This is a genomic window from Clostridium sp. 'deep sea' (genome assembly GCF_014931565.1).
In the GTDB taxonomy this organism is placed as follows: domain Bacteria; phylum Bacillota; class UBA994; order PWPR01; family PWPR01.
This window is the reverse complement of sequence record NZ_CP063353.1, coordinates 1,441,787-1,557,129: the sequence shown is the minus strand read 5'-3', so window position 1 is coordinate 1,557,129 and position 115,343 is coordinate 1,441,787. Positions and strand designations below refer to the sequence as shown.

Annotated in this window: 111 protein-coding genes, 2 tRNA genes, 1 CRISPR repeat array and 1 other annotated feature (2 of these 115 running past the window's edge); of the genes, 75 read left to right on the top strand and 38 right to left on the bottom strand. The window is 32.4% G+C overall.

The annotated features are described in order from the left end of the window. Both IMX26_RS07300 and IMX26_RS07295 read left to right on the top strand, forming a co-directional pair. A protein-coding gene (locus IMX26_RS07300; RefSeq protein WP_195161015.1) for a YheC/YheD family protein crosses the window boundary here: on the top strand, window positions 1-397 show its final stretch. 1,007 nt of this gene lie to the left of the window's left edge; 397 of the gene's 1,404 nt are visible here — the last part of the coding sequence; its start codon lies beyond the left edge, outside the window; its stop codon occupies window positions 395-397. Beyond that, window positions 398-1,297 carry a hypothetical protein gene (locus IMX26_RS07295; protein WP_195161014.1) on the top strand — a complete coding sequence of 300 codons (900 nt, stop codon included), beginning with the start codon at window positions 398-400 and terminating at the stop codon, window positions 1,295-1,297. A gap of 275 nt (window positions 1,298-1,572) precedes the next feature. Here IMX26_RS07295 and IMX26_RS07290 read toward each other — a convergent pair whose 3' ends face one another. Continuing rightward, window positions 1,573-1,839: a hypothetical protein gene (locus IMX26_RS07290; RefSeq protein ID WP_195161013.1), complete on the bottom strand. Its 267-nt coding sequence runs from the start codon at window positions 1,837-1,839 to the stop codon at window positions 1,573-1,575. Window positions 1,840-2,103: 264 nt separating this feature from the next. After that, window positions 2,104-2,367, bottom strand: a complete 264-nt coding sequence (locus IMX26_RS07285) for a hypothetical protein (protein ID WP_195161012.1) — start codon at window positions 2,365-2,367, stop codon at window positions 2,104-2,106. A 200-nt stretch (window positions 2,368-2,567) separates the two neighbouring features. On the opposite strand from IMX26_RS07285, the gene IMX26_RS07280 reads away from it, so the two are divergent. Next, window positions 2,568-2,789, top strand: a complete 222-nt coding sequence (locus IMX26_RS07280) for a hypothetical protein (RefSeq protein ID WP_195161011.1) — start codon at window positions 2,568-2,570, stop codon at window positions 2,787-2,789. A gap of 360 nt (window positions 2,790-3,149) precedes the next feature. On the opposite strand, the gene IMX26_RS07275 is transcribed toward IMX26_RS07280, so the two are convergent. Further along, window positions 3,150-4,664, bottom strand: a complete 1,515-nt coding sequence (locus IMX26_RS07275) for a recombinase family protein (RefSeq protein ID WP_195161010.1) — start codon at window positions 4,662-4,664, stop codon at window positions 3,150-3,152. 202 nt (window positions 4,665-4,866) lie between these two features. Here IMX26_RS07275 and IMX26_RS07270 point away from each other — a divergent pair, with 202 nt between their 5' ends. Next, entirely contained in the window at window positions 4,867-5,031 is a 165-nt protein-coding gene (locus IMX26_RS07270) for a hypothetical protein (RefSeq protein WP_195161009.1), read from the top strand. A 361-nt stretch (window positions 5,032-5,392) separates the two neighbouring features. Here IMX26_RS07270 and IMX26_RS07265 read toward each other — a convergent pair whose 3' ends face one another. Further along, window positions 5,393-6,373 carry an NAD-dependent epimerase/dehydratase family protein gene (locus tag IMX26_RS07265; protein ID WP_195161008.1) on the bottom strand — a complete coding sequence of 327 codons (981 nt, stop codon included), beginning with the start codon at window positions 6,371-6,373 and terminating at the stop codon, window positions 5,393-5,395. Between the two features lie 244 nt (window positions 6,374-6,617). On the opposite strand from IMX26_RS07265, the gene IMX26_RS07260 reads away from it, so the two are divergent. The 5 genes from IMX26_RS07260 to IMX26_RS07240 are packed head-to-tail and all read left to right on the top strand — an operon-like array spanning window position 6,618 to window position 11,458. Then, on the top strand, window positions 6,618-7,142 hold the full coding sequence (locus IMX26_RS07260; RefSeq protein WP_195161007.1) for a hypothetical protein: 525 nt from the start codon (window positions 6,618-6,620) through the stop codon (window positions 7,140-7,142). A 21-nt stretch (window positions 7,143-7,163) separates the two neighbouring features. Then, window positions 7,164-8,324, top strand: a complete 1,161-nt coding sequence (locus IMX26_RS07255) for a YheC/YheD family protein (RefSeq protein WP_195161006.1) — start codon at window positions 7,164-7,166, stop codon at window positions 8,322-8,324. Beyond that, window positions 8,311-9,681, top strand: a complete 1,371-nt coding sequence (locus tag IMX26_RS07250; protein ID WP_195161005.1) for a YheC/YheD family protein — start codon at window positions 8,311-8,313, stop codon at window positions 9,679-9,681. Before IMX26_RS07255 ends, IMX26_RS07250 begins: the two co-directional genes overlap by 14 nt. Before the next feature lie 9 nt (window positions 9,682-9,690). Beyond that, window positions 9,691-11,013 (top strand): YheC/YheD family protein, encoded by a 1,323-nt coding sequence (locus IMX26_RS07245; protein ID WP_195161004.1) that lies wholly within the window; start codon window positions 9,691-9,693, stop codon window positions 11,011-11,013. A 7-nt stretch (window positions 11,014-11,020) separates the two neighbouring features. Beyond that, complete coding sequence (locus IMX26_RS07240; RefSeq protein ID WP_195161003.1) at window positions 11,021-11,458, top strand: GNAT family N-acetyltransferase; 438 nt, start codon at window positions 11,021-11,023, stop codon at window positions 11,456-11,458. A gap of 129 nt (window positions 11,459-11,587) precedes the next feature. Here IMX26_RS07240 and IMX26_RS07235 read toward each other — a convergent pair whose 3' ends face one another. From IMX26_RS07235 to IMX26_RS07215, 6 genes are all read right to left on the bottom strand, one after another. Continuing rightward, complete coding sequence (locus IMX26_RS07235) at window positions 11,588-12,541, bottom strand: NlpC/P60 family protein (RefSeq protein WP_195161002.1); 954 nt, start codon at window positions 12,539-12,541, stop codon at window positions 11,588-11,590. A 523-nt stretch (window positions 12,542-13,064) separates the two neighbouring features. Beyond that, window positions 13,065-13,232 (bottom strand): hypothetical protein, encoded by a 168-nt coding sequence (locus tag IMX26_RS07230; protein ID WP_195161001.1) that lies wholly within the window; start codon window positions 13,230-13,232, stop codon window positions 13,065-13,067. 652 nt (window positions 13,233-13,884) lie between these two features. After that, window positions 13,885-14,697, bottom strand: a complete 813-nt coding sequence (locus tag IMX26_RS07225; protein WP_195161000.1) for a M55 family metallopeptidase — start codon at window positions 14,695-14,697, stop codon at window positions 13,885-13,887. A gap of 546 nt (window positions 14,698-15,243) precedes the next feature. Then, window positions 15,244-15,585 (bottom strand): NUDIX domain-containing protein, encoded by a 342-nt coding sequence (locus IMX26_RS07220; RefSeq protein ID WP_207729331.1) that lies wholly within the window; start codon window positions 15,583-15,585, stop codon window positions 15,244-15,246. After that, the gene (locus tag IMX26_RS17700; protein ID WP_207729330.1) at window positions 15,576-15,734 is read right to left on the bottom strand and encodes a hypothetical protein; all 159 of its coding nucleotides are present in this window, start codon (window positions 15,732-15,734) and stop codon (window positions 15,576-15,578) included. The genes IMX26_RS07220 and IMX26_RS17700 overlap by 10 nt, the downstream gene beginning before the upstream one ends. Window positions 15,735-15,763: 29 nt before the next feature. Continuing rightward, window positions 15,764-16,195, bottom strand: a complete 432-nt coding sequence (locus IMX26_RS07215; protein ID WP_195160999.1) for a hypothetical protein — start codon at window positions 16,193-16,195, stop codon at window positions 15,764-15,766. 448 nt (window positions 16,196-16,643) lie between these two features. Here IMX26_RS07215 and IMX26_RS07210 point away from each other — a divergent pair, with 448 nt between their 5' ends. The 3 genes from IMX26_RS07210 to IMX26_RS07200 all read left to right on the top strand — a co-directional run bounded on the left by IMX26_RS07210 (window position 16,644) and on the right by IMX26_RS07200 (window position 20,274). Next, window positions 16,644-17,840 carry an MFS transporter gene (locus tag IMX26_RS07210; protein WP_195160998.1) on the top strand — a complete coding sequence of 399 codons (1,197 nt, stop codon included), beginning with the start codon at window positions 16,644-16,646 and terminating at the stop codon, window positions 17,838-17,840. Beyond that, entirely contained in the window at window positions 17,840-19,012 is a 1,173-nt protein-coding gene (locus IMX26_RS07205) for an MFS transporter (RefSeq protein ID WP_195160997.1), read from the top strand. Before IMX26_RS07210 ends, IMX26_RS07205 begins: the two co-directional genes overlap by 1 nt. 98 nt (window positions 19,013-19,110) lie before the next feature. Beyond that, window positions 19,111-20,274, top strand: coding sequence for an amidohydrolase (locus IMX26_RS07200; RefSeq protein WP_195160996.1), 1,164 nt, complete (start codon window positions 19,111-19,113; stop codon window positions 20,272-20,274). A 628-nt stretch (window positions 20,275-20,902) separates the two neighbouring features. On the opposite strand, the gene IMX26_RS07195 is transcribed toward IMX26_RS07200, so the two are convergent. Then, window positions 20,903-22,897: a S9 family peptidase gene (locus IMX26_RS07195; RefSeq protein WP_195160995.1), complete on the bottom strand. Its 1,995-nt coding sequence runs from the start codon at window positions 22,895-22,897 to the stop codon at window positions 20,903-20,905. A 206-nt stretch (window positions 22,898-23,103) separates the two neighbouring features. Between IMX26_RS07195 and IMX26_RS07190 the strand changes: the two genes are divergently transcribed. The 9 genes from IMX26_RS07190 to cotE all read left to right on the top strand — a co-directional run bounded on the left by IMX26_RS07190 (window position 23,104) and on the right by cotE (window position 33,998). Further along, entirely contained in the window at window positions 23,104-24,270 is a 1,167-nt protein-coding gene (locus tag IMX26_RS07190; protein WP_195160994.1) for an amidohydrolase, read from the top strand. A gap of 312 nt (window positions 24,271-24,582) precedes the next feature. Next, window positions 24,583-25,911 carry an MATE family efflux transporter gene (locus tag IMX26_RS07185; protein WP_347707902.1) on the top strand — a complete coding sequence of 443 codons (1,329 nt, stop codon included), beginning with the start codon at window positions 24,583-24,585 and terminating at the stop codon, window positions 25,909-25,911. Between the two features lie 250 nt (window positions 25,912-26,161). Continuing rightward, window positions 26,162-27,562, top strand: a complete 1,401-nt coding sequence (locus IMX26_RS07180) for an MATE family efflux transporter (protein WP_195160992.1) — start codon at window positions 26,162-26,164, stop codon at window positions 27,560-27,562. 297 nt (window positions 27,563-27,859) lie between these two features. Then, a complete protein-coding gene (locus tag IMX26_RS07175; protein WP_195160991.1) occupies window positions 27,860-29,254 on the top strand; it encodes an MATE family efflux transporter in 1,395 nt (464 codons plus the stop codon). A 195-nt stretch (window positions 29,255-29,449) separates the two neighbouring features. Further along, window positions 29,450-30,316 (top strand): GNAT family N-acetyltransferase, encoded by an 867-nt coding sequence (locus IMX26_RS07170; RefSeq protein ID WP_195160990.1) that lies wholly within the window; start codon window positions 29,450-29,452, stop codon window positions 30,314-30,316. A gap of 13 nt (window positions 30,317-30,329) precedes the next feature. Beyond that, the gene (locus tag IMX26_RS07165) at window positions 30,330-31,025 is read left to right on the top strand and encodes a metallophosphoesterase (protein WP_195160989.1); all 696 of its coding nucleotides are present in this window, start codon (window positions 30,330-30,332) and stop codon (window positions 31,023-31,025) included. After that, window positions 31,022-31,822 (top strand): histidinol-phosphatase, encoded by an 801-nt coding sequence (locus IMX26_RS07160; protein WP_195160988.1) that lies wholly within the window; start codon window positions 31,022-31,024, stop codon window positions 31,820-31,822. Before IMX26_RS07165 ends, IMX26_RS07160 begins: the two co-directional genes overlap by 4 nt. Before the next feature lie 83 nt (window positions 31,823-31,905). After that, window positions 31,906-32,170: a binding site (T-box leader), on the top strand. An 80-nt stretch (window positions 32,171-32,250) separates the two neighbouring features. Then, entirely contained in the window at window positions 32,251-33,255 is a 1,005-nt protein-coding gene (gene asnA, locus IMX26_RS07155; RefSeq protein ID WP_195160987.1) for an aspartate--ammonia ligase, read from the top strand. A gap of 182 nt (window positions 33,256-33,437) precedes the next feature. After that, window positions 33,438-33,998 carry an outer spore coat protein CotE gene (cotE, locus tag IMX26_RS07150; protein ID WP_195160986.1) on the top strand — a complete coding sequence of 187 codons (561 nt, stop codon included), beginning with the start codon at window positions 33,438-33,440 and terminating at the stop codon, window positions 33,996-33,998. Window positions 33,999-34,106: 108 nt separating this feature from the next. Here the strand turns inward: cotE and IMX26_RS07145 are convergent, their stop codons facing one another. The 4 genes from IMX26_RS07145 to IMX26_RS07130 all read right to left on the bottom strand — a co-directional run bounded on the left by IMX26_RS07145 (window position 34,107) and on the right by IMX26_RS07130 (window position 37,603). Continuing rightward, window positions 34,107-34,427, bottom strand: coding sequence for a hypothetical protein (locus tag IMX26_RS07145; RefSeq protein WP_195160985.1), 321 nt, complete (start codon window positions 34,425-34,427; stop codon window positions 34,107-34,109). Window positions 34,428-34,501: 74 nt separating this feature from the next. Then, a complete protein-coding gene (locus tag IMX26_RS07140; protein WP_195160984.1) occupies window positions 34,502-36,217 on the bottom strand; it encodes a CotH kinase family protein in 1,716 nt (571 codons plus the stop codon). 11 nt (window positions 36,218-36,228) lie between these two features. Beyond that, entirely contained in the window at window positions 36,229-36,900 is a 672-nt protein-coding gene (locus IMX26_RS07135) for a DUF4956 domain-containing protein (protein ID WP_195160983.1), read from the bottom strand. A 16-nt stretch (window positions 36,901-36,916) separates the two neighbouring features. Then, window positions 36,917-37,603: a polyphosphate polymerase domain-containing protein gene (locus IMX26_RS07130; protein ID WP_195160982.1), complete on the bottom strand. Its 687-nt coding sequence runs from the start codon at window positions 37,601-37,603 to the stop codon at window positions 36,917-36,919. 214 nt (window positions 37,604-37,817) lie between these two features. On the opposite strand from IMX26_RS07130, the gene IMX26_RS07125 reads away from it, so the two are divergent. The 15 genes from IMX26_RS07125 (at window position 37,818) to IMX26_RS07055 (ending at window position 53,679) form a co-directional block, all read left to right on the top strand. Beyond that, complete coding sequence (locus IMX26_RS07125) at window positions 37,818-38,495, top strand: response regulator transcription factor (RefSeq protein ID WP_195160981.1); 678 nt, start codon at window positions 37,818-37,820, stop codon at window positions 38,493-38,495. After that, window positions 38,492-39,976 carry a HAMP domain-containing sensor histidine kinase gene (locus IMX26_RS07120; protein WP_195160980.1) on the top strand — a complete coding sequence of 495 codons (1,485 nt, stop codon included), beginning with the start codon at window positions 38,492-38,494 and terminating at the stop codon, window positions 39,974-39,976. The genes IMX26_RS07125 and IMX26_RS07120 overlap by 4 nt, the downstream gene beginning before the upstream one ends. Window positions 39,977-40,218: 242 nt before the next feature. Continuing rightward, window positions 40,219-41,034 (top strand): prolyl oligopeptidase family serine peptidase, encoded by an 816-nt coding sequence (locus IMX26_RS07115; RefSeq protein WP_195160979.1) that lies wholly within the window; start codon window positions 40,219-40,221, stop codon window positions 41,032-41,034. Window positions 41,035-41,478: 444 nt separating this feature from the next. Further along, complete coding sequence (locus tag IMX26_RS07110; protein ID WP_195160978.1) at window positions 41,479-42,486, top strand: DUF3048 domain-containing protein; 1,008 nt, start codon at window positions 41,479-41,481, stop codon at window positions 42,484-42,486. Window positions 42,487-42,538: 52 nt separating this feature from the next. Next, complete coding sequence (locus tag IMX26_RS07105; RefSeq protein WP_195160977.1) at window positions 42,539-42,817, top strand: helix-turn-helix transcriptional regulator; 279 nt, start codon at window positions 42,539-42,541, stop codon at window positions 42,815-42,817. A gap of 18 nt (window positions 42,818-42,835) precedes the next feature. After that, the gene (locus IMX26_RS07100) at window positions 42,836-43,348 is read left to right on the top strand and encodes a DNA-deoxyinosine glycosylase (RefSeq protein ID WP_207729329.1); all 513 of its coding nucleotides are present in this window, start codon (window positions 42,836-42,838) and stop codon (window positions 43,346-43,348) included. After that, window positions 43,348-44,505, top strand: a complete 1,158-nt coding sequence (locus tag IMX26_RS07095) for a CAP-associated domain-containing protein (RefSeq protein ID WP_195160976.1) — start codon at window positions 43,348-43,350, stop codon at window positions 44,503-44,505. The genes IMX26_RS07100 and IMX26_RS07095 overlap by 1 nt, the downstream gene beginning before the upstream one ends. A 370-nt stretch (window positions 44,506-44,875) precedes the next feature. Further along, on the top strand, window positions 44,876-46,264 hold the full coding sequence (locus IMX26_RS07090; protein WP_195160975.1) for a S41 family peptidase: 1,389 nt from the start codon (window positions 44,876-44,878) through the stop codon (window positions 46,262-46,264). A 227-nt stretch (window positions 46,265-46,491) separates the two neighbouring features. Further along, a complete protein-coding gene (locus tag IMX26_RS07085; RefSeq protein WP_195160974.1) occupies window positions 46,492-47,400 on the top strand; it encodes an ROK family protein in 909 nt (302 codons plus the stop codon). A gap of 1 nt (window position 47,401) precedes the next feature. Further along, window positions 47,402-48,562 carry an N-acetylglucosamine-6-phosphate deacetylase gene (gene nagA, locus IMX26_RS07080; protein ID WP_195160973.1) on the top strand — a complete coding sequence of 387 codons (1,161 nt, stop codon included), beginning with the start codon at window positions 47,402-47,404 and terminating at the stop codon, window positions 48,560-48,562. 145 nt (window positions 48,563-48,707) lie between these two features. Next, window positions 48,708-49,988, top strand: coding sequence for a C69 family dipeptidase (locus IMX26_RS07075; RefSeq protein ID WP_195160972.1), 1,281 nt, complete (start codon window positions 48,708-48,710; stop codon window positions 49,986-49,988). Beyond that, complete coding sequence (locus tag IMX26_RS07070) at window positions 49,989-50,729, top strand: copper homeostasis protein CutC (protein WP_195160971.1); 741 nt, start codon at window positions 49,989-49,991, stop codon at window positions 50,727-50,729. It begins immediately after the preceding gene. Window positions 50,730-50,747: 18 nt separating this feature from the next. Then, window positions 50,748-51,434 carry a response regulator transcription factor gene (locus IMX26_RS07065; protein WP_195160970.1) on the top strand — a complete coding sequence of 229 codons (687 nt, stop codon included), beginning with the start codon at window positions 50,748-50,750 and terminating at the stop codon, window positions 51,432-51,434. Further along, window positions 51,421-52,818 (top strand): HAMP domain-containing sensor histidine kinase, encoded by a 1,398-nt coding sequence (locus IMX26_RS07060; protein ID WP_195160969.1) that lies wholly within the window; start codon window positions 51,421-51,423, stop codon window positions 52,816-52,818. Before IMX26_RS07065 ends, IMX26_RS07060 begins: the two co-directional genes overlap by 14 nt. 258 nt (window positions 52,819-53,076) lie before the next feature. After that, on the top strand, window positions 53,077-53,679 hold the full coding sequence (locus tag IMX26_RS07055) for a phosphatase PAP2 family protein (protein WP_195160968.1): 603 nt from the start codon (window positions 53,077-53,079) through the stop codon (window positions 53,677-53,679). A 40-nt stretch (window positions 53,680-53,719) separates the two neighbouring features. On the opposite strand, the gene IMX26_RS07050 is transcribed toward IMX26_RS07055, so the two are convergent. Both IMX26_RS07050 and IMX26_RS07045 read right to left on the bottom strand, forming a co-directional pair. Continuing rightward, window positions 53,720-54,073: a DUF1540 domain-containing protein gene (locus IMX26_RS07050; protein ID WP_195161359.1), complete on the bottom strand. Its 354-nt coding sequence runs from the start codon at window positions 54,071-54,073 to the stop codon at window positions 53,720-53,722. A gap of 72 nt (window positions 54,074-54,145) precedes the next feature. Beyond that, window positions 54,146-55,042, bottom strand: coding sequence for a polysaccharide deacetylase family protein (locus IMX26_RS07045; protein ID WP_195160967.1), 897 nt, complete (start codon window positions 55,040-55,042; stop codon window positions 54,146-54,148). A 374-nt stretch (window positions 55,043-55,416) separates the two neighbouring features. Between IMX26_RS07045 and IMX26_RS07040 the strand changes: the two genes are divergently transcribed. Both IMX26_RS07040 and tnpA read left to right on the top strand, forming a co-directional pair. Continuing rightward, window positions 55,417-57,030: a Na/Pi cotransporter family protein gene (locus tag IMX26_RS07040; RefSeq protein ID WP_195160966.1), complete on the top strand. Its 1,614-nt coding sequence runs from the start codon at window positions 55,417-55,419 to the stop codon at window positions 57,028-57,030. Window positions 57,031-57,264: 234 nt separating this feature from the next. After that, window positions 57,265-57,717 (top strand): IS200/IS605 family transposase, encoded by a 453-nt coding sequence (gene tnpA / locus IMX26_RS07035; protein WP_195160965.1) that lies wholly within the window; start codon window positions 57,265-57,267, stop codon window positions 57,715-57,717. A gap of 822 nt (window positions 57,718-58,539) precedes the next feature. On the opposite strand, the gene IMX26_RS07030 is transcribed toward tnpA, so the two are convergent. Beyond that, a complete protein-coding gene (locus tag IMX26_RS07030; RefSeq protein WP_195160964.1) occupies window positions 58,540-59,445 on the bottom strand; it encodes an AEC family transporter in 906 nt (301 codons plus the stop codon). A 148-nt stretch (window positions 59,446-59,593) separates the two neighbouring features. On the opposite strand from IMX26_RS07030, the gene IMX26_RS07025 reads away from it, so the two are divergent. From IMX26_RS07025 to IMX26_RS07015, 3 genes are all read left to right on the top strand, one after another. After that, window positions 59,594-62,677 carry a PD-(D/E)XK nuclease family protein gene (locus IMX26_RS07025; RefSeq protein ID WP_195160963.1) on the top strand — a complete coding sequence of 1,028 codons (3,084 nt, stop codon included), beginning with the start codon at window positions 59,594-59,596 and terminating at the stop codon, window positions 62,675-62,677. Continuing rightward, window positions 62,652-66,014 (top strand): UvrD-helicase domain-containing protein, encoded by a 3,363-nt coding sequence (locus tag IMX26_RS07020; protein WP_195160962.1) that lies wholly within the window; start codon window positions 62,652-62,654, stop codon window positions 66,012-66,014. Before IMX26_RS07025 ends, IMX26_RS07020 begins: the two co-directional genes overlap by 26 nt. A gap of 147 nt (window positions 66,015-66,161) precedes the next feature. After that, entirely contained in the window at window positions 66,162-66,302 is a 141-nt protein-coding gene (locus IMX26_RS07015) for a hypothetical protein (protein ID WP_195160961.1), read from the top strand. Window positions 66,303-67,012: 710 nt separating this feature from the next. Here IMX26_RS07015 and IMX26_RS07010 read toward each other — a convergent pair. Beyond that, entirely contained in the window at window positions 67,013-68,497 is a 1,485-nt protein-coding gene (locus tag IMX26_RS07010) for a M81 family metallopeptidase (RefSeq protein WP_195160960.1), read from the bottom strand. Between the two features lie 149 nt (window positions 68,498-68,646). Here IMX26_RS07010 and IMX26_RS07005 point away from each other — a divergent pair, with 149 nt between their 5' ends. From IMX26_RS07005 to IMX26_RS06965, 9 genes are all read left to right on the top strand, one after another. Continuing rightward, window positions 68,647-69,369, top strand: coding sequence for a GNAT family N-acetyltransferase (locus tag IMX26_RS07005; RefSeq protein WP_195160959.1), 723 nt, complete (start codon window positions 68,647-68,649; stop codon window positions 69,367-69,369). A gap of 125 nt (window positions 69,370-69,494) precedes the next feature. Continuing rightward, a complete protein-coding gene (locus IMX26_RS07000) occupies window positions 69,495-69,932 on the top strand; it encodes a GNAT family N-acetyltransferase (RefSeq protein WP_195160958.1) in 438 nt (145 codons plus the stop codon). Window positions 69,933-70,179: 247 nt separating this feature from the next. Continuing rightward, a complete protein-coding gene (locus tag IMX26_RS06995) occupies window positions 70,180-71,277 on the top strand; it encodes an AI-2E family transporter (protein WP_195160957.1) in 1,098 nt (365 codons plus the stop codon). A 109-nt stretch (window positions 71,278-71,386) separates the two neighbouring features. Then, on the top strand, window positions 71,387-72,412 hold the full coding sequence (locus tag IMX26_RS06990) for a stalk domain-containing protein (RefSeq protein WP_195160956.1): 1,026 nt from the start codon (window positions 71,387-71,389) through the stop codon (window positions 72,410-72,412). Window positions 72,413-72,565: 153 nt separating this feature from the next. Next, window positions 72,566-72,952 (top strand): hypothetical protein, encoded by a 387-nt coding sequence (locus IMX26_RS06985; RefSeq protein WP_195160955.1) that lies wholly within the window; start codon window positions 72,566-72,568, stop codon window positions 72,950-72,952. 161 nt (window positions 72,953-73,113) lie between these two features. Further along, window positions 73,114-74,052, top strand: coding sequence for an HD domain-containing phosphohydrolase (locus tag IMX26_RS06980; protein ID WP_195160954.1), 939 nt, complete (start codon window positions 73,114-73,116; stop codon window positions 74,050-74,052). Continuing rightward, window positions 74,036-74,713 (top strand): deoxynucleoside kinase, encoded by a 678-nt coding sequence (locus IMX26_RS06975; RefSeq protein ID WP_195160953.1) that lies wholly within the window; start codon window positions 74,036-74,038, stop codon window positions 74,711-74,713. The genes IMX26_RS06980 and IMX26_RS06975 overlap by 17 nt, the downstream gene beginning before the upstream one ends. Before the next feature lie 212 nt (window positions 74,714-74,925). Continuing rightward, a complete protein-coding gene (locus IMX26_RS06970; RefSeq protein ID WP_195160952.1) occupies window positions 74,926-75,420 on the top strand; it encodes a GNAT family N-acetyltransferase in 495 nt (164 codons plus the stop codon). A 178-nt stretch (window positions 75,421-75,598) separates the two neighbouring features. Then, window positions 75,599-77,113, top strand: coding sequence for a helix-turn-helix transcriptional regulator (locus tag IMX26_RS06965; RefSeq protein ID WP_195160951.1), 1,515 nt, complete (start codon window positions 75,599-75,601; stop codon window positions 77,111-77,113). Window positions 77,114-77,190: 77 nt separating this feature from the next. On the opposite strand, the gene IMX26_RS06960 is transcribed toward IMX26_RS06965, so the two are convergent. The 5 genes from IMX26_RS06960 to IMX26_RS06940 all read right to left on the bottom strand — a co-directional run bounded on the left by IMX26_RS06960 (window position 77,191) and on the right by IMX26_RS06940 (window position 80,510). Beyond that, the gene (locus tag IMX26_RS06960; RefSeq protein WP_195160950.1) at window positions 77,191-77,370 is read right to left on the bottom strand and encodes a DUF896 domain-containing protein; all 180 of its coding nucleotides are present in this window, start codon (window positions 77,368-77,370) and stop codon (window positions 77,191-77,193) included. A gap of 24 nt (window positions 77,371-77,394) precedes the next feature. Next, the gene (locus tag IMX26_RS06955) at window positions 77,395-78,090 is read right to left on the bottom strand and encodes a 5'-methylthioadenosine/adenosylhomocysteine nucleosidase (protein ID WP_195160949.1); all 696 of its coding nucleotides are present in this window, start codon (window positions 78,088-78,090) and stop codon (window positions 77,395-77,397) included. Between the two features lie 277 nt (window positions 78,091-78,367). Next, a tRNA-Leu gene (locus IMX26_RS06950) sits at window positions 78,368-78,454 on the bottom strand. A 17-nt stretch (window positions 78,455-78,471) separates the two neighbouring features. After that, window positions 78,472-79,608, bottom strand: a complete 1,137-nt coding sequence (locus IMX26_RS06945) for a glycosyltransferase (protein WP_195160948.1) — start codon at window positions 79,606-79,608, stop codon at window positions 78,472-78,474. Then, window positions 79,605-80,510, bottom strand: a complete 906-nt coding sequence (locus tag IMX26_RS06940; RefSeq protein ID WP_195160947.1) for a hypothetical protein — start codon at window positions 80,508-80,510, stop codon at window positions 79,605-79,607. The genes IMX26_RS06945 and IMX26_RS06940 overlap by 4 nt, the downstream gene beginning before the upstream one ends. 123 nt (window positions 80,511-80,633) lie before the next feature. Here IMX26_RS06940 and IMX26_RS06935 point away from each other — a divergent pair, with 123 nt between their 5' ends. Beyond that, complete coding sequence (locus IMX26_RS06935; protein ID WP_195160946.1) at window positions 80,634-81,125, top strand: TspO/MBR family protein; 492 nt, start codon at window positions 80,634-80,636, stop codon at window positions 81,123-81,125. Between the two features lie 316 nt (window positions 81,126-81,441). Here the strand turns inward: IMX26_RS06935 and IMX26_RS06930 are convergent, their stop codons facing one another. The 4 genes from IMX26_RS06930 to IMX26_RS06915 all read right to left on the bottom strand — a co-directional run bounded on the left by IMX26_RS06930 (window position 81,442) and on the right by IMX26_RS06915 (window position 85,449). Beyond that, window positions 81,442-82,278 carry a hypothetical protein gene (locus IMX26_RS06930; protein ID WP_195160945.1) on the bottom strand — a complete coding sequence of 279 codons (837 nt, stop codon included), beginning with the start codon at window positions 82,276-82,278 and terminating at the stop codon, window positions 81,442-81,444. Window positions 82,279-82,353: 75 nt separating this feature from the next. Beyond that, the gene (murI, locus tag IMX26_RS06925) at window positions 82,354-83,142 is read right to left on the bottom strand and encodes a glutamate racemase (protein ID WP_195160944.1); all 789 of its coding nucleotides are present in this window, start codon (window positions 83,140-83,142) and stop codon (window positions 82,354-82,356) included. A gap of 421 nt (window positions 83,143-83,563) precedes the next feature. After that, window positions 83,564-84,580: a dipeptidase gene (locus IMX26_RS06920; RefSeq protein ID WP_195160943.1), complete on the bottom strand. Its 1,017-nt coding sequence runs from the start codon at window positions 84,578-84,580 to the stop codon at window positions 83,564-83,566. Window positions 84,581-84,645: 65 nt separating this feature from the next. Then, window positions 84,646-85,449, bottom strand: a complete 804-nt coding sequence (locus IMX26_RS06915; protein ID WP_195160942.1) for a 3D domain-containing protein — start codon at window positions 85,447-85,449, stop codon at window positions 84,646-84,648. A gap of 644 nt (window positions 85,450-86,093) precedes the next feature. Here IMX26_RS06915 and IMX26_RS06910 point away from each other — a divergent pair. Next, window positions 86,094-86,585: an NUDIX domain-containing protein gene (locus IMX26_RS06910; RefSeq protein WP_195160941.1), complete on the top strand. Its 492-nt coding sequence runs from the start codon at window positions 86,094-86,096 to the stop codon at window positions 86,583-86,585. 91 nt (window positions 86,586-86,676) lie between these two features. On the opposite strand, the gene IMX26_RS06905 is transcribed toward IMX26_RS06910, so the two are convergent. The 5 genes from IMX26_RS06905 to IMX26_RS06885 form a co-directional block, all read right to left on the bottom strand. Next, on the bottom strand, window positions 86,677-87,111 hold the full coding sequence (locus tag IMX26_RS06905) for a hypothetical protein (RefSeq protein ID WP_195160940.1): 435 nt from the start codon (window positions 87,109-87,111) through the stop codon (window positions 86,677-86,679). A 163-nt stretch (window positions 87,112-87,274) separates the two neighbouring features. After that, entirely contained in the window at window positions 87,275-88,090 is an 816-nt protein-coding gene (locus IMX26_RS06900; RefSeq protein ID WP_195160939.1) for a DUF1189 family protein, read from the bottom strand. Window positions 88,091-88,311: 221 nt separating this feature from the next. After that, on the bottom strand, window positions 88,312-89,562 hold the full coding sequence (locus tag IMX26_RS06895) for an MFS transporter (RefSeq protein WP_195160938.1): 1,251 nt from the start codon (window positions 89,560-89,562) through the stop codon (window positions 88,312-88,314). A gap of 246 nt (window positions 89,563-89,808) precedes the next feature. Further along, complete coding sequence (locus IMX26_RS06890) at window positions 89,809-90,735, bottom strand: tocopherol cyclase family protein (protein WP_195160937.1); 927 nt, start codon at window positions 90,733-90,735, stop codon at window positions 89,809-89,811. Beyond that, window positions 90,713-92,272, bottom strand: coding sequence for an FAD-dependent oxidoreductase (locus tag IMX26_RS06885; protein WP_195160936.1), 1,560 nt, complete (start codon window positions 92,270-92,272; stop codon window positions 90,713-90,715). Before IMX26_RS06885 ends, IMX26_RS06890 begins: the two co-directional genes overlap by 23 nt. 155 nt (window positions 92,273-92,427) lie before the next feature. Here IMX26_RS06885 and IMX26_RS06880 point away from each other — a divergent pair, with 155 nt between their 5' ends. From IMX26_RS06880 to IMX26_RS17840, 6 genes are all read left to right on the top strand, one after another. After that, a complete protein-coding gene (locus IMX26_RS06880) occupies window positions 92,428-93,000 on the top strand; it encodes an NUDIX hydrolase (RefSeq protein ID WP_195160935.1) in 573 nt (190 codons plus the stop codon). 314 nt (window positions 93,001-93,314) lie between these two features. Then, window positions 93,315-93,869, top strand: a complete 555-nt coding sequence (locus IMX26_RS17855; protein ID WP_243259322.1) for an IS110 family transposase — start codon at window positions 93,315-93,317, stop codon at window positions 93,867-93,869. 156 nt (window positions 93,870-94,025) lie between these two features. After that, complete coding sequence (locus IMX26_RS17850; RefSeq protein ID WP_243259321.1) at window positions 94,026-94,493, top strand: transposase; 468 nt, start codon at window positions 94,026-94,028, stop codon at window positions 94,491-94,493. Window positions 94,494-94,798: 305 nt separating this feature from the next. Continuing rightward, window positions 94,799-94,972 (top strand): hypothetical protein, encoded by a 174-nt coding sequence (locus tag IMX26_RS06870; protein ID WP_195160934.1) that lies wholly within the window; start codon window positions 94,799-94,801, stop codon window positions 94,970-94,972. A gap of 181 nt (window positions 94,973-95,153) precedes the next feature. Beyond that, window positions 95,154-95,519: direct repeats of the CRISPR family, unit length 36 nt; unit sequence GTTTTAGTATTGTGTCATTTTAGATGGTAATTGAAC. Window positions 95,520-96,019: 500 nt separating this feature from the next. Then, the gene (locus IMX26_RS17845; protein WP_243259320.1) at window positions 96,020-96,430 is read left to right on the top strand and encodes an IS110 family transposase; all 411 of its coding nucleotides are present in this window, start codon (window positions 96,020-96,022) and stop codon (window positions 96,428-96,430) included. Window positions 96,431-96,557: 127 nt separating this feature from the next. Next, on the top strand, window positions 96,558-97,199 hold the full coding sequence (locus IMX26_RS17840; protein WP_243259319.1) for a transposase: 642 nt from the start codon (window positions 96,558-96,560) through the stop codon (window positions 97,197-97,199). 465 nt (window positions 97,200-97,664) lie between these two features. Here IMX26_RS17840 and IMX26_RS06860 read toward each other — a convergent pair whose 3' ends face one another. Both IMX26_RS06860 and IMX26_RS06855 read right to left on the bottom strand, forming a co-directional pair. Then, the gene (locus IMX26_RS06860) at window positions 97,665-97,838 is read right to left on the bottom strand and encodes a hypothetical protein (protein WP_195160933.1); all 174 of its coding nucleotides are present in this window, start codon (window positions 97,836-97,838) and stop codon (window positions 97,665-97,667) included. Between the two features lie 167 nt (window positions 97,839-98,005). Beyond that, entirely contained in the window at window positions 98,006-98,272 is a 267-nt protein-coding gene (locus IMX26_RS06855; RefSeq protein ID WP_195160932.1) for a hypothetical protein, read from the bottom strand. A gap of 168 nt (window positions 98,273-98,440) precedes the next feature. Here IMX26_RS06855 and IMX26_RS06850 point away from each other — a divergent pair, with 168 nt between their 5' ends. From IMX26_RS06850 to IMX26_RS06835, 4 genes are all read left to right on the top strand, one after another. Further along, window positions 98,441-99,772, top strand: coding sequence for a TldD/PmbA family protein (locus tag IMX26_RS06850; RefSeq protein WP_195160931.1), 1,332 nt, complete (start codon window positions 98,441-98,443; stop codon window positions 99,770-99,772). A 14-nt stretch (window positions 99,773-99,786) separates the two neighbouring features. Further along, complete coding sequence (locus IMX26_RS06845) at window positions 99,787-101,226, top strand: TldD/PmbA family protein (protein ID WP_195160930.1); 1,440 nt, start codon at window positions 99,787-99,789, stop codon at window positions 101,224-101,226. Between the two features lie 188 nt (window positions 101,227-101,414). Further along, a complete protein-coding gene (locus IMX26_RS06840; protein ID WP_195160929.1) occupies window positions 101,415-101,906 on the top strand; it encodes a GNAT family N-acetyltransferase in 492 nt (163 codons plus the stop codon). A gap of 269 nt (window positions 101,907-102,175) precedes the next feature. Then, complete coding sequence (locus IMX26_RS06835) at window positions 102,176-103,312, top strand: class I SAM-dependent RNA methyltransferase (protein WP_195160928.1); 1,137 nt, start codon at window positions 102,176-102,178, stop codon at window positions 103,310-103,312. 834 nt (window positions 103,313-104,146) lie between these two features. On the opposite strand, the gene IMX26_RS06830 is transcribed toward IMX26_RS06835, so the two are convergent. Further along, complete coding sequence (locus IMX26_RS06830; RefSeq protein ID WP_195160927.1) at window positions 104,147-105,391, bottom strand: BtrH N-terminal domain-containing protein; 1,245 nt, start codon at window positions 105,389-105,391, stop codon at window positions 104,147-104,149. Window positions 105,392-105,624: 233 nt separating this feature from the next. Between IMX26_RS06830 and IMX26_RS06825 the strand changes: the two genes are divergently transcribed. The 10 genes from IMX26_RS06825 to IMX26_RS06780 all read left to right on the top strand — a co-directional run bounded on the left by IMX26_RS06825 (window position 105,625) and on the right by IMX26_RS06780 (window position 113,232). Next, window positions 105,625-106,482 (top strand): alpha/beta hydrolase, encoded by an 858-nt coding sequence (locus IMX26_RS06825; RefSeq protein ID WP_195160926.1) that lies wholly within the window; start codon window positions 105,625-105,627, stop codon window positions 106,480-106,482. 67 nt (window positions 106,483-106,549) lie between these two features. Then, complete coding sequence (locus IMX26_RS06820) at window positions 106,550-107,233, top strand: hypothetical protein (protein WP_195160925.1); 684 nt, start codon at window positions 106,550-106,552, stop codon at window positions 107,231-107,233. Between the two features lie 221 nt (window positions 107,234-107,454). Beyond that, on the top strand, window positions 107,455-107,778 hold the full coding sequence (locus IMX26_RS06815; RefSeq protein ID WP_195160924.1) for a helix-turn-helix transcriptional regulator: 324 nt from the start codon (window positions 107,455-107,457) through the stop codon (window positions 107,776-107,778). A gap of 2 nt (window positions 107,779-107,780) precedes the next feature. Then, window positions 107,781-108,992 (top strand): DUF2812 domain-containing protein, encoded by a 1,212-nt coding sequence (locus tag IMX26_RS06810; RefSeq protein ID WP_195160923.1) that lies wholly within the window; start codon window positions 107,781-107,783, stop codon window positions 108,990-108,992. 424 nt (window positions 108,993-109,416) lie between these two features. Beyond that, window positions 109,417-109,776 (top strand): hypothetical protein, encoded by a 360-nt coding sequence (locus tag IMX26_RS06805; RefSeq protein ID WP_195160922.1) that lies wholly within the window; start codon window positions 109,417-109,419, stop codon window positions 109,774-109,776. A 63-nt stretch (window positions 109,777-109,839) separates the two neighbouring features. Beyond that, window positions 109,840-110,136, top strand: coding sequence for a hypothetical protein (locus IMX26_RS06800; protein WP_195160921.1), 297 nt, complete (start codon window positions 109,840-109,842; stop codon window positions 110,134-110,136). Between the two features lie 38 nt (window positions 110,137-110,174). Further along, window positions 110,175-110,918 carry a hypothetical protein gene (locus IMX26_RS06795; protein WP_195160920.1) on the top strand — a complete coding sequence of 248 codons (744 nt, stop codon included), beginning with the start codon at window positions 110,175-110,177 and terminating at the stop codon, window positions 110,916-110,918. Continuing rightward, window positions 110,915-111,709 carry a hypothetical protein gene (locus IMX26_RS06790; RefSeq protein WP_195160919.1) on the top strand — a complete coding sequence of 265 codons (795 nt, stop codon included), beginning with the start codon at window positions 110,915-110,917 and terminating at the stop codon, window positions 111,707-111,709. Before IMX26_RS06795 ends, IMX26_RS06790 begins: the two co-directional genes overlap by 4 nt. 1 nt (window position 111,710) lies before the next feature. After that, complete coding sequence (locus IMX26_RS06785; protein WP_195160918.1) at window positions 111,711-112,595, top strand: hypothetical protein; 885 nt, start codon at window positions 111,711-111,713, stop codon at window positions 112,593-112,595. Continuing rightward, complete coding sequence (locus tag IMX26_RS06780) at window positions 112,588-113,232, top strand: ATP-binding cassette domain-containing protein (RefSeq protein WP_195160917.1); 645 nt, start codon at window positions 112,588-112,590, stop codon at window positions 113,230-113,232. The genes IMX26_RS06785 and IMX26_RS06780 overlap by 8 nt, the downstream gene beginning before the upstream one ends. Window positions 113,233-113,362: 130 nt before the next feature. On the opposite strand, the gene IMX26_RS06775 is transcribed toward IMX26_RS06780, so the two are convergent. Next, window positions 113,363-113,451, bottom strand: a tRNA-Leu gene (locus tag IMX26_RS06775). A 281-nt stretch (window positions 113,452-113,732) separates the two neighbouring features. Here IMX26_RS06775 and IMX26_RS06770 point away from each other — a divergent pair. The 3 genes from IMX26_RS06770 (at window position 113,733) to IMX26_RS06760 (ending at window position 115,237) form a co-directional block, all read left to right on the top strand. Then, the gene (locus tag IMX26_RS06770) at window positions 113,733-114,095 is read left to right on the top strand and encodes a hypothetical protein (RefSeq protein ID WP_195160916.1); all 363 of its coding nucleotides are present in this window, start codon (window positions 113,733-113,735) and stop codon (window positions 114,093-114,095) included. Further along, window positions 114,092-114,676 (top strand): TetR/AcrR family transcriptional regulator, encoded by a 585-nt coding sequence (locus tag IMX26_RS06765; RefSeq protein WP_195160915.1) that lies wholly within the window; start codon window positions 114,092-114,094, stop codon window positions 114,674-114,676. The genes IMX26_RS06770 and IMX26_RS06765 overlap by 4 nt, the downstream gene beginning before the upstream one ends. 396 nt (window positions 114,677-115,072) lie before the next feature. Next, the gene (locus IMX26_RS06760; RefSeq protein ID WP_195160914.1) at window positions 115,073-115,237 is read left to right on the top strand and encodes a hypothetical protein; all 165 of its coding nucleotides are present in this window, start codon (window positions 115,073-115,075) and stop codon (window positions 115,235-115,237) included. Window positions 115,238-115,340: 103 nt separating this feature from the next. Here the strand turns inward: IMX26_RS06760 and IMX26_RS06755 are convergent, their stop codons facing one another. Further along, window positions 115,341-115,343, bottom strand: partial view of a TetR/AcrR family transcriptional regulator gene (locus IMX26_RS06755; protein ID WP_195160913.1) — the 3' portion only. The gene runs 672 nt beyond the window's last position; the window shows 3 of its 675 coding nt (coding positions 673-675); its start codon lies beyond the right edge, outside the window — the gene reads right to left on this strand; its stop codon occupies window positions 115,341-115,343.

Here is a 115,343-nt window from a genome sequence, read left to right as displayed (position 1 = left end):
GAAATTTACTACATTCATTGGTAGGGTTGCCGCTGATGGTAGCAAAGTTAGCAACTTTGAACATGGAGGCAGTTTAACATCTGTTTATTATATACTTAAGAGAAATGCTGGTAAACATACAAGCTATAGAACGCTTAAAACAGCAATAATTAACTATAGTATAGACGTATGTAACCAGTTAGAGAGTTCAATGCAAATAAAATTTGGAGAGTTAGGTCTTGATTTAGCTATGGATGTATACGGATACCTTTGGTTAATTGAAGTTAACTCTCGTCCAGCACGTGATATTTCTACAGATGTCCAGAGAATACCTCAGAGTGCTAGACTCTCATCGCGAAGAATTATAGACTATGCAGGTTATTTAGCTGGGTTCACTGTCAGGCCAGGGGGTGAGTAAATGAGAGTTGCCGTTACAGGCTGCTCTAATGCTAATGTAAATAAATTACGATCCTTGGTGTCCGGAATAAATAGTTGTGATGTTATTGATAAAGCTGATGTTGTACTAAATTTTTCTCATAACAATGAAAGCTTAGGTACCTATTATACTTTTAACCAAAATATAAGTATCTTAAATTACGAAGACAGAGTAGAGAGTATTTTAAAGGGAGAAAGAATTAATTATATTAGAAGCGATTCACACAATTATAGATGGAAAACCAAGTATATTATAGATGTTTTTGATTTGCAAGTTATTAGGGTAATGGCTCGTTATTCTAAAAACAAAAATTATGTGCAAATAAAAAACATGAGTCTTAAAACAACCAAAATTGTTTGTGAAATAGCAGTAAAAACGCTCTATTCATTGGGTTTAGATTTTGGTGTAGTGACGGTATGCGTTTCTAATAGCGATACAAAGTTTGTACAGTCTATAGAAATTGCCAATAACTTATCTGAGCGGTCTTTAGGATTATGGAGTAAATGGATTAATCGTGAAAAAAACTTATGGAGCAATGAGATTAGGTTTGTAGAAAAACCAAAAACTGAGAGTTGGACTAATCTAAAATTAGGTGCCGATCCGGAGTTTTTATTATATGATCGCATCACAAGAAGGTGGTTAATAGCATCAGAATATTTTCCTCGTAATGGAACAGTAGGAACAGATGATAGAGCAATTTATTATCCACGACATGGTTATCCGTTAGCCGAGCTTAGACCAAATCCTGCTAATAATCCAAAACAATTAGTAGAAAATATTCGTAAAACAATGCAAAAGGGAATCCACTATATACCATGTAACAATGTAGCATGGATAGCAGGCAGTTGCCCGTTAAAAGGATTCCCTATTGGTGTATTGTAATAAATACATATATTGGTAATTTACTGTGTTTTGAAAAGTCTGTTGTCAAGGAGCTAGAAATTTAGTAGGGAAACGTAATACAAGTAGTATGCGTTTTCTTGCTAAATTTCGTATGACAGGGATTTTTAAAATAAAATATCCTACCCTAAAAAAACAATTTTAATACTTCCGAGAGCGACTTTTTCAGCTATCTAAAGAAGTGAATTTTTATAAAGTAGCATGCTTTTAGTATACTTTAATAGCTAACATAAAGTAATTGTTACACCTATTAACATCTAAAATGTTTTTTTTAAAATAGCTATGTATACTATAAAAAATCCTAAAATAATTGGCATACCAGTATAAGACCAACCCACAAAGCTATCTTCATCTAAATATCTTTTAATAGCTGACCTTGTTAATGAAGATGAAGTTGAAACACCTAAAAATAGTAATAAATAACTCAACCACTCTGGTTCCAAATCAAGTCCCATTGCAAAAATCGTAATAAATACTATTCCCGACAACAAACATATTAAAATACCTTTGGTTTTATCTCTCATATCGAATTACCTATAGTTAAAGCAAGCAGCAATAAAAACATAGGTACTAAAGATATTAAAATACCAAGCCGTCTATTCCCATTTAAATAAGTACTCACTGCTGAGCTAGTTATTGAAGGGGGTATAATCACAAGAAATAATAACATCAAAAATCTTATTATATAATTTCTCGGTAAATAAATACTAATTACACAACCTATTGCACCAATTAGCCCAGCTATACAACATACTATAATTCCTTTTGTTTTATCTTTCATATTAAACCTAACCTAACCTGTAAAATACCCATGCAAATACAACTCCTGTAAAAAGAGCTATACACCCAGCAACAAATCTGTTTTTGCTTAAGAACTTATTTGCAACCCAACGCATTATCATTGGACCTACAATGACTATTATCATTATAATTACAAATCTTATTTTTCTATCATTTAGACTTGATCCTAAACTCAAAAGAATACTCATAACATAGCCATATATAATACCTAAAATAATTAATAAACTGATACCTTTAGTTTTATCTTTCATAATAATCTCCTAATGTCATACATTAAATAATACCATATATCCAAAATTTATATAATAGTACATAATTATTTTAATGAACTGATAACAAGTATCTTAAAATATGATATATTACATTTAAGACAAAGCTGCTAAATAACATTAACAATAAAGAATTGTATAATAAAGTTAATAAAATAATATTTAAAGACAAGCATAAACCTTTGAAAACTGATGAATTTCGTACTGGACCAATGTATTCTTTGTCAATAACCAAGAATGATATAACTTATTGGCTTGGTTTATGGCCAGATATGATTAGTATTAATAAAAGTGATGATCTTCCTAAAAAATTAGGTAGCTACGATAATTATTTTAAGTTCGATTTAGCATCATATAATGATATAGAAGAACTAGTTGAATCTATTATTAGCAAGAAAAATTAATATCTAAATTTAATATTCTCTTTATTAATAATATAAGAGAGTATTTATTTTTGGTATAATAGTATTAATGAAATACATGGAGTCATGAGTAGGTAGTTAATAAGCTTTTAACTAATCTAACTAATTGCTTAAATCCACATGCTGTAGTTGCTGTAATCAATAATAAAAAAAACAACACCTCAAAACTATAAAAGAATAAAGTACTTTAAGTTAGGAAAAAGATATATTTATATCTTTCAGCTACTATCAATCACTTGTAAATCGATTAATAGTAATATTAAAATAATCGATTATTATGGTGTCAGATTTAAGTGTATGACGCCAAGATAGTTTAATTGTGGAAGCCACCGTGGAAAAAAACTACACCCCTTTATAGTATATTTCTATAGATTTATTAAACTTATCAACTTTAATTTTATCAACAATACTGGTCAAAGCTCTCTGCTTACTATATTCACTATTATCTTCACTTTTAAGCTGCTTAGCCACATTAGTTAACTGGGTAATAAACTCTTGTTCATTTATCTGCAAGCTATTATTAGCTTGTTTTTTTAATAGCACTAACTCAGCCTCAAGCCCTTGCTTTTCAGCCTGTAGCTTTTCTTTATAGTGTTTAAGCTGCTGTAAGTCAATAATACCGGACTCAAACGCCTGCATTTGGCGGTCGAACTTACTATTAAAATCAGCCAATAAACCTTTAACCCTATTAATTTCTTTTTCATTATTAAGCTTGTTATTGCTTACAATTTTAATCTTATCAAGCAAATTAGCGTTATCTAACACAGGTATTAAATTATCTATTACCAAGCCCTGCAAGGCATTTAAAGGCATACCGTTTTTATGGCATACACTGTCTTTATTTTTATTGCTGCACCTAACATAGCTATAATACTTATCTTTGCGTTTAGTCGAAAAAATAACCATTTGTCTGCCACAGTAAGCACACTTAACTAAACCCCTTAACATATACTCATGGGCAACACCATTACGCCTAGTACGGCGTTTAGCCATTAACTGCTGGGCTTCTATAAATGTAGATTCAGCTATAATAGCAGGGTGGTTATCTTTAATAACTATTTCCTCTTTATCTTTTGCTTTCCACCTAAAAACACCTGTATAAACATCGTTCTTTAAAATATATCTAATAGCATGAGCCGACCATTTAAGCTCACGCTTTTTACCAAAGTAATGAATCTTTTTTTGGGCCTTAGAGCTTTGCACTCTTAAAGACTTACCAAATTTATGTTCTGCAGCCTTAGAGTTTAAATAAGTATGAATACTATCAACACCATAACCCTCTTTAACATACAGCTCATAAATATACCTTATGATTTCTGCCTGATTTTCACTAATAACATACTTATTAGTATTAGGGTCAATAACAAAACCAAAAGGCACTCTACCTAAAGCAATGCCCGAGCCTGCAGCCTCACTCATGCCTTTACGTACCTCAGTACTTAAGTTAAGTGAGTAAAACTCAGCAAATAACTCCATAATACCTTCCATCATTACACCATAGGGATCATCACTAAAGTTTTCAGTTATAGAAATAACATCAATACCACACTCTTTACGTAACAGAGTTTTATATACCGAGCTGTCTAACCTATTACGGGCAAATCTATCTGTTTTATGAACCAAAACAGCATCAAAAGGTTTGGGCTTTACTTTGGCATTGGCTATCATTAATTGAAACTTAGGCCTATCTGCTGATTTAGCAGACTCACCAGCATCTATATAAATATGTTCAGCACTAATAACATAGTCATGCTTTAAGGCATATTCCTTAAGTAACTTTTTTTGTGCCGGTATAGATAAACCCTCTTCAGCTTGCCCAGTAGTAGAAACTCTAATATATAATGCTGCCTTTTTCATAAATTCACCCCTTATAACATTTATATTGTTAAAAGGGGTGATTTAATTCACTTAAAATTATTTGTAATATTGTACTTGTGTAGAGTAAGAATTGTATGCGTATCCTTGTATGGCATTACGAGAACTTAAGCTTTCAAAAAAAGTAAATTGTAAAGTGTACAACCCGTATTCTCATATAAATATATAACTGCATTAAAAGAAGGTGGTACATATAAAAAACTGGAATGTTGTACATGTAATTAATAATGAAAAACTAAGTAAGGATGAAATAATAGCTAAGTATCCAATTAAAATAAAAGCTATGGCAATAAAAATGGTAAGAGTATTTGCTAGTAACAATAATATCGAAATTAAAATTAGCGATTAATAGAGAAAATTATACATTAATACAATGCATAAACAAAATACTAGTTTCGAGCCTGACCCCAAACTAGAATTTAATCAGGCTATTCATATAACGATAGGTATTTAAGCATAACTGAACTGTATGACTAATAATGTACTTATGTAGGGTACGCAGTGTATGCGTACCGTTGTATGGTATGACGAAAACTTAAGCTTATAAAAATATTTAATGAAAATTAAACACATTGTTGTAAGCGAGGGAGCAACCTCAAACCACAGCAAAAATACTAGTTTCGAGCCTGACCCCAAAGTAGAATTTAAACAGGTTAATAAAATGCAAGTATACCACAAAAAAGCTAACTCTTGCGAGCTAGCTTTTTTTACTAATTAAGTTTTTCAATAAGCTCTTTCATGTCACTAGGTTTCATTCCTGCTGCTAATTTGCTTACATCGCCTTTATACTCTTGATACCAAGCTAATGTTGATTTAAGGGTATCTTCAATTGCTCGTGTTTTTAGTCCTGCATTTATAGCTTTATTAATATTTACCTTATGGAGTCCCGCAAATTCTTTTAGTTCAATGCAGAGTGGAAAAGCAGCATGCTTTACTATTTTATTATTATCAAGCCATTCATCACTAACCTTTATTAGCTTACAATTCTCATTTATGGTTTTATGACAGGCTTCTATAAAGTTAGAAAAATTAAGTGGCTCTACAGGGCCTGTTAAATGGTATATTCCACTAAGGTCTTTTTCAAGAGCATCTATCATAAATATAGCTAAATCTCTTACATCAATAAATTGAATTTTTAAATCGTTTGTTTCAGGAACTATCATTTCATTATGGTTATGCATCATTACTGGCCAGTAACTAAATCGGTCGGTATGGTCACGGTCACCAACTATAAAGCCTGGTCTTATTAATAGCCCTTTATCACCTAACATATCTGTAAGCTGTTTTTCACAGGCAGCCTTTAATGGTCCATAGGTTTCGCCAGTAATTTCAGTTGATTCAAAATCTAAACCACAAATAGGACCGTCTTCATCTATGCCAACTACGGTATTATCACAGGCTGAAATAGTTGATACTAACTGGTATTTTTTTATGTTATCACCTAACACTTTTACGGCCTGTTCTACCTGCTTAGGAAAATAAGCACAGGTATCTATAACGGCATCAAACTGCATATTTGCTAAACGGTCGATATCTGTATTACGGTCTCCAATAATTGTAGGTAACTCTGGTAATAACTCAGGGTAAGTTTTACCTCTGTTAAATAGTGTTACTTGGTGGCCTCTTTTTACAGCCTCTTGTGCTACATGGTATCCTAAAAACTTTTTACCACCAATAATAAGTAGTTTCATATTAACCCTCCCAATTTATGTATATCAATATATTTCATTATAAAGCATAAACTGAATTAAATAAATTGGTACGTGGTTTATTAACGATTCCTTATAAATAAACACGGGATGACACAAGGACATCCCCTACATAGCGTTAGTTGTTATTGTGGGTGCAAGGTAAAATTTGAGTCCTTTTATGAACACATATACATAGAATAGTAAGAGAGAATAACTCATTATCTCAGTTTATTACAATACACCAATGGGGTTTCCTATTGGTGGTCATATTCATTATAGTATTTTACCCAATAGTAGAATGTTACGGGCATTCGATAACTATTTATCTCTGCCATTGTTAATGGTTGAAAAACCTATACCTGCAATGAATAGGCGCAAAAAGTATGGCAGGTTAGGAGATTTTAGAGTTAAGAGCCATGGTGGTTTTGAATATCGAACACCAGCCAGCTGGTTAATAAGTGAAGATATTGCCCTTGGTGTTATTACGCTAGGTTATATTATTGCAATCAGTTATCCTATATTAACAAAAAATTTTTTAGACTCAACTGTGGCAAGAAATGCATATTATAGATGTGACAAGAATTATTTTAGACCAATAGTAAAGGTATTATGGGACGACTTAAGAGAGTGCCCAGCCTTTAGTGAAAATTATAAATATATTAGAAAAATTGAGTCTATGATTTTAAATAATCAGGTGTGGAAAGAGTCGGTGGATTTAAGAAGATATTGGAGAGTAAATATTCCAAAACACATGTGCAATAAACTTTAATTATGAAAGAGGGTGCATTATGTGCCTGAGCGTATTCCTTTAATAGGGGTTATGGCACACAGGAGAAAAAGTGCCAAATTGCCGTTTGCAGAAGCAGGCTTTTTTGCGAATTTAATTAACGAAGGTAAAGTACTAGGAGTAAAAGTTTTTGTGTTTTCTCCTTTAGAAATAAATTGGGCTCATCAAAGGGTAATAGGGTGGACCCCAAATAATAGTATTAAAACATGGCAGAGAAATTTTTATCCTTTTCCAGATGTAGTTTATGACCGTTTATTTCCTGGTAAGGGTGATGTAAATGCTGCTCTTTGGAGATACGCCAAAAGTCTAAGAGATAGTGGTGAAGTAATTTGGATGAATAGTTCTTTGCATGGTAAATGGGATGTTTACAAAACATTAGCCTTAAAGAAAGAGATTCGTCCGTATATACCTGAGACAATAATTTTTTCAGATATAGATGCCCTGCTTAAAATGCTTCAAAAATATGAAACTGTGTTTATTAAGCCCAATATGGGAACTCAAGGCAAGGGAGTAATGAGGCTACAGATTTCCCCCAGTAGGGTTGTAAGATATAAAGGCAGAACACGGGGTGGTAGAAGTGTTGCTGGTGTTGCTGGAAGTTTAGATGAGCTAATACTAATTCTACGTGCCTTTATGGGTGAGAGAAAGTTTTTAATTCAACAAGGTCTATCACTACGTGTGTATCACAATGCCCCATGTGATGTAAGAGTTGTTGTGCAAAAAGGGGTTAATGGCAAGTGGGTTATTACTGGCCATGCTGTAAGGGTAGGTCCAACCGAGGGTGTTACCTCTAATTTACATGGCGGAGGAACAGCCAAAAAGCTTATTAGAGTTTTAAGAGAAATTGGCGAAACAGATTTTAACGCGCAGTTCATAATAGCAGAAATTGAGGATTTAGCAATTAAGGTTGCTAGGGAGTTAGATAGAGAGAGCAATAAGTTTGCCGAGTTTGGTTTAGATGTTGGCCTTGATACTAAAAAAAGAGTTTGGCTAATTGAGGTCAACTCTAAACCCGGCAGAAAAGTCTTTTTGCACACAGGCGACTACGAGGCAAGGCATAACTCTATAGTTAATCCTTTGCATTATGGGCAGTATTTATTAGCTAAAAAGTACTCTAGGTATGAAAAAATTTATGATAGGAGGGGATTTAGTGGGGGTTTATAAAGTAGAATGTCGATTAGGAACAGATAAACCACTAATTTTGCTTCCTAAACAACTATATAACCAAGTAAAAGATGAATCCTTTAGTAAAGTGAAAGTTAAATATGGACAAAAAAAGATTCAAGCAAATGTAAAAGTATCGCCAAATAATACTGTTATTGTATCTAAAAATATTACAGAAAAATTGTATTTACCTCAAGCTATAGACCTTCATATTCTGGCTAGTCAGGGTAGGGTAGTATTAGGCCCTATAGTTGGGATAATGACCACAGCTCCCCCTTACAAGGGGAGTCACTTTCAATTTCAAATAGGTAAAAAACGTAGAGTTTTTTTCTCACGATTTATGGAGATAGCAGCAAAACGTAATATGACACTTTTTTTATTTACGCCTAATTGCATAGACTGGCAAAAGAGAGCCGTTTATGGTTTAACATATTTACCGCAGGGTCAAGGATCATGGGTCAGAAAGTGGTATCCTTTACCCGATGCAGTATGGAACAGAGTGCCACATAGAGGTGCAGAGGTAAGGGCTGATGTTTTAAGAACAAAACAATTATTTAAAACAGTTACAAATGTGTTAGTAAGCCCTGATGATTATTTTTATAAATGGGAAATGCACGAGGTGCTTACTCGAGAGGGCAGTATCTCCCAACATCTACCTGAAACAATTCAGTATCGAGGGGTAGAAAGTCTTAATCAAATGCTGAGAAAACATCCCGAAGTTTTTATTAAAGTATGTTCAGGCAGTCATGGTCATGGTGTAATTAAGTTTCAAAAACCAGATAAAAATATTGTGTATTCTTATCACTTAAAAAGTGGGCGTTTAAATAAAGGTACAGTGTATAACAGGGGTGAGTTGGAGCGCTTTATTTTTAAAGCAACCCAAAAGAAAACAAGCATAGTTCAACAGGGTTTACAGTTGGCAGAGTTTGAAAACAGACCATTTGATTTAAGAGCAACAGTGCAAAAAAATATTAAAGGTGAGTGGCAAGTAGTAGGGCTTTCTGCAAAGTTAGCAGGAAATAATGGAGTAACTACTCATGTTTGCAATGGTGGTAAAGTTGTGCCAGGAAACTGGCTTTTAAAAAAGTTATATAAAGATGGCGGAGCCAAGCTAAATGAAGTAAATGCCTTTGCAATAAAAGTAGCTAAAGCATCAGAACGAGCGTCGGGTTGGATGTTAGGAGAATTGGGAATGGACATAGCTATAGATAAATTAGGACATCTATGGTTATTTGAGGTTAATACAAAGCCAGGTAGAATTGTATTCGCTCCAGAATGGGCAGCAAAAGAAAGATATGCTTCATATAAGATGCTTGTTGATTACATGCAACATTTATCTGGATTTGGCGATGTATAGGAGTAAATAATGAATAAACAAACTATAATTAATGTTAGAGCCAGTAACACTGGCTCGCAAAATTTGATAATTGTTTCTAGTGACATTTCTAATCAGTATCAATTGAAAAACAACTTAAAATTGAGCTTTGGCTCTTATTCAGCGCGTTTTAAACTCTCTGTAAACCCAAACTTAGCTTATAATACTATGGTAGTTCCGGTCTCGGCCTTGGTTCCAAAATCTACCCATCTGCATATGTGGAGTACTGGTAATAATAGTTATCGACTTGGTCCTGTAATAGCTATATTAACCTCACAGTCGGGTAATGGATCAAAGCCATTTGCTGGTAGACCCAAGTTTTTTGCTCAGCTAATTAGTCATGCTCAAAAATTTGGTGTTTATATGTTTGTTGTTACCCCAAATGGAATTAATCCTATCTCAAAAGTTTTCACCGGCTTCACATATAAACATAAAAAATGGTATAAGGTTAGCACTCCATTGCCAGATGTAGTTTACAATAGAGTGCCATCACGTCTATATGAGCAACAAAAAAAAGTTAGATGGGCAAAAAGCTATATACTTACTCAAAATATACCTTTTTTTAATAGGCATTTTTTAAATAAAAGTGAGCTGCATAAAATCTTTTCTAAAACCCATTTAGCTGATTTAATACCCAAAACTCTAAAATGGGCAGGCGATAAAAAATCCTTAGCTGAAGCCATTAAAGACTACGGAATGATATATTTAAAGCCTGTTCATAGTTTTGCAGGTCATGGCATACAAAAAATAAGCAGAAGTAAAAACGGATATATAGTACAAAGTAGAGACGAGAAAAAGAATAAACCCCATGTCTTTAAAAGCTATGATGATATGTGGAGTATGCTTAAAAGACGTAAAAAGAGGGCTATGATAATACAGCAAGGAGTAGACTTAGCAGAGTATAACAATAATATATTTGATGTTAGGGCATTATCTCAGCGAGACAGTTCTGGAGAGTGGCAGTTAATGGGTATGGGTTGTAGAGTTGCAGGTGAAGGCAGAATAACTACCCATGTACCTAACGGTGGACGGATAGCCCCTATAAGCAAAGTCTTAAATCAAACATTTATGCAACAAGATGAAATGATAAATCGAAGTATTACTAAAATTACAACCGATGTACCAGCTTTAATTGAACAGTATTATGGTTACAGCTTTGGAATAATGTCTATGGATATCGGTATAGATAAAAGCGGAAGGCTGTGGCTGTTTGAGGCAAATTCAAAGCCAATGGAATTTGATGAAGAAGACACCCAAAATAAATCTATGCAAACCTTATTTGAGTATAGCAAATATTTAACAAATAAGAGGTGAGGGGTAATTGATAAATATTATAATTGTTAATGGCAGTAATTATGTTCATTATAAAGCCCTCGCAACAAGGCTTATAAGAGGCTATAAAGATGGTCATATAACCGCTAAAGGTTTTAAACAGTTCTCTTTAATCACCAAAGAGAGTATTCTTAATAAACAAAACACCATATTAATTGCTTTGCATAATAATAAAGTGGTTGGCATGTTGGCCTGTGGTGATCAAGGTCGTAGTTTTGCTATTACTGTTGTGCATAAAGACTACCGTCAACATGGTATTGCAAAAGCATTATTAAAAAAAGCAATTAAGGAATGTGAGGGTTTTTATTGTGAGGTAGCCTCAGATAACCTACCTAGCTTAAAAACCTGTTTCAGCTGTAATATGGTTGCCACAGATGCCTTTATACGTAAAGGCAAGGTTATTATGAGAATGAAAGCACTTTCTTAAGTTAAAACTAAAAAACGAGAGTCATATGACCCTCGTTTTTTAGTTATTTAAAAGTTTTAAGGAAACGATTTGCCTTAGCAAATCGTTTCCTTATGCTGACTTTCTCATCAGTCTCTTTATAAAAAACTGCTATTTAATAGGTTTTACCAAACGATAAGCTCCTGCAAATTTGCTTGAATCAGTGTAGTAGCTTGTCATGTAAGAAATAATTACACCTTTGTTAGGCATAGCCTGAATAATTTTGTTGTTGCCAATATAAATAGCTACATGTGATACTGTACCAGCAGCTACATGGCTACCCATATTTTTAAAGTAAATTAAATCTCCAGGTTGTAATTGTGATTTGCTTGTTATTGTTTTAGCATTGCTTGATGATGCTAAATAAGAAGCTTGTGAACGAGCTGTTCTAGGTAATTTACCTAAGCCAGCATCATATACACTTCTTTGAACAAAGCTTGAACAATCGAAACTACTTGAGCTAGTTGCACTAGATCCAAACACATATGGAACACCTAAATATCTTTTTGCTTTATCCACGATTGATGAACCATATTTACTGCTTTGGCTTGGTGTAGTAGGTGTTGTTATGTTATTAGAAGATTCTCCGGTGGTAGACATTCTTCTAGCACCATAGTAAACACTAGCGTAAGCGCTTAGCTTCTTTTTCACAACTCCACCAAAATAAGATGATGATCCTACAAAGTATCCGTTACCAACATAAATACCAACAGCACTTAAGCTGCTACCTGAGCGATTGCTAAAGAATACTACATCGCCAGCTTTTAAGGAGGTAACTTTTGAACCAGCAGCAGCTAAACTACTCATTGAATAAGATACATTAATGCCATGTTTAGCTAATACATACTTTACAAAACCCTTATTATCTAGGCCTTGACTTGCGCTTGAGTATCCACCGTACTTATACTCTACGTTTCCAGCATAACTCAAAGCTGTTTTCGCAATTGCTTCACCTTGTGATGTGGTAACTAAAGAAGCCGCTTCAGCTTTTAAAGGCATAGCAGTTAGAAAACATACAGATAGTAATAAAACAACATAAAATGATTTTTTCCAGAACTTAATCATAAAAACTCCCTTCTTAATCAGTGAATCTAATATCTCTTTAAAATTAATAACAATTACATGTTTAATATAAAAACAATGTAAGTTCCGGATAAAGCTAAATTTATTATATGATGATTCTCATAGTTAACACAATGTAAAATATATTGTTCTATAGGTAGATGTTTTACTGAGAAACCAGCTATTTAACATAATTTCCGAATTATGTAAGTAATATATCCAAAATTAGCAATATTCCTAGCCCTAAAAATAAGGGGGTTGCCCGTATATATATAATTTATTACAAATATTACTATAATAATTAAGCTAAAATTAAGAGTTTGTTCAGTAAAGATTAAGATAAATGATTTACGAAGTTTTAGAATAGGTATTATAAAAGGGTTGTATGGTAGGACAAAAAAAAAGAATCTGTAGCTTTTTTGAGCTACAGATTCTGATAATTTATGCTAGTAATATGTAAAGATATTAAGATACATTATAAATGAATATCTAGTTTATTAGGGGGTTGAAAAAACAACCCCTCTTGTTACACTATCCAAAAACATTCTACATTAATAAATTGATTAAACTTACCATTATTATAATCTGAGTCTTTATCTATAGTGCATGTCATTTGCGAATCGCAAATGCTATTTTTATTTTCTTTATTTTTTTTGCCAATGTTATAAATTAGCATAGATAAAAAGTTTCGCATTCTATTTACCTCCCTATAAACGTTAAACCAACCATAATATATCATATATTTATCCACTATGTCAAGGCATTAGTTTGTGATATTTAATGGTTACATTAATTATATTAATAAATATATTTAATTTTGTTAATTATCTACTTTTTACTACATATTTTTTTCGACTTAGCTAATTAGATTTTAACCATTCCTCAACTATTATATATAGCTTAAGCAAATATGTTACAAAAGAATACGTACTTTTGCTGTTATTTGTTAATTGGTTTGATATCAGAGCTAACTGGTATTTTGATAAAAAAAATAGTACCTCCCAATTATTATGATTGGCTATGTTTAATTATTACTATATTAATCGTTATAGATTATAACCCATGGTTAAGAAAAAATGGGCTGTTTGCAGGGATACTCCCTACTGATTAATAATACTATATTATGGGTAAGCTATTGAGCAGAACTTTTATGATATAAATTGTTATTTTAATTCATTGTAAAGGTAAAGAAAAGCGCGAAGTCACGTTCACTAAGTTGGTAGGATTAAAACATAACGTGTATTTTTACAGTATATTGAACATGTACTATATAACAAAAGACAGCCAGCAAAATAGAAAAAAATCTATTTCCCCGACTGTCGCTTTAATTAATATATATAATTTAATTATCTACTTAAAGAAATCATAACTCTAATAGCAGTTAATACATCAACAATATTATCTCCAGAATAACTAACGGTATCTCCATTTACCCTAACACAATTTGGTAAACGAGAAGCATTGTCTGCTAAGCCCGAGTTGTGTAGCTGTAGCTTGGCGGTATAAGGGCCTTGTAATTTATATGGTTTACGGGTACTAATACTATTTACTGCTCTAAAAGCCGCTTCTTCAATACGCTCGCAGGCAAGCTCTGGGTGTAAACACTTAGCACTGTAGCGAGTAATAGCTTCTTTAACTTCTGCTGTAACCAAATCTTCTCCAAGCAATTCTTTAACCTCGGCACTAACTACATTGTCTCCTGTCACTAAAATCACAGGTACATCATAAGCACCCGCAATGGCAGCATTAAAGCCAGATTCACCCACAATAATGTCGTTTATCCAAATATTATCTACAGCCCCACCACTAATGGTATGGCTTAAAACACCCTGAGTATTATTACGAGCATGGTAGCCAATAAACATAGCTGCATCAAAACTGCCATCAAAACCCTGCATCATACCTAAGGGTTTAGTAGTGCCAGTAATTAACTCGGCTTTTTTATGTAACAAACCCGGAATTAGATTAACCATAGGGCCATGTGAATCATTCACTACAAATTCTGTAGCACCCGCTCTTATAGCGCCCTCAATAGCCGCATTAGCTTCACGAGTCATTTGCTCACGAGCTGAGTTATATAAAAAGCCTTTATTGCTAGTGTGCTCACTATTAACTACATCACAAATTCCTTCTATATCTACAGACAGATAAATACGCATAATTAAGCACCTCCATTTATTTTCATAGTCTAATATTCTCTGTTAAAGTTAGAAAACCTTTAATTAAAGGAGGGGAATAGCTGCAATTATTGAAACAGCTACTGTGAGGTCAGCTAGACGTTTTTGGTTTATGTTTGTTAATAACCTCAACCCAAACTCTACATAAAACCTCCCACAAGGGACATTTCTTGACGCATTTGCTTTAAGTAAATTTACAGCTTTAATATATCTATTAATTTGAATCGTGGTGGGTGGCTGACCCGAATGATGTGTCCTGCCTTAACAACTGGTACTCGCAACCGTTGCTTACCCAAAAATTAGCAAGCCGTAGGATCTGCGAATAAAGTTACTGTAATCTGTAATGGGTCAAACACCAACTACCAATAAATTTTCATAAACTCTGCGTTAATCAAACATCTTTATAACGAGCTGTAAGGTAAAGCTATAAGCTTTAATTACAACAAGGGTCAGGCCTCTTGCTTATGTCAAATCTGCCTTTGTAAATATTATTAAAAGATTATCAAGTTCAAGCTAGTGTAAAGGAGGTCAGACCCTACAGTGAGGTAGGACAGATGTTTTAGGTTTATGCGCAAGTTTTATATAATCCTCAACGATGCATCTTATAGTAGAACTTAAATTTTTAGGTATTTTGTCTAAATTAAAAAACTTTGCATCTCTGCCTTCTGTTAGTTCAACTTTTATATTTCCATTAAAGTCATTGCATAAATAAGTGACTGTGACATTGTATACTTCATTACCATCGGGGTATTTATAATATAGTTCTTTACCGGAGTAAACATTAAATAGCTGAAGGCTATTACATATTAAATTAACCTCTTCGCAAACCTCTCTTTTAGCTGTTTCTTCAAGACTCTCACCTAGTTCCATAGCTCCCCAGGTAACCCCCACCAATCTCTGTCTGTACGATGGTGCAAAAGTATTTGCTTTTTCTCATTAACTAAAATCACATTTGCTCCACACATAATAATTGGTTTAGTTCCAATTAGCTTGCGTAGATCTCCGATATAATCTGCCATGCTGTACCTCCCTAAGTTTTAGTTGTTTTTTAAATCCTTTTTTTAACTATACTAACTACTAATGAAATAAGTGAAGAAATTATTAAAACATGCAAAATAATGTGGTATAAGTCCGGTATAAGTATATTGGTAGATGCGGGTATAATGTGATATGTATTTCTAAAGTAACTGTTATAGCTACTTAGTTTTCTTTCACTAACACCAAAAATTGTGTAATGCCAGTGTGAGGTGTATTGAATAGCAGTCCAAATAACTAAAAATATAGATAATATATATTTACCTATTCTCTTTTTAAGTAAATATAAGATTGAAAACATAATAAAAAATAGCCACCAAATAAAATCTATGCTTTTTATGCCAGGACTCTCAACTAGCGTGAAATTTCCTAATGAAAAGCCTGTAATATCTAATGTAAACCAAAAAAGTAAACTAAATAATAAAAGTTTAGTGTTTTTTTTCATTTATTCCTCCTCTTTATTCCTCCTATTAATGTATTTTGTAATAACTCTAGATTAGCTAATATGTATATTGTGAGCTTAAGTTGCCGTAAGGTATAGACTTTAATTAAATTATACGCTTTAGGTTAGTTTGTTACAAACTGAACCTAAAAAAGTATCAATAACCTCCCACAAGGGATATTTCTTGACGCATTTGCTTTAAGTAAATTTACAGCTTTAATATATCTATTAATTTGAATCGTGGTAGGTGGCTAAACCCGAATGATGTGTCCTGCCTTAACAACTGGCACTCGCAACTGTTGCTTACCCAAAAATTAGCAAGTGTAGGTTTTGCGGAATAGTGTATGTTAATTTCTGTAATTAGTCAACTCCTCTATAACATAGTATAACTATTGCTATTATGCTTACAGCCGTTTATAATTGCAGGTGATATAAAAAGGGGAAAAAGAGTATGAGCAAAAGGAAACAGTATTTATCTATAGCATCGTTGCTTAGTATTATGCTAGGTATGGCACTTTTGGGAGGTTCTCGGGGAGTAATGGTTCCAGTGCTAAAAAAAGACTTTTTAATAGACGATAGTAGTATTGGTACCATGTTATTAATAAGTACTTTTGGTTATATGGCATTTACCTATGTTGCTGGTTCATTAATCTATAAACTAGGCAATAAACGTTTAATGCAACTAGGGGTTTTAATAGTTGTTGGTTCTTTAGCTATTATGTTTTGGAGCCCCAGTTTTATGTGGTTTACTATAGGATATTTTATTAATGGTATTGGTAATGCCTTTTTAATTATGGGTGTTAATATCACTACCCCTTTATATGCAATAGCGTTTCAGGCTGCTTTATTAAATATAATTCATGGATGTTATGGTTTAGGATCAGCAATTATTCAAAGAGTTACAGGATATTTTATAGCTAATAATATTAGTTGGAGATATATGTTTTTGGGTTTTATTATTTTTCACATTTTGGTATTACTATATGTTAGCTTTTCGTCTTACCCTTGGCAACAGGAAAAGAAAACAAAGGTTAAAAATGAGCTTAATAAACCTAAGGATAAGTTACTAACAAATAAAATGCTCTACTTACTTATTATTACCCTTGGCTTTGGTTTAATGGGTGAGCATGGTGTTAATAACTGGTTTGTGAATTACATGAAAGGAGGCTTTAATATAAATGAAAATATTGGTTCAATTTATTTATCGCTGTTCTTTGTGTTGTTTACTATTGGTAGGTTTACGGGAGGTTTTGTGTTAGAAAAGTTTGGTTACATACGTGGGGTATTTTGGGTTCAAGTAATAAGTGCCTTTACCTTCACACTTGGAATTTTAATGGGTACAAAAGGACTCATTTTAATTACTGCTTCTGGTTTAATTCAGGCTATTATTTATCCTACTGTTATGATTACAATTCCACGTTATTTTCCAAATAATACAGCACGGGCAATGTCTTTTGTGTCAATTGGTGTATCAATTATAAACAATGTAAGCCATATGGTTATTGGCTATTTAAATGTAAGTTTTGGTGTTGTTAAAACCTTTTATATTGTACCGTTTTGGGTATTAATTTCGGCTATAACAGCAGGTATTATCTTCAAAATGTCAAAGAATACAGATGTTAATAAACCAGCCTTGGAGGAAATCTAATGAAATCAAAAAATAATATAAGAGCAATAGTGCTTATTTTTGCTTCAATGTTAATAATGTCTTTAACGGCTGGTTTAAAAGGAGTTTTAGTTCCAGTATGGAAGAGTACCTTTGTTATTGATAGTAAGGCTATTGCCTTGTTATTTACTTTTGAAAGCGTATCCTACTTATTGGCTATATATTTTGGTGGCAGATTAGTTGAGAAAATAGGTAGTTCAAAGGTTTTAGCTGGGGCATTAGCTACTTTAACACTGTTTTTATTGATTATTTTTAGCTCCCAAACCTATTTTGTTTTGTGTTTAGGTATGTTAGGGCAGGGTATTGCTTTGGGTTTAGTTACTTTAGCTATTAATATAACGGTACCTAATTTTAAAGTAACGCGTAAAGCTGTATTAATGAATTTAGTGCATTTTTGCTTTGGACTAGGGTTAGCTACTTCACAAAGACTGAGTGGTTATTTTTTATATAAAAATGTTTCATGGAGAGTATTTTTTCCAGTACTAGCTAGTATTTCTTTTATACTTGCTATATTTGTATTTTTTACAGAGTTGCCGCAAGCAGAAAAAAGAGCTAACAGTAAATCAAAGAGTGTTAAAAATAATCTTTCAATCTATGTAGGTCTAATTATTATGCTTGGTTTTTATCTAATTGGTGAAATAGGTACCTCAAATTGGTTTGTTAGTTATGCAGTTGAGGGTAGGGCCATAAATTCTAATGATAGCTCATTTTACTTATCTCTTTTCTTTATGTTGTTTACCGGTGGCAGATTAGTTGGTGGTTTTATAGTTGAAAAGATGCCATATTTAACAGCAATTATTGGTACAACTTTAATCTCTGCGTTTATATATTTATTTGGTATAATAAGGGGAGTAGATGGTTTGCTGTTTATCTCGATTGCAGGATTTTTTCAGTCGATTATTTATCCAACTCTCATGTTAACTATTGCTGTATTGTTTAAAGGCAATCAGGCTAGAGCAACTGCTAATATAACCGCAATTTCTCATATGATTTTTTTAGTGGGCAATAATATTATTGGTATTTTGAACGATGCTTATGGAGTTGTTAAAACCTTTTATGTTTTACCTATAAGTATGTTTATAAGTGCCTTAGCATCATTAATTGTGGTATTTATAATTAAAAAGCAAAAAAGTGAACAAGTTATTAGTGGGTAAGTTTAATTTAGGCTATTTGTTATAGCCTTTTAACAAATAGATAATACTAGCAGTGCATTGAGGAAACTCAATATATAAATAAAAAGGGAGGAAATGTTGTGGATATTAAAAAAGCTGTAAATGAAGTTATTGCACAAGTAACAGAATGGCGTCACATTGTACATCAAAACCCTGAATTAGCTAATGAGGAGTTTAAAACATCTGCATTAGTAGAAAAGGCTTTAACAGAAGCAGGAATTGAGGTTACTCGTTTTCCTAACTCTACTGCGGTAATGGGGGTACTTAAAGGTGGTAAACCCGGTAAAACTATTGCTTTAAGAGCAGATATGGATGCTCTTCCTATTAAAGAATTAACCGATGTTTCTTATAAATCTCAAAATGAAGGCGTAATGCATGCCTGTGGACATGATATTCATACCACAGTTTTAATGGGTGCTGCTACAGCCTTGGCAAAATATCGTGACGAAGTACCTGGCACAGTAAAATTCTTGTTTCAACCAGCTGAGGAGGTTCCACCAGGAGGAGCATTAGGTATGGTAGCCAATAATGTTCTTAAAAATCCTGATGCAGAGTATGTATTTGCTTTGCATACTAGTGTTTCTAAACCAATAGGCACAGTAGAGATTAACAATGGCTATAGCCATGCTAACACAGATGGCTGCACTATAACAATTAACGCCAAAGGTGCTCATGGTGCTTATCCTCACTTAGGAGTAGATGCTGTGGCAGTAGCTGGTCATGTAATAGTAGGTTTACATTCTATTGTTAGTAGATCAGTTAACCCTATTGATAGTGGTGTTGTTACAGTTGGTAGTATGCATAGTGGTACAGTTAATAATATTATAGCGGAAACAGCTGAAATGAAGTTGACTGTGAGAACACTTACACCCGAAACTCGTGAGTTACTTAAAAAGAGAATTATTGAGGTAGCTGAACATACAGCATTAGCTCATGGTGCCACAGCAACTGTAGACTATTGGTATGGATACCCATCTGTTTATAATGATAAAAAGGCTGTAGAGATAGTAAAAGCTACTGCTGAAAAACACTTACCAGCAGACAAAATATATAATAGAGAATTACCTGGTATGGGTGGCGAAGACTTTGCTTACTTTGCCAAAGAAGTTCCGGGTGCATTTTTCTACTTAGGAGCTAAAGTTGATGATTACCCAGGACATAATCCTCGTTACAATGCCTCTGATGATTGTTTAGCTACAGGTGTTGAAATGATGGTTGCTTTAGTTTTTGAGGCTTCTAAATAATAGTTTTATGCTTTGTAAGGCCATTTAGATTATTCTAAATGGTCTTTTTATCTTTCACGTAATGGGCGAATACATAAAAAAACTGAACTGGTAGGCAATCACCTCAGTGTGATTCCATTGTGGGTATTAAGGAATACTATATTTAAATTGTCAATTAAGTATAAGGTAATAACAAACAGTTGAACAACACAGAGGTTGTTCACTACGGTAAATACATAAAAAAACTGAATTGGTAGGCAATCACCTCAGTGTGATTCCATTGTGGGTATTAAGGAATGTTATATTTAATTATCAAAGTATAAGGTAATAACAAACAGTTGAACAACACAGAGGTAGTTCACTACGGTAAATACATAAAAAAACTGAACTGGTAGGCAATCACCTCAGTGTGATTCCATTGTGGGTATTAAGTAATGTTATATTTAATTATCAAAGTATAAGGTAATAACAAACAGTTGAACAACACAGAGGTTGTTCACTAAGGTAAATACATAAAAAAACTGAATTGGTAGGCAATCACCTCAGTGTGATTCCGTTGTGGGTGTTAAGGAAGCCTATATTTAAATTGTCGTTAAAATTTAAGGCAATAAAAAATGAACGACTTTAGTCGTTCATTTTTTGTTATTTTTTAGTTGCTGTACATATCATTACTTATTTTAATATGGTCTGTAAACCAGCCTAATAAATAGTTTAATCTTTCTATGCGATGTTTTGGTTTTCCTGCCCTTGAAAGCTCATGGGTTTCATTGGGGAATCTTACCATAACTACCTCTTTTTTTAACCATTTTAAGGCACTGAAAAACTCTTCTGCTTGGCTAATTGGACAACGTAAATCGTTTTCGCTGTGAATTAACATAAGTGGAGTTTTTACGTTGTTTACATAAGTGAGAGGTGAAACCTTTAAGTAAAACTCTGCATTATCCCAAGGGTTTCCTTTTTGCTCGTAATTACCGTTAAAGAAGCCTACATCACTAGTGCCAAATTGGCTATAGCGGTTACAAGTGCTTCGTAAACTTACACCAGCTTTAAAGAAATCTGTTTGACCAATCATCCAGTTAACCATATAGCCACCGTAACTTCCGCCTGTTACACCCCAATTATCTTTGGCTACGTAATTATAGTTTTCATTCACATAATCTACCGCGGCCATTAATGATCGGTAATCTAAGCCACCCCAATCATGGTGGGTTTGGGTATAAAAATCTTGACCATAGTTACTGCTTCCTGGTGGATTAGTGAACACAACTGTATAACCTTTGGCAGCAAGCAATTGAAATTCATGGAAGAAAATATGGCCGTAAGCAGCGTGTGGACCACCATGAATCTCTAGTATTGTGGGGTATGTTTCGCCCTCTTTAAAACCGTAAGGTTTCATTATCCAACCTTCAATTTCAAATCTATCATAGTTATACTTAAACTGTTCTGGTTGAGATAATTCAACTTCAGCTAATAAAGCACTATTAACATCTGTTAATTGACGCCTATTATTATTGTCATCAATAACAAATAAATCACCTATTGTAATAAAGCTAGATCGAGTTACAGCAAATGTTTTAGATTCATCTGAATAACTCATGCCATATAAAACTTCATCACCCTCTGTTAACTTGGTGAGTTTCGCTTCTTTAGTAGTCTCTACTTTATATAAGGCAGTTTTTCCGTACATACTGGCGTTGAAATAAATATGTTTGTTGTTTTTACTCCATATTAAGCCATTAGATGGAGATGAAACACTGTCTCCACCTACGGCATGTCGAGGAGCTGTTTCTAAGTTTGGTAATAAATTAATTTCTTCTTTACTTGCTAAATTAATTAAGTAAATTGTAGAAATAGTTGCACTGCCATGCTCCATTTTATCGCCAATATAGGCAATATATTTGCCATTAGGAGACCATGATGGTGAACTAGCTCGTCCCCCAGTAGTGGTAATTTTAGTTAGGTTCTCTGCTTTTAAATCTATAGTCCATATATCTGTTAAATTATTGTATTCTGCATCTTCAGTTCTATTGGAGCTAAAGGCTAAAAACTTACTGCATGGTGACCAACTAGGGGCAGCAACTGCAAATTCACTCTTGGTTAGTTGTGTAGTATCACCACTATTTATGTCAGTAACAAATAACTGACTAACTTTGTTATCTAAAAAGCCAGTACCATTTAGTTTGTAAAATAATTTATCTATATATTTTACATCTGATTTTTCTGCTTCATTGCAATCACTTTCAGGTTTCACTTTAGCTGTATAAGCTATTTTAGTACCATCTGGTGACCATACTGGTGCTCCTGTATTAAATCTATTATCAGTTACCTCCAGAGGAGCTCCTCCAGCTACAGGAATAGACCAAGCCTGGGTAAACTCATCTCGTTTAGCTGTAAAGATCAAGGTTTTGCTGTCTGGAGACCAGCGTGGATTTGTTTCACTACTACACAGGTTAGTAAATTGATAGGCCTCTCTGCTACCATCAGTAGGCACCATCCAAATATGGTTTTGGTATTTCATTTTATCTTTAGGATCAACTGTTTTTAAAACGTAAGCAATAAGGCTTCCGTCTGGTGAAATTTGAGGGTCGCTAATCCATTTCATGTTGTATAAATCTTCAACTGTAATTCTACGTTTATTAGTCATTGCTCTCCTCCTAAATTATATTTTCCAAGTATAAATTCGGCATATTATATTGTTATCCTGCTAAAGTAACTTAATGCAAAAGCTATTTTTAGATAATCGTAATTTTAGTAAGCCTACTTTAAATAATTTTGTTATAATCACTGGTAGTGGGTACTACATTTTTTTTGTAATGCTTTAATAACTAATGAGTATAGGGAGTGAAATACATGGATTTCATTAACAACGCTAATAATTATCTTGATGAAGCAATAAAGTTAAGAAGATGGTTACATCAACATCCCGAAAAAGGATTTAATGAGTTTAAAACAAGTGAGTTTATAGTTAGCTACTTAAATGAATTAAACATTAAGTATACAAAATCTGGAGCAACAGGCATTATTGCAGAGCTTAATACGGGTAGACCAGGTAAAACAATAGCTTTAAGAGCGGATATAGATGCCTTACCAGTTATAGAAGAAACTAAATTGCCTTTTAAATCACAAAATGAAGGTTTTATGCATGCCTGTGGTCATGACTCACATACGGCAATGTTGATGACAACTATTAAGTTTGTAAAAGACCATTTACATGAATACAATGGTTGTTTTAGGTTTTTGTTTCAACCGGCCGAAGAAACTCCTCCTGGTGGAGCTATTCAATTAATTGATGATGCAGCGCTACAAGGGGTAGACTATGTTTATGGACTACATTGTAGCCCAGAGGTGCCAGTTGGCAGTATTTCAGTTATAGATGGGCCAATGATGGCGGCAGCAGATAAGTTTGAGGCAACTATTATAGGTAAAGGTGGGCATGGAGCCTCTCCTCATCAAACAGTTGATGCTGTTGTATTAGCTGCGCAAGTAATAAATAACTTGCAAACAATAGTGAGTAGAAACGTTAATCCTCAACATGCAGCAGTATTAACTATAGGACAAATTAATGGTGGCTTTCGATTTAATGTTATTGCTGAAAAAGTAGAGCTAGCTGGCACAGTAAGAACACTGTTACCCGAAGTTCGTGAGTTAGTGAAATCTAGAATTGAAGAAGTAATTGCTAACACAGTTAAAGCTCAAGGGGGAGACTATCAGTTTACCTATACCAATGGCTATCCACCATTAATCAATCATAAAGAGAGTGTTGATGTACTAAGAAATGTTGGTAATAAATTATTGGGTGAAGGTAAGGTTATAGAGATTCCCTTTGCTTCAATGCTTGGTGAGGACTTTGCTTATTATGTTCAGGATAAACCTGGATCTTTCTTTAGGCTTGGTACCAAGTTAAAACAAGGTGAGCAATATCCACTTCATCACTCTAAGTTTACAATAGAAGAAGATGCCCTAACATACGGCATTAAAATGTTTGCTGGCTTACTTCATTTCCATAATAAAAACTAAGTGCAAGCTAATTTAGGTAATATATTATTAGCTGTATAACTACTAAAATAATTGCATGTATAATTATTATAGATGCAATTATTTTTTTTATAGCAGTTTTATAGTATTTTGGTTTTAGTAAAAACAAATGTTCTTTTTTTTTATAAAAAATATATATAACCAATGCTTTAAAAATTGAAATAATTTAGTTGACTAAATATATCTTTATTGGTATATTTCTAAAACACCCTAAAAACAGGGTATGGTAAGGGAGGGATTAAAATAAGAACAAGAGACTTAACCAAAGGCAATTTAACATCTAATATTCTTTATATGTCGTTGCCTGTAATGCTTAGTATGGTTATGCAAACATTTTATAGTCTTGTAGATATGATTTGGATAGGTCGAATATCTGCAGTAGCAGTAGCAGGTGTTACAGTTTTTAGCTCATTGTATTTTTTAGTGGGTTCACTAAATAGTATTATTGGAGGGGGCTCGGTTACTGTTCTCTCTCAGAGCTTTGGATCAGGAGACAAGGAAAAAGCACGAACGGCTATAGCAAATACCTTTGCTTTTAAGTTGTTAGTGGGAATAATTGCGGCAATAGTTTTATCCTTAGCTTTAGAGCCTTTATTAAACCACTTCACAGATGATCCTCAGGTATTAAATGATGCCTTAGCTTACGGCAGAATTCGAGCAATTTTCATGCCTATTATGTTTTCTTCATTTACTGTCACTACAGCCCTTCGTTGTAGTGGAGATTCTCGTAGTCCTATGTATATTACACTTTTATCTGCAGTATTAAATATCGTTTTAGATCCCATTTTTATTTTTGATAAAGTCCCTTATATTGGAATACCTGGCCTTGGTTTAGGTGTTTTTGGAGCTGCTTTAGCTACAGTAATATCTGTTACGCTTTCTTTTATTATTTCTTATTGGCTAATGTTTGGTCCCAAAAGTGTTTATAAACTTAAATTAAGTGATTTTTGGAATATCGACTGGAGTATTGTTTATCGTATTGTAAAAATAGGTATACCACAAGCAACATCGCAAATGCTACGAAATTTGGCAAATGTAATAATGTTAGGATTTATAACGTCTTATGGAACACTAGCTTTAGCTGCCTGGGGTATTGTCAGTAGGATTTTAAACCTGTTATTTATGCCTATTTTTGGATTAATGCAAGGTTCAGGTACTGTTGTTGGTCAAAATATTGGTGCCAAACAATATGATAGGGCAGTAGAATCTAGTAATATTGCAAGTAAAATTGGATTTTTAGTAATGATGGTAGTTGCTATACTTGGCTATAAAGTGGCTCCCCAAGTTGTAAATTTATTTACAGATAATGGGGAGGTTACTAAAATGGGCGGAGAGGTATTACGTATCATTATAATTAGCATGCCTTTTGTGGCTTTATATATGGGTAAAGCAACTATATTTACAGGTACAGGTTACACCTTGCCGTTTTTAATATCTGGAGTTGTTGGTCAGTGGATAGTTCAAATACCTGTTATGTATTTAATCACAAAGTTATGGAATTTACCATTTGTTTATTTGGCAGCTTCTAATATTGCTTACACCGTGGTAGAAGGAGTTTTAATTTTCTATTTCTTTGCAAGAGGAAACTGGAAAGCTAAAGTTCAAGAAAAAGCTGTTGAGTAGTTTGCTATTAAGTTAAAATTTTCATTTATTCTAAAAAATAATGATTTTACAACATATAAGAGCTACTTAACTATTAAGTGGCTCTTTTTATGAATAATTAATCTCTCTCCATTTCACTATAATATTAAAAATGACAAGTTGTACTTTAATAAATTTAAGATTAACCCTTAAAAACATTAAATTTATAGTTGACATTATTATTTTTTCATGATACTTTATTATTGTTAAGAATAGGTGAGAAGGTGAAAAAATGAAAAGTAGAGATTTAACACAAGGTAGTATAGTTAAAAATATTATGTATATGTCAATTCCAGTAATGTTTAGTATGGTTACCCAAACATTGTACGATTTAGTTGATATGATATGGATAGGAAAAATTTCTGCAGGAGCTATGGCAGGTGTAACAGTTTTTAGTTCAATATATTTTTTGGTATTTGTATTGAATAATGTTATTGGAAATGGATCAGTTGCCGTATTGTCCCAAAGCTTTGGCTCTGGTAATCATGAAGAAGCACGTAAAGGAATAGCAAATACCTTTGCCTTTAAATTAATGGCCGGTATAATAGCTTCTATAATTCTGTATATAGTATTGGAGCCATTATTGGGAGTATTTGCAAAAGACGCACAAACACTAAGAGATGCCTTACAGTATGGTAGAATTAGGGTGCTATTTTTACCTGTGATGTTCTCATCATTTACGGTTACAACTGCTTTACGTTGTAGTGGTGATTCCAAAAGTCCTATGATTATAACTATGATTACTGCGGGTTTAAATATAGTATTAGATCCCATTTTTATTTTTGAAACAATACCAGGTATAGGATTACCAGGGTTTGGGCTAGGAGTATTTGGTGCAGCTTTGGCTACGGTAATTTCAACAACACTATCATTTATTATTGCATATTGGATAATGTTTGGACCAAAAAGTTCCTATAGCTTAAAACTTACAGATTTGTTCACTTTTGATTGGAATATAATTGGGCGAATTGTAAAAATAGGTTTGCCACAAGCTGTAAGTGGTTTAATTAGGAACTTAGCTAATGTAATTATACTTGGTTTTGTAACTGCTTTTGGAACCTATGCTATAGCAGCATGGGGTATTATTGGTAGATTATTTGGCTTATTATTTATGCCTGTTAATGGCTTAGTACAAGGTGGCAGTACCGTTGTTGGTCAAAACATTGGTGGAGGTCGGTTAGACCGGGCTGAAAAAGCTGGTTTTGTAGCTGGTAAGTTTGGTTTTATTTCCATGTTAGCAATATGTGCCTTAGCATATCTATTTACACCTCAAATTATTGGCATCTTTAATGATGAAAAAGAGGTTATTAAGCTAGGTGTATCTGGATTACGTTATGGAATTATGTGTATGCCAATAATAGCAGCTTATATGGGTAGAGCCACAGTATTTGCTGGCTCGGGCTATACTTTACCTTTTTTGGTTGCAGGTATAGTAAGTCAATGGGGCGTACAAATTCCACTTATTTTCTTATTCTCTAAGGTGTTAAAATTACCATTCCAATTTATACCTTTATCTTATTTAGGATTTGCTTTATGTGAGGGAATAGTTATTTGGGGTTTTTACAAAAAAGGTACATGGCGTAAAAAAGCAGAAGAAGCAGCCTATCAAAACGCTCCTGTACCAGCAGATTAATATTGTAATTAGGGTTATGTTGCCTCGAAGTGTATATACAGTTTAATAAAGAAAATAATAGGAGCTACTGTTTAGGTAACTCCTATTTTATATTAGTTAGCTATGTATGTTTTTGTTTAAGATAATATTTAAATTATAGAATAATAATTTACGAGTAAAAACAAATATAAACTTCAATTATTATAATGAAAATGTATGTAAATAAAATAAATCACTTTATTCTGTATATTTCAGTGCTTTCTCATTTATGCTAAAGGTATGGTATAATATATCTCTCTTAGCTGTGGAGGTTTAGCGATGAGAAAGCGTGACTTAACAAAGGGTAGTATTTATAATAACTTAATATATATGTCTCTACCAGCAATGTTGGGTGCTATGGCCCAAAACTTTTATAGTTTAGTAGATATGGTATGGGTCGGTAGGTTATCTGCCGAAGCAGTAGCATCTATTACCATTTTTAGTTCTTTGTACTTTATCATTTATGTTGTGAATAATATTATTGGCTATGGTTCAGTGCCTATAATCTCACAGAGTTTTGGCTCAGGAAACAAAAATAGAACAGAGAAAGCTATAGCTAGTTCGTTTGTACTAAAGCTTATGGTTGGTACAGGGGCTGCAATTTTTACTTTATTAATTATGAAACCCGTAATGGGTTTATTTACAGATGAAGCAGTAGTATTACAAGGTGCTATGAGATATGGATTATTACGAACACTATTTATGCCTGTTGTGTTTTCATCTTTAACTATACAGTCTGCTTTAAGGTGTAGCGGTGATTCAAAAAGTCCTATGTTTATAACAATTATTGCTTCAATTATTAATATGGTTTTAGACCCTATTTTTATGTTTGAGACTATTCCATTTTTAGGAATAAAGGGGCTTGGTTTAGGTTTATTTGGGGTAGCATTAGCTACCATAATATCTAATACATTTTCATTTATAGTTGGTTATAAAATATTATTTGGATCTAAAAGTAGTTTGAGTTTAAAGTTTAAGGATTTACATAAACCAAACTTTCCTTTAGTAAAAGAAATTTTTAGAGTGGGTACACCTCCAGCCTGTGCTGGGGTTGTAAGAAATATAGCTTACTTAATTATACTAAGATTTACCACTATATATGGAACAGCCGCAATAGCAACCTGGGGTATCTTAACCAGATTATTTGGCTTATTATTTATGCCAATTGAGGGCTTACTTAATGGTGGAAGTGCTATGATAGGTCAAAACATAGGAAGTGGAGAGATTGACAGAGCTAATAAAACCGCTAAAGCTTCTGCTGTTTTAGGGGGCTTGTCTATGCTTATTTTAGGCATCTTTACTTGTTTATTTGCTCCAAATATCATGAAATTATTTATTGATGATCTTAAAGTAATAGAAATAGGGGCACCTGCATTAAGAATTGTGTCTGTTAGTTTAATACCAATTGGCTTTTACTTTGGTTTAGCCACCATATTTATAGGTTCAGGATATACATTACCACTTTTGATTTCTGGTTTTGTTGGGCAATGGCTTATTCAGCTACCTTTTGTTTATTTTGCTACAAGGGTATGGAAATTATCTTTTATTTGGGTAGCTTGGAGTTTTATTTTTTATACAGTTAGTGAAGGTTCAATTGTGCTTTACTATTATTTAAGTAATAAGTGGAAAAGAAGCTTAATAAGAAAAATAGCAAAAGAAAAAAAAGCAAGCTAAGAGAATATAAACATTAAATAATATTATATATCAACAATGAACCCCAAAGAGTAGAGTCATAAAAGAGACTCTACTCTTTTTTATTGTCTTAAACACAGCAAGATATAAAAACTAGTTGTAATAAAAACGAACAACTAACATATTGTATTTAATTACGTATAATGAATTAGAGAAGATGAAAGGAGTCTGGTATTCTTGTATAGATTCCGACCACTTAGAGAAAAAGATAAGCCTATACTTTATGCCATTATTAACAAATATAGAGATGTACCGTTAAAATGGCGAAGCATGTATGTGGTATCTAACTATTCTGCTGGTGTTCACGTTATATCCTGTTATAATAAGGTAGTAGGTATGGTGCATATAACTAAAACGAGTTCTAATGAGGGATGGTTAGAATCAGCTTATATCATGCCATCTCATCGAGGCCGAGGTGTAGGATCAGCGTTTGCAAAATACCAAATATCACAAGCTAAAATGATGTCTATCAAAACCCTAAGAGTTGCAACAGGGCATAAAAATAGTAGAGTACAACACTTAATGATTGATAAATTTGGGTTTTCAAAACCGAATCTTTGGCACAGATTAAAGCTGACAACTAAAAATCCCAATAATACTGTGCCATCAGTAATAAAAATACGCCCAGACAAGGTTTATGAATGTTGGTCATATATAAAAAATCATCACGATAACAACAGTGCAGGTGGTTTAATTACCTCTCCGCAAGATAACTGTTGGTGGACAGGTTTAGACCCAAAAGTTTTGTCGGACATCTTAAATAGTGAACAGTCACTAGCATATGTAAGTGAAAAAAAGATTAAAGGACTATTATTAGTAAAAAAAACTAGAGCAATGAACTTTAATAGTTTAACTGTATTGCAGTCTTTTACAAGTAGTAATATAGCATTAGAACAAATGATAAGAAAGTTATTAACTACCAATAATACTGTTTTTTTATCTGTATCAAAAGACCCATTACCTGTAGTTAACAAACTAAAAAAAGAGGCGAGTGTAAAAAAAATATCCCTTAATAAATGGGTTGTTATGGAAAAGCAGTTGTAATAGGAGTGTATGAATGAAATTATTTGCAATAGGTGATTTACATTTAAATGGAAATCAAAATAAGCCTATGAGTAAGTTTGGTGATCATTGGGATAACCATCAATTTAACATTGAAAAAAACTGGGTAAATAAGATAACTGAAAAAGATATTATTGCAGTTCCTGGTGATATAAGCTGGGCTATGAGCTTAGATGAAGTCAGTGAAGATTTACATTGGCTTCACACTTTGCCAGGTACTAAAATAATGTTAAGAGGCAACCATGATTATTGGTGGAAAAAAATAAAGTACTTAAACTCACTTTATGATAATATGATTTTTTTACAGAATAACTCAACCTTAATTAATAACGTACATATAGCGGGCAGTAGAGGTTGGCTTTGTCCCGGTAGTTTATATTATAAAACAGCTGATGAAAAAATATATTTACGTGAGTTGCAGCGCTTAGAATTATCCCTAAAAAGCTGTAAATTAAAACCAGGACAAGCTATAATAGTATTAATGCATTTTCCGCCCTTTAATGAAAAAAGGGAGCATTCTGGTTTTATGGATTTGTTTAAACAATACAATGTAAAAAGAGTTATTTATGGTCATTTACATGATCAAAAATCTTTTAACAACGCAATAATAGGAGGGTGGCAAGGAATAGAGTATAGCCTTGTAAGTGCTGATTATATCAACTTTAATCCCTTGCTTATAATGAAACTATGATAGATTACCATGTACATTTAGAGAGAGGTCCTTATAGCGCTGAATGGTTAAATGAGTTTTTAACAGTAGGAGAGAATTTAGGAATAAGTCAATTTGGAATTGTAGAGCATCTATACATGTTTAAAGAAGCCAAAGGTTTACTATTTCAAGACGAACATGTTAAAGCTAAACAAAATAGAGTTATGCAAGATTATCTAAGTTTTATAAATACAATGATACAACAAGGCAAACCTATTAAACTGGGTTTTGAGGTGGATTATGTTATAAATAAAGAAAATCTTATAAGAGAATTTGTAAAGGATTTGCCAGTAGATTTTTTAATAGGTTCAGTTCATTATCTTAATGACTGGAGTTTTGATACCAACCCTAATTGGCAAAACAGAGATATTTTAGAGGTGTATCAACAGTACTTTAAAACACTATTAGCCAATGTTAAAAGTGGTATTTTTGATATCCTTGGTCACTGTGGTAATATAGCATATCACAAACATCGTTTAAGTATAAAACAAGAAGAAAAAATGTATAGTAATTTTATTGAAGAAGCCAGTAAGTATGATATAGTTTTTGAAATAAATTCGGGTGGTTTATATAGACCTGCGGGGGTAGTGTTTCCTAATCTTAAATATCTATCTTTGTTAAAAGAGTGTGGTATAGAGGTAACAGTATCATCGGATGCCCATGATCCTAAACATACAGGTTATAAACTAAATGAGCTTATAATACCTAAACTTAAAGAGGTTGGTTATAAAAAACTAGTAACCTTTACTAAACGTAAAAAACAATACCTAGAAATTTAATAGTAGCTACTTATATTTTTTTGTTGACACAAACATTAAAATGTAGTAAACTAGCAAAAATTATTAAAACCTAATAGACAATTTTAAAAACTATGATGAGAAGAGTAAAAGTAGCAGGTAATTATAGCGAATTGACGTTGGTGGAAGGTCAATATGAGAGCTACTTTGAAGAACATCTCGGAGTTTCTAACCGAACCCGCTATCTGTTTTTGCAGATAGTTTAGGTAGTAGACTTAGACGGAACCATACCGTTACAGAATGGACAGTATCGATTATAATATCCGTACTGATTAAGTGAGCCAATGCTAATTTGGGTGGTACCGCGGAATATAACCTTTCGTCCCTTTTATTTAAGGAACGGAAGGTTTTTTAGTTTAAAAATAATAAATTCTCTGTTTTTAAATCTGTTAGGTGTAAAGGAGACCAAAATGATTAAACAACAAACCCCAAAAGTAGGTAAGGCAGATTTAATTACAACTCAAAAAGCAATTACGAGTATTAAAGAGCATTTTAAAAACCAGCTAGAGAGTAAATTAAACCTAATAAATGTTACCGCACCGTTATTTGTTAGCCAAAGCTCAGGACTAAACGATAACCTTAGTGGTATTGAAAAGCCAGTTTGTTTCAAACCTAAATCTATAGAAAAAAACTTAGAAATAGTACAGTCACTTGCCAAATGGAAAAGACAAGCCCTGGCACAGTTTGGCTTTGCTGTTGGTGAGGGGCTGTATACCAATATGAATGCCATAAGAAAAGATGAAGAGGTAGATAACACCCATTCGTTTTACGTAGATCAATGGGACTGGGAGTTGGTAATAAACAAAAAACAACGTAATAAACAGTTTTTGCAACAGGTAGTAAGTAAAATTTATAGTGCCCTATATAGTACTCAGCAAATGGTTGTAAAAAACTATGGAAATTTTAACAACATATTACCTCAAAAAATTTATTTTATAACGAGTCAAGAACTAGAGAATAAGTATTGCCACTTAACAGCTAAAGAAAGAGAACAAGCAATTTGTAAAGAAAAAGGTGCTGTTTTTTTAATGCAAATAGGGCATAAGCTTCAGTCTGGAGAAAGACATGATTTTAGGGCTCCAGATTATGATGACTGGCAACTAAATGGCGATATTTTAGTTTGGAATGAGAGACTAAAAGATGCCCTGGAGTTATCTTCTATGGGCATAAGAGTGAGTGAACAATCAATTGTAAATCAATGTGTTTTAAACCAAGTAACCCATAAGTTAGTGTTGCCATATCATCAAGCTGTATTGAATAAATCGTTGCCTTATACAATAGGTGGTGGTATTGGTCAATCAAGGTTATGTATGTTTTTGTTAGGTAAAAAACACATTGGAGAGGTTCAATCTTCTATATGGCCTAAGAGTGTAGTAAAAGAGTGTTTAAACCAAGGAATAAAGCTTATAATGTAGTTGTTAATTTGTTTACTAGTAATAATCCCTTAATTCTATACGTATATTTAAGCAGAGATATTATTTAATAATTTAAACAACACTTTATTAACTAAATGGTATTAATAAAATAGTGTTTAGCATAAACATAAGTATGCCTGCTAATTATGAGTTAGAGATTGTTAGTATTAAGGGGGATTTAAATGAACTTTCAGGAGTCTGGTTTAAGAGAAATAATGACAAGGGCAACTGTAGCAAGAGGTACTAAAAAATATCGTCAAAAGCATATTCTCATTGCCGATTATGAACCAGAAATTATACTAGGATATACCTGCAAAAATCATATGCATACCTCAGCACCAGGTCCGGGAGCGGTAGAAGTTAAGGGCAAATATGATGTACATATTTGGTATGCATTTGGTGGGGGAGCTCAAACAGCTGTAATGAAAGAGAGCATTCATTATACCGATTATATTCCTGTTAAAAACATTGGTTATAGCCGTATGGGAAGTAATGAATACGCTGAAGTTCAGTTAAATAAAGCCCCTGCAGCTGTAGATGCCTATATTAGAGGCGATAATGAAATTTGTGTTATTGTAGAAATGAGCTATAATGCTCAAATTGTAGGAGAAGCAAGGCTTTGGATTAAGGTTTTTACTAATTTAGATGAAAACACCGAGCAAACCCCAATTCCGGAAGATCAAAATTTAGAATTTGAGTTTCACGAAATAGAAGCTATTCAACTTGAAGATGATCCCGTATAAGCTTAAATAATATTATAAAGGCATGATTACTTTGTTTAGGTAATAAAGTAATCATGCCAATTTATTTAATAAGAACACTTATTAAACGTTTTTAGGTTCAATTTATAGCTATTTGTCAGCTTTCATATCTCTTTCTTGTGGCAATAAATCTAAACTTTCTCCACTATTCTTTTTATTAAAAACTAACAGTTCTACAGCTACAATAGCTAGTATGCATGCCACAAAATAAACAGTTAAGTTAAAATTCTGAGATTTGTATAGAATATCTTGCAGATATTTGCTCAACTTCTCACCAATGGCCAAATTTTGATTTCGAGCATATACGTAAATATAGGTTACTTTAATGAAAACGTTAGCTAAAATTAATGATATTACAATGGCAAAAACATGAGTATATGTTATGATTGCTTTTCTTTTAATGTATAACAAATCCTTTTCATATAATATATATTAACATTAACAATAAATAAGGAATTTTGTCAATAAGAATATCATATTATAGTCTAAAATTTATGCTTAATAAATAATGTAAAAACTATTAAGCCTAAGGTACCTAGAATTAACAATATTAAATTAGGTATTAGCCCATAAAAAGATGATTGCTTGGGCTGTTTATCTTGAACCTGTCGTTCACCCTCAAAACCTATTTGTTTATTTAAACCTAATTTTTGTTTAAGTTCGGGTGAAAATTGCTCTAAAATGTTTTCAAACTCTTGCCTGGGTGGTAGTTCACCTTTTATTAAATATTGCTGTAAACTAGAGGGCAAATCGTTTAAACTAACATCTTTAGGAAGAATAACCTGCCCGTTTTCATTGAATTTAAAAGGCATGTTTTTATCATTTTTAGTTCCTGTAGGTTTCTCTTTTTGTTCACCATTATTAGGTGGTTTGTTTTTATTTATGTTTCTATTATTAGTACCAGAAACATTGCCATTACCATTGTTAGTGCTTTGTTTATCTCCAGCTAGTTGTTGTTTTATATTAGTGCTACTTAGCTTGGCAAAGTTTAGTAGACTAACATGGTTTTCACTATCTGCAAACAGAGCCTCTTCAAATTCATCATAAGAGTAAAAAGCAGTGGGGTCAGCTTTCACATATCCTTTTATCATATTATAAATCTCTAACACCCTATCGTTAAAAGTAGTATAGTTAAAATAGCCACTAGCTATTTGCTGTAAATAATTATGATATTTATCAACATACTCATCTTTACTAAAAATAGCTTCAATAAGTGGGTAGTTACTCATGTTACCAATTACTGGTTCATCTATATAAAAATCAAAAGCTTCTGGTTCATTAGGGCCTTTGGGAAAACCATTAAAAGCCATGTTTAAATCCCAGGCTATCCACTCAAAACTATCATTATTATTATAAATATAGTAGTTATGAAACATACCACCTTGGTAACAATCTAAATGAATAGTAGCCACACTCATGGCTAGGTATTTTAAAAATGAGTCAACATTAAAAATATTATCTAGCTTTTCTGGTGACTCAATAGCTTTTAATAGCTCAACTAACTTATTATTTGCGCTATTTACCTTGTTTTTAATCTGTAACCCTGAGTAGCTTTTACCATTATCAGTAGTATACTCTAAATTACATCCTTCACCTTGATATGGCTTATATAGCTCACCATTAGCATTACCATAATTATTTAATAAAAAGCTCTCATCAACCTGTTCTACGCTTAAATAGAGTCCTACATATTTATCATTAATATAAAGGGCTGTATAGGTAGTTCGTGGGACAGCTGTCTCTAGTTCACTTAACATTTCGTAAGCCAAATATTCTGCCATCATGGTATTGTCTGCAAATAAATTATTCAGGTTAATGTTCTTTATCCCAAATAGATTTTGCTCACTAATATAGTAGTCTAAATCAAGCTTTAAACTATAACGATCACTATTTGTATTAGCTACAGATTTAAGACTTGAGTTGCCTTTGGTTCTTATGGCTACACTATTAAAGGTGTAACCATTATAATCAACATTGGCCTTAAAGTACTCTTCATTTAGGGGCGTATCAAGCATCTTTTGATAATCTTCTTCTGCAATAGTAATAGATACGTTTATTACCTTATGATGAGGAAAAACATTTGTGTCAACTAAGCTTAAATCAGTATTTAGATTACTTATGCTAAAAAGTGTAACCATATCAACTAATATAGTTAATGCTAAAACTATTACAATACATAAACAGGTTTTAAGCAATTTCATAGTAGTTGACCCTAACTTGAAAACTCGTTATTACTAATTAACATAACATTGTTTACACTGCTTAATGACTTTAAATCATTAATAAAGCTAGTTTCGTTGTCTTTTATTCTTAACTCAAGAGTTAATTCTACACCATCTGTACTTATAGTTTTTGACCTTACAAAGTACCTAGAAGCTGTTGATTTTACTTTTTTAAGCACCTCTTCTTCTACTCCACATTCAGTTAAGTTAATCAATAATAAAAATGGATTATCTTTGGTTACCATATTAGTTAATGCATATAAAATAACCCCAACTACTAAACAGCCTATAACTGCCAATGAATAAAATCCTGCTCCAATAACTATGCCTGAGGCAATAGACCAAAACATAAAAACAATATCAATTGGGTCTTTTATGGCGCTTCTAAAACGTACTATACTTAAGGCACCAACCATACCAAGTGATAAAACAACATTTGAGGTTACAGCCAAAATTACAAATGAAGTAACCATAGTCATCATTACTAAGGCAATATTAAAGCTCTTGGTGTAAATAACACTTTGGTATGTCTTTTTATATATTTGATAGATAAAAATCCCCGCTATAAATGATAAAAATAAGGTTATCGCAATTTGTACAGCTGAAATGCTGGCGGTGTTTTGAAATAAACCATTCTCTAAAATATCTTTAATTGTTGTCATGATAATCCTCCAAAAATTAAAATATTGCATTATATTTTCGTGAAAAAACATACTTTGAGGCTGCTATTTGTCTTGTATGTGCGCACTCAAGTATACCTTTTATAAAGCTAGGCAATACCTCATTAAATTTAATTTCCATAATAATAATACTTGGGTCAATAGCATCAATAAACTTAAGGTTTTTTGCAAAAATATTTGTTTGATTATTTGCTGTTTTAACTTGTTTATCAAAGGTAATTCTTAACCTGCCGGCCTTATGAATAAAGGCTTCTCTTTGGTATTTAACAATTACCTTAGGTTTTAATAACTCGTGTTGTAGTTGCTGATAAAATTTATAATAGAGCAAGTGATTTTTTGCTAATAAAAAGTTAAAATTGCTCTTAAAAATTTGTGTAAGCTCTAGCTTAGTTAGTAAAACTGACTGCTTAATGGTTATTTGGTTAATTTTAGATTTTTGCTCTAGCTTTAAACGCTCAGTGTTATTGTTGTAATATCTAACTCTAAACTTATGCCTTATAGCTTCGCCATTTAGCTTGTCATGATAAGCCTTATTATTAAAATTATCAAAATACAAGCTTGAAACAGTGTAATTATTATTTATACTATTGTTATCACGGTTTAATATTTTGCTTAGCTTATTAACAATAATGTGGTATTCCATTTTGTTAATCATATACTTAAGTTCATGCCTTTTATTAATCATATATACACTTCCTTTCTTAAGATTTGTTATTACAATAACTATACAAATAGACTAAGCTTTAAATGTCACAGTTGTATTACAGGTAGAAAATGTTAAAATATAACTATAGCTACTTTAAATTGTTATAAAACTGTAACAATACTGTTACATAATGCTTAGTAACTAGAGCTCACAATTAGTTTAATGATTTAAAAAAGAATTGTGGTGATTATTTATGAGCAAAAAAGTACTTATTGCTGAAGATGACCAGCGAATGCAAATGTTAGTAAGCGATTTTCTTATCCATGAAGGTTATGAGGTTATAGTTGCTTCAAATGGCAAGGATGCTCTCGTAAAGCTTAAAGAGGTTAAGGACATAAAACTAATAGTATTAGATGTGATGATGCCTTTTCTTAATGGCTGGCAGGTATGCCAAGAGGTTAGAAAAACTAGCACAATTCCAATTATTATGTTAACAGCTAAAAATACAGAACCAGATGAACTACGGGGGTTTACTAAAGGTGTTGATGAGTACATAACTAAACCCTTTAGTCCTTCAATTTTTGTGGCAAGAGTTAATGCTCTATATTCACGAACCTACAATCAAAAAGATATGGTTGAAGTAGCTATTGGAGATTTAACAATTAATACGCTTAAACACAAGGTATGGTGTAAAAACGAAGTAATAGACCTTAGTCAAACTGAATACAGTTTGTTATTGTTTTTGTTAGAAAATAAAGGTATAGTATTATCGCGAGAACAACTACTAAATAAAGTATGGGGATTTGATTATCAAGGAACAGATAGAACGGTAGATACCCATATAAATCGTTTAAGGGTAAAGTTAAGAGAGTGTGGCTATTATATTCAAACGGTAAGAGGTTATGGCTATAAAATAGAGGTGTGTTCATGAATTCAATAAGGCAAAAGCTTTTTGCGCAGATAGGTTCAATAATAATAATACTTATTATTGTATTAATATTAGCGAATACCTATTTGTTGCCAAGATATTATTTAAGCAGAGAGAAAAATCAGCTTTTGGATTACTATAAAAAAATAAATGACTATCAATCAACAGACTATCAAGCTTATTTAAAAGATTTTGTTATTATTGAAAATCAGTCTAATACAGATATTCTTGTGTACTCAGCAGATGGTAAAGTAATATATGCTTCAAAGTCTCAAACCTTAAAATACAATACTGAAAAGAAAAATATTCCCCCAAAACTTAATAAGGATGTTGTACCACCCAGACCCCCGCTTACTGTGGTTAAAATAGAAAGTGTTAATAAACAAGTGAGCTTTATGTGGGCCCAAGATCAGCGAAGTCATACCAGAGTATTAATTTTAACAGGTCTATTAGATAATGGGTTAGGCATAGATTTAACTACCTCATTATTAGCAATTAAAACAAGTACTGCTTTAGCAAATAGATTTTTATTAATTACCGGCATACCACTATTTTTTATAGGCTTAGTTTCTGCTTATTTTTTAGCTAAACACTTTACCAAACCAATTGTATTAATGAATAATGCCACAGCGAACATGAAAAACTTAAATTTTAATATTTGTTGTACAATAAACTCTAATGATGAAATTGGGCAACTAGCACAAGGCATTAATGAAATGTCGGTGGAGTTAGCAAGTACCATTAAATCCTTAAACAGTAGTAATAAAAACTTACAAAAGCAAATACAAGAAAAAATTAAAATTGATAAAAAACGAAAAGAGCTATTGAATAATGTATCACATGAGCTAAAAACTCCGCTAGCATTAATGCAGGGCTATGCCGAAGGGTTGAAGCTTAACATTGCTAAAGATCAGGAGAGAGCAGATTTTTATTGTGATGTAATAGTTGATGAAACCAAAAAGATGAACTATTTAGTACAGAATTTACTGAATATTAATCAGCTCGAATTTGGAGATAAAGCCCTAAGAAAAACAGAGTTTGAGATAGTAGACTTAGTAGACTATTGCATTAAGAAATTTCAGCAAAAAATTTCTAACAAAGGTATAGATGTAACATTTAATGGCCTTTACCCTATTGACGTATACGCAGACATGCTTAAGGTAGAGCAGGTATTAAATAACTACATTAGTAATGCCATTTATTATGTAGATGAACGTAAAATCCTAAAAATAAAGATGGTTGATAAAAACAAACATGTACGTATTGAGGTTTATAACACATGTAGTGGTATAAAGGAAGATGAGCTAGAAAAAATGTGGAACAGCTTCTATAAAAGAGATGAAGCCAGAACCTACCGCGAGGGTAGCCATGGTTTAGGATTATCAATAGTAAAAGCCATCATGGAAGCAGATCAAAATGATTACGGAGTGAAGCTTGAAAATGAGGGTATTACATTTTGGTTTGAGGTTAGCAAAGTACTATAGATATTGCAAATATACAAAAATAACTCGTGTATGCGAGTTATTTTTTATGTGACTTTATTAATAAAATTTGTTACAGTAGATTACTCAGATTTTGTAATTAAGCTTGGAGTAGAGATGTTTGTATAAGATAAACATGATATAATAATTCGTGTTATTATACTAACAAGTTTATTGGTTAAATTAGTGAAAAACTAAACATTAATCAACTTAATATCAACCTAAAAGAGATGAGGGTGAGTTTAATGTGGAAGATAAAGGAGATATGGAGTAGCTTAAAAAAAACAGGTTTTAAACAAGTTGAACTAACAAGCGGCTATATAATTGCAAAAAGAAAATACCATAAAAACTTACCATATTATATATTTAACAATAATCAAAAGGGTGAAAAACCACTGGTAATGTTTATTCACGGTTATACAGATACTCCACTTTTGGGTTTAACTACAGCTTTAGATTTAGCAAATGCTGGATTTGTAGCAGTTCTACCAGAAGCCAAGTGGCATGGCTTTGAAAAACCAGCTAATTTTAAAGAGTTATTTGCAAGTGATAGCTTTATTTACTCTATGTTTAAGGTATTCAAAGATACCATAAAAGGAATAAGTGAATTAACTACTTATTTGCAAAATAAACATATAGCTTGCAAAACCCCAGTTGGTATTAGTGGCTTTTCTATGGGAGGGTATATAAGCTACATATTGCCTCTGTTGGACAACCGCTTTTCAGTGGCTGCTCCAGTTAGTGGTTCACCATATCATTATGATGTTAAAGCTCAAGAACACTTTAACATTAATATGAATGAAAAAATACTTAAAGCTATGAATGATATTCCAGAGCCTTCTCAATTTATAGCTAAACTAAGTAAAATAAGTTGGCTTATTCAGCATGCAAAAGACGATGAAACAGTTTCCTATAATGGAAGTTTTAAATTTGTGAATCTACTACAGCAAAGAGAAGGTAATATTGACTTAGAGTATAAGTTTTATGAAAAAGCAGGCCATCACTACGAGTTTTATATGAAAGATACACTAGTAGCTTGGTTTTGTAAAAAGCTCTTATAAAATTCATTATTTATTGTTATCTAAAAATTTTGTATAATTGTGTTTAAGAAAAATATGGATTAAAATAGAATGCAAAATTACCATAAGTTTTAATTTTATTAGTAAAATAGGCAATATAAATGTATATGTTTATGATCTATATAAAATTTCAAGTATGTTTATATGTATAATTAGAGTATTATAATAAAAATAGTTTAAATATTTTTAAACATAATGTCTTTTGAATGTATCAAAAATTAAATAAAACATTAATTAGTAAAGTCATTTCTTTTATATATGTCATAATTGGTTAAAATAAACAATAATAAAGCTAAAAAAACATAAATAAATTAATAATATAGATAATTTACTAAATGTTTATTATACTTATTTTAATTAGCCCTTTTACAAAACTGTTTATACTGATAGAATATTAGCCATAAATAAGTGAATTGGAGAAAAACAATGCAACCTATAAAAAAGTTATTTCTTTTTTTAGTTACACTCTTGTTTCTTGTAGGGTGCCAAAATGACAACTTTGCTCCCGTTATATCTGCTAGCCCAATGCCAGATGTAGCTGCTAATCCTATCATTAGAATTAAGCCGGAGTTACCAGGTGCCTTTTTTGTTATGGTAGATGATCACCCCAATGCTAGACCTCAACAAAACTTAGAAAAAGCCGATATAGTATATGAAATGATTTGCGAGTGGACTATAACAAGATACATGGCTGGGTTTTATACTAAAGATCCGGTTAGAGTTGGGCCTGTAAGAAGTGCAAGATATTACTATGCTCAGGCTATTAAACCATATGATACTCTTTACATACATGTTGGTGGAAATATGGATGCGATGGCAATGATTAAAAACTTAAGACTTAAAGATATGTGCGACATAACAAATGCAAGTGGCTATTATGTAAGAGATAAAAGTCGTGAAGCACCCCATAATGCCTACATAACAACTAAATCTCTTTTGAAATATGCCGCTAAAAGAAATTACGAACTTAAACCACTGCCTAAATTAATACGTGGTAAATTAACAGGCGGTAGAGATATAAATAAACTAGATATAATATATGGCACTGATAAGTATCCTCATGATGTAACATGGATTTACCAAGAGGATAAAGATCAGTATTTAAGGTATTTAAATGGAGATGTATTTATCACTGCATCTGGTAATAACATATATGCAGATAACTTAATAATAATTGAAGCGCCAACAAAATTAGTGAATGTTCCTGTAGATTACAAACAGAGCGAAATGAACATAATAGGAAAAGGTAAAGCCATATTTTTGCGTAATGGAAAAATGTACAGTGGTATATGGAAAAAAGACAGTGTAAATGACCACTTTACATACCGACTTGATGATGGGCGCGTGTGGATTTATGATAAGGGCAATGTATGGATTCAACAAGTACACTGCCTTGATAAAAACACAACTATTTCATTAGTTAATTCTCAATAACATTGTTGAGAGTGAAATAATTATGTTTAACTATTAACAAGGAGGAGAACACATGGTAGAAGTTTCGCAAAAGAAAATTAGAGAGGGTCTCAGAATTAGGCGTAAGAAAAAAGGACTTACTCAAAAAGAATTGGCGCAAGAGCTTGGTATGTCTAGAAGTTTTTACGGACTAATTGAAACAGGTTTAAGGGAACCATCGATGGATGTAGCTATTAAAATGGCAAGATACTTTGATACAACTATAGAAGACCTCTTTTATAGATCTTATTGGTTAAAGTACTTAGACAGCAGAGAGATTAAAGAGATAGATGTAGTTTATCGAAAACAGTAAGAGGAAAGGATGTAATAGATGTTTATAAGTGGTTTTGGACCAATAGTTAATAAGCAGTGTAATACTTTAATATTAGGTTCAATGCCCAGTGTTACGTCTTTAAGCGAACATCGCTATTACGCTTTTTCACGAAATCAGTTTTGGCGTTTAGTATGTGATTTATTTAATACAGAATACATAAATAACTATGAGCAAAGAGTAAAGTTTTTGCTTAGTAATAAAATTGCACTTTGGGATGTTGTAAAGTCATGTGTAAGAGAAGGTAGTTTAGATACAGACATTAAAAAGCCATTAGTAAATAACTTTCAGTGGTTATTTGTTACATTCCCTAATATTAAAACAATTGTGTTTAATGGCGCAAAATCAAGACAATTATTTTTACGTTATGTTAATGAAAGATGGTATGAAAATAAAACACTAATTAAATTACCGTCTTCTAGTCCAGCATACACAATGGCTTATGCTAAGAAGTTAGTTGAGTGGCAAAAGGCCATTATAAATAAGTCTTATATAAATAGGGGAGTTAAATAATGCGTATTAAAAAAAAGTATATTTGTATATTACTATTTGTACTACTAACAATACCGGCTATGGCATCTTCAGTGCATCAACGCATAGCTGTCTTGTTTAATGATTCTCAGGTTTATGTTAATAATAAACCTATTGCTGTTAATAGCATGACATATGAAGGTACTTTGTATGTGCCATTGAGAGAGGTCTCTCAACTACTAAACAAAGAGGTCGTTTACGATAGTAAAAACAAGATAGCCCATATAAATGATAAAAAAGATTTATTTAGTGAGTTAAAAAGTATTAATAGTGCAGGTATTAATGGTGTAAATGTAGGTATGAGTAAAGATGAGTTGATAGATGCTTTAGGATTACCAAATAGAGTGGATACATCAATACATGGATTTACTTGGTATGTATATAATAAAAATTTAGAAAAGTATGTGCAGGCAGGGGTTAAAGATAACGAGGTAATCGCCGTATATAGTAATATTGGCGACTGGGATTTAGAACACTCTGTTAAATTAGGTTTAGAAAAAAGTATAATTGATAGAAAACTAGGAAGCCCTTTACCCACTTTTGAAGAGGGTAATAAAACATACACTGTAACTAATAATGATGGTATGGCACTATACAAATTTAACAAACAATTATATGCCTATATCTTTTATGACATTTATCATAATAATACAGTTACAGGAATGATGATGTGGGATAAAAAACTGCCTTTTAATGATATTTATATAGGTAATTATGATGATTTTGATTCAGTAGAATGGCAAAAAGCAATGAGTAAACAAATGTTTGACTTAAATAATACTATTCGCATAAGAAATAGTTTAAACTGTTTTGAGTGGGATAATAACATAGCATCTGTGGCCTATAGTCATAGCTGTGACATGGCTAAAAATAAATATTTTGATCACACAAACAAGAAAGGCAAAACACCTTTTGATAGATTGACAGAGCATGGATTAAAATATGTATTAGCCTCGGAAAATATCGCAAAAGGACAAAGAAATTCTATCTTTGCATTTGAAGCTTTAATGAATTCAAAGAGTCACCGAGATAATATATTAGGCAATTACAGCAAATTAGGAGTAGGCGTGTTTTATTATGATGGAGATAAAAAAGCTTATTATACGCAAAATTTTATAACACCAAGCTTAGGCGAATAAAAAAGCCTAAGCTTTTTTATTTGGGGTGGGCTCGTTTGGGGAAACGTCGCGGTTTGGGAATACCTGTTGGGTATTCGGGGTAGGTTCACTTCGTTCACGGTTTGGGCTGGCGCGGATTAAAAAACAATTATTGGTTTAAAAATGAGAAGCTTTAAGTAAGAATTGCCGAACGCTAGGGACGGGTGATTTTGTTCGTTTTCCGAACAAAATCACCCGTCCCTAGCGTTCCCAACGCAATCTCCACCCCGCGAAACACAAAGTGTAAGCCCCAACCATGTTTCGACTAATTGTAACAATAAACATTGATATAATTAACTTATAGTACTATTTAGTTTATTTATTAATAGCATATAAATTTGGAGGGCTTATTATGAATTCTAAAAAAACAGGTCTGGCTATAGTAGGATTACTATTAATAATATTTATAGCCTCAAGGTTAAATATAACTAGTCAAACCAATTTGAATACTATAGCTCAATTATCACCCTCAGCCGAAATGAGCCTTAGCCAAATGCAAGAAGATATTAATTACTTAATTTCTAAGTTAAAATCTGTGCATCCAGTTACCCAAGCTGGTATTCCTCAATATTTAGAGCAAGCAATAGAAGCTGTAAATAAACAAATTACCACACCTTTAACTGCGGGTGATTTTTATTTTAAAGTAACCCAAATAGCTGGCTCTTTACAAGACTCCCACACTTATATCAATTGTGAAAATACAAAGCAAAGCCTAGCACTCAATTTACCTATAACTTGGTTAAAAAGAAGCGTGGTAGTTACTAAAGATACAGATATATTAAAACAAGGTGACCAAATAATAAAAATTGGCAATAATACTTTACCAAATATTTTTGACAGCTTAGCTCACTTTATTCCTGCCGAAAATAAAGGTTGGATTCGAGCAAAAGCTCCAGCTGAGTTAAAAAAAGAAGTAATACTAAGGCATTTAGGACTCATTAATTTAGATAACACTGTTACCGTAACCTATAAAAGAGAAAACCAAGAATTTACTGCTAATTTGCCCCTTATAAGTACTAGGGAGTTGGCTAAAGTAAATAATCAAAAGCTTGAGAATATTACTACTATATTTTATGATGAGATGTCCTTAGCGGTATTTCAACTTAATACAGGTAACTATAATAATGAGTTTAGAACTAAGCTGCATAAATTTTTTAAACAAGTAGCAGCGAAAAAAATACAGCATGTAGCTATTGATATAAGAAAAAATACGGAAGCAGATTTTAGCGTTATAACGGAGCTGTTTTCTTATTTAGGTTTTGTAAATGAGTTAAAATACTATGACTCATATGTTAGATACTCTAAAGATGCCGCTAAGCAAAAATCTAATATAGCCAAAACAAGGGGTTACAAACAATATAAAAATGTCTTAAATATTAATAAACATCAAGCAGAAAGCCTTTTATTTAAAGGTAAATTTTATATATTAACCTCAAACCATACCTTTGGTACTGCTTGTCAGTTTGCAGTTATAAGCTACGACAATAAAATAGCCACCATTATTGGTGAGCCTACAGGAAATTCTGCAACAAGGTATGGAGATTGTTTAAGTTTTCAGTTGCCTAACTCTGGATATATGTTTACAGTATCATATAAAAAATTAACTAGACCAAATAAAAATAATGACCCAGCAACCTGCTTAACACCCCATGAAATAGTTTATACCGTAGCAGAAGATATAAAAGAAAATAGAGACGCCCAAATTGAGGCATTGCTAAAAATGATAACTCAAGAAAATTAAGTAGCTATAAATTGGATTCTTAGTATGAACAATTAAACATGGTAATAATATTAGTAAAATGTTTTGTGAATAGGCTAGTGGTGGACTTTATGTCCACCATTTTTATGTAGATAAGAAAAATACCTAATTAATAAGAATCATTTATAAAACAAAACGAGTTCACCCGTTTGCTGCAAGCAAACATAATGCTATAATATTGCTATACAAAATAGAGAGTTGGATATAAGATGGCTAAGGTGCTAGGAATAGATATTGGTGGAACTAAAATTAGTGCAATAGTTACCAATGAAAAGGGCATAATTTTACATAAAGAAACAGCTAAAACAGAGGGGTATTTAGGACAACAACATGTGTTATCTCTATTAATTAATTTAATAAGAAATACTTTAATATCACAAAAAAATATAGAATCTATTGGCATAGGCACACCTGGCTATGTGAATGCAAGTGAGGGTATTGTAGTATACTCAATGGGAGTAATTAAGGACTGGGTTAACATCAAGCTAAGAGAACATGTAGGTAAACATTTTAATCTACCTATTGTTGTAGAGAATGATGCCAATGCAGCCGCAATTGGTGAAGGCTGGTTAGGAGCAGGGCAAAACCTGAGCGATTATATGGTAGTGACTTTAGGCACCAGTGTTGGAGGAGCCTATGTTAATAAAAAATTTGGAGTATTATCAGGCCATAGTTGGCGAGGGGGAGAGATTGGGCATAGTATTTTATACCCTAATGGTAAAGCCTGTTTATGTGGTCAACGGGGTTGTGCAGAGCTCTACTTATCAGGAACAGCCTTAGTAAGCAATTTTAATGATTTAGGTGGAGAGGCTAAAAGTGGAGAAGATGTTTTTGTAGCCTTAAAGCAAAAAGACCCTAAGGCAGTAAAGGTAATGATGAACTTTGCCAATGACCTTGCAACTCTTTTAGTTAGTATTCAAAATATTTTAGATCCCCAAGCCTTTATTATAAGTGGAGGTTTAATTCATACTAAACAACATTGGTGGCAGGAGCTCAATAGTCTCTTAAACCTAAAAAGCAATAAAGGTGTAGCCGTTAAAATTTTGCCTGCTAAACTATTAAATGATGCGGGTGCTTTAGGTAGTGCCAAGTTAGCATTAGACTTATTGGAGGAATAAAATGAAAGCAATTTATAATGCAAAGATAATAACCCCCAAAAAGGTTATAACAAATGGATACCTTTTATATACCAACAGAATAATAGAAATAGGCACTATGCCTTTACCCATTGGTCAGTATGAACAGGAAATAGATGCTGAAGGTGGTTATGCTTTGCCAGGATTAATAGATATTCATACCCATGGTAATTGTGGTGCAGATAGCATGGATAGTTGTGCTAAATCTCTTAAAACAATCTGTGATTTTAATAGTCAAAATGGTATAACAAGTTTTTTACCTACAACTATGACTGACTCATTAAATAATATTAAGAATGCTTTGATAAATATAAGAAATTGTAAAAAACTAGCTTTAAATAGTAGGATTTTGGGTGCGCACCTAGAGGGACCCTTTATAAATAAACTAAAAAAAGGGGCTCAAAACGAGCAGTATATCGTAAAGCCAAACTCTACTTTAATAGATGAATTTAGTGATGTAATTAAAATAATAACTTATGCTCCCGAGCAAGATAATGATTTTATATTTACAGAATATCTTACCCAACATTACCCCAATATAGTGTTATCTATGGGGCATAGTTTAGCTAGTTATGATATTGCCTGTTATGCTTTAGAGCGGGGTGTTAAAAGTGCAACCCATTTATTTAATGGCATGACATCACTGCATCATCGTGAACCAGGCATTGTAGGGGCAGTATTAGAAAAAGATATTTATTGTGAGTTAATTGCTGACAATATTCATGTTCACCCTGCATGGTACAGAATTATCTCAAACGTAAAAAAGCTAAACAAACTTGTTTTAATATCCGACTCCATGAAGGCCACTGGTTTATCTGATGGAGAGTATGATTTTGCCGGACAAACAGTGGTTGTAAAAAATAACATAGCCAGATTAAAACACAATAATAGCCTTGCAGGCAGTACCTTAACCCTTAATAAGGCCATACTAAATATTATGAAAAATAGCAACTTAAGTATCTGTGAAGTAGTTAATATGGCAAGCTTAAACCCTGCAACACTATTAAACATAAATAAAGATTATGGCTCTTTAGAAGAACTTAAGGTTGCCGATATAGCTTTGTGTAATGAAGAGTTAACCGTACATACAACAATCCTTGCTGGTATAACAGTATACAATAATAACAAGAATGAGGGTGAGTAAAATGTGTTTTGCAATAATTGCTGGCAAACTAACTACCACAGATGGATCAGTAATATTTGGTCATAATGAGCAAAACTATGGTAGAAAAGTATAGCTCTGAATCTGGAATTAAATTGAGAATAATGGTGGGCTATCTGGAATTAAATTGAATAATGGTGGGCTATATAGATATAACGGTGAAACATACTCTTACCTGTGGCTGGAAAGCCCTGGTTTAGAGTTTAGCGATAATTGCTTTAATGAACATGGGGTAGCAGTTGCAGGCAATGGTTGTCCCACAAAAGAAGATGACATAGAGATTGTAAGCAAAAGAGGCGATATTGTAGATGGTGGGGTTGGCTATATGTTGCCCCAACTCATTGCTATGTTAGCTAAAACTGCTAAAGAAGGTGTGTTAGTTGCTGCTAAAATAATAGAGCAATTTGGTTACACAGGTACAGGCAGAACTCTAACTATTGCCGATGCCAATGAGGCCTGGATAATGTCGATTGTAAGAGGAAAACACTATATTGCCAATAGAGTACCAGATGACAAGGTAGTAGTTGTTCCTAACACCCATATCATTAATCAGGAAATACATTTAAACGACCCCAGTAAAACAATTTATTCTAAGGGTTTAATAGAGTATGCTATAGCCAGAGGATGGCATAACAAAAACGAGCAATTTAACTTTACCAAGGCCTATAGCAGTAATGCAAATGCTGAAACATTGCGTAATAAATATGGGGTAGATTCACGTCAGTGGTATGTTCAGAGTTTAATTTCTGGTAAAACTGCGGAATATCCACCTAAAACAGCACTACCTTTTGCAGTAAAGCCAAAGCAAAAAGTAAATGTAAAGTGGGTAATGGGTTTGTTGAGAAGTCATTTAGAAAACATACCACAATTAACTAACTTCACAGATGGTAACCCTCACAGATATGAGGCTGATATAGACCATTGTTTAATACGAATGGCCTGTAATATAGCTACCCAAGAGAGTTCTATTTTTCAGTTAAGAAGTAATTATCCTGTAGAATTTGGTTGTTTGGCATGGAGAGCATTATCGGTTCCTTGCCTCAGTGTTTATACCCCATGGTATTGTGGTATAAAAGAGGTGCCAGCAAGACACCATGTAGATATAGCAAGAGATAAACACTATAATCCACCTAATGAAATCTTTAAAGATGAAAACATGGCATTTTGGAGTTTCTATAACTTAGCATGGTATGCTGATAGGCTTAGTAAAGAGCAGCAAGAACATATTAAACAAACTTTTGCTAAAATTGAAGATCAGCAATTTAACAAACAGCAGGTTATGGAGGATATGTTTTCGACCCTATACAATAGTAATAAAAAATTGTGTTTAGAAATGATTACTCAATACTCTGAGGAAAGGTCTGCTGTAGCAGAATTAGTGGCCATGCAGTTATTAAAGGACAATTAAATGAAAAAAATAATATTTGAGGCCTGTGTAGATTGTTATGAATCAGCCCTAAACGCCAAAAATGCCGGAGCAGACAGACTAGAGCTATGTAGCGAGCTAAGTGTAGGTGGACTAACACCCTCTTTTGGTTTAGTAAAACAAGTCCGTAAAATAACAGATATTAAACTTAATGTATTAATAAGGGCCAGATCAGGAGACTTTTGCTTTAATGATAATGACATAGAAATAATGGTAAATGACATTTTAGAGCTTAAAAAACTTGGAGTTGATGGTGTTGTAATTGGGGCATTAACCCAAGATGCAACTATAGCTAAAAAAAATGTATTAAAAATGATTAATGCTGCTAAACCTCTAAGTATTACCTTTCATAGGGCCTTTGATTTAGTAAAAGCGCCTCAGCAAGCCCTAAATACCTTAATAGAATTAGGGGTTGATAGAGTGCTTACCTCAGGTTTAGCTCAAAATGCTTTTGCTGGTAGACATCTAATAAAACAGTTAGTAAAATATTCTCAAAATAAAATAATAATAATGCCAGGTGCTGGAGTCTCCGAGAATAATATTTATGATATAGTTAAAACAACAGGGGTCAGTGAGATTCACTCTTCTGGAAAAATAAATGTACAAAATGTTATGTTTAATACTAACAATAGAGTTAAAGAAGAAGCTACAACAAGGTACCTAACTAGTCAACAAAGAGTACAAGAAATGATAAAAGAAGCAAACAATGCAATAATCGATTAAATATTTTGGGGTGGTTTAATGAAACATAGAGTTTTCATTGTTGATGATGATACCAATATAAGAGAGCTTATTAGAAAGTTTTTAGTAAAAGAGGGTTATGATGTTCTTACCTTTGCCAGCAGCAAAGATGTAATAAAAAATATGCATGCCCTGCAACCCGATTGTTTGGTATTAGATATAATGATGCCTGGTGAAAATGGTTTAGATTTATGTCGTAATATTAGAAGAGAATTTAATACACCAATAATTTTTTTGTCAGCTAAGGGTGAAGAGATAGACCGAATACTAGGAATAGAGCTAGGAGGAGATGACTATTTAGTTAAGCCATTTAGCCCTAGAGAGTTAGTGGTGAGAATTAAAGCCTTATTGAGAAGATCAGTTATTCAAAATAAATCGCTAAAATCTCATAGAGTATCAATTGGTAACTTATTTATAAATAAAGATGCCCGTATTTTTAGTATTGATGATAATGATATTAACCTAACTAATAAAGAGTTTGAACTAATAACCTATTTGGTTGAAAATGCCCACAAAGCTATGTCCCGTGAACAAATTATTGATACCATTTGGGGTTATGATTATATAGGTGAAATGAGATCAGTAGACGATTTAGTAAGAAGATTAAGAAAAAAACTAAAAACAGGAAACGCTAATGTAACAATAGAAACTGTATGGGGCTACGGATACAAACTTGAAAAGAAATAGTCAATCAATAGTTATAAGAATAACTATTGTACATGTTGCTATAATAATCTTAGTAAGTGTTTCTGTTGTATTGTCTGTTACATTAACCCTTAGTAATTATATCATGCAAAGATCTCATTATGAGCTTACAACAACGGCCAGTGCTATTGTTAATGTAGTTAAAAACTTTGGATTAAGAGATTTTAGTTCATTTGAAGAGTGGCTTAATGATGAACCAGTGTTACAAAGAGATGCCAAAGTTATTATTTTGGACAACCACTTTAACATTAAAATAAATAGTTCCAATAATGAGCTTTTTGGAGGCTATTTAAGATTGCCTATTGATTTTCAAAGTCAAATACTATCAGGAAAAGAAAAAGGGGCATATAAAGGTTATCTTTATGCAGTAAAACCTATTACTACCAGTGGTGTTGGTTTAACCTTAGGTTACGTTTTAGCACTTAGCAATCATCAAGAAACAATAATAATAAGAAACAGCATTTTATCGTCGGTTTTAAGAATAATATTTGTTGCGGTATTACTAGGTATTGTGTTTTCAGGATATATAACCAGAAGATTAATCCAGCCACTGCAAAAACTTGAGGTAAGAATTAAAGAAATAGCTAGTGGTGAATTTGAGGGCAAGCTAGAGGTTGAAATTGATGATGAAATTGGTGATGTAACCAAAGCTTTTAATAAAATGAGTAAACAATTGGTTCAATATAATCAAGCTCAGGTTCGTTTTATTCAAAATGCATCACATGAGCTAAAAAGTCCTTTGATGAATATACAGGGTTACGCTGAGGGATTGCAAGAAGAAATATTTAATGACGAAGAAGAAGAAAATGCTTATGAAATAATTTCTGAGGAATGTCAGCGATTAAAAAATTTAATAGAAGAATTATTGTATATTAGCAAAATAGATGATGATAAAGCGAAATTAGAGTTTCAAACAATACGTATTTCAGATGTAGTAAACGATGCCATAAGAACTGTTTATACCCGTATTAAACAAAGTAACATAGATTTACAGGTTAATATTAACGAGGAAATAGTTGTTGATGGAAACTATGCCTTTTTGGTAAGAGCAGTTGCCAATATTTTAGATAATGCTGTACGACATACAAGGTCTTTTATTAGAATAGATGTAAGAGAAGAAGATTCAATAATAATTAGTGTAGCTGATAATGGCCAAGGATTTAATGAAGAAGATCTACCTCATATTTTTGAGCGTTTTTATAAAGGAGATAGTGGCAATACGGGATTAGGTATGGCAATAGTTGCTGATATAGTGCAAAAACATCATGGCACAATAAGTGCAGATAATTTACCAGAGTTAGGTGCCATGGTTATTATCGAGTTGCCAATTACTAAAAATAAAAAGGGTTTATCGCGTAAAGCATAGTATTGTTATGTTTATGTATTACAGCTAATCTAGTATTTTATAATGATACTTTATAGCTAGAAATAAAATTTTTGTTTTTGATACCACAAAGCACAGCAAGAACAGTTTTAATCTTAGTGTGATTTGTGGTTTCTAAAGAATATTACATTAATAATATTTTGAGTGTTTTCTTTTAAAAGAAACACATTTACAAAAATTACATTTTTATTTATAGCAAATGAGTTTATAATAATAAAAAACAAAATTTGAGGTTTATATATGGCTATTATAAAAAAATATCGCATTCCTATTGTGTTTACCTTAATTTATATGGCAATATTCATCTTAATGCAAGCAGGGTTATTGAAACAAGTTGATGATGTTATAGATTTAAAATCACGTACCATAACCAATACTACAGTTCATAAGTTTTTTATTATTATAACTAATTTAGGATCTGGTAAAGTTATTGGAGCTATTTGCATTTTAACACTTTTTTATACTTACAATAAGCTTAATAATTTTAGAGTGTTGTCTATACTATTTTTTTCGTCAGTGGGTTGTTATTTGTTAAACTCTATAATAAAAAACCTTATCCAAAGACCTCGCCCACCATTACCTCATTTGGTTGTTGAACACACACCTAGTTTTCCAAGTGGGCACGCCATGATAAGTATGTGTTTTTATTTAACTTTAGCTTTAATTTTAAATAAAATGAATTTTAAAAACATTAAAGCTATAAAAATAGCCTTAATCTTGTTAGCAATATTAATTGCAGTGAGTAGAGTGATACTTCATGTACATTATTTTTCTGATATTATTGCAGGCCTAACTCTTGGTTATAGCTTATATAAATTACTTAAATTAAAATATTGCTTTTAAAATACAAAAAACACAGCCCGCTTAAAGCGAGCTGTGTTTTTTATTTTTTAGGATTATAAGTAGTACATTCACTAGTTTTATTTAAGGTAACACTAATAGATTTAGCATTACAATAACCATTATTCGCATTATATTTACAGTCTGTGACCTGACATTTTGCAATAGGGTTAACTTTTACAGAATTAATATTAGCAGTGGACTGGGTTGTATAGCTCGCATTAGTGTTTAAAACTACATTGTCAGCACCTTCATAATATGACTGATAGGTGTTGCAGATGGTAGCTTGTGACCCTGCACTATTATTATATTGAATTTCTAAAGTTTGTGCCCCGCAATTTGTTCCACCCAAATTATGAACACATTTTTTAATATCGCATCTAACTTTTGGATCCATATAAACCCTCCTTTAATAAAAGTATTGACTTTATATGGCAAAAATATTTATTTAAAATACTTTATAGCTAAATTAGCGATGATGAACATAATATGATTTTTCATTAAGTGTGCCAAATTTATAACCTAAGGCGCTTAGTTGTTCAATAATCTTAGGTAACGCCTCTACGGTAGATTTTTTGCTGCCTAAATCATGCATTAGTACTATTGAGGTTTTGGTTCTTTTAACTTGATCTACTATCTTCTTTGTCATTACTTCGGCTGCTGGGGGATTTCTTGTTCCATCCTGACTGTCAACGTTCCAATCGAAGTATTGATATCCTTCACTCAATAATCTTTTTGCGATACTTTTTATCCTTGCTAAGTTTGTTAATCTATTTGAAGAACCTCCAGGGTAACGCACTACAGTCATTTTAGTGCCTGTTATTTCGTAGATAAATTTATCTAACTTATAGACATCCTCCATAAAAGCATCTACCGATTTATATATTTGACCATAGTTGTGACTATAGGTGTGGTTTCCTAAAGCATGACCTTCATCAATTATTTTTTTATATAGTCTTTTTGCATTGTCAGTATTATGACCAATTACAAAAAATGTTGCTTTAACATTATATTTTTTTAAGATATCTAATATTGGTTCCGTGTGAGAACTAGGACCATCATCAATTGTTAGGTAAACAGTTTTTTCAGGGGGATGGGGTACTGCTACCCCATTCAACCTGTCTACCCTTGCTTTGTAATCATCTAAGTCTGTGTTTAGTTTTTCGTTCTCTGTTTTAAGGTTATCATTCTCTTGTTGTTTTTGCTCTAATTCAGCCTTTAATGAGTCTATTTCTGTCTGTAGTCTTTTTTCAAATGAGCGAATAAAAAACACATTTAAAGTTACTGCCAGAGCAAGAATCACAATAACAAACACAACAAAATTATATTTAGCCTTTCTTCTCTTTTTCTCCCTTGCTAAGTACATATTATTATCCTTTCGTGCTTCTATTTATCTATCTAAATCCAGTATAGTTGATTTAAATAAGAATTCAATTAATAAATATTGGAACATCTTAAACTAGTTAGCTCTTAATGAAAAGAGATTGTAAAGTTAGTATATAATGTATATAAAGCCAGTAAATCATGTTACTTATTTAGTCCAACTCTTAAATTATAAAGCTATAAATATACATAGTCCACTACTTTGTTAAAATTGTATTGAAATTATGTTAAAATATTTATAAATAATAGTGATTATTTGTGTAATTTTTATTATAATAGTAATCGTGTTTTAACCCAGTGTTGCACATAAATATCTTATTTTAGTTAACAATAAACTCAATGGGGAGCGTAACTAATATGTTAGATTTTCAGGCGATTGGTTTGAGTCTAGTCGCAGGTTTAGGTTTATTTCTTTACGGAATGCAATTAATGGCTGGTGGATTACAAAAAGCTGCTGGAGATCGCATGAGGAGGTTATTAGAGGTTTTAACTTCTAACTCACTTTTAGCGGTTTTAGTAGGAACCGTAACTACAGCAATTGTGCAGAGCAGTAGTGCAACATCGGTTATGGTTATTGGTTTTGTAAATGCAGGATTAATGACTCTAAAGCAAGCAGTAGGGGTTATTTTAGGTGCTAATATTGGTACAACCATTACAACTCAAATGGTTTCTTTTAAGCTCACACACTTTGCTCCAGTTGCCATTGGCATTGGCATTATCTTATTAATGTTTGGTAAAAAGAGAAGTACTAAAGACGTTGGCGAGATCTTTTTAGGTTTTGGTATCCTATTTTTTGGTATGGATACTATGAGCGAAGCAATGAAGCCACTTAGAACATATCAGCCATTTATAGATTTAATGGCGAGTGTGGCTCAAAATCCTCTCTTAGGAGTAGCAATTGCAACAGTATTTACCGCAATTATTCAGAGTAGTAGTGCTACAACGGCAATAGTAGTAGCCTTAGCATCACAAGGATTATTAGATTTTGAGGCGGCCTTACCACTTATTTTAGGTAGTAATATAGGCACAACAATTACAGCTTTAATAGCTTCAATTAATACCTCTCTTACTTCTCGAAGGGCGGCCATAGCACATGCTATTTTTAATGTTGGAGGGGTAGTTATTTTTATGTTAATACTAAAACCCTTCTCCGTATTAGCCATGTCAACATCAACGATACCAGAGAGACAAATTGCCAATGCGCATACAATATTTAACATAGCAAATACCTTAATGCTTGTACCATTTATAACTTACTATGTAAGGTTTATTGAAAAAATCGTTCCTGAAAAAAGTAAAGATAAAGTCGATGAAGGTAGTAATATAAACCTTTATCTCGATAGAATGTTATTAAGTAACCCATCTATAGCTTTAGGTCAAGCTACTCGAGAAATTTATCGTATGGGTGAAATAGCACTAGATATGTTAAACTCAACAGAAAAGGCGTTTTTAAGCGATGATATAAAACTAATAAAACATGCATATGAATTAGAGCAAACAATTAATCAGTTAGAGCGAGAGGTTATGGATTACCTTGTAGATGTATCCCAAAGTAGTTTAACAGAGGATCAATCTGTACGCCTTAACTACTTGTTTGAGTGTGTAAATGATATAGAGCGTATTGGAGACCACACTGAAAACATTGCTGAGTTAGCTGAAAACAAAGTAGATAAAAAGCTACCATTCTCTAAAACAGCCTATAATGAATTAAATAATATGTATAATGAAATAAGAACTATGGTTGAAGATAGCTTAGATGTTCTTAAAAAGCATAACGAACCACTAATTAAACGAGTAGGTGAGAAAGAGCAAGAAATTGATTTGCTTGAAGCTCAGCTTCGTAAACATCATATAAAACGATTAAGTGATGGAACCTGTCACCCACAGTCTGGAATTGTATATTTAGACATAATTTCAAATTTTGAGAGAATTGCTGATCACGCAAATAATGTGTGTGTGCGAAGTTCATAATAATACGATCTGCAAAAGCAAATCGTTACCTTACAAATCTACAATAATATCAAAAAGGTCGCTTTTTAAGAAGTGACCTTTTTTTGGTTTATGCTTTAGCACGTGTAAGGACTCGGAGAGTCCTTCAAAAACCACCTGCTACGCGGGTGAGATTTAAGCTTAAGCAAAAGCATCACCTTAAAGTATAATATGGTTGTTCAAGCCTAGATTATACACACATAAGGAGATGCTTTTATGGCAAAAAGTTTAGCACATACAAAGTGGGTATGCAAATATCATATAGTATTCACCCCGAAGTATAGAAGGAAAATAATATACTATAAGTTAAGAAAAGATATACAAAATATAATAAAAGATTTATGTAAATGGAAAGGTATCGAAATCATAGAGGGATATATGAAAGCAGATCATGTACATCTGTTGCTATCAATACCTCCAAAGTTGAGTGTATCACAAGTAATGGGATATCTTAAAGGGAAAAGTGCAATGATGATATTTGAGAGGCATGCAAATTTAAAGTATAAGTTTGGGAAGAGAAATTTTTGGGCAACAGGATACTATGTAAGTACTGTAGGTATAAGAACTGCAACAGTACAGAAATATATTAGAGAACAAGATAAACATGATCAAATAGAAGATAAATTATATACCAAAGAGTACGTAAACCCTTTTAAGGGTAGCAAGTAATCAGTCCACTAGGCTTGAACGAAGTACAAGCTGGGCGTCATTTAGGCGCTGGTAAGTAGTAGGCCCTTATAGGGCTTGTCCAAACCACCCCTCTTAGGGGTGGTCCTGATTTGGCTATGCTTTTAGCATAGGGTTTGGTATTATCCCTTGGATAATCGGGGTGGGTTCGAGCTTTAGCTCTTATGGTTAGGTAATTGCTGTGCAATTAGGATGATTAACACGCTAATTAACTGTTTACTCATACAAATAATATAAAAGTAATGTATAATTAAGTTATGAATTCTACCTCAATATTCATTAAAATTCTCAGTGTAGGGAAGTACCTCTGTGTGATTCCGTAGTAGATACAGAGGTAACGTATAGTTAATATTTTAAATAAAGATAAATAGCTAATAAAACAAGAATATCAACGGCACGGAGGTACGTTCACTACCAATATATTGTAATTGTATAACTGTAGCGAATCACCTCTGTGTGATTCCGTTGTAGATATTTAGGAAACGTGTAATTATTATTTAAATAAAGATAAACACCTAAAAAAACAAGATTATGAACGGCACAGAGGCACGTTCACTACCAATATATTGTAATTGTACAACTGTAGGGAATCACCTCTGTGTGATTCCGTAGAAGATACCAAGGAAACGTGTAATTATTATTTTAAATAAAGATAAATAGCTAATAAAACAAGATTATGAACGGCACGGAGGCACGTTCACTACCAATATATTATAATTGAACAACTGTAGGGAATCACCTCTGTGTGATTCCGTAGTAGATATTTAGGAAACGTGTAATTAATATTTTAACCTAATTACCATATCACACTATTAAACTAACAAAGTAACCTATTAAAGGCAACATAACTAAATAAATAGCTGTTCCTATTAAGGTACAGTTAATAGTTAAATCTGAGGCTTCCTCTAATTCTGCCAAGATAACGTAGTTAGAAACGCCCCCTGGTGTTGAAAATAAAATTAAGCCAATAGCAGTGTAGCTTATATCAAAATTTAATAATCGAGCGGTGACCATAAATATTACTGGTAAAGCAATTAACTTAACCAATAAGATTACCACCATTTGAATGCCTAGTTTTGCCATTTTAAGAGATTTAGTGTTAAAGTTAGCACCTACAATTATTAGCGATAAGAACATTACGGGTTTAGTTATTTGAGAAATTAAATCTCCTAACAAAGGGTTCCAAATATTAAAGTAGTTAAATACTACTCCAAGCACAAGACCCTGAATTAACGGATTTTTTATAAAACTGGCTTTACGCATTTGTTTGCCGTTTTTTCTGCTGTTTAATCTATACACTATTTCAATGCCAAAGATAGTGATAGGTGAAAAGGCACTGGCAATAACCATACCTAAAGGTAGAATTTTAGCTGGCAGTAACTGCATCATAACCGGAAAACCTAAATAAATTGAGTTTCCGCGAATAGAGTTAACAAAGCTTTCAAAACCCTGTTTTTGAAAAAGTTTTTTAAAGAAAATATAAAAAATAAATAACTGAACAAGCAGTATACTAAAGAACAATAATGTTTGATTTGTAATTTCCATATCCGAAGTACTGATTTTCATAAATATTGATAAAGGTAACATTATTCTGTAAGTAATAAACGAAATAAAACTATTAACCTCTTTATTATAATAACCTTTGTATTGTAGCCACCACCCTAAAAATACTATAGTGTATATTGGTATGGTTAGTTTAAATATTGCCATTAATAATCACTCCGTTATCTAGGTTTATGATACTTTGCTAATTTTTGTTATTTTAACAATGTTTATGAATAGTTTAGGGTTATTAAAAACAACTATTATAGTATGCAAAATAATAAATAAAGTCAACAATTTTGGAGGTAGTTTAGTAATGACTAAACAAATTTGGCTTACAAGGTCTTATGAACCCATCAACAATGAGCTGCTACTAAAACTACAAAATAGTCTTAATTCAAATAATCTTGCCTATTATGTTTTACCTAATGCTAGGCTTGTTAAACGTGCTTCAAAACAGTATTTAGTAAACAATAGTAATATAACCTATAACGGCGGTTTTATATCACTAACGGTATTAGTGCAAAGAATATTAAAAAAACATAATATTAACTACACTATTATAGATAAAGCTATGGCTTCTGTATTGGTGGCTAAAATACTGCTTCGGCTTTTAGAACAACAAAAGCTTAAATACTATAATCATTTTAGCAATATCGAGGATATGGCCCCAGCAATACTAACAACTATAAAAGAAATAAAACACTACTACAGTAATAAAGCAAATCAACTAACTTTACTGCCAGATATGCCTTTAAGGTACCATGATATTATGCTGGTGTATCATTTGTATTACCAAGAGTTATTAAAAAATAATTTAATAGATTTTGAACAGGCTACTAGTTTAGCTGTAAATTTATGTAAAAGTGATGAAGTAAGTTTTGGTGGAGATTTATTAGTTTTAGCTGGTTTACAGTATAATAAATTGCAACTTGATTTAGTTGAGCAATTGGTAAAAAAGTTTACAAACATAATAGTAATTATGCAAGCAAATGAAAAACAAGATTTTTTTGAGCGAGAGTTTAGCCTAATTAAGCATTTTATAAATCTTGGTTTTACAAAACGAAAGCTTTTAAATAACAACAAACATGATTTAGCTCAGTACCTGTTTACTAATGAGAAAAATGAGTATAGGCAAACGGTTAATATTCAGGGTTATAACTCCAAAAGACTAGAGGCAAAGCATATTATTCGCAAAATAAAAAGTATTCAACTTAATAATAATATTGCTGCTAAAGATATAGTGATAGTAGCTAAAAACACCAATGAATACAGTAATTTATTAAGCTATTATGCTGAGCAGGCTCAAGTAAAATTAAAAACCAATGTGTTAAATGTAGCAATCCATAGTATGCCTATAAAACTTAGCCTACAGCTATTAAAGGTGCAGTTAAGCAACTGGTCTGCAGATGAATTTTTAAGCCTTTTAACAAATAACTATCAGTTTCCTAGTAGTATTAATGCCAGCTTACTAGCAGACTTTATTAGAATAACACCTAGCCCAGGGCCTTTACATAACTGGATAAATGCCTGTAGAAGACAAAAGAATTTATGCTCCTTAGAGCAATTAACCAGCGAAGATTCAACAATATTAAGTTATGAACAACTTGCAGAGATTGAAGCTAGTTTGCTTTCAATAAAAAAACTATATAGCAGTTTACCTCAACAAGGTAGTTATCAAGAGCATGCCAATGCTCTGCTAAATCTTATTAAAAATTTTGGTGTGCATGAGAGCATTTTGTTACTGTGTAATGAAGTATCTCAAATAGAGGCAAGTAACCTAATAAAAAGCTGGTCTTTATTTATTAACATGCTCAAAACCCATAGTCAGTTCAGCTATCTGTGGCCTGAGGTAATGAGCCTGAATAGTTTTTTTATAATCTTACAAGATGTAATAAAACAGCAAAATGTAGCCTATCACAATGAAGTTTGTGACTGTGTTGAACTTCTTAATGCCCACAAAGTAGCCGGAAACAAATATAGGTATTTATTTATTGTAGGCTTTAATGATGGTAAATGGCCTCAGCGTGGTAAAGAGTCTTGGTTGCAAAATATTAGTAATGACGAAATAAAGCTACCCCTTCAGGCCATTAAAGATTATCGCAAGAGTGAAAAACTTAGTTTTATAAGAGTGTTAGAAAGCGCAACTCAAGTATTAAATATCTCTTATTTGCTTCGCAATAACGAAGAAAAAGAAATGCTTGCATCCCAGTATGTTTCGGAATTAATGCTAACAAATAATAAATGTACTTTAATTACTAAAAGCATTGATTTAATAAATAAAAGTCATAGGCTGGCTTACAATGAACAAGAGTTATTACTGCGTAATGTATTAATAAAAGGGTTAGCAAACAATAGCTATATAGATAACAGAATTTTAATTGAAAAACTACGTTACAATAATGAGTATAGTGCCTATAACGGGGTAATTAGTGATACTAAAATAAAAACTAAGCTTAGTAGCAAGTTTGGCGATAACGCCATTTATAGTACAACTATGTTAGAGCAATACGGAAAATGTCCTTTTTCGTTTTATTTGCACAGGGTGTTAAAAGTTAAAGAACTCGAGCAACTATCTATAGAAGTTAACCCACTTATTAGAGGCAATATTATTCATAGTGTTTTAGCTAGTTTTTTAAAGAGTAATAGCCAATTAAAACTGGCTGAAATCGAAAACTATGAGCAGCAATTAAAAGACTTATTAAACAAACAAATAGTTAAAATGAAAAACTTATTAACCGATGAGGGTGAAACTTGGGTTTTAATAGAGAGTGATAGAATACTGTACCTATTAAGATTATGGCTAAGAAATGAAATAAAACTGCAAGAATGTACCAATCTGTTACCCAGTGATTTTGAATACAGCTTCAATAAACAGCATGCCGTAGTGCTAAAGTCAGCTACTAATAAACTAAAAGTAGAGGGCTTTATTGACCGTATTGATATTGGTGATGAAATAATAGTTGTTTATGATTACAAATCTGGGCTTGCCGCTAAGCTGCAGGACATTAAAGATGGTGTAGCTTTTCAGATACCATTTTACTGCAAAGCCGCTGCTTTTAAATACCCCCACAAAAAAATAATTGGGGGAGGATATTATCGCATTGGGGCAGACTTCAACCGCAAAAGTGGCATGTGGCATGCTGATTATTTAACAAGGGTGAACCTTAGTAATAGAATTAGCGATAAAGTCAAACCCGATGATTGGCTTGATTTGCAAAACCATGTAGAAGAACTAGCGCTAAACTACCAACATAATATCATTAATGGCAATTTTAAACTAACACCTCAAAGACCGTGTCCATCATTCTGCCCTTATAAAAACATCTGTAGAATGACCCCTTTATTACATGCCATAGTGGAGGCTAAGAGAAATGAAATTTACCAAGAATCAGAGTAAAGCAATAAAGACATTTGGCAAAAATCTCTCAGTAAGCGCAGGGGCAGGATCGGGCAAAACTACCGTACTTGTAAATAAATATAGTCAGTTAATAGAGCAAAAAAAAGCCTTATTAAGTGAAATATTAGCAATAACTTTTACCAATAAAGCCGCATTAGATATGCAAAGGCGAGTAAGAGAGCTTATTAATAGTAAGGTAGATCATGCAAAAACAATACCAGAGCAAAACTATTGGAAATCAGTAAAAAACCAGCTTGATACTGCCCATATAACAACAATTCATAGCTTTGGTTTAAATGTATTAAAAAACTATCCCTTAGAGGCGCAAATTCATCCTGAGTCTGGCTTAATGGATGAAATACAGTCACATATGGCTTTACAAGATGTAATTAAAGCTATTTTAGCAACCGAGTTTAAACAAAACAATGAAATTAAACAATTAGTCTCTTTATTAGGTAGCAGTAACGCTGTTATAGATGCCTTATTAAAGGTTTACTTAAAGTCAAGATCATTGGGTGGTGAGCCTACAGCGGTTGCAAAACAAGCCCTAAACTTTAACTCTATAGCAGTTACCCTCTTAGATACAATACGCTTTGAATTAGTAGAGAGTTTAAGAGAAGTAAAAGAAGAAGTTAAGCAATCAAAAAGTAAAACTAAGTTTGTAAAAAAGTGGCAAAATATAAATGTAGATAATCATATTAATACCATAAAGCAAGCAGATAGTCTCTTGAACTATGAAGTGAATGAGCTGCTTTTACAGCTTAAAGAAGACTGTAGTAGACCGCCAAAAGAACTGGCAGATTTAGTTAAATCAATAAGCAACAAAAGTAAAAACACCGGCTTAGTTTATGATTTTGAGGCAGTGTTGGCATACTTTGATGCCCTGCCTATTTGGCATAAAATAAGCGATTTAATAGCAAAAATACACTATCAGTATAGCAGTATTAAAAGACAAAGACGGTTATTAGATTATAGTGATTTAGAATGGCAGCTGTTAAACCTTTTAGCCAGTAATGAAAGAATAAGACAAGAGTATCAAACAAAATTTAAATACCTTATGGTAGATGAATTTCAAGATACCAGTCCCTTACAGCAAACACTAATAAAATACTTGGCTCCCTACCATCAGCAAAAACTATTTATAGTGGGTGATGCCCGTCAGTCTATCTATAGATTTAGAGCCGCAGAGGTAGAGGGTTTTATGGAAATGGAAGAGAGTATTAAAAATGCTAGCGGTGAAAGAATAGTTTTAGCTGAAAACTTTAGAAGTGAACCTCAATTAATTAATTTTTTTAATAGCTTTTTTGCACAAGTATTTGCTAAAACCGCTATTACCTACGATATCGTAGTTGCTGGCAAACAAGAACAAGAAAATCAACAGTTAATAGAATTATGGCTGCCAGAAGAAAAAGATGTGAAAAATAATAAATCAAAAGAAAGACATGAGATTGAGGCAAAAATAATTGCCAACAATATAGTTAAAATGCAGCAAAGTGAAAACATTAACTTTGGAGATATAGCTATACTATTTAGAGCCTTATCGGATGTAAAAATATACGAGAGGCAGTTGCAAAAACAAAATATACCTTATGTTGTGGTAGGTAGCAGAGGTTTTTTTGCCAAACAAGAAGTACTTGATATTTTAAACCTGCTCAACTATTTTGTATACAACAAAAACACTTTGGCTTTAGTTGGAATATTAAGATCGCCGTTGTTTGGTTTGAGTGATGAGTCACTTTACTATTTAGCTAGTGAAAAAGCCTTATTAAATCTAACCCCCTGTAACGCACTAAGCAAAACAGAGCAGCAGCTTTGGTTAAATAGCCTTATTCTGCTTAAAAAATGGCGCACTATGTTAACCCTTAAACCTGTATCTGAGGTTATGCAAATGGCTATAGATGATACAAACTATCTTAGCGTGTTGTTGGGCTCTTTAGGTTATGGTTTACAGGCAGTGGCTAATGTAGAGAAGCTTATTAATACAATAATAAACTTAGAGCAAAATAATATAATTACAAAAGTAAATATCTTAAGATACCTAGAGGCATTAAAGGATAGTGATGCTCAATTTGGAGAAGCAACATTAAATACTGAAAACAAAAATGCGGTGCAAATAATGACAGTTCATCAGTCTAAAGGACTAGAATTTAACACTGTAATAATTGCCCAATGTGAGCGTGAATCTAAAGGTAATCAAAATAGCATGTTAGAGTATAGCAAAGAGTATGGCTTAGTTGTTCGCAGAAGGAACTGGCAAGATAAACTACAAAAAAATATCTATTATAACCAAATGAAAGACTTCGAAAAACGCAAGGAGCTCGAAGAATCATATAGATTGTTATATGTAGCGGCAACTCGAGCAGAGCATAAATTAATATTTTCAGCTGCTCCCGATAATCTACCAATGCAAGAGCAAAAATCTTGGCTTAAACTATTAGTAGATTACTTAGATATAACAAATTATCCACAGCAAAACACAGCTGTAAAAGACTTAGTTATAATACAGCAGGCGTTAGGTGAAACCTATAATTACCACAACAACTCGGTGGTAAATGTTAGTAGCAATACAGAAACTGGTGTTAGCTTAATAAATAAAGTAGCCCAAACATTTAACAATAAACCGGTAATTTCGGCCTCAGCATTAATTGATTTTAGTAGCTGTCCTAAGCTATTTTATTTTAAAAATATCTTAAAGATACCCACTATGCAGAGTCTAGATCTTCAGTTAGAAGTAGATAATGTATTATTAGGTGATATAGTTCATAAAGTATGTGAAATAACCAATAATAAAGAGAGCCTTTTTGAGATATTAAACAAGGTGGTAGCACAGCAACAGTTGCCTCAAGCCCTTAAACCTATATGCCGATTAGAGAGTGAAAAAATACTGCAAAAGTACCATAACTCTGAGCTACTAGCAGAAATATCTCAAACCATTAATACTAGCTCTGAGATACCATTTTCAATGCTACACGAGTCTTATGTACTGAGTGGGGTAATAGATAAAGTATTAAACGACAATAACTTAAAAATAATAGACTTTAAATCTGGTTCAAAAACCAAAAGTGCAATCAATAAATACAAAGTGCAAATAGCTCTTTATGCTTTAGCCATAAAAAAACAGTTTAAAAAATATCCGCAATCACTAATCATATACTTTATGATGTCTGGAAATCAATATAACTATATAAATGAATTAAAAGATGAAATAAGTTGCATAAATCTCTTAAATAATGTAATACTTAAAATTGACAAAGCTATTAAAAACAACAAATTTGAAAAGCAGGAAGAGTTATGCGCCCAGTGCAAATATAAAATATTATGCAAAAACTATAATTAAAAAAAAATAATCACATATAATATAAGAGAAAAACTCTAATATACACCAACGTAACAGTTGACTTTACTAAAAATGTAATTTAAACTGATGTTTAATATTAAATACTGTTATAATTAACCAAAGAGGAAAAGCTAAGGGGGATTACTTATGAAAAAGCTTTGGAAAACAATAGGAGTAATAATTGGAATTTCAGCTGTATTATCTGTAGTTGCTTCAATAGTAGTACGTTGCTGCAAAACCCAGCATAGAGAAGAAATTACAGAAAGAACATATACCACAATTGAGTAATAGCTTAGGCAAATAAAAAAGCCTAAGCTTTTTTATTTGGGGGTGGGCTCGCCTTTAATATTTGTTGGTTTTATAATGTAACGATTTTATTCTACTATGTTTCCATAAAACGTATTGGCATCGCGGGGTGGGAATGCCTGTTGGGCATTCGGTTTGGGTAACCCTGTGGGTTACGGTTTGGGCTGGCGCGGGTTTATTTATCATTATAGGTCTTAAAATGAGACTCGTCTTAATAGTTGTAGTGGCAGGTTTCCATGCCTGCTTTGGTGAGGGCTCGCCTTTAATATTTGTTGGTTTTATAATGTAACGATTTTAATCCATTATATTCCATAAAACGTATTGGCATTGCGGAGTGGGAATGCCTGTTGGGCATTCGGTGTGGGTAGCTTCGCTACGGTTTAGGCTGGCGCGGGTTTATTTATCATTATAGGTCTTAAAATGAGACTCGTCTTAATAGTTGTAGTGGCAGGTTTCCATGCCTGCTTTGGTGGTTGATGTGGGGATAAAATTTTTTGGCTAAAATAAAAAGAGGATAACACACTTTATAATAAGTAGAGTTGCTTTATCCTCTATGCTATTCAATTAAAAACTTATAATAATGTCACGCTAAGCGAGCTAAAAAACCGCAAGCCAAAGGCTTGCCCATCCCGTATTTCACAAAGTGAAATACCCATCCCGCGTAACGCAAAGCGTAAGCCCATACCTAAAAATTATTGTTTACAATAATTTTTACCAATAGGGTACGCCTCAGCTGGTACATTATCGTAGTGTAATGATTTTAAATCAACTGCTCCAATACCAGGGGCATCTACTTTAAAATCTACGTTGCAGTAGCTATCCCAAAAAGCACGGTGATGTACGCGGTCTTTTAGTACTACTATGTCTAGTTTTTTATAGTCTATTTTAGCAGATGTAAAACCACCGCTGTCTATGGCACCTCTCATGTTCTCCGAAACAACTACATAACTGCCGTTTCCTAAACTAAGGGTAACAATTAAACAACTTTTAACTAAACTGCCTTTACCCATAGGTCCAATAAGGCGGTATTCTGGTCTGCCAATATAGATTATCTCTCCCGTAACTTCTACTGGATCTCCCGAAAACTCACTTGCCCAGCCACCTATTTTTACAGTTACAGTATCTCCAATTTTATGATTCTTTGCTAAATAAGCAGTGGCAACAGGGTCAGCTATACCTGGCATTGCAAAGTTTTTAGCACCTTGTAGTAATAGTTCTTTAAGAACATGGGTACTATCACCAGTTCGGTCTGCACCATCGGCCATTAATACAGGCCCTTTGCCTTGCTTAACTAACTCTATCACTTGATTTACAGCCTCTTTTGTTTTAGGTAATTTTTGATTTAAAGCATCACGTAATTGCCAGGCCTTAGCTGCAATTTCTTGGCTTATTTTTTGAGCTAAAGCTTGGTTATTATTTGTAACGGCAATTACTGACATGCCAATATCAGGAACATCAGCATAAGCGAAGCCAGGAGCCACACTTACACAAATTACCTCTTGTTGTTTCTCCCATTCTCGGCATAAATCATATAACTCTTTCATTGGGTAGTAGTCTGATGCCTGAAAAATACTAGCAGAAACAATATTTGGTTTTACTAATGCTTGAGTAGGTTTTAGCTTTCCTGCTAGGGTATCTAACATACACTGGGCAGCAGTTTCACCTATTTCTTGGGAATCAAGATGAGGATATGTTTTAAGTACAAAAACAGCATCTGTAACATCTGTTAATTCAGCATCTTCATTAGCATGGAGATCGAGGGTTACCATAATAGGTATATCACCAACAACCTGTCTTACCCTGCGCACAATCTCTGCCTCGGGTTTAGCGATACCCTCTACAGCCATAGCACCATGTAGGGCCAGTAAAACTCCATCTAACTCTAAAGAATTAACTAGTCGGTCTTGAATTTCGGTACAAAACTTATTAAAACAGTTCTCAGTGAACCAGCTTGTATAGGGTCCAGGAGCCATGCCCACACTAATAATAGGTACTATTTCAACACTATTGTGTTGCTCTAGTACATTTAAAAATCCATTAATATAGTTGGGTAAACCCTTGTTTTTGTAAATAACATTACTGCCTCGTGAGGCGTAAGGATTAAGCGTATTATATGTTGTTCTATCAGGACAAAAAGTACAGGTTTCATGGGCAAATTCCGCAATAGCTATTCTCATTTTATACACCCCTTGTAGTAGATATGTAAACTAACTAGACTAGTTCTGGCTTGGTTCAAAAAACCCTTTAATTATTTTAATTAAATTTTTACCTTTGTATGATAAGATACAGAAAAGTGGTTTAATTTAAATGTATAGAGGTGTTTGCTGTGAATAAACAGCTTATTAAGAGTCTTAGTAGTTATCTCGCTTGTGCTGAAAGTCTGTTTGAAAAACAAAATGTAAGTGTTGTTTGTGTAAAAAATGATAGTACCAAATCAGCGTGTGGCCAACAAGGTTTATTAGCAGTTTCAACAAGTGCTGGAGTCATTATTCAGGCAGATTCAGTGTATTGTCAAGAATTAAAAAATATTTATGAGGGATACAACAAACTAGATTTTTTTGAGGCCAATAATTTAAGCTTATTAGAGAGCTTGGTTAGAGAGTTTGATAAAATGCTAAGTGGTCCTTACTTAGTATTACATAAGTTAAAGCCTAAACAAGATTTAATAAGCAACGATTATAGTTTAAGAATTGAGCTTAAAACCACAAATAACAGTGATTTATTTCAATACGAGGGTTTTGATAACGCCTTAAGTTATCAAGAAAATAAAAGAGATGAGTTCACCCTTATTTTATGGAATAAACACCAGCCTGTAGCTATTGCCACAGCTACCCAACTACATCATGAATTATACAGTATAGGAATAAATGTTTTACCAAAATGGCGTAGAAAAAATATAGGCTTGTTAGCTCTTAGTAAACTCACAGAAGCAATTCTTAACAAAGGCAAAATACCTCATTACTCAGTTTCTATTGCCAATACAGCCTCCATAAACTTAGCATTAAAAGCTGGCTATAGTATTTCGTATTGTACGGTATATACAGTTTAGAAATGGGTAACACCTCGTTAATCATTCATTACTCTCATAGCTTATTGCTAAATGTTTATGCTCACTATTAGGAAGTGGGTTTTAAACTCTTCAGCTTATAAGATAATAAAAAGGAGTGAAAAGATATGAATATTATTTTTAAAGAGATTAATAAAGAAAATTGGGAAGAGTGTATCGATTTAGAAGTTAGTAACGATCAAAAAAAGTTTGTAGCGTTAAACTGGTATTCAATATTACAAGCTAAATTTGGTGAAAAATTATACCCTCTGGGTATCTATGATAATGAAACTATGATTGGTTTTTTAATGTATGATTTTGATCCAGAAACTAGTAGATGGGAACTAAGTAGATTTATGATTGATAAAAAATATCAAAGAAAAGGCTATGGAAAGCTATCAATGATACATTTGGTAAAATTTTTGAAAAATAAACTGGGAAATATAAAATTTTACTTAAGCGTTGAGCCTAAAAATCTTATTGCTCAAAAGCTGTATGAAAATATAGGGTTTAAAAAAACAGGAGAAATAATGTGGCACGAAGAGGTTATGGTCATAGAATTATAAACACATAAGAGTTTAAGTGTTAGTGTTGCTCACTAGCATAAGTTCTAACTGATTAGTTTACCTCAGCTTAACTAAAAATGTTAGCCACTGACTGAGAGTAAGTCTTCAGTTCTGTAATTCCTTAAATAATTAAGATAATGTTAAGAGTTTTGTATTCGTAAATAGTGGTATACTGTAAATATGCTGCTAAATAATAGGCTTAAAAAACCGATATTGATAGTATAAATATATGAAAGGGGGAGTTGTAATGAATGACAAAAGAAGCTGGCAAAGCTACTTTAAATTACTTCCTTTGATTTTAACCTGCATCATACTTTTTAAAGTGGTAGATAGCTCAGAAATGTTTAGTAATGGATTAGGCTTTTTTGTTTCTATATTTACATACTTTATATGGGCATTTTTAATTGCGTACTTTTTAAACCCCCTTATGGTTATCATAGATAAAAAAACTAAGGGACGAAGATGGGTAACCCTATTTATCCTTTATGCAATAGTAATAGGCTGCATAGTATTAGTAATAAGAATAGTATCTCCCAACCTTACTCGTAACATATCCGATTTAGCAGAGGCCATACCCGGATATTATAAAATTGCCCAAAAATGGGTAACAGCAAAAATTGCTGAGATAAAAGTAAACGACTCTTTTGGGTTAGTAGCCTACCTAGAAACTGCCTTTAGTGGCATTGCAGCAAAACTAACAGAGACTATAACCCAAATCTTAAATGGAGTATTAACTGGGGTGTTAAGAGGCACAAACTTAGTAGCAACCTTTTTAATGGGGTTAGTAATATCAGTTTATATGCTAAAGGAAAAAGAAATTATCATAAACAGCTCACGTAAACTGGTAAAGGCAGTTTTTAAAAAAGGTAACATGGCAAATAAAGTATTAAAATTTGGTCAAGATGTTGATGATATTTTTTCTAAGTATATTATTGGCAAAGTAATAGACTCTATAATCATTGGAATCATGTGTTACGTAGGCCTTGCTATCATGAAAATACCCTACGCTATAGTCTTAGGTTTAGTAGTTGGTATAACTAATATGATTCCGTACTTTGGACCCTTTATAGGTATGATTCCGGCGTTTATAATAACCCTGTTTGCTGGCTTTTGGCAGGCAATTGCTACTGTGTTATTTATCTTCTTGCTTCAGCAGTTCGATGGCTGGTATTTGGGGCCAAGAATACTAGGTGGCAGTGTAGGGTTAAGCCCTTTATGGATTATAATGGCAATTACAATTGGTGGGAAACTGTATGGAATTGCAGGCATGTTTTTGGGAGTTCCTGCCATGGCTGTTATTAAAAAGCTCTTGAATGAGTTCATTGAAAGCCGAGGTTCCCAATAATTCAACAAAATAAGCGCTTGTAATATTACAATTATGTTACAAATGTTGTTGCAAACACGTTCTCCAGCTATACTTGTACTATATAGTAGGGCAGATGGAGGCAACATATATGAAAAAAATAATAAGTTTAATAATGATATGTATTGTGCTTTTTACACCTTTAATTGGTAGCGCTGATGCATATCATATTTATTTGAATGAAGAAAAGATAGACTTAGAAACAAAGCAAACACTCATTAAGGATACAGTGTTTGTACCTTTAAGAGAGATTAGTAATTTGTTTGGTGCAGAAGTAAGATGGAGCGAAGATGTGCCGGCCGTTGCAGTTTTACTTAATGAAGATACCTGGATGATTTTATTAAATGGTAAAGGTTTATACAAAAATGGTCGTATTGTTTTAGAGAGTGCCGCCATAGAAAATATAAACAATATTTCTATGGTTCCTGTAAGGTTAATTGCCTATATCTTTAATTATGAGATAGCTTGGGATGCTAAAACATATTCAATAAAATTATCTACAACCACACAAGAAGAAGAGAACTGTGATGAAGACAAAGCGGTTGATATCTCTAGTACCTCAATAATGGGTAAATCCCAAGCCACTGCAGAGCAAATGGCAACATTTTTGCTAAAATACAATTCTAAACCAAAAATTCCTTGTACAGCATTAGAATTAGCTCAAATATACCTCGAAGAGGGCGAAAAAGAAGGAGTAAGAGGAGACTTTGCTTTTGCTCAGAGTATTCAAGAAACTGGCTACTTTAAATTTGGTGGAAACGTAAAGCCAGACCAGTATAACTTTGCAGGCATGGGCTCAACCCAAAAAGGAGTTACCGGTAGTTCCTATAATACAGCCCGCGAAGGAATACGGGCTCAAATTCAGCACCTCAAAGCTTATGCTTCAACAGAGCCATTGAGTCAAACATGTGTTGATGCTCGCTTTTCTTTAGTTACACGTGGCACAGCAACAAGACTCGAAGACTTGGCAAATGCTCTTAATACTAATAATACGGGCTGGGCTTATCCTGGTTACGATACCAGAAAATACAATAGCGTAAATGAGGCATATAAAGCTAATCAAACCTATGGTCAACAAATAAAAACTATACTCGAACGTATTCTTAATAATAAGTAAATTCTATAAAACACTACTATTAATTTCATTACAAATTAGGTTAGTTAAGGTAACATTAAACTAAATGTTAGTTAATTGCAGTGTTTTTTTTGTTGAAAATATGGAAAAATTATATTATAATTTCCTTACTGACTTACTATTAGGGGGTAACTTATGAAGAAAAGATTATTTACAAATGTGCTGGCCATAACCCTTGTTCTCTCTTTATTTGCTTCAGTAGCGTTTGCAGATGTAACTAGTAACAGTAAACTTGAATATGTAAAAGAAATGGTAGAAGAAACAAATGCCGCTATCGAAAGAGATGTAGCCACTGCTCAAGAAATTGCTGACAAAATTATATACATAATTGGCGATAATTTTATATCTAGAATGAGTATAAAAACCATTATAGATGTGCTTGAGTTCGAAACAGGTCTTAAAGCTAAGGCTGCAATAAATAAAGCAGCAAGACTTGGAGTAGAAGTAAAATGTGAAATTAAAGTCTATATGGTAGGTGGCCAAAAAGCCTATATTGATCCTCTATTTGTAATTTCTGATTAACTTATATTTTAACATGTGACAATTTTTTGAAAAAGTCTGCTTAATAATGGCAGGCTTTTTTAGTATTAAATTATATTAATTATATTTTCATGTTATTTTTATAATAATTTTTGCTATAATTAAGGTATATCTGATGATAATTGTTGGGGAGTGACAACGTTATGAAGGGCTTTTTTATAGAGAAATCTGGAGGATCATTAGAGAAGGTATCTCAAAACTCCGCAACCCTTGAGCTACTTGCTCGTGGTGACGGTACAGAAATACTAATGCAAGAAATTAAAGCAAATAAAGTAATTCAAGTTGTATCACAAGAGAGTAGTAGCGTAATGGAGTTTTTTTATGTACTTGATGGTAGCTTGGCTTGGCTAAAAAATAGCGAAGAGGAAATACTACAAGCTGGAGATTATTTTTATACCCATCATTTTAAAGGCAAAGAATATTTAAAAACACTGTCTGAAACAAAGCTCTTATATGTATCTACTCAGCCAATTTTTCATTATATTAGTAAACAAATTAAAGACTTAATGGAAATGGTTAATAGTGTAGAAAAAAAAGATTATTATACGCATAGCCATGGAAAAAGAGTGCATGATATAAGTGGTAAAGTAGCGCAAAAATTAGGAATAACTGGCGAGAGATTAGAAAAAGTTTTATATGCTGCTTTATTCCACGATATAGGAAAAATTAAATTATCTGATAATATTGTAGGTGGACATAGTAAACCTACAGCTGAAGAATGGGAGCTGATTAAAATGCACCCTATTTTTGGTAAGGAGATTGTGGAGCAATCTTTTTTGCGTTATATAGGCCCTATTATAGTTCAGCACCATGAGAGATTAGATGGCTCTGGTTATCCATACGGTTTAAAAGGCGAAGAAATCTCTCTGGAGGCCAGAATTATTTCTTTAGTAGATGCCTATGACGCTATGACTACAAACAGAAGTTATAGAGAAGCAAAAGCAGTAGAGGAAGCTATTGTAGAGCTAGCAGCATTAACAGAAACTAAGTTTGATAAACAGGTCTATGATATCTTCGTAGATATTTTAATTGAAGAAGGCGAATACCGCCCGTCGGAGGATATAGATGATTGTAAAAGGTAAAATAATTGTTATGGAAGGTTTAGATGGCAGTGGCAAAGCAACTCAAACACAATTACTTTGCGAAAGACTAAAACACGAAAACTATAATATACGTAAAGTAGATTTTCCAAACTACCAAAGTGAGTCTTCTGGACCAGTGCGTATGTACTTAGGCGGAGAGCTTGGCAGAAGAGCTAATGATGTAAATGCTTATGCTGCTTCTACCTTTTATGCTGTAGATAGATTTGCCTCATATGCTAAGGAGTGGCGTAGTTTTTACCAAGATGGAGGAATTGTTTTTGCTAATAGATATACAACTGCTAATATGGTTCATCAAACTGCTAAAATAGCAAATAAAGAGCAGCGGTTAGCGTTTTTAGAATGGTTAAAAGATTTAGAGTATTTTAAAATTGGTTTACCACAGCCTAATATAGTTTTCTTTTTACGGGTAGATCCGCAAGTATTTATGAAACTTATAGAAGATAGAAGCAAAAAAACAAACTCAGCAGTAGATATCCATGAGGCAGATAAAGAACATCTTTTAGCTGCTTACCAAGCAGCCTGCGAGGTAGCACAACTAGAAGATTGGACAGTAATTGAGTGTACAATAAATGGTAAAATGAGATCACGTGAAGATATACATGAAGAAATATATAACAAAGTGCTTTCAATAATAAAATAACAAACTACTCTTTGTTTTACAGCATTTAAAGGTAAATAAAGACTTAAATGGTACTTTCTTAGTGCCATTTTTTGTTACATATTAGTTTATGAGTTGTATTAAAGGTATTGATTTGGTAAAAAGATATAAATAAAACCGAACTAACTAAGATAGCTTACTATATAAACATATATGGTAAAGTATAAGCTACTAAAACTACTGTGAGGAAATCTATGAATATTAGAACATTAACTATTAATGATGCTCAACTGTATTTAAATTTATTAAGCCAACTCGATTCACAAACCCAATTTATGATGTACGAAGAAGGAGAAAGAAGTAAAGTTGTTGAGGACACAAAAAATGAAATAAAACGAGTTTTAGAGCTGGGCTCGTTAATGTTAGTTTTAGAACACAATAATATACTAGTAGGCTACTTAACTGCGGAGCGTGGTTTTGCTAACAGAATCAAACACTGTGCCTATATTACAGTGGGCATACTTGCAGATTATCAAGGCCAGGGTTTAGGTAAAAAGCTATTCACACAGCTTAAAAGCTGGGCAACATCCAATAACATAACCCGGTTAGAATTAACTGTTATGAAGCATAATACGGCTGGTGTAAGCCTATATAAAAAAATGGGCTTTGTTATAGAAGGAATAAAACAAAAATCTCTAATAGTAAATGGTCAATATGTAGATGAATACTATATGGCGTTAGTATTATAGTATAAATATAGCAAATTGATAATATTTGGCTTAACATGTGTGACAAGCTTTATAGTGTAATTTTAACACTTTTTAACTGGAAACGTTCTCTTAAAGGTCAAATTTGTCGAGTTTTGTTTTAGCTAATACTATATAATTAAATTACTTCCGGAAGAACTACAGTTAAGGCGGTTATATAATGGATTATGCACTTACAATTTGGTCTGTGGCTACATACATAGAGGCTCGGGTTAAAAGCACAATAGATTATGAACACATGGAGAAAACTACAGGCTTTTCTTATCGTCATATTCGAGAAATTTTTAAAGAAAATACCGGGAAATCACTATCTAAGTACATACTAGAAAGAAAAATTGCTAACGCTGCTTTTGATATCAGTATAAGTGATAAAAAATTAACAGATATAGCTTTTGAATATAAATTTAATAGTTATGATACTTTTACAAGGTCATTTAAAAGAATAACAGATGTATCACCATCCCAGTTTAAAAAAAAAGACAGCAAAGTAGGCAGAAAAAGAATATTAATGGGCATGTATGCACCAGTAATATTTAAAAAAGACGACGATATTGAATACTATGATACCTCCATAAACAAACATATTATACCTAAAGAAACAGTTAAAACAAATAGTAGTTGCATATTATATGGGGTACCAAAAGTAGCTTATACGTTTAAAGAGTGTACTCCCTTTGTCGTTTCTTTAAAATCTTGTTTAGCATACTTAGGTCACAGGATTAATTATACCTACATTATGGCAGTAACAGGGGCATCGTTTAGATTAAGGTGGAATAAAAGTTATTGGGATGGCGGAAATGTAGATATTATGAATATATACCAAGATGCTTATGAGCCATTTAAACGAGCATTTAAAGCAATTAAACGGGAATGTAAAATCCTAAAAAGAGCAAACTCTAGCAAACAAGATTTTATGGAGTTTATTAAAAAAGAAATCAACAGTGGCAAGCCAGTAATTTCATTGGGCATAATTGGTCCGTGTGAAGCTGGTTTAATAACTGGCTATCGCAATAATGGCGAAACACTACTTGGTTGGAACTGTTTTCAAGACTGCAAAGAATTTAACAAGAATACTGGAATAGATGAATGTGGTTATTATATTACTAACAATTGGTGGCAAAACCCGGATACTATTGCGTTAATAGCAATAGGTGATGAAATAAAAGCAAATATAAGCCAAAAAGAAATAATCGAAAATGCCCTAAATATAATGAATACAAATACAATTAAAGTTAATACTGGTAATCGCTCTATGCAAACTTACGCAGGTGGTCAGTTAGCTTATGAGTTATGGGCACGAGCAATAACTAATGAAGCAGAGTTTTCTAAAAATACTATAGTACCACTGCTAATAGAGAGGTTAATGTGTCAAAATGATGCTCAAACTATGATAGGTGAAGGAAGAGCTTATGCAGCGTACTTTATGGAATGGATAGGTAATACTAATAAGCACGTTCAAAATGATTGTAATGAGGCTGCAAAATACCTTAGAAAAATACTCGAAATATCTATGGAAATGTGCAAAATTAGAGGTGGTTTTGAGCAAAATGAAAAGACCTTAAAGAGCTTTTGTCAACCTAAAATTAGGGCTAAAACCGCTGAGTTAATTCAGCAGGCTAAAGAGCATGAGCATAAGGCTTGTGGTTTAATGCAGGCCATATACAGTAAGCTGTAACATAGTTTAATAAAGGAGCTCAACTACTAGAGTTTAAGCTAGTAAGTTGGCTCCTATTTATATTATTTAAGTTAGAGTTATTCTTTAGTTTTTTTAGGTACTCCAGCATTTTTAAGTTGACTGTGTAGATTATCCTTAATACTTTCAACATACTCTTTTTTTAGCTCTTCGTACTCAGCATGTTCTTCTGGGGAAAACGCTCTATCGTTTTTAGTTTTGGCAAGTAAATGTAATTTTTTTATTCTATCTTGCTTCATATTAACTCTCCTTTATTCAGTATGTTAAACGTTCTTTAATAATTCTTCCACTAAATGAGATAAATTATTTACTGCCTGAGGTAAAAACGCATCAAAGTCATCTGGTGCGGTACCATCTGCTTGATCGGACATACTTCTTAAAATAAGCCAGGGAACCTTATAAACATGAGCTACTTGAGCCCAAGCGGCACTCTCCATATCTACACATTGACCCTTAAATGTACTATAAATTTCAGAGCCCTTAGTTCCAGAAACAAAACAGTCTCCAGACATAATTTGCCCAATAAATATATTACTATCTAAATCCATTGTTTGTGATACTTTTAAGGCAGTTGTATAAAGATTGTCATCCGCTTTATAATCTATTGTGCCCATTCCAGGAACCTCACCCAATTGATAACCAAAGGTTCTAGCATCCACGTCATACTGAATAGCGCTATTACTAATAATTATGTCACCTATTTTTAGCTTGGGATCTACTGCACCAGCTACCCCTATGCCAATGAGTTGTTCAGGCTTTAATAAATTAAGTAATACGCTCGCACATGCAGCAGCATTAACCTTACTAATACCGGTTACCCCTGCATAAATATTTAGTTTAGGATGTTTATATACTGGCCAAGGTAAAAAATTATACTGTTCTACAGGCTCAAATTTCAAAGAGTTTTTTATAATTTCCAGTTCCTCGGGCATTGCACATAATAACAAAGTCTTTTTCACACTACCACCTCGCATTAAATTAATTTTAGCATAGTGCTAAAAGAATTAATAGTTATAAATCATAAAGTACCTAAAAGTACCTAAATAATTACTAATAGCAATGAAATACGGTTGTAATGTGAGCTTATTTTAATATAAATTAATAATTTTGTATTATAAAGTAGAAAAAAATTATTATAACATTATTTAGAGTAATAACATAAAATTGCCCAAAAAAAATATAAAAATATAGGGTAAACAAAAAAAGAGTTAACTCATTCAAGTTAACTCTTTTTGATGGTGCGGATGGTGAGACTCGAACTCACAAGGGTATACACCCACTACCCCCTCAAGATAGCGCGTCTGCCAGTTTCGCCACATCCGCAAGCATTAAAAATACTATCATTTATAGCCTAAAGTGTCAAGAGTTGATTTTTGAAATAGGCTATTCCAATCATTAATAATATCAATATCAGCATGTACATTTGTAAGGTCTTTTGCCAGCTGACCCATAACAAATCTTCTCTTTTTATTTTTTAACAAATCCGCAATAATGTAACCCGCATAGCGGTTACTCGGAATACTAATAGCAACCCCATTATTTAAAAAGAAATGCTGGTTACGGGTTTCTTGACCCGGAATAGGTGATATAAGCCCCAAAGGTTTTCCTAAACATAGGGCCTCAGTGCAGGTTACACCACCAGGTTTTGTAATTACCAAATCAGCCGTATACATTAGCTCAGCAACGTTTTCTATAAACCTATATAATATAACTCTATTATTCCACTGCTTTGCTGCTAAAGCATTATATAATGTATCATTACTGCCACAAACAACTAAAATTTGACAACCTGAAATTGTTTTATCTGTATAAGATAAAACCTCAGTAATATCTCCTAAACCTAAACCACCACCCATAAATAAGAGAGTGGGTATGCTGTTTAAACTTAGTTTAGCTCTTATTTCTTCAACAGGGTGTTGTTGTACCTGTAAAAATTGTTTACGAACAGGCAGTCCTTTGCTAACTATTCGAGTTTCAGGAATATTGAGCATAGTTACAAAAGATTTTAGTAAGGGGGCAGCTACATAGAATTTATCTATATAGCTATGTAACCAAGCAGTATGAACGTTATAGTCTGTAACTAAAGTTACAACTGGGCAATTGACTTTTCCTCGTTGCCTTAATGTACCCATTAAGTTACTGGCAAAGGGGTGGGTGTTTACAATAATATCGGGCACAAAATTCGCAATACAAGTGTTAAGTTCGCGTGCTAAAAAGCTATTCATTAAAGTAAAGGGTTCTTCTTTAACCCTAGATTGATCAAACTGATCGTGCAAAAGTCCCCACATGCTGGGCATATGTTTTAACATTGCTAAATAACTATCTAAAACCACTTTGCTAAAAAAAGGGCTGATAGTTTTAATAACATCTAAAGTCTCTACGGTGTTGTTGGGATTGTCTAATAATTGATCACGAAGTGTTTTGGCAACCTGATTGTGGCCGCTGCCTACACCCGCTGTAAAAATCATTACTCTCATTTATACTCACCATCTGGTTTTAAAGATTTTTCATTTGAAGATTCATAATTAAAGCGGTAGATTATGCCTCCAAAACTTTTTACAACCTTATTAAACTCTGTTTCAGCAACATTATTGCTAGGTAAATAGGTTGTATCAGTTAATTTGTTATTTTTATTAATAGTGTAAGTTGTAGTTAAGTTAATACTTTCTATAATGTTGTTAAGTTTTTTTATTAAGTTTAATTCGCTAGTGTTGTAGTTATTAAATAAATTTTTATAGATTTCAAAAATATTTAGCTCTGCCTCAATTTTAGTATTGTCATCTTTTTTTTCTGTTTTAACTTGTTTTAGATTATTATTTAAAATACTATCAAACTCTTCTGGGTTACGTAGCTTTTGTAAGGCGGTAAAAATTAATGATGCCTCTTCTTTTGAACCAACTTTAAGCCAATTGTCTTTAGTTAATTTATCACCTAAAGCTGGATATTTATTTTTAATTAAATTAAAGCCATCTTCACTTTTAAAATATAAACCCTCTTCTTTATTTATATAAATATCAAAGTCCATATCTACACCAAACTGCCATTCTTTAAATAACAAAGCTGTTTCATGAGTTCCTGCTGCATAACCGCTAATCCTTAGTTCAGAGAGATTATAAAACATTGTTAAACCAAAGTCTACGTTTAAATTCTCAGGTAAAATACCTAAAATAATTTTTTCTAAATCAGTTGATGATTTATACTCTTTGTTAATTTTAATATTGTGAGAAGAAACAAAATCAAATTTATTGGCTTCATTACTATAAAGCGATTTTAGACTATTCAGTAAAACGCCAGTATTGTCTCTTTTACATCCAGAAAACATTGTTAATAGAGTCACAATTAAAATTACACATAAAACAAGTTTCGGTTTGTTCAACATATGTATCACCTCAATCACAGCTATTATATCATGATAAATATAGTTTGGGAAAATTGAAAATTAAGTAATTAAAAACATTTATTAAGAGTATTAATTAATATAATAAAAAAACTAGGTGATTTTATGAAAAAAAAGTTTACAAAGAACGATATATTTTTGTTGGCGATATCATTGTTAATAACCCTGTTAGTAGGATATATAGGCAGCATATTTACGGCTACCTCCATTAATGACTGGTATATGAGTCTTAATAAACCCAGCTTTACACCCCCGAGTAGCGTTTTTGCGCCAGTATGGACTTTTATTTATATTTTAATGGGAATAAGCTTATTTTTAGTATGGAGACAAAATACAGATATTTACTATGTTAGACAGGCCTTAAAACTATTTTTTTTACAACTATTTTTAAACCTAGCTTGGAGTTTTGCCTTTTTCTATTTACAGTCACCGTTTTTAGCATTACTAATAATATTACTTTTACTTATCAGCATTTGGTACACCATAAAAGCGTTTAAAACAGTCTCTAAACCAGCCGCATATTTACTATATCCATATTTAATATGGGTAAGCTTTGCAGCAATATTAAATGCCGCAATTTGGTGGCTTAATAGGTAGAATTAATAGGGGAGTGGGCTCGATTATAAAATTCTCGCGGTTGGGGTGTTCCTGGAGGAACACGGGATGGGTTCGCCTTCGGCTTCACGGAGTGGATTTGCTGCTCAAATGGTATAATGTTCTGCTACGCTAAATCACATTAGCGAAGCGCAATGTAAGTTAATCGATACCAAAGGTATTCCAAGCCGCGAAATGAAATGAAGCCCAAACCGTATTTCACAAGGTGAAATACCCAATCCATGAAATTTTAGATATTACAGAGCATTACTCTGTAATATTAAAACTGAATCCAAACCAAAAAACTAGCTCTCAAGAGCTAGTTTTTATCATAAAACTTTGTTATATAAGGGGAATCTTCATTCAATATATAATAATCAAACTTAATTGCTTGGTCAGATTTTAAATCATTTTTATCTAACCATTGTTTAGCTGAGTGAGAGAGTCGGTAGGTAGTGGCTTTGCCTTCTACCTTAGCTTCAATTGATTGAGAGTCAATAAAACCTATAAATTTGCCTTCTGCAACTCCGCTACTTGAGACATTTAAGATATCATTTACTGTTAGAGTATTATCAGTAAATGTATAGTGTACTACAACATCATCATTTTCATTAAAAGATAAACTTGTTGTTTTAAGTTTATTAGCTAACTCAGTAGCTAAGTTAAAGGTTAAAACAGCGTCATCAATTTTAACCTGTATTTCATTGTTTTTTAACTTAACAATATTTCCTCTACTGGTGAAAGACATATTCTCAGTTGAAATAGTTGGCCACTTACCATCTAAATTTTTAACTGCTACATCTTTCTTGTAATCTAAAAACTTTACTACCGTAAAAGCCCTTGGTTGAGAAGCATTAGTTTCTGTTAACTGAACCTCTAGCTTTTTAGCTTTGTTAAACTCCATATGTGTTATATCAACCATTTTACTGTCCTGATTACCATGGCTAATTACCATATAAGTATCGTTACCTGTTGCAAACAAACTAGTATTAAAAACAAAAACTCCGCTTTTACTTTGCATTACATCTATCATATCAAGAAGGTGACTCGGAATTGTTTCAATAACAATTTGGTGTTTGGGCACAGCTTCTGGCTTACATGCAGTAAATAGCAAGAGAGTTGCAATTAAAACTATAACAGCAGTTTTAAATCGCATTCTTTCACCTCCAATAGTATTTAATCTAAAAAAATAATATCTAAAATCTTAAAATATAGCAATATCAATTAGTGGTTATTCATAAAATCTTAAATTATTTTTACCATACTCATAGAGCTTATTACATAACTTAAGAGTTAAATCATCACCAGATGACCAAATTTTAATATTTCCACCATGCTTATTTAAAAGATTGTTTCTTGCCAGGGTGTTAGCTAGTTGGCGTATTGTGCCAATATTTCCATCAACTAAAACAACATTTTTGCCTACAAGCTTTTGTAACATATTTGCAATATATAAAAAATGAGTACAACCTAAAACAATAGCAGATGTCAAATTTAAATAATCATTAAACTTATGCTTTAAGTAATTTTGCATAACAGTATTGTTAAAATTGCCACTTTCAATCATTTCCACAAGCTTTGGGGCTGGTAACGAAACAATATCTTTGTTTTTTCCATACCTATTCATAAGCAAATTAAATTTTTTATTTGCCAGAGTCATGGGTGTTGCCAAAACAATTATTTTTTTACTGCCATGTTTCTCTATAGCAGGTTTAAGTGCTGGTTCCATACCAATGATAGGAATAGTAAAAGAATCACGTAAATCCTTTATAGCAGCACTAGTAGCAGTATTACAAGCTACCACAATAGCTTTAACACCCTTGTTAAGAAGCCAATTAGCTACCCTAAAAGAATGATCTTTAACAGCCTGCACAGTTTGCGTACCATAAGGTGCAAAAGCGTTGTCGGCATAGTAAATAAAATCTTCATTAGGCATAAGCTTAGTTGCTGTGCAAAGTACACTAATTCCACCTACACCAGAATCAAAAATACCTATAGGTGCATTACATGAACTACACAAAATAATCACCTCAGTTTATCATATGAGCTTACGCTATTTTGTATCCTTAGTATGTACAGTTTATCACTTTATTGTACTAATGAATAGTGGCAAAATAATTACAAATTAATTTTTGATAGCTCCTTAGGAGCTACGGGGTGGACTTGTTCCTTCGGAACTTTGTGGGGTGGGTAGATACTGCGTATCTACGGTTTGGACTTCATTTCATTTCGTGGTCTGGGATACCTTTGGTATCGGTTACTTTACATTGCGCTCCGCTAATGTGATGTGAACATTACCATTTGTGTAGCAAATCCACCCCGTGAAGCCGAAGGCGAACCCACCCCGTGTTCCTTTTAGGAACACCCAAACCGCGAGATTCTAAGAATCGAGCCCACTACAAAAAAAAGATTGCAATTAAGCAATCTTTTTTTGTTTTATATTACAAAGTATTCTTCATAACTCTTAAATAATTTTCGCCCAACAGCTTTTTAATTGTTTCATCACTGTGGCCTCTTCTTATTAAACCCTCTGTTAAGTTAGGGAATTTAGTAACATTTTCTAATCCGTCTGGAGCAGCAGCTATGCCGTCAAAATCGGAGCCAATGCCAATATGGTTGGGTCCTACTAAGTTAATAATGTGATCTATGTGATCTAACATATGTTCTATAGTTACTGTATCACCACTTTTCACAAATGCTCGGCAGAAGTTCATTCCCATAACGCCACCATTTTTAGCTAAAGCTTTAATTTGCTCATCTGTTAGGTTACGGGCATGGTCACATACTGCTTTGGCATTAGAGTGAGAGGCGATTATGGATTTAGAGCTGTATTTAATAACATCCCAAAAACCTGGTTCAGATAAATGAGAAACATCTACTATTACCCCAAGCCTATTCATTTCTTTAATGAGCTCTCTACCAAATACAGTTAATCCACCACCACTTACGCAGTCACCAACACCTTCAGCAATTCTATTGCGTTGGTTCCAAGTTAAACCAATACATCTTAAGCCAAGCTTATATAACATTCTTAAAACGCTTAAGTCACCCTCTAAAGCTTCTCCACCTTCTATAGACAATAAGCCAGCCAAAGAATTAGCTTTTTGAGCTTTTAGGGCATCCTCATAAGATTTTACAAGCATAACCTCGGGATTATTTTCTATCATTTCATAAAAAGCATCAAAACCCTGTAAGGTACGCTTTAATGAACCGAAGGGTTTATACTGGGGCTCTAAGTATACTGCAAAAAACTGTAAATTATGACCACCCGTTTTCATTTTAGGTATATTTAAATGTAGTGAGTCATAATCTTTACTTAAATCGTATGGAGCATCTAAATTATTCATCTTTCTTGTCCTAGCATTCCATGAGTTGCATACCTTCATTAGAGTATCACAATGGGTATCTATCACAAAAGAGTTGAAATGTAGGTTGCGTGCACGTTCTGATATATTCATTTTAAGTCCTCCTCACCTTAGCTATACAAACATTCGGTACATAATTAAATATTCCTGCATACGAATTATTTTAAAACATAAATAGTAAGATTTCTTCTGCCAAATAAATATACTTCTTTTTTATCTTCAAAAAATAAATCAATTTTATTACCTTTTATAGCCCCACCTGTATCAAGGGCAGTAGCCATGCCGTAGCCTGGTATATAAACTTTACTATATAAAGGAATAACCTTAGGGTCTACTGCAATAACTCCTTTATAAGGTTTAATACCTGTTGCTGTTTGGTTATCGATATAGGCAGTAGCCTCTACATTCATTTTTGTATATTTACTTTTATCAATATTTATATAAATTTTTTTACGACCTATTTTAGTAATATTATCTACTGGTTCAACAACAACTTTTTCTAAAACCAATTGTTTATTATTATAGGGGTCATTTTCCCATAACTCTATGCTTAAGCCTTTTACTCCCTTTGTTGTTTTAGCCTCACCCCAAGTTAAATTATCGTAATCGTAAACTCGTTTTGTAGTATAGGGTAATTCAGTTGTAGTTGTAGAGTAGCTAAATTGCTGGTTTAAAACAGAGAGATCTAAATCACCTGTTATTCCAAGAGAGTTAGCAATGTAACTTTCTGTGCCAGCAATTTGTTTATAAATAAATATGCCCGCTTCATTATCCTGTGCTACATCACTAATGCGTGTTTTTGAGGTTAATGTTAAAACCCTATTCTCTAAATCTCCTTCTATAACCCTTACAATAGATAGCAGGGGTAACTCAGTAGAATAGGTAGGGTTTATTGTAATAATTAAAAACAATGATATTATTAAAACAACACAAAAACTATATAATAATATTTTTATTGTCATGTAAGTTCCTCCTTAAAATTATAAATATACTTATTCCTATAATCAGTTTTTACTTTATTGACTGTAAATACACATAAAGAACTCACTTTAACTTATATAGAATAGCATAGCAGATGGTTTAGGTGTAGAGCTAGAAGAGAGCTATAAATGATAAAAAGATGTAATAATTGACTCGTTCCTTAAAACATCGTGTAGTGGGCTCGTTTTGCAAACGTCGCGGGGTGGGAATACCTGTTGGGTATTCGGGGTGGGTAGCTTCGCTACGGTTTGGGCTGACGCGGGTTTATTTATCATTGTAGGTTTATAATGAGATTTATCTTAATAGTTGTAGTGGCAGGTTTTCATGCTTGCTTTGGGGTGGGCTCGTTTGTGCAAACATCGCGGGGTGGGTGTTTCTGTTGTTGGAAACACGGAGTGAATAACCCTGTGGGTTATGGTGGGGGCTGACGCGGGTTTATTTATCATTGTAGGTTTATAATAGATTTGTCTTAATAGTGTTGGGATTACCTGTTGGCTATTCGGGGTGGGTAGCTTCGCTACGGTTTGGCTGGCGCGGGTTTAAAAATAAGTGTAGTTTTAAAAATGAAACTTACTTGTAGAGGCATATGATGTTAAAATAAATAAAAAAGATACTGGGAGAAATTATGGAGATAAAATATTGTAATAACTGTGGCAAAGAGCTAGTTTTAAAAGAGATAGGTGATGAGGGTTTATTGCCTTATTGTAATAATTGTTGTAAGGCATTTCCTAGTGTATTTAATACCTGTGTAATAGTAGCAGTTATTAATGATAACAACATTGCTCTCATTAAACAAAGTTACGTAACAACTAATAATTGGGTATTAATTGCTGGCTACATCAAAAAAGGAGATTCGGCTGAGCAAACAGTATTACAAGAGGTTAATGAAGAAACTGGTTTATCAGTAACTAAAATGCTGTATGTTAAAAGTTATTATTATGAAAAAAAATCTATGTTAATGCTTGGTTTTATAGCCCATGTAAATAAGGGCGAGTTTAATATTAGCAGTGAAGTAGATGATATTAGTTGGTTTCCCTTAACTACTGCTGAGCAAAACCTACGGAAAGGTAGTATAGCCTATCAACTATGTTTAGAAGCAAAAAATAGAGTTTTATAAAAAGTAAAGAAAGCGGAGGTTCTTTGTGTACTACATATGACCTCCACTTTAATAAAAAACCACAAACCAGCTACATAAAACTAATATTTTATCAATAATTATTTTTAATATACTTTACTACTTCATTAGAGCCTTTTATAGAGCCATAAACTTTTAGCTTTTTTACTGTTTGTTTAATTAAATCTACCTCAATATCTCTATCTATTATTAAAGAACCAAATACCAAAATATCATATTTTTTGTGTTCACTAAGATGATCTAATAAGTTCTTTTTTTCTAAAACCATAATACCTAAACATCTAGAGGTAGTTATCTTTTCCTCACAGTCAATTTTAACTTCTTCAATTTTATCTTTTAAAACCATGTCCGAAACAATTGCTTGATGCACATTCATTTGATTACGCAGGGCAGTTCGTAAAAAATCACTTCTATTGCTGTAAAATCCATTATTAACTAAATAGTCAATTTTCGCTAAATCCATAACATTAATATTAAACGTAATTTTCTCTTGATTATTATTATTCATGTTAACGACCTCCTAATCTTACTATAGTATTACTATGTCCATATAATAATATTATCATGATATGGAAAATGTGTAAAGACATAAGTGTTTAAAATAAAATAAGCCGTTATTTAAACGACTTACAAGCTTAATTAATTTATGTTTAGTAAGTGAGTTAATATATTTAGATTTGGTTATTGATGCTAAAAGAATCATTATTAATGTGAGTATTTTTATTTTTATCTCTTTTTATAGCATCCATATACTTAGCTAAATAAATAACAATTATCAAGTAATAAAAAAATCTAAACCTAGATAAATTAAACATTACATTAAACAACGATGGAATAGTTAGGGCATATAAAGCTAAAGAGTATTTTTGACCTCCAGTTAACTTTACCCTTTTAATTGAGGCAGTGGCTAAAGCTAAGATCCAGGCAAGTATGGTTCCAATAAACTTAGCAACAAATGCAACTACAGAAACATATAAAGCTAAGAAAAAAGCAATATTATGGGTTTGTAAGGCATTTAAAATAGATTGTTTGCTAAAATCAACCTTTAGTAAACTATAACTAAATTCTTGTTTTAAACTACTGTTTTTAGGTGAATAATAATACACCTTATCCTTACTAAAAAATAGAATATCCTTTGTAGTAGTTTGAGCTTTTAAATCCTCTATTTTAAGGTTACCAGTTGAATCCACAACCAAAAGAGTTTCTGAGTCATCATTATAATAAGGTTGAGGTCCATCTACGGTTAAAATGCCGTTTGTAATATTAAAATCTGGTACTTCATTTTCCAACTGTGTTGCAATGCTTACAAAAACAGGTTTTAACACTAGGTAACTGGTAACACCAATTACTAAACTAATACAAAAGGCTAAAATTGCAAAATACTTAACTGCTGTACGGGTTCTTTCTTTAATAATAATATTAGCAAAATTAAAATTAGCTACAGCTGCTTTTAGCCTTTTTATAAAGCTCATTTTGCGTATCTCCATATTCACACTCCCAAATAGTTTGGTTTTTTTACTATAGCTACTATTGTAGTGTAATAGTAACTCTAAGTAAACGAATATATCAATATTATTTACTGCTAAACACTTTGCTATGAGTTCTTAGAGCAATAATAAAAAAGCAATTGCTACCAAAAGCAATTACTTTTTTGAGTTATTTTATTAATGTGACTTTAATAGATGTTATTTGTTTTGTAACATATCTTTTAATCCGCAATAGCAGGTTGAGTTTCAGTATTATGGCCTGTAACTCTAGCTACCATGAGCTTATTAAAGGCAAATTGTATTCCAGATATTATTATTGACACACTACATACTAAATAAATAGTTGTTATAGCAACAAACTTAGCTATATAACCTGTTAAACCTTGGGCTGCTGGTTGTAAACCCATAGAAACTGTATTCATAAAACCAAAAACTTTACCCATGTGTTCCTGCTTAGTAGTTTTTTGAATGCTTGTCATAAGGCTTATATTAAATATAGAGTTAACTAATCCACATATAACAAAGGTTATTAAGTTTAAGTACCATAAATGTTGTGGTAGTAATGACAAAGGTAATAAACATAAACCTATAATTAACATACACCACTTTAATAATTGGGGAAATTTTTTAGCAACATCTACAGTAGAAAGAATTAGTGAGCCTAATAAAAAGCCTGTTAACATGGCTGCTGAAAAAAAGCCATACACATTACTATCAAAACCTAAGGTATATTTAACATACATAGGTAGTAATAAAAATATAGGAATAAATAAAACATTAACTAACATGGCAAAAATCATAATTGTAAACAAACCCTTGTCTGTTTTTACATAGTTATAACCCAGTTTTATATCACAAACAATAGCTTTAAACTTTATTTTCACCTTATTCTTTACCTTATAAGGAATAAGAATAAACATTTCGGAAATAGCTGAAATCAAATAGGTAATGCTATCAAGGACTAAAAACATTGGTACTCCAAATAGGCTTAATCCAATTCCGCCCACTACAAAACCAATTATTTTTACAGAACTCTCCGAAGACTTAGTTAAGGAATTAGCTTTAACTAAGTCCTCTTTATCAACAATTAAGGGAACAGATGCACTAATTGCAGGTCCAAACATAACTGTTACTAAAGTAGAAAAACCACTGCAAGTATATAATACTGGTAAAGTTAATTTAGCTTTTAAGGCACAATACCCTAAAATTGCGTAAATAATAAACTGTAGTAAATCACATATAACAATAATATATTTTTTATTAAGCTTATCTACTAAAGCCCCTGCAAAAGAGCCTGCAATTACAGCAACTAAGCCAGATACCATTGCCATAATACCTAAAGCCTCAACCGACCTCTCGGTAGTAATCCACCATATTAAAGCAATAGAGCCAGCTGTATTGCCTATCTGTGAAACAGTTTGCCCTAACCAAAGCAACACAAAATTTTTATTAAATAGTTTTTTTTTGTTCACCTTATCTACCCCCTAATGAAAACAATTGTTAATTTTATTATTAAGCAATACCGCCACTATTATTAACATTTAACTTAATAATATTATATTACACATTAAATATATTAATGTCAATATTAATTATTTTATTTTTTATAGGGGATAAAATTAATTATTAAGCAAGGCATTAAGTTTATAAAATTAAAAATCACTATTTTATTTTATTATATAAAAAGTAAATAGTGGTTAGAAATGGGTTAAAAAAAATTAGGGATAGAGATAGTGAATGTTTTTAATTTCAACAGCACACATTGTACCTTTATCATCAATAATAGTTCTATTTTTGTGTAAATAAGTTAAATGAATATTAGCATTTAAAATCTCATTAACATGGCTTACCATAGATCCTTGACTTGGGGAAACTAATAAATTTTTTTCTTTTAAATAGTTTTGGGGCATAAGTATGTTAATTTTTAGATCGTGGTTACGTTGTTTTATAATAAGATTTAAATTATTGTTCTTATAAATAATATGTTTAGTTTTAGCACCTAACCAAGTAGTAAAATAATACCGTTTATTGTTATGGTGAATTAAAATATAACAAACTGGAATAGACCTACGAGCAATAGTAATTTCGGAGATAGCACATGATAAACTTAGGTTTTTACAATTTCTAAAGCTATTACACTGTAACCAAATATGGCCATTAGGAAACGAGTGACCTTTATCTGTTTCAATATACCCTAAGTTATTCCAATGGCTTACTTCATTATTTATTTTTAGGGTGCCATTAACCTTATGTTGCATACTAATAACACCGTGGTAACAGGGTAAATTAGGCAAAAGCGCAAAGGGGCCCATTAAATTAAAACTTAGGGGCTGAATATCTGTTAGCTTTAAAGAACCACTAATTTTATTAACACCATTTAAATTCACCTCTAAAGCCTTTTTATTAAAAAAATTATCAGCAATCTTAATTGTCAGTGGTTTTTTGTAACTAAACTGATTTACAGGAAATCGATAGTAGTCTATTAAACCATCGCTAGTTAACAATTGAATAAAAGCATGTTTATCTTTACCTAAGGATATGCCAGGTATAAAAGCCAAAGACTTTTTACTAACAGGATTAATTAAACGATAATACCAGCCCTCAAAATAATTGCAGTTTTTTTTAATCTTTTTTGTCAGTGCCATTATAAAATCCTTTCAGTACTATGGTCTCTAAATTTATACGAGTAGGGCTCTCAATAACACTGCCATCGTAATTAAAACGTGAGGCATGGCAGGGGCAGTCCCAGCTTTTTTCTGCTTTATTAAAGCTAAGCATACAACCCAAATGAGAGCAGTAGGGTTTAACTGCATGTAGTTTACCGTTAAAGTCACGATAAACTCCAACGGCTTTACCGTTGTAATTAATAATGCCGCCGTCTCCTTTAGCAATATTACTAAGCTCAGTAGTTTGGTGTTTTATGCGGCTTATCACCAGGTGTTTAAAAAAACGGGAGCCATTTTGCATTAAATTCATAAACTTATACAACATATCTGCCCTACTAGGTGAAAAAACCTTTTTAAAAGGGTGTTCATTGTTTTTAACTAAATTGGCTAAAATTAATGCAGAAACTGAGCCCATAGTCATACCCCATTTAGCAAAGCCAGTTGCCACCAAGGCCTCACCATACCAAGGTACTAACCTGCCTATGTAAGGCAGTTTATCCAAACTAATATAGTCTTGAGCTGACCAGGTAGCTATTAGCTCAGCATGGGGGTAAAACTTTTTAATGCGCTCCATCAAAATACGGTATGGTGAAACACTTTTTTGGTAAAGACCAGTACTATGTCCACATCCCCCAACTAATAAAAGCTCTTCACCGTTATAAATCATAGTTCTTAATGATAAAATAGGTCTATCTGCTGTAATAAAAATACCTTTGGGTTGTGGGGAGTTAGGCTTTATGGCTATTACATAAGAGCGTTCGCCATGCAGCCTTGCTGTGAAACCATTATAAAAATCATATATTGGAAAATGTGTAGCTATTACTAGTTTATTTGTTTCAACTAAACCATCTCGAGTAAAAGCCCAAGCTGGGTTAGCAATGCTTATTTTAGAGACCCGTGAGTTTTCATAAATGTGTCCGCCTAACTTAATAAACGCATTTGCCAATCCATAAATATATTTCACTGGATTAAACTGGGCTTGACCTGTTAGCTGTAAAGCACCTGCAATTTTAAAAGGCAATGATTCTATATTCTTTACAAACTCATAGTTTAAACCAGCCTTGTTAGCCGCCTGTTGTTCTTGTTTTAAGCTAGCTAAATGCTGTGAATTAGTTGTATAAACATAAGCAGGTAGCTCTTGATAATCACACTCTATCTTATATTTATTAATTAATTGCCTAATTAAGCTAGCTCCTGCGTTAGAGGCTTTAACATATAACTGTGTTTTTTTTAACCCTACCTCTTTTAAAATTTCACTATACTTAACTTGGTGTTGAGACGTTATCTTTGCCGATGTATGACCACTAGCACCACTTGCTAAGCTACGGGCCTCTAATAAAATAGTGTTATAACCCTGTTCTTGTAACAAAAGGGCAGTAGTAACACCAACAATTCCACCACCTATAACCACAACATCGGCGTTGTGTTTATCTACAAGCTTAGGAAACTTAGGTCGCTCTATATCACTCAGCCATAGTGAGTGTGATTTATGTAAATAAGATAAATTCTCAACCACAAATATAACCCCCATAATTAACTGCTACAATTAGGTTACCCTATATCAAAAATAAAAATGAGTGTTAACGTAAATTGTAGTAAAATAATATAAAGTGTTATTAAGTACAGGCTAGTGGTACATATAAAATACCTAAATAATAAAGAGGATAAACCATGAACTATATAAATCAAATAAAACACTATCAACCTATAAATGCCCAAGAAGCTCAAGATCAAAAGGTAATACTAAAATACATACAGCAGTTTCCACATAACATATTGTTAAGAGATAACGAGTTTGCCCACATTACCAGCTCGGGTTTTATAATGAACAAAGAGCTGGCAAAAGTACTAATGGTTAACCACCATATTATTAATAACTGGGCATGGACAGGTGGGCATGCCGACGGTGAGGCAGACTTATTAAAGGTAGCAATAAAAGAGGCCAAAGAAGAAACAGGCATTAAAACAGTTACAGCTTTAGCTAATAAAATAGTAGCACTAGATATTCTTCCAGTTGGAGGGCATGTTAAAAAAGAAAAGTATATTAGCTGTCATGTGCATTTATCTGTAGCCTATATCTTAATAGCCAATGAAAATGAACAGTTAACAATTAAAAAAGATGAAAACAGCGGAGTACAGTGGCTACCAGTTGAATATATTAATGAAAATAACTTTTTAAAAAATGACGTATATTTATACAGTAAGCTAATAAAAAAAGCCTATTCCCTTACTGAGATAAAGTAGGTAAAAAACGTAGGGTCGGGGTTCTCCCGACCGCATATTAAAGCATTAAGTAGCATTTAAAAAATCAAAAACCACAAAAACCAATCTTTTCTTCGTGTACTTGTATAATAAAAGAGTGGTTAAGCTATTAGAAATATAGCGTATAATCAAAGTAACAGATGCTGTGGATTATTACTTGTGTTCTATAGCTTAGACTATTTCACAAAGACCATAACCACAGCTTTATGTTACAACTATTAATTAGTTAGATAACGCATAGACGTTTTATCTCTAGCAAGGATATAGAACATAAAGCTGATGGAATAACAGCATCAATGAAAGGAGAAGGTCAATTAATGATCTATGTAGGAATTGATGTAGCGAGTACAAAACATGACTGTTTTATTGTTAACTCTGAGGGTGAAGTAATAGAAGAAGTATTTACAATAGCCAATAATAAAGCTGGGTTTGAAAAACTATTATCCAAGATACCAAAGGTAAATAAGAGCAAGATAAAAATTGGACTTGAGTCTACAGGGCATTATAGCAATAATATACGTAACTACCTGTATGAAAAGGGCTTTAACTTAGTAGTACTAAACCCACTCAGCACTAACCTATATCGAAAAGCTCAGACCCTTCGCAAAACAAAAACAGATAAGATAGACGCAAAAATGATTGCCAAAATATTGCACACTGAAGACCACAAGCCCTACACCCCAATATCATACCATATAAACGAGATTAAATCTCTAACAAGAATAAGAACTCGCTGGGTAAAAATATGCAGTTCTCATAAAATATCTATTACAAGAATCCTAAGCTGTACCTTTCCAGAACTAAAGCAAAATTTCCCTTCAATACATCAAAAATCAATGTATGAAGACTAAAGGAATACCCATCTGCTGAGTCTCTAAAAAACGCACACCTCACTAAGTTAACCAATATATTAACCAAAAATTCTAATGGGAAATATACAAAAGATACAGCTATAAAAATAAAAACTAGCTCAAAACTCTATTGGTGTAGTTTGTAAGTCGCATGAGATGGACTTAGTATATAGCATAGAAGAAGTACAAGCATGTCAGAAAAGAATCAAGAATATCGAGCAAGAAATTAAAGGCATGATGACAGGGCTTGATTCACCAATACTCTCAATACCAGGGATCTCAATTGTGTATGGCTCTATCATATTATCTGAGATAGGCTCAATTCATAACTTTAGTTCACCTTCTAAACTTTTGGCCTATGCTGGTTTAGATCCTTCAACTAAGCAATCTGGAAAATTCAAAGGTAATGGCAAGATGGTTAAGCGAGGTTCAACTTATCTTAGAGCAGCTTTAATTAGTGCTGCTAGATCAGTAGCTATGTATGATTCAGTGTTTAAAGATTATCTCAATAAAAAACTAAATGAGGGTAAGCATTATTTCGTTGCTCTATCTCATGTTGCAAGAAAATTAATTAGAGTAATATATCACTTACTTAGAAATAATGTAATGTTTAAAGCTAGTTAGAAACTAAAATACTATATAAAAAATAAGAGTAGAAATCTACTCTTATTTAAGTGCGTGTTCAAAATTATTTTAATTTAACACTTGACTTAACATAGTTAGTCTTAGTGGTCAATCAAAAAAACTGGTGTTTTAAATCTGTATGTTTCATGTTTAAACCTCAAAGTCAAGAGCTATATAACCAATCTTTTTTTGGTATTCGTTGTGGTTAATCAGAAAACTTAGGCTTAATGCCTTAAATTCCACCATATATATTTACATTTACCTGTGGTAAAATTAACTAAATTAAAAAACGGGGGAGTAAAATATTGAATGACGTAAAATATACAGTCTTTTTTGTTTTAGGCTTAATAATAATAGCTTTTTCAGAGCAAGTATCAAGTGAAGCAATATCATTAGTGGTAGGTGGAATTTTAACAAGCATTGGTGGTTTAGGTATGATAATGGAGGATTATATTAATAAAACTAAGGATAGGTATTAAAAGTAAGCAGTATAGTTCTTAAATACATTAATTATATGTGAGTTATATACAAAATTATGGTAATATTAAACCATAATTTTTTATTTTGCCTAAAAAAGTACATAAAAAAATCACAAAATAAATTTTGTGATTTAGCCCTCTATAGGGCGACCATTAAAATGGCGATTAAGTAAACCTTTATTTTAACACTTTGTGTCATTTTAGATGGTAATTGAACGAATACACGCTCGAATTGCAGGTTCGCTCTGTTTTAGTATTGTGTCATTTTAGATGGTAATTGAACTTAGGGTGGCATGGTAAAGGCATGTGGTTAGTTTTAGTATTGTGTCATTTTAGATGGTAATTGAACCGAATCATCATCAGTTGAGCAGCCATCGTTGTTTTAGTATTGTGTCATTTTAGATGGTAATTGAACAAGCAATAACGGGCGCAACGATAACAGGAGGTTTTAGTATTGTGTCATTTTAGATGGTAATTGAACACTAGGTAAGGAAAAGATCGAGGCCGCATTGTTTTAGTATTGTGTCATATTAGATGGTAAATCTATCGCGACAAATGGGAGGTATAGTGATTCTCTCAGACTGTATCATTTTAGATAGTAGTTGAACTACTAACCAACATTTTAAATATAAAAACCCCAAAATAAACCAATCTTTATCTTCGTATTCTTAGCGTTCTTAGCGGTTAATCAAAAAACTTATGTTTTAACCCTGTAATTCTCATGTTTAAACCTCAAAGCTTAGAATCACGAAAAATATACTTACAATATTAAGTTCACATTTTAAAAAGCAAAACCATATTAAAACAATCTTCTCTTCGTGTCCTTAGCGTTCTTGTATAATAAAAGAGTGGTTAAGCTATTAGAAATATAGCGTATAATCAAAGTAACAGATGCTGTGGATTATTACTTGTGTTCTATAGCTTAGACTATTTCACAAAGACCATAACCACAGCTTTATGTTACAACTATTAATTAGTTAGATAACGCATAGACGTTTTATCTCTAGCAAGGATATAGAACATAAAGCTGATGGAATAACAGCATCAATGAAAGGAGAAGGTCAATTAATGATCTATGTAGGAATTGATGTAGCGAGTACAAAACATGACTGTTTTATTGTTAACTCTGAGGGTGAAGTAATAGAAGAAGTATTTACAATAGCCAATAATAAAGCTGGGTTTGAAAAACTATTATCCAAGATACCAAAGGTAAATAAGAGCAAGATAAAAATTGGACTTGAGTCTACAGGGCATTATAGCAATAATATACGTAACTACCTGTATGAAAAGGGCTTTAACTTAGTAGTACTAAACCCACTCAGCACTAACCTATATCGAAAAGCTCAGACCCTTCGCAAAACAAAAACAGATAAGATAGACGCAAAAATGATTGCCAAAATATTGCACACTGAAGACCACAAGCCCTACACCAATATCATACCATATAAACGAGATTAAATCTCTAACAAGAATAAGAACTCGTTGGGTAAAAATATGCAGTTCTCATAAAATATCTATTACAAGAATCCTCAGCTGTACCTTTCCAGAACTAAAGCAAAATTTCCCTTCAATACACCAAAAATCAATGTATGAAGCACTAAAGGAATACCCATCTGCTGAGTCTCTAAAAAAAGCACACCTCACTAAGTTAACTAATATATTAACAAAAAATTCTAATGGGAAATATACCAAAGATACAGCTATAAAAATAAAAAAACTAGCTCAAAACTCTATTGGTGTAGTTTGTAAGTCGCATGAGCTGGACTTAGTATATAGCATAGAAGAAGTACAAGCATGTCAGAAAAGAATAAAGAATATCGAGCAGGAAATTAAAGTCATGATGACAGAGCTTGATTCACCAATACTCTCAATACCAGGGATCTCAATTGTGTATGGCTCTATCATATTATCTGAGATAGGCTCAATTCATAACTTTAGTTCACCTTCTAAACTTTTGGCCTATGCTGGTTTAGATCCTTCAACTAAGCAATCTGGAAAATTCAAAGGTAATGGCAAGATGGTTAAGCGAGGTTCAACTTATCTTAGAGCAGCTTTAATTAGTGCTGCTAGATCAGTAGCTATGTATGATTCAGTGTTTAAAGATTATCTCAATAAAAAACTAAATGAGGGTAAGCATTATTTCGTTGCTCTATCTCATGTTGCAAGAAAATTAATTAGAGTAATATATCACTTGCTTAGAAATAATGTAATATTTAAAGCTAGTTAGGAAACTAAAATACTATATAAAAAATAAGAGTAGAAATCTACTCTTATTTGAGTGCGTGTTCAAAATTATTTTAATTTAACACTTGACTTAACATAGTTAGTCTTAGTGGTCAACCAAAAAAACTTATGTTTTAGCTTAGTGTATAATTTTTAAACCTTAAACTACATTATCACAGCTAAATATCTGTAGGGTCGGGGTTCTCCCGACCGCATATTAAAACCCCAAAAAAGCAATCTTTTTTTCGTGTTTAAAATAAAATAGGCTGACACGAGGTCAGCCCCTACAAATAGTTACCGTTTTGCTTAGTAAATCTCAATAGTTTTATGTAAAATCTAATAATATAGGTAGTAAATTTTCCCCTTAGTTTTCCTGTTTGAATTACCACCATGTACTAAAAAAATTCTATCTACTTAGTTTTTTTGGGTTATTGAAGAGGTGTGAACCTTGTCAAGATCACCATTTTAATTATTTTAAATCCTCTTTTAACTTTTTAATTCCTCGCCTTGCGGCCTCCATTTGATAAACCTGCTCTTGTTCGCAGTACTGGTCTAATATTTGTTTGCTTTCTTCATCGAGTCTTACAGCAATACGATAAGGCTTTGGATTATTTGTTGGTCTCCCTAGTTTCTTTTTAATCATTTAAACCACTCCTATTTAGCTTTTTGACTACCTTAAATGTATATTTATGGTTTGCTGTTGTCAATAGTAATTGTAAAAAATATATAAATTGATAAAAAATAATACATTAAGGTTTTTAGAAACTATTATTAAAAGAAGATATAATACAAGATACCATTACCAAATGCTTAGTCATCTATTCGAACCTTCTCTACCAGTTGCTCTACATTTATATCACTAGGTATAATCCAAAGTAGATAACCTGGAGAATAACCGGTAAACTTATAGTTAACTTGTTGCTCAATTGTTAACACTTGTTGTGTAACACTATTAATAATACTATCAGTCTTTTTAATTACTTGGTTATTATTAAAATTAGTATTGCAGTTATATGTAAAACCTACCACAACAAAGAGTAACGCTAATATAAGAGAGACTAAAATTTTATTTTTCATATGCATCACCTCCTAATTTCGACGATAATAACTGTTATAAGTTCCTGATTCCAGCCAATGGGGACAGTCCCCATTGGTTGGAATTATAAATAAACTCAACAATTTAAGCAGGAAAATTGCTTCGCGCCACGAAATACTAATTTCATAACCTAAAGTGAGGTGAGTTGCTTGAATATCAACGATTTACAGCAGATAGCTAAAAAGATAATTAAAACTTCACAGGCAGAGCAAACTCAAGTTAATATTCAACTAAATAATGAGGCATTTAGTAGATTTAATGAAAACTATATACATCAAAATTTAGTTCGTCATACTGTGTCTGCCCAAATTAAAGTAGCAATTGGTAAACAAATAGGTAGTATTACAGTTAGCGATATTTCTAAGTGGCATAAAGTTGAAAATGCCCTTAATCAGGCGATAACTATTGCTAAAATGCAACCCCCCAACAAGGCTTTTGTGTCTTTTCCCAAACAAGAAGAACAGAGTGTACAAAAAAATTTAGACAATGAGTTAGTGAATTTTACAGCTCAAAAAAGAGCAGAGGTAATTGGACAAGTTATAGATTATGCTTTAAGTCAAAACCTGGAGGCTTCTGGTACGTTTTCTATTAATACAGGGCAAATGCTAGTTATGAACTCTTTAGGACTTAACGAGTATACTCCATATGCCCATGGTTTTTTTAGAAACATAATGAATAACGGAAACTGTACTGGTTATGCTGACCAAGTAATTACCAGTATAAGTAATTTTACGCCACTTCAGTTGGCGGAATTGGCTGCAGCGAAGTCTTTAGTATGTAATAATCCACTACAAATAGAGGCTGGTAAATATACAGTTTTATTAGAGCCTATTGCTGTTGGAGATTTATTAAGATTTATGGCCATGCATGCTTTTAACGGACAAGCTGTAGAGCAAAAGCGGAGCTATTTAAGCAAAAACATGAATAAACAAATTGTAGATTCAAGAATCACTATTACAGATAACGCACACCATGAGTTCTCTCCTCATTTACCTTTTGATAACGAAGGTGTTATTCGAAAAGTAGTTCCTCTTATTGAGCAGGGGGTAGCTAAAGGAGCTGTTTATGATTCAGCTACTGCCTACCAATACAATAAACCTTTAACTGGTCATGCAGGTGGATATGGCTGTGCTCCTGCCTTTATGGTAATGAACAATGGTACTTCTAACATATCTCAAATGATTAAAAAAATTGAGAGAGGTATAATCATAAATAGATTCCATTACACCTCTTGCCCAGAGCCATATCGTGTAGTAGCTACTGGAACCTCACGTGACGGTACAATGTGGATAGAAGATGGAAAAATAAAGCAACGTATTAATAACGTAAGATTTACTCAAAGTGTTATAGATACCTTAAATAATATAGTAGCTATTGGTAACGATGCTCGACCTGTACGAGACTGGTGGAGTAGTTTTATTTCGCTATTGCCATCATTATTGGTTAAGGACTTTAATATATCAGGAACAACTACATTTTAGGTGGGGGTGACATAATGAAACAAGAACTAAAACAGGGTATTGAATTGGCTAAACAACTTGGTGCCTCATATGCAGATATTCGTTTTACTCGCCGAAACCTAGAGCGCATTAATGTTTCGGATGAGTCTATTACAGGCATGGTAAACAGCAGCAACCAAGGTGTAGGTGTGCGTATTTTATATAAAAACGGCTGGGGTTTTGCTGGTTTGCCCGTAAGTGAAGAGAGTGAAATTGAGCAGATTTTACCAAAAGCTATTAACGAGGCATTAGCAATTGCCAAAGCTAGTAATGCTGTAAATAAAAATCCTATAATGTGGTCTGAGGCTCCATCTATAGATACAGAGTATCATACACCAGTAAAAATCGACCCTTTTTTAATGAAAACAGAAGAAAAAGCTGAGTTTTTACTAGATGCTTTAGCAGAGGCCAAAGTAGACCCTGCAATAAGAGTTAATAGTGGTTTTTTAAGATTTTTTAAAGATGAAAAGCATTTTGCCAGTACAGATAACTCCTATATTTACCAAACTAATTACCAAACTGGTGGCAGAATGGATGTAGTGGCAACAGCCGACGGTCAGGCTGAAAAACGACACTTTCGAGATCATGGCACAGGTGGCTGGGAGTTACTAGAGCAAATGAACTTTAAGGAAAAGGCCAAAACATTGGGTAATGAGGCAGTACAGTTGCTAAGTGCTGAGTCTTGTCCTCATGAAAAAACCAGCCTTATTTTAGGAAGCTCTATGGTAGCTTTACAATTACATGAGTCGTGTGGTCACCCCACAGAGCTCGATAGAGCTTTGGGAAGTGAAGCAACCTTTGCTGGTACCAGCTTTTTAAACCCCGAAGATTGGCGCAAAACTCGTTATGGCTCGGAGATTGTTAACATAAACATGGATGCCACCGTAGCAGGTGGATTAGGTACTTATGGTTATGATGATGAGGGTATTAAAGCCCAAAACACCCCAATTATTAAAGATGGAATTTTTTATAATTACACAACATCTCGCGAAACAGCTCCAAGGTTTGGATTAAATAGTAATGGAGCAATGTTAGCCGATGGTTGGTCACATATTCCACTTATTCGTATGACCAATATTTGCATAGAGCCAAGTGACTGGTCACTTGATGAAATAATAAAAGATACCAATGATGGTGTATTTTTAGATGTAAGCAAAAGCTGGAGTTTAGATGATAAACGTATGAATTTTCACTTTGGTTGTGAAATTGGCTACAAAATTAAAGACGGTGAAATTGTTGGAATGCTAAAAAACAATGCCTACACCGATTTAACTCCCCATTTTTGGAACTCTTGCGACGCCATCGGTAATGCAGATGAGTGGCACTGCTGGGGTAGACCAAGCTGTGCCAAAGGTGAACCAGTACAGATTGCTAACGTAGGTCACGGAGCAGCTCCAATACGTTTACGAGATATAGAGGTAGGAATACACGAGTAGTAATAAAAATAGTTAAATATATTATAAGTGGTGGGCTTTATGTCTGCCATTTATTTTTTAATAAAAAATGGGGTCAGGCTTTAAAATTTAATAACTTTATTTGGAAAACACTAGCAGTTAATATTAATACTATGCTATTATTGATGTGGAGAACGTATGTTTTCATTGAGGTTATTATGGAGGATATTATGATTAAAAATGCTAGTTTGAGTACAAAAAGACTTAATATAAGAAGATTTAACGAGAATGATGGAGAGGGTATACAAGAGTTTGCCATTTACAAAACAGGTAAAGGATTTGACTCTTGGGAAAAATGGCCTACCGATTTGAATGGTTGTACTGAAGTAGTAAAATTCTTTACTAGTTCTGAAAAATATTATGCAATATGCCGTAAAAACGATAATAAGTTTATTGGTTTTATTAGCTTTAATAAAATTGATGAAAATAAACATGTAGATTTAGGGCATGGTTTCATTCCTAAATATATTCAAGATAATGAATCAGTTGAGGCTTTAAGGGAGATAATTACTTATGCTTTTAAAGAATTAGCTGTAGAAGCAGTAGAAACCAGAAATCCTCTAGAGTGGACAGAGCAAATTACTCCCTTAAAGCAATTAGGATTTAAACCCCAAAATGATTATATGATACTCACTAAACAACAGTGGAATAAGATACAATAAGATAATAGTGGATATAAATTATATGATGGTGGACTTTATGTTCACTTATTTTTTTGGTGATTCTTCTATTTTTAAGTAGCAATTCTTATTTAAATTTAGAGGGATAAAATTATTATCCTTACAAAAATAGTGAAACCAGTTACAGATAAAATAAGTACGTTACAATAATAAAATATTCCCTTGTAGTTAAGCAAAATATTTGCCATAATAGAAACGCTGGCTTTTAATAATACTATAATATAAAGTTAAATAAATGGAGCGATTAAATAATGAATAAGATAAAGCTGTTAATTAAAACAGAGTTTGGTATAGAGGCAATTGCTAAACGCGAATTGAAAGCTATGGGTTACCAAGTTTTAAACACCGAAAATGGTAGAATAACCATAGAGGCAGGTGTTGAAGATATTGCAAAAACTAATATTAACTTAAGAACTGCTGAAAGGGTTACAATACTTTGTAAGCAATTTAAAGCCAAAACATTTGAGGATTTATTTCAGGGCACTAAAGCAGTACAGTGGAAAAAATATTTAGTTGCTAATGGTAAGTTTATTGTAAAAGGCAAATCGTTAAAATCTAAGCTGCATAATGTTCCTAGCTGTCAAGCAATTGTTAAAAAGGCTATTATAGAGAGTTTAAAAGAGACTCTTAATGAAACATACTTTCCAGAGAATGGCCCGGAATATGTAATAGAGGTGGCGTTAGAGAAAGATGTTGCTACCATAACTTTAGATACAAGTGGAGCAGGCTTACATAAACGTGGCTACAGATTAGTGGCAGGTGAAGCGCCCCTAAAAGAGACTCTTTGTGCTGGTATGTTAATGTTAAGCTATTGGAATAAAGATCGATTATTAGTAGACCCCATGTGTGGCTCTGGTACAATTGTTATTGAAGCAGCTATGTTAGCTCGTAATATTGCCCCTGGTTTAGATAGAAAATTTGCAGCAGAAGCTTGGGGTGTAATAAATAAAGAAATTTGGGCATCAGCCCGTAAAGAGGCATACTCTAATATAAAACATGATGTAAAGCTAGATATACGAGCAACAGATTTTGATGAACGTATGATAATGTTAGCCAAAGAAAACGCTATAGAAGCTGGTGTTGAAGACGATATTTGTTTTGAAGTAAAAGACATAAAAGATTTAGACTTTACAGATGAATATGGTGTTTTAATAACAAATCCGCCTTACGGCGAAAGAATTGGCTCGGATGAAGATTTGTTACTAATAGATGAACACCTAAAAAGACTATTTTGGAGCAATAAAACTTGGTCTTTTTATATATTAACCGCAGACCCAACCTTAGAAAAAGTAATAAATAAAAACGCAGACCGTAAACGTAAGCTGTACAATGGTAGAATTAAGGTTGATTATTATCAGTTTTACGGACCTAGACCACCTAGGGATTAGGTAGTGAACGCACCTCTGTGCCGTTCAGTTGCTGCGCATTAAATAAAGATCAAAAATAAACAGTAAGTAACAATGATTAAAACACGCGCTAAGGTATCCACAGTGGAATCACACAGAGGTGATTTCCTACTAATTAGCATTGAGTGTTTGATGTTTATGGTTTAAAAGTAGTGAATGCGCCTCTGTGCCGTTCAGTCGCTGGGCAATAGATAAAAACCAGAAATAAACAGTAAGTAACAATGATTAAAACACGTTGACTAAGTATCCACAGTGGAATCACACAGAGGTGATTCCCTACTAATTAACATAGAGTGTTTGATGTTTATGGTTTAAAAGTAGTAAACGCGCCTCTGTGCTGTTCAGTTGCTGCGCATTAAATAAAGACCAGAAATAAACAGTAAGTAGCAATGCTTAAAACACACGTTGGCTAAGGTATCCACAGTGGAATCACACAGAGGTGATTCCCTACTAATTAGCATTGAGTGTTTGATGTTTATGGTTTAAAAGTAGTGAACGCGCCTCTGTGCTGTTCAGTTGCTGGGCATTAAATAAAAACCAAAAATAAACAGTAAATTAACAATAATTAAAACACGCGTTGGCTAAGGTATCCACAGTGGAATCACACAGAGGTGATTTCCTACTAATTAGCATAGAGTGTTTGATGTTTATGGTTTAAAAGTAGTGAACGCGCCTCTGTGCCGTTCAGTTGCTGCGCAATAAATAAAACAAAAATAAACAGGAAGTTACAATGATTAAAACGAGTTGACTAAGTATCCACAGTGGAATCACACAGAGGTGATTCCCTACCTTAATCCTATAAATCCAAACCTACATTTACACTCCAGCTACTACTGACTCAGCTCTAAATGCTTGTACGGTTGTTTCGTTAATTGTATTAAATAATAAGTTAGCAGCATTTAGTTCAACTTGATAAATCTCCATTAAGCCCACCGCCATTTCGTTGAATAAATCCATTTTTTGTTTACGAGTTAAAGGAAATTTATTAGCACACTCTTTGTATAACTCTTGTATTTGTTTTGATGATGTTTTAAGGGTTGTATGTGAAGCCTCACCTAGTTCATTTAAGGCTTTATGTTTTTGTATTAATAATTGCTTTGTTTGTTTAAACTGAGCTACGGTATCTGGAAATGAGGTATTGGCAAACTTAGCCCAGAGGTCTCCAGCTTTTCTGTAAACCGTGGCTATCTCTTTTAAGATAGTTATATTTAACAATAAGCTAGCTTCATCTAAAAAATCAGCATACATATATCTTAATCCATGACCATCTTTACAATATAAAGTTGTATTTTCATATACTTTTGCTAGGGTTGTAAATAAGTCAGTATTATCTGCAAATACAATTGACCAGCTTTTTTTATTGGCGGGTGATGCTAAAAGCTTAGCCCATTTTTTTAAGGCTGGTAAAGAAAAAGACTGAGAGGTGGTACTTATTTTTTCTATAAAATCGTCAATACCTTGCACAACTGCCTTAGATAATAGTTCTATTGGTTTATAACCTTTAATTTGCATAGAGCAGTTTTTTAGTGATGGTATATTTCTGCGAGCAATTTTAAGTTCGTCCATGGTTAACTCAAAACCACCCTTAGCTAAATCATCTACTGTTACTATGTTAGTTTCTTTATTAAAGTCTGTAATAACTATAGGATGCGGTGTTTTTTCGTATTTATCTAGGGGCTCAAAATTATAAGGCAATTTGTTACGATCCACCCACACTATAATATTTTCGCCTTTATCTAAAGTAACCCTAAGGTTATTATAGGCCTTACGTGAGCTTGTTGTTTCTGTAATATTTATATCTAAACCAATTCTTTTGCTTAACTCAGTCATTGTTCTTATTTCTTTGCCCCAATGATTATGAAAATGTAAAGATAATTGTTTGCGATTTTTAGATTTATAGTTCCATAGAATATAACCAATACCTATGCCACCAGCTATACCAAAAAGCAAATTTTCGCTGTAGGTGCTGTTTTGTTTGGGAACAAAGTAGTTTTTATTTGATAAAATACTTCGTATACAAGCTGTAGCAGCAAAGTATCCGTTAATGTATTTGTAGCTCATAGTAACACTCCTTTATATCTTTAATGTTATTAGTTAAGCGACTAAATTAAAGTAAGCATGTTCAGTTAATCTTATTTTGTTCATCAACAAACAATGCTATGTGTAATAATTAAAAAAACTGTAAGTATTATTATGCTAAATTTAATTTTATATGATAATCATTATCATTTACAAAGTATACTAATTAATATAAACTGATATTAATGATTATTATTTATAAAGGGAGTGGCATTATGAGCTATCTAAAAGAGAAATATGAGCAGTTTATCAATAAAGCAGTTTTCAAAACTATTAACCATAAAGATAAAGAAATAGAGTATTATACTTTAGGTGATAATAGTACACAAACATTGCTATTATTAACCGGTGGATCGGGAGTTTCGGAGCCATTTTTTGAGTACTGTTTGTTTTTTAGTAAGAGATTTAAAGTAATTAGTTTTAACTACCCTGAGTGTGAATCACTTAATAGTTTAGTAGATATTATTTTTAGCATAATAAATAATGAACAGGTTAAGGATTTATATATTTGTGCTCAATCAATGGGTGGAATAATAGCCCAAGTTATGTTATTAAAACAGCCTAAGCTAATTAAAAAGCTAGTTTTGTGTCATACAACTACAGTTACAAAAAATTTACAGCAACTATATGCTAATAAGCTAAAAGAAAATACTAAAACTCTAAAAGACTTAGAGCCTGTGCCTGAATTAGTGCTTAAACAAGCAGTTACAAATAAAATAAAAAAATCTATAGAACAACATTTATTTGTAAACACTGAGTTTTGGACTAATTTATTTCAGCAGTCAATAAAACAATGTAATAAACAACAGTTAATTACTCCAATTATCTTAATGAATGACTTTGCAAAAAATTATTGTTTTAATGAATTTAGCTTTGCTGATAATGCTAACAAGGTATTAATTATAGATTCTAAAGCAGATAAAGCCTTCACTGCTGAGCAGAAGTTAGCTCTTAATAATATATTTAAAGATGCTAGCAAACAACATTTTGTTAATGAATCGCATATGGGAATTCTTGAGTCATCTGCAAAATATATAAATTTAATCGACTCATTTTTTGAAAACAAACTTTAGCTGCTGTAATTAGCCCAAAATATATGATAATATTTAAGTTAAGATAAACTATGAAAAGAGTATAATAATGAGCAAAAAATTTGGGTTAAAAAAAATAATAATAGCAATTGTTATGGTGTTATTATTAGCTATATATATTATTACTATAATTAGAGGTAAGGCAATTAATATAAATGATGTTTTAAAAATATCTGTTATTGAAAATAATACCGTTATAGTATATGAAGGTGAAAATGCTAAAGCGTTTTTAACGAGTTTGAATCAAAAAATTAGAGTTAAAAAAGATTCTTATTCATATAATGAATTACAAAACTCTCTACAAATAGTTAACAAAGAATTAGCTAAAAGAGCTAGCGAAGTTTATTATAATAAAATATCTAAACATGTAAAACACAGCTTTAAGCTAAATGCCAGTCAAGCTTGTTTATTCGATGTTAAACTTAATAAAAAGCAAAGAAAAGCATTAATTAATGTTTTAGGTGTAGACTGGTTTAACGTTTATTCAGTATCTCAAAAACAAGAGTATATAGTTCCTCCTAACAATAGCGTTCATTTTGAGTTTTACCCTTTTATGAAATATTCAAAAGGTAATATTGAGCGCTGGTATAATTGCTCGAACTACAAAAATATTAAAATTTGTTTGGAGCAAAAAGAAGTAGAAACTTATTCTCCAAAATATATAATAGAAAAAGGCGAACGAATCTTAAATGGTGTGTTTAAAATAAAAGAGCATAATATAACCAATGAATAGTAATAAATTTAAGGTATAAGTTTTTTTAAAATCTATAAATCAATTGGTGTGTAGTAAGTACATAAAATCAAATAAAACAGAATTGCTTAGTGCAGTTCTGTTCTATTATTTATAAAGCTAAGTTAATAATTTTAAATTTAATATTGACAATATCATAGATGCTTTATATAATATCGTTAAATGATATCATTTAACGATATTGCATATTAGGAGGTAAATTGATGCCAAGAAAAGCATTGGAAGGGCTAACGGAAACAATGTTTTATGTGTTGATGGCGTTTTGCCGGCAAGCAATGTGTGGTATTGACGTAGCAAAATTTATTGATAGTAAAACTCAAGGCCAGTTACAAATAGGACCAGCCACTTTATATACTATATTGGGGAAGTTCGAAAAAGAAAAATATATTACAGAAACAGAGGTTACAGGACGTAAACGAACCTATAACATTACTAATAAAGGTAGAGAAGCCTATAAAACAGAGTTAATTCGTTTACGTCGTTGTATTTCAGACGCTGATAGTGAAAGCTACATAAGGGAGGTATAGTTATGAGCGACAAATTACAAATAAAAGCAAAAAAAGTTTACCGATTACCACCCTGCGCAAATTATGAGATTGAAAAAACAGAAAGCTGGCTAGCGGATATGGCTGCAAAAGGCCTATTTTTAAGCAAAGATGGTTTTTTCGCTGGATTTGCAGTTTTTGAAAAAAAAGAGCCTAAAAATGTACGTTATCGTATGCAAGCTGCTCCCGTTAAAATAAGTTTATTTGCTGATAATAACGGCGAACCCGACGATGAAGCCAAAGAGTTGAATGAATCATATGGCTGGCAATATATTGCCTCAAGGGGTCAATTTTTTATTTATTGTTCAACTTCACCCGATGCCCGTGAGTTAAATACAGACCCTAGGGTACAAGCATTAGCGCTTGATATAGTACGTAAGCGTGAACGCTCAAATACTATTGCTACTTTTATGTGGTTATTGGTTTATCCTATAGTAATGCTGTATGGTAGACCAGTGTTAACAGCCGTTAATATTGGATCTTGGTTAATAGGGTGGGCTGCTATTTTAGTATTATGGGCCTTAGTGCGTTCTGTATTAAAAGTAGTACACCTACGTAAAATACGAAAAAAATTAGCAATGGGTGAAATGCTAAACCATAAAAAAAATTGGAATCAAAAAGTTAAACAATATCATATAGGTGGTATAATTTTTCTATTGATGATCTTCGCATGGTTTGCTTGTTTATTCAGTGGTTGGAGCAATGAAATTATGAATAAAAATGTACAATCTTTAGCAGATTACACTGATCAACTTCCTTTTGCAACCATCGCTGATTTTGCTCCCCATGGAGTATACAAATTAAATGACTTAAAATTTGCTAATACAATAGAAACTAAATCCGACTGGCTTGCACCTAAAATAATAAAGTATCATGAAACAGCTTCAGTTGTTTTAAAAAATAATCAATATTTACAGGGTGGATTACTGGTAGATTATTATGAAACTATAGCACCTAACCTTGCAAGGGAAATTGCCAGAGAGTTAAAATTACAGGAAAAAAAGTCTAAAAACTATACAGAATATAATTTAGCTGATTTAGATGTAGATTATGCAGTTGCATATGCAAATATATTTCCGACTGTAATTATTCAAAAAGGCACTAAAGTAATTAAAGCAACCTTTTATCAAACATCTAATGATTATACAATGCAGTTAAACGAGTGGGTACAAATTGTTGCCAACAGTTTAAAATAAATACTTATCAATAGGTAAAAAAAGACCAAATTTTGTTGGTCTTTTTTTTATATAACAAAATAAACACTATTATTAAGATAAAATGGATACATAAATCAAAAATATTTTAAAATGATAAAAATGTAATATAATGTATATGTTTGTGTTATAATGTAGAAAACAAACTGGTTATATGTTCATAATTTTATGAGGTTATTCACAAATGGTTTAGAAGCAGTTAAATGAAAACCAAAGGCAATAGTGTTATTTTATATATAACATAACACGCTACTTTGTAACAAATAAATTCCTTTTGTTAAGGAGTTTATTAACTATTTCAGTTGTTAAAAAATTGTTAACTAAAGTAACATAGCATTTAAATTGAAAATAAAGGAGTCATTATGAAAACTAAAAAAGCAATATCTATTTTTTTGTTTTAGTTTTATTGATAGCAATTGCTGCTAATGTAGCATCTGCTTACCAATCTTATTCTGGTTCAATTAAGTATGTACACTCAAATTATTATTATCTTTTAGCTACACAGACATATAGTAATCCTATAAAAGCACGTAATGTTGTTTCAAGTTATGCTGGTAACCATAATGCTAACTGGAAGGTTAGAGGATATTACAATGGTAATAAATTTGATGTAACTCAATCATACTGGCATAAAACTGGTGATTATACTTATAATTATGAAGATTATGGATATTCTCTTGATAAAGAGCAACTACTGGCTAGAGCCAATTCAAATGAAGGAACTAGCTATAAGTATGTAGCAGGTAAGTTCTGGGGTAAAAAATAAAATAGCCAATAATTAATTAACAAATGAATAACCTCATATTTAATTTTTTAAGGAGATACATAAATGAAGACTAAAAAAATCTTACTTATTGTTGTAGGGTTTTTAGTTGTTTTAGCGGGTTGTAAACAAGCACCATCTCAAGTAATAAAACCTAGTAAAGGTACAATTACTTATATTAAAGATAATAAAACAAACATAGCCCATGTTAAAGAAGTAGTTGTTGGTAAAACCATTAAACTAAATATTGATGTTGATGTTAATGTGGATAATAAAGAGTATGCTATTTATAATGCTTGCCCCATAGCCGTAAACCATAATAAATGGTTCAAATATTTTTTTGGTGAAAAAAGCAAAAGTTAGAACATTTTTATGATAATTGGCAAGCTAAACACTTAAAAATGCAAGAAATAACTGATCAAATAATTAACAATACTTTTGGCTACAGAAACAGTGATATCGAGGTTTACTATTTACTTACTGACTCAACTTTTAGGTATTTTAATAAAGAATATCAAGAGGTTAGTTTAAACGAATGTGCTGTTATTAATCCACAGCAAAAAGAAGTAAACCAGGCTTTACAACTAAGTAATAAGTTTATTAATAATGTAGCTGAAAACCGTTTAATGGTTAATAATTACACAGTATATCAACCTTTAAATCAGCAAAGTATTATGGTTGTAGATTATAAACGTAGTAATATAAATATTTTAATTGATAATCCACCCCAAACTATTGATCAACAAATTATTAAACCAGACGGTGGTGTTGTGTTTATACAAAACAACAAAGTAGTTTTTTCAAGCTTAACAGTTAGAGATTTTAAACATGTTAAAACAACAGCTATTATCAGCCTTGAACAGGTTTTAAATACTCTTAGAATTTATGTAGATACTATTGAAGCCTATACCGAAAATTATATTAAGGGAATTTGCAAAAAAAGTGAATTTAATATTAAAGATATTTCATTAAAATATTATCCATTTAGAATTGAAGATGAAAATTTAGCCAGTACTTATGCAGGCATTAATGGTGCTTATGTTACCTATAAACCCGTATGGGTTATATCATCTGGTAAACGTGAAGGCAATAACTTGGAGTTTGTAATGATCATTAATGCCACTACAGGAGAAATAATTAGATGAAAAATAGTTTAAGGGTATTTTATTGCTCTTTTTTAAGATTAATAAAACAGCCTCGATTTTATATAGCCATTATAATTGGTGTTTTATTACTATTAAGTGAGCGATGGATTGATTACGTAGATAAATTTATTTTAGGTAAAAATATTTCTAAAACCTACTCGTTTGCCTTTATGTTAGAAGTAAGTTTGTCTTATACTATCTTTCCCTTTATTTTTGTACCACTTTGCACAATTAGTGGTAGTTTGGCTTTTTGTGAAGATACAAGTCATAATTTTTATCGAGCTATATGGACAAGAGTCTCTAAAAAAACATACGCCAAAGCACAAGCCTTGGCAAGCGCTGTTATTGGAGGTTTAACAGGAGCCAGCATAATTATATTTTCAGCACTGCTGTTAAGAGTAATTTACCCGAGCCATAGTATTGCCATGCAAACAACTGCTCAATTTGGAGCTTTAAATGACCCCATTGCTATAGTACTAAATGGCTGGGGTTATGTAATTAAAATTGCTTTTGTATACTTTTTTGGAGGAATGGCTCTGGCTGTTTTTGGCTTGTTATGTAGCTCATTTGCTAAAAACAGATATGTAGCAGTACTTGCTCCATTAATTTTATTTATTAGTGCAGACTTTTTAATGGGCAGTTTTCACTTACCCTTTGCCCCCATGGATTTATTAATGACTTATGACAGTACAAGTGTATCAGTTTTTACTAGTGCTGCAATATTTACGCTAGGCATTTATATGTGTACTGTGTTATTTACTCTTAAATGCGAAGATAAGGTGGGTGAGTGATATGCGATACATTTTAAATTTGTTTAGACTAAACTTATTAAGATGGAAGACATCTCTAAGAATAATTATGTTGTTATTAATAATTCCGGTAATTCAACTAAAGTATGTTTTCCCTTATTTAAAAAATGTTAGTAATTTACAAATGCCTATGCATGTTTTTGAGCCATATATTGCCTCGTTTTCAAGTATGCACAGTTCTTTGCTTATTAGCATTATTGTAGTATTTATCTTAGCTGATGTTCCTATTAGACATCAAGGTTTTGAGTTATCTTTAATTCGGGGCAGTAAGCAAAAATGGCTATTCAGCCAGTGGCTATATATTATTTTTTGCGCATTTTTAATTTGCTCCATCATAGCTTTATTTAATATTGTAATTTCATTACCTTTTTCTTATATTCAAAATGAATGGAGTATTCCAGCACATTTACTAGCAATGAACAAAACAGCTACAGGATACTCGGCAGTATCATCATCGGTACCACAGTTTATTTTATATAATGACTTGCCGATAAAGGCATTTATTTATACCTTTTTATTACAAATGTTATTATTTATATTCTTTGGAACTTTAACAGTACTTATAAATTTAAATAGCAATTATTTAATTGCGCCTATTATATTATTAATGCTCAATGCCGTAAACTGGTTAATTAGAATGTTTGTGCCGGGTGATAGAGCCTTTAATATCATATCTTGGTTTTCCCCTTTGTATCATGGTACTTATAGCGAGCATCAGTTTCAAGCGGTTTTAAACGGATCAATGGCTAGTGCCCAAAGCTCAGCGCTAATTTTAATTGTTTTAAGCCTACTTTTTATAACTATTTCGCACTTGCTTATTAGAAAAAATGATGTGCTAAATTTTACTAGAGGTGATTTTGATGACTAATGCTTATATAACTATAACTAATGTAAATAAAAAAATAAAAACTCAACAAATATTAAAAAATATAAATGTTACATTTGAACAAGGTAAAACACATGGCATAGTGGGTAGAAACGGCTCTGGAAAAAGCATGTTGCTAAAAACTATTAGTGGATTAACACCTGTAACAAGTGGTGAAATAGTAGTAAATGGTAAGGTTTTAGGAAAAGACTGTGATTTTCCTGAGAGTATGAGTTGTATTATTGAATCACCAAGCTTTTTATCAGCAGAAAGTGGTTTGAATAATTTAAAATACTTGCAAAATTTAACTCAGAAACCTGATAAACAGTACTTAGCAAAAATAATGGAACAGGTAGGGTTAAAAGAACATATGCATAAAAAGGCTGGTAAATACTCTACTGGAATGAAACAAAGATTAGGATTAGCTCAAGTGTTAATGGATAATAATGATTTAATTATTCTTGACGAACCCTTAAATGGCCTTGACGAAAAAGCAATGAAAGAGTTTAGAGATATTTTGTTAAACATGAAAAAGAAAAATAAAACCTTACTTATTGCAACCCATATGCCCGAAGATGTAGAAATGTTATGTGATACAGTAAGTAAAATGAGTAATGGAGAGCTGATTAAAATCAGGTAAATTTTTTACTGGTTATGTAGTAGTGGGTGGTTAAATAAGCTTAAATAGAGTTAATAAAAATACTAATAAAGTATCTAGTTTAAAACAAACAAAACAGCCTGTTAACTATAGTTAACAGGCTGTTTTAGTTTGGTGCCGAGAGAGGGACTCGAACCCTCACGTGGGGTAAACCACGCCAGATTTTGAGTCTGGTGCGTCTGCCAATTTCGCCATCTCGGCTCGTTAAATTTATTTAACAAAAACTAGTTTATCATGAGGTTATATAACTGTCAAGATAACATATTTTAAAACAGGATAAGTACTTAATATAAACACGTATATAAGTGTTAACAAGTTAATTTTAGTAATAGCATTTTGATTATTTTATAAACATAGCTAGTTACCTAAATTATTATGACAAACTAATTTACAAAATAACCTTTTCATGAACTAAATATTGTGCTACACTAAAACTGAACAATGTTCAATGTATTGTTCAATAGTTATACGGGAGAGTAAAAATGAAAGATATTGCAATTTTAGTTATAGAGCTTATTTTTGTTATATTTATAGTGATTTTAGGATTAACAAATAAGCAGTTTATGTTTATTAATAGCGCTCGTTCTGCTGTTATTACCTTGGGTATAATAGGTATGTGTTTTTGCGGAATTAGTATAGGCAAGTTTATTACAAATGCTCCATTTCACGGCTTTACAATTATGGCTTATGTAGTTGGTACTATTGCTTTAGCTTGTTTTATAACACAGCTTTTTAAGCTTAACTTGCCCATAATAGCAAACCCTAAAAACGCTTTGCTTATTTTGGCTGTTAGTATTATTATTAAAGGCATAATAGCAAGGTTTGGAGATGTATTGGTAAAGTGAAAAAGAATATTAAGCAAAGCATAATTAATGAAACAATAAATTTAATAAATGCCAATGACGATGTTAGTAAAATTACCATTAGGGATATTTGCAAAGCAACAGGGGTAGGTACTGGACTTATAAACTATCATTTTAAAAGTAAAGAGAATTTAATAGCGTGTTGTGTTCAGCAAATTATTGGTGATGTTATACAGCAATTTAACAACATGTGTTTGTTATTAAAAAATAAAACTGCCCTTGAGAGGTTAAGGATGATGATAAAGTCAACCTGTACTTTTTTGGTTGACAATGAAAACATAGCACGTATCTCTATTTTAACGGATATGCAAAAAGGGGCATTTAATGATAATACTAACCAAACTTTAAGTGTGTATTTACCAATAGTAAAAGCTGTTTGCCCAAATGGCACTGATTTATTAGATATTAAAATACTTGCTTATAATTTGATTTTTGCTTTACAGGGTTTATTTTTACGAACAGACTTAGCAAAAGCGGATTTAGCTCTTGATTTTAGAGAAGAAAAAGATAGAGATTTATTAGTAGATAAGGTGATAGATTCGGTTTTTAGTAAGTACTTATAGTAATGTAATGAGCATAGTTGTAATGAAAAATTTTTGCTATAATTTTGCACTATCGGTATACTGTTTTAAATATTATTGACTGTACTAAGTAAACTGAATTTTAAGTTAAAGCTAAGCGGGTAACCCCTAACCATAAATTCTTTAGTTTAGGGTAAACGTAGTATTAGCTTGTTAGTGTTTTGAGGTTTGCTCCTTGGCTATTACATAAATACAAACTATCCTAACTGTTTCTTTTAGTACATTTTTTAACTTTATTAAATAACTGTGTTATGCAAACAATTTGGAATTTTTTATTAATGGGTAATGAGTTTAAAGTATTATAGTTAAACACAGCACGCAATTTTATTTGCTATTTTGAACATAATATATAATAAGTAAATAAGGATAGGTGAAAATATGAGAAATGTTACAAATAAAATTGAAAAGGTGCATTATACTTCTTATGTTTATGGCAGTATTGATGAAAAAAATAAGCATATATTAGAAATGCAAAAAAATGGCTACGAGTTTTTAGTTAACTTTCAAGATGAACATAGGGCTACATTTAGAAAATTTCTTTAAGTATGTTAGCTGTTAAAAAAACAAGTGGTATTTACCACTTGTTTTTAGGTATTGTGAATTTACGAAAAATGAATCGTTTTAGCATGATGTTTATTTAAATTATTTA

Excerpts from the sequence above, each read along its gene's own strand:
- IMX26_RS07015 (WP_195160961.1), top strand. The coding sequence starts at position 66,162 with ATGAAAAAGCTTTGGAAAACAATAGGAGTAATAATTGGAATTTCAGCT.
- asnA (WP_195160987.1), top strand. The coding sequence starts at position 32,251 with ATGATTAAACAACAAACCCCAAAAGTAGGTAAGGCAGATTTAATTACA.
- IMX26_RS07185 (WP_347707902.1), top strand. The coding sequence starts at position 24,583 with ATGTCGTTGCCTGTAATGCTTAGTATGGTTATGCAAACATTTTATAGT.
- IMX26_RS06785 (WP_195160918.1), top strand. The coding sequence starts at position 111,711 with ATGCGATACATTTTAAATTTGTTTAGACTAAACTTATTAAGATGGAAG.
- IMX26_RS07010 (WP_195160960.1), bottom strand. The coding sequence starts at position 68,497 with ATGAGAATAGCTATTGCGGAATTTGCCCATGAAACCTGTACTTTTTGT.
- IMX26_RS07285 (WP_195161012.1), bottom strand. The coding sequence starts at position 2,367 with ATGAAAGATAAAACTAAAGGTATCAGTTTATTAATTATTTTAGGTATT.
- IMX26_RS06990 (WP_195160956.1), top strand. The coding sequence starts at position 71,387 with ATGAAAAAAATAATAAGTTTAATAATGATATGTATTGTGCTTTTTACA.
- IMX26_RS06855 (WP_195160932.1), bottom strand. The coding sequence starts at position 98,272 with ATGAAAAATAAAATTTTAGTCTCTCTTATATTAGCGTTACTCTTTGTT.
- IMX26_RS06790 (WP_195160919.1), top strand. The coding sequence starts at position 110,915 with ATGAAAAATAGTTTAAGGGTATTTTATTGCTCTTTTTTAAGATTAATA.
- IMX26_RS06835 (WP_195160928.1), top strand. The coding sequence starts at position 102,176 with ATGAATAAGATAAAGCTGTTAATTAAAACAGAGTTTGGTATAGAGGCA.
- IMX26_RS17855 (WP_243259322.1), top strand. The coding sequence starts at position 93,315 with ATGAAAGGAGAAGGTCAATTAATGATCTATGTAGGAATTGATGTAGCG.
- IMX26_RS06945 (WP_195160948.1), bottom strand. The coding sequence starts at position 79,608 with ATGAGAGTAATGATTTTTACAGCGGGTGTAGGCAGCGGCCACAATCAG.
- IMX26_RS07130 (WP_195160982.1), bottom strand. The coding sequence starts at position 37,603 with ATGATTAATAAAAGGCATGAACTTAAGTATATGATTAACAAAATGGAA.
- IMX26_RS07265 (WP_195161008.1), bottom strand. The coding sequence starts at position 6,373 with ATGAAACTACTTATTATTGGTGGTAAAAAGTTTTTAGGATACCATGTA.
- IMX26_RS07055 (WP_195160968.1), top strand. The coding sequence starts at position 53,077 with ATGGCTATTATAAAAAAATATCGCATTCCTATTGTGTTTACCTTAATT.
- IMX26_RS06935 (WP_195160946.1), top strand. The coding sequence starts at position 80,634 with ATGAAAAAAAAGTTTACAAAGAACGATATATTTTTGTTGGCGATATCA.
- IMX26_RS06980 (WP_195160954.1), top strand. The coding sequence starts at position 73,114 with ATGAAGGGCTTTTTTATAGAGAAATCTGGAGGATCATTAGAGAAGGTA.
- IMX26_RS06770 (WP_195160916.1), top strand. The coding sequence starts at position 113,733 with ATGAAAGATATTGCAATTTTAGTTATAGAGCTTATTTTTGTTATATTT.
- IMX26_RS07205 (WP_195160997.1), top strand. The coding sequence starts at position 17,840 with ATGAAATCAAAAAATAATATAAGAGCAATAGTGCTTATTTTTGCTTCA.
- IMX26_RS06985 (WP_195160955.1), top strand. The coding sequence starts at position 72,566 with ATGAAGAAAAGATTATTTACAAATGTGCTGGCCATAACCCTTGTTCTC.
- IMX26_RS07050 (WP_195161359.1), bottom strand. The coding sequence starts at position 54,073 with ATGGATCCAAAAGTTAGATGCGATATTAAAAAATGTGTTCATAATTTG.
- IMX26_RS07180 (WP_195160992.1), top strand. The coding sequence starts at position 26,162 with ATGAAAAGTAGAGATTTAACACAAGGTAGTATAGTTAAAAATATTATG.
- IMX26_RS06795 (WP_195160920.1), top strand. The coding sequence starts at position 110,175 with ATGCAAGAAATAACTGATCAAATAATTAACAATACTTTTGGCTACAGA.
- IMX26_RS07140 (WP_195160984.1), bottom strand. The coding sequence starts at position 36,217 with ATGAAATTGCTTAAAACCTGTTTATGTATTGTAATAGTTTTAGCATTA.
- IMX26_RS06890 (WP_195160937.1), bottom strand. The coding sequence starts at position 90,735 with ATGGCACTGACAAAAAAGATTAAAAAAAACTGCAATTATTTTGAGGGC.
- IMX26_RS07095 (WP_195160976.1), top strand. The coding sequence starts at position 43,348 with ATGCGTATTAAAAAAAAGTATATTTGTATATTACTATTTGTACTACTA.
- IMX26_RS06905 (WP_195160940.1), bottom strand. The coding sequence starts at position 87,111 with ATGAATAATAATAATCAAGAGAAAATTACGTTTAATATTAATGTTATG.
- IMX26_RS06920 (WP_195160943.1), bottom strand. The coding sequence starts at position 84,580 with ATGAATATATCAGAACGTGCACGCAACCTACATTTCAACTCTTTTGTG.
- IMX26_RS06975 (WP_195160953.1), top strand. The coding sequence starts at position 74,036 with ATGATTGTAAAAGGTAAAATAATTGTTATGGAAGGTTTAGATGGCAGT.
- nagA (WP_195160973.1), top strand. The coding sequence starts at position 47,402 with ATGAAAGCAATTTATAATGCAAAGATAATAACCCCCAAAAAGGTTATA.
- IMX26_RS06915 (WP_195160942.1), bottom strand. The coding sequence starts at position 85,449 with ATGACAATAAAAATATTATTATATAGTTTTTGTGTTGTTTTAATAATA.
- IMX26_RS06840 (WP_195160929.1), top strand. The coding sequence starts at position 101,415 with ATGATTAAAAATGCTAGTTTGAGTACAAAAAGACTTAATATAAGAAGA.
- IMX26_RS06900 (WP_195160939.1), bottom strand. The coding sequence starts at position 88,090 with ATGGAGATACGCAAAATGAGCTTTATAAAAAGGCTAAAAGCAGCTGTA.
- IMX26_RS17850 (WP_243259321.1), top strand. The coding sequence starts at position 94,026 with ATGGACTTAGTATATAGCATAGAAGAAGTACAAGCATGTCAGAAAAGA.
- IMX26_RS07290 (WP_195161013.1), bottom strand. The coding sequence starts at position 1,839 with ATGAGAGATAAAACCAAAGGTATTTTAATATGTTTGTTGTCGGGAATA.
- IMX26_RS07125 (WP_195160981.1), top strand. The coding sequence starts at position 37,818 with ATGAGCAAAAAAGTACTTATTGCTGAAGATGACCAGCGAATGCAAATG.
- IMX26_RS06930 (WP_195160945.1), bottom strand. The coding sequence starts at position 82,278 with ATGCGATTTAAAACTGCTGTTATAGTTTTAATTGCAACTCTCTTGCTA.
- IMX26_RS06845 (WP_195160930.1), top strand. The coding sequence starts at position 99,787 with ATGAAACAAGAACTAAAACAGGGTATTGAATTGGCTAAACAACTTGGT.
- IMX26_RS06825 (WP_195160926.1), top strand. The coding sequence starts at position 105,625 with ATGAGCTATCTAAAAGAGAAATATGAGCAGTTTATCAATAAAGCAGTT.
- IMX26_RS07245 (WP_195161004.1), top strand. The coding sequence starts at position 9,691 with ATGAATAAACAAACTATAATTAATGTTAGAGCCAGTAACACTGGCTCG.
- IMX26_RS07020 (WP_195160962.1), top strand. The coding sequence starts at position 62,652 with ATGAAATTTACCAAGAATCAGAGTAAAGCAATAAAGACATTTGGCAAA.
- tnpA (WP_195160965.1), top strand. The coding sequence starts at position 57,265 with ATGGCAAAAAGTTTAGCACATACAAAGTGGGTATGCAAATATCATATA.
- IMX26_RS06800 (WP_195160921.1), top strand. The coding sequence starts at position 109,840 with ATGAAGACTAAAAAAATCTTACTTATTGTTGTAGGGTTTTTAGTTGTT.
- IMX26_RS06820 (WP_195160925.1), top strand. The coding sequence starts at position 106,550 with ATGAGCAAAAAATTTGGGTTAAAAAAAATAATAATAGCAATTGTTATG.
- IMX26_RS07120 (WP_195160980.1), top strand. The coding sequence starts at position 38,492 with ATGAATTCAATAAGGCAAAAGCTTTTTGCGCAGATAGGTTCAATAATA.
- IMX26_RS07105 (WP_195160977.1), top strand. The coding sequence starts at position 42,539 with ATGGTAGAAGTTTCGCAAAAGAAAATTAGAGAGGGTCTCAGAATTAGG.
- IMX26_RS07220 (WP_207729331.1), bottom strand. The coding sequence starts at position 15,585 with ATGGAACTAGGTGAGAGTCTTGAAGAAACAGCTAAAAGAGAGGTTTGC.
- IMX26_RS07260 (WP_195161007.1), top strand. The coding sequence starts at position 6,618 with ATGGGGTTTCCTATTGGTGGTCATATTCATTATAGTATTTTACCCAAT.
- IMX26_RS06970 (WP_195160952.1), top strand. The coding sequence starts at position 74,926 with ATGAATATTAGAACATTAACTATTAATGATGCTCAACTGTATTTAAAT.
- IMX26_RS07295 (WP_195161014.1), top strand. The coding sequence starts at position 398 with ATGAGAGTTGCCGTTACAGGCTGCTCTAATGCTAATGTAAATAAATTA.
- IMX26_RS07175 (WP_195160991.1), top strand. The coding sequence starts at position 27,860 with ATGAGAAAGCGTGACTTAACAAAGGGTAGTATTTATAATAACTTAATA.
- IMX26_RS07225 (WP_195161000.1), bottom strand. The coding sequence starts at position 14,697 with ATGCGTATTTATCTGTCTGTAGATATAGAAGGAATTTGTGATGTAGTT.
- IMX26_RS06880 (WP_195160935.1), top strand. The coding sequence starts at position 92,428 with ATGAACTATATAAATCAAATAAAACACTATCAACCTATAAATGCCCAA.
- IMX26_RS07000 (WP_195160958.1), top strand. The coding sequence starts at position 69,495 with ATGAATATTATTTTTAAAGAGATTAATAAAGAAAATTGGGAAGAGTGT.
- IMX26_RS06960 (WP_195160950.1), bottom strand. The coding sequence starts at position 77,370 with ATGAAGCAAGATAGAATAAAAAAATTACATTTACTTGCCAAAACTAAA.
- IMX26_RS06830 (WP_195160927.1), bottom strand. The coding sequence starts at position 105,391 with ATGAGCTACAAATACATTAACGGATACTTTGCTGCTACAGCTTGTATA.
- IMX26_RS07090 (WP_195160975.1), top strand. The coding sequence starts at position 44,876 with ATGAATTCTAAAAAAACAGGTCTGGCTATAGTAGGATTACTATTAATA.
- IMX26_RS07110 (WP_195160978.1), top strand. The coding sequence starts at position 41,479 with ATGCAACCTATAAAAAAGTTATTTCTTTTTTTAGTTACACTCTTGTTT.
- IMX26_RS06760 (WP_195160914.1), top strand. The coding sequence starts at position 115,073 with ATGAGAAATGTTACAAATAAAATTGAAAAGGTGCATTATACTTCTTAT.
- IMX26_RS07275 (WP_195161010.1), bottom strand. The coding sequence starts at position 4,664 with ATGAAAAAGGCAGCATTATATATTAGAGTTTCTACTACTGGGCAAGCT.
- IMX26_RS17845 (WP_243259320.1), top strand. The coding sequence starts at position 96,020 with ATGAAAGGAGAAGGTCAATTAATGATCTATGTAGGAATTGATGTAGCG.
- IMX26_RS07115 (WP_195160979.1), top strand. The coding sequence starts at position 40,219 with ATGTGGAAGATAAAGGAGATATGGAGTAGCTTAAAAAAAACAGGTTTT.
- IMX26_RS17700 (WP_207729330.1), bottom strand. The coding sequence starts at position 15,734 with ATGGCAGATTATATCGGAGATCTACGCAAGCTAATTGGAACTAAACCA.
- IMX26_RS06995 (WP_195160957.1), top strand. The coding sequence starts at position 70,180 with ATGAATGACAAAAGAAGCTGGCAAAGCTACTTTAAATTACTTCCTTTG.
- IMX26_RS07135 (WP_195160983.1), bottom strand. The coding sequence starts at position 36,900 with ATGACAACAATTAAAGATATTTTAGAGAATGGTTTATTTCAAAACACC.
- IMX26_RS06780 (WP_195160917.1), top strand. The coding sequence starts at position 112,588 with ATGACTAATGCTTATATAACTATAACTAATGTAAATAAAAAAATAAAA.
- IMX26_RS07160 (WP_195160988.1), top strand. The coding sequence starts at position 31,022 with ATGATAGATTACCATGTACATTTAGAGAGAGGTCCTTATAGCGCTGAA.
- IMX26_RS07165 (WP_195160989.1), top strand. The coding sequence starts at position 30,330 with ATGAAATTATTTGCAATAGGTGATTTACATTTAAATGGAAATCAAAAT.
- IMX26_RS07215 (WP_195160999.1), bottom strand. The coding sequence starts at position 16,195 with ATGAAAAAAAACACTAAACTTTTATTATTTAGTTTACTTTTTTGGTTT.
- IMX26_RS07195 (WP_195160995.1), bottom strand. The coding sequence starts at position 22,897 with ATGACTAATAAACGTAGAATTACAGTTGAAGATTTATACAACATGAAA.
- IMX26_RS07030 (WP_195160964.1), bottom strand. The coding sequence starts at position 59,445 with ATGGCAATATTTAAACTAACCATACCAATATACACTATAGTATTTTTA.
- IMX26_RS07040 (WP_195160966.1), top strand. The coding sequence starts at position 55,417 with ATGTTAGATTTTCAGGCGATTGGTTTGAGTCTAGTCGCAGGTTTAGGT.
- IMX26_RS07190 (WP_195160994.1), top strand. The coding sequence starts at position 23,104 with ATGGATTTCATTAACAACGCTAATAATTATCTTGATGAAGCAATAAAG.
- IMX26_RS07065 (WP_195160970.1), top strand. The coding sequence starts at position 50,748 with ATGAAACATAGAGTTTTCATTGTTGATGATGATACCAATATAAGAGAG.
- IMX26_RS07070 (WP_195160971.1), top strand. The coding sequence starts at position 49,989 with ATGAAAAAAATAATATTTGAGGCCTGTGTAGATTGTTATGAATCAGCC.
- IMX26_RS06810 (WP_195160923.1), top strand. The coding sequence starts at position 107,781 with ATGAGCGACAAATTACAAATAAAAGCAAAAAAAGTTTACCGATTACCA.
- IMX26_RS07235 (WP_195161002.1), bottom strand. The coding sequence starts at position 12,541 with ATGATTAAGTTCTGGAAAAAATCATTTTATGTTGTTTTATTACTATCT.
- IMX26_RS07085 (WP_195160974.1), top strand. The coding sequence starts at position 46,492 with ATGGCTAAGGTGCTAGGAATAGATATTGGTGGAACTAAAATTAGTGCA.
- IMX26_RS07230 (WP_195161001.1), bottom strand. The coding sequence starts at position 13,232 with ATGCGAAACTTTTTATCTATGCTAATTTATAACATTGGCAAAAAAAAT.
- IMX26_RS07210 (WP_195160998.1), top strand. The coding sequence starts at position 16,644 with ATGAGCAAAAGGAAACAGTATTTATCTATAGCATCGTTGCTTAGTATT.
- IMX26_RS06815 (WP_195160924.1), top strand. The coding sequence starts at position 107,455 with ATGCCAAGAAAAGCATTGGAAGGGCTAACGGAAACAATGTTTTATGTG.
- IMX26_RS06965 (WP_195160951.1), top strand. The coding sequence starts at position 75,599 with ATGGATTATGCACTTACAATTTGGTCTGTGGCTACATACATAGAGGCT.
- IMX26_RS06860 (WP_195160933.1), bottom strand. The coding sequence starts at position 97,838 with ATGATTAAAAAGAAACTAGGGAGACCAACAAATAATCCAAAGCCTTAT.
- IMX26_RS06940 (WP_195160947.1), bottom strand. The coding sequence starts at position 80,510 with ATGTTGAACAAACCGAAACTTGTTTTATGTGTAATTTTAATTGTGACT.
- IMX26_RS06910 (WP_195160941.1), top strand. The coding sequence starts at position 86,094 with ATGGAGATAAAATATTGTAATAACTGTGGCAAAGAGCTAGTTTTAAAA.
- cotE (WP_195160986.1), top strand. The coding sequence starts at position 33,438 with ATGAACTTTCAGGAGTCTGGTTTAAGAGAAATAATGACAAGGGCAACT.
- IMX26_RS07045 (WP_195160967.1), bottom strand. The coding sequence starts at position 55,042 with ATGTACTTAGCAAGGGAGAAAAAGAGAAGAAAGGCTAAATATAATTTT.
- IMX26_RS07100 (WP_207729329.1), top strand. The coding sequence starts at position 42,836 with ATGTTTATAAGTGGTTTTGGACCAATAGTTAATAAGCAGTGTAATACT.
- IMX26_RS17840 (WP_243259319.1), top strand. The coding sequence starts at position 96,558 with ATGTATGAAGCACTAAAGGAATACCCATCTGCTGAGTCTCTAAAAAAA.
- IMX26_RS07025 (WP_195160963.1), top strand. The coding sequence starts at position 59,594 with ATGACTAAACAAATTTGGCTTACAAGGTCTTATGAACCCATCAACAAT.